General features: G+C 70.4%; 95 protein-coding genes, 1 tRNA gene and 6 pseudogenes. 46 read left to right on the forward strand and 56 right to left on the reverse strand.

Going from position 1 to position 109,708, the window contains the following annotated elements; genetic code table 11:
- From ACFYWI_RS31375 to ACFYWI_RS31430, 12 genes and pseudogenes are all read right to left on the reverse strand, one after another.
- Nucleotides 1-1,466, reverse strand: a pseudogene (locus ACFYWI_RS31375) (hypothetical protein); the annotation flags it as partial.
- 370 nt (nucleotides 1,467-1,836) lie between these two features.
- Complete coding sequence (locus tag ACFYWI_RS31380; RefSeq protein ID WP_033329633.1) at nucleotides 1,837-2,154, reverse strand: hypothetical protein; 318 nt, start codon at nucleotides 2,152-2,154, stop codon at nucleotides 1,837-1,839.
- 93 nt (nucleotides 2,155-2,247) lie between these two features.
- Entirely contained in the window at nucleotides 2,248-2,583 is a 336-nt protein-coding gene (locus ACFYWI_RS31385) for a hypothetical protein (RefSeq protein WP_389239041.1), read from the reverse strand.
- Between the two features lie 396 nt (nucleotides 2,584-2,979).
- Nucleotides 2,980-4,503, reverse strand: coding sequence for an aldehyde dehydrogenase family protein (locus ACFYWI_RS31390; RefSeq protein ID WP_389239043.1), 1,524 nt, complete (start codon nucleotides 4,501-4,503; stop codon nucleotides 2,980-2,982).
- A gap of 88 nt (nucleotides 4,504-4,591) precedes the next feature.
- Nucleotides 4,592-6,154 (reverse strand): GMC family oxidoreductase, encoded by a 1,563-nt coding sequence (locus tag ACFYWI_RS31395; RefSeq protein ID WP_389239045.1) that lies wholly within the window; start codon nucleotides 6,152-6,154, stop codon nucleotides 4,592-4,594.
- Nucleotides 6,155-6,218: 64 nt separating this feature from the next.
- Nucleotides 6,219-7,769, reverse strand: coding sequence for an APC family permease (locus tag ACFYWI_RS31400; protein ID WP_389239047.1), 1,551 nt, complete (start codon nucleotides 7,767-7,769; stop codon nucleotides 6,219-6,221).
- The gene (locus ACFYWI_RS31405; protein WP_389239049.1) at nucleotides 7,766-9,235 is read right to left on the reverse strand and encodes an aldehyde dehydrogenase family protein; all 1,470 of its coding nucleotides are present in this window, start codon (nucleotides 9,233-9,235) and stop codon (nucleotides 7,766-7,768) included. The genes ACFYWI_RS31400 and ACFYWI_RS31405 overlap by 4 nt, the downstream gene beginning before the upstream one ends.
- A gap of 153 nt (nucleotides 9,236-9,388) precedes the next feature.
- Nucleotides 9,389-10,642, reverse strand: coding sequence for a GAF domain-containing protein (locus ACFYWI_RS31410; protein ID WP_389239051.1), 1,254 nt, complete (start codon nucleotides 10,640-10,642; stop codon nucleotides 9,389-9,391).
- A complete protein-coding gene (locus ACFYWI_RS31415; RefSeq protein ID WP_389239053.1) occupies nucleotides 10,639-10,851 on the reverse strand; it encodes a hypothetical protein in 213 nt (70 codons plus the stop codon). Before ACFYWI_RS31415 ends, ACFYWI_RS31410 begins: the two co-directional genes overlap by 4 nt.
- A 163-nt stretch (nucleotides 10,852-11,014) precedes the next feature.
- Nucleotides 11,015-12,382, reverse strand: a complete 1,368-nt coding sequence (locus ACFYWI_RS31420; RefSeq protein ID WP_389239055.1) for an esterase-like activity of phytase family protein — start codon at nucleotides 12,380-12,382, stop codon at nucleotides 11,015-11,017.
- Nucleotides 12,383-12,839: 457 nt separating this feature from the next.
- Nucleotides 12,840-14,135: an SWF or SNF family helicase gene (locus tag ACFYWI_RS31425; RefSeq protein ID WP_389239057.1), complete on the reverse strand. Its 1,296-nt coding sequence runs from the start codon at nucleotides 14,133-14,135 to the stop codon at nucleotides 12,840-12,842.
- Complete coding sequence (locus ACFYWI_RS31430; RefSeq protein WP_389239059.1) at nucleotides 14,132-17,023, reverse strand: DEAD/DEAH box helicase; 2,892 nt, start codon at nucleotides 17,021-17,023, stop codon at nucleotides 14,132-14,134. Before ACFYWI_RS31430 ends, ACFYWI_RS31425 begins: the two co-directional genes overlap by 4 nt.
- Nucleotides 17,024-17,344: 321 nt before the next feature.
- Here ACFYWI_RS31430 and ACFYWI_RS31435 point away from each other — a divergent pair, with 321 nt between their 5' ends.
- Nucleotides 17,345-17,527, forward strand: a complete 183-nt coding sequence (locus tag ACFYWI_RS31435; RefSeq protein WP_389239061.1) for a hypothetical protein — start codon at nucleotides 17,345-17,347, stop codon at nucleotides 17,525-17,527.
- Nucleotides 17,528-17,889: 362 nt separating this feature from the next.
- Here the strand turns inward: ACFYWI_RS31435 and ACFYWI_RS31440 are convergent, their stop codons facing one another.
- The 3 genes from ACFYWI_RS31440 to ACFYWI_RS31450 all read right to left on the reverse strand — a co-directional run bounded on the left by ACFYWI_RS31440 (nucleotide 17,890) and on the right by ACFYWI_RS31450 (nucleotide 19,846).
- On the reverse strand, nucleotides 17,890-18,696 hold the full coding sequence (locus ACFYWI_RS31440; RefSeq protein ID WP_389239063.1) for a hypothetical protein: 807 nt from the start codon (nucleotides 18,694-18,696) through the stop codon (nucleotides 17,890-17,892).
- Nucleotides 18,697-18,770: 74 nt separating this feature from the next.
- Complete coding sequence (locus ACFYWI_RS31445) at nucleotides 18,771-19,106, reverse strand: hypothetical protein (RefSeq protein WP_389239065.1); 336 nt, start codon at nucleotides 19,104-19,106, stop codon at nucleotides 18,771-18,773.
- 101 nt (nucleotides 19,107-19,207) lie between these two features.
- Nucleotides 19,208-19,846, reverse strand: coding sequence for a class I SAM-dependent methyltransferase (locus tag ACFYWI_RS31450; protein ID WP_389239068.1), 639 nt, complete (start codon nucleotides 19,844-19,846; stop codon nucleotides 19,208-19,210).
- Between the two features lie 161 nt (nucleotides 19,847-20,007).
- On the opposite strand from ACFYWI_RS31450, the gene ACFYWI_RS31455 reads away from it, so the two are divergent.
- Genes ACFYWI_RS31455 through ACFYWI_RS31470 form a run of 4 tightly spaced genes read left to right on the forward strand, consistent with a single transcriptional unit; the run spans nucleotide 20,008 to nucleotide 24,168 of the window.
- Nucleotides 20,008-20,817: an MHYT domain-containing protein gene (locus ACFYWI_RS31455; RefSeq protein WP_389239070.1), complete on the forward strand. Its 810-nt coding sequence runs from the start codon at nucleotides 20,008-20,010 to the stop codon at nucleotides 20,815-20,817.
- A gap of 41 nt (nucleotides 20,818-20,858) precedes the next feature.
- The gene (locus ACFYWI_RS31460; RefSeq protein WP_389239072.1) at nucleotides 20,859-23,351 is read left to right on the forward strand and encodes a nitrate- and nitrite sensing domain-containing protein; all 2,493 of its coding nucleotides are present in this window, start codon (nucleotides 20,859-20,861) and stop codon (nucleotides 23,349-23,351) included.
- A complete protein-coding gene (locus ACFYWI_RS31465) occupies nucleotides 23,348-23,770 on the forward strand; it encodes a roadblock/LC7 domain-containing protein (protein WP_389239075.1) in 423 nt (140 codons plus the stop codon). The genes ACFYWI_RS31460 and ACFYWI_RS31465 overlap by 4 nt, the downstream gene beginning before the upstream one ends.
- A complete protein-coding gene (locus ACFYWI_RS31470; RefSeq protein ID WP_389239077.1) occupies nucleotides 23,767-24,168 on the forward strand; it encodes a DUF742 domain-containing protein in 402 nt (133 codons plus the stop codon). The genes ACFYWI_RS31465 and ACFYWI_RS31470 overlap by 4 nt, the downstream gene beginning before the upstream one ends.
- On the opposite strand, the gene ACFYWI_RS31475 is transcribed toward ACFYWI_RS31470, so the two are convergent.
- Nucleotides 24,155-24,757, reverse strand: coding sequence for a GNAT family N-acetyltransferase (locus tag ACFYWI_RS31475; protein WP_389239079.1), 603 nt, complete (start codon nucleotides 24,755-24,757; stop codon nucleotides 24,155-24,157). The two genes, ACFYWI_RS31470 and ACFYWI_RS31475, sit on opposite strands and share 14 nt — an antisense overlap.
- A gap of 228 nt (nucleotides 24,758-24,985) precedes the next feature.
- Here ACFYWI_RS31475 and ACFYWI_RS31480 point away from each other — a divergent pair, with 228 nt between their 5' ends.
- From ACFYWI_RS31480 to ACFYWI_RS31505, 6 genes and pseudogenes are all read left to right on the forward strand, one after another.
- A complete protein-coding gene (locus tag ACFYWI_RS31480) occupies nucleotides 24,986-25,591 on the forward strand; it encodes an ATP/GTP-binding protein (RefSeq protein WP_389239081.1) in 606 nt (201 codons plus the stop codon).
- Nucleotides 25,592-25,693: 102 nt separating this feature from the next.
- Nucleotides 25,694-26,098, forward strand: coding sequence for a roadblock/LC7 domain-containing protein (locus tag ACFYWI_RS31485; protein ID WP_389239083.1), 405 nt, complete (start codon nucleotides 25,694-25,696; stop codon nucleotides 26,096-26,098).
- Between the two features lie 227 nt (nucleotides 26,099-26,325).
- A pseudogene (locus ACFYWI_RS31490) lies at nucleotides 26,326-27,239 on the forward strand (DUF6397 family protein).
- Nucleotides 27,240-27,388: 149 nt separating this feature from the next.
- Nucleotides 27,389-28,417, forward strand: a complete 1,029-nt coding sequence (gene tdh / locus ACFYWI_RS31495) for an L-threonine 3-dehydrogenase (protein ID WP_389239085.1) — start codon at nucleotides 27,389-27,391, stop codon at nucleotides 28,415-28,417.
- Nucleotides 28,418-28,607: 190 nt separating this feature from the next.
- Nucleotides 28,608-29,801, forward strand: a complete 1,194-nt coding sequence (locus ACFYWI_RS31500; RefSeq protein WP_389239087.1) for a glycine C-acetyltransferase — start codon at nucleotides 28,608-28,610, stop codon at nucleotides 29,799-29,801.
- Nucleotides 29,798-30,712, forward strand: coding sequence for a LysR substrate-binding domain-containing protein (locus tag ACFYWI_RS31505; protein ID WP_389239089.1), 915 nt, complete (start codon nucleotides 29,798-29,800; stop codon nucleotides 30,710-30,712). The genes ACFYWI_RS31500 and ACFYWI_RS31505 overlap by 4 nt, the downstream gene beginning before the upstream one ends.
- An 11-nt stretch (nucleotides 30,713-30,723) precedes the next feature.
- On the opposite strand, the gene ACFYWI_RS31510 is transcribed toward ACFYWI_RS31505, so the two are convergent.
- The 3 genes from ACFYWI_RS31510 to ACFYWI_RS31520 all read right to left on the reverse strand — a co-directional run bounded on the left by ACFYWI_RS31510 (nucleotide 30,724) and on the right by ACFYWI_RS31520 (nucleotide 34,446).
- Nucleotides 30,724-31,233: an SRPBCC family protein gene (locus tag ACFYWI_RS31510; protein ID WP_389239091.1), complete on the reverse strand. Its 510-nt coding sequence runs from the start codon at nucleotides 31,231-31,233 to the stop codon at nucleotides 30,724-30,726.
- Between the two features lie 324 nt (nucleotides 31,234-31,557).
- Nucleotides 31,558-33,861, reverse strand: coding sequence for a protein translocase subunit SecD (gene secD / locus ACFYWI_RS31515; RefSeq protein ID WP_389239093.1), 2,304 nt, complete (start codon nucleotides 33,859-33,861; stop codon nucleotides 31,558-31,560).
- A gap of 126 nt (nucleotides 33,862-33,987) precedes the next feature.
- Nucleotides 33,988-34,446: a hypothetical protein gene (locus ACFYWI_RS31520; protein ID WP_389239095.1), complete on the reverse strand. Its 459-nt coding sequence runs from the start codon at nucleotides 34,444-34,446 to the stop codon at nucleotides 33,988-33,990.
- 211 nt (nucleotides 34,447-34,657) lie between these two features.
- Here ACFYWI_RS31520 and ACFYWI_RS31525 point away from each other — a divergent pair, with 211 nt between their 5' ends.
- Genes ACFYWI_RS31525 through ACFYWI_RS31535 form a run of 3 tightly spaced genes read left to right on the forward strand, consistent with a single transcriptional unit; the run spans nucleotide 34,658 to nucleotide 37,168 of the window.
- Nucleotides 34,658-35,518 (forward strand): ABC transporter substrate-binding protein, encoded by an 861-nt coding sequence (locus ACFYWI_RS31525; protein ID WP_389239097.1) that lies wholly within the window; start codon nucleotides 34,658-34,660, stop codon nucleotides 35,516-35,518.
- A complete protein-coding gene (locus tag ACFYWI_RS31530) occupies nucleotides 35,485-36,315 on the forward strand; it encodes an amino acid ABC transporter permease (protein ID WP_389239099.1) in 831 nt (276 codons plus the stop codon). The genes ACFYWI_RS31525 and ACFYWI_RS31530 overlap by 34 nt, the downstream gene beginning before the upstream one ends.
- 7 nt (nucleotides 36,316-36,322) lie before the next feature.
- A complete protein-coding gene (locus ACFYWI_RS31535; RefSeq protein WP_389239101.1) occupies nucleotides 36,323-37,168 on the forward strand; it encodes an amino acid ABC transporter ATP-binding protein in 846 nt (281 codons plus the stop codon).
- A 61-nt stretch (nucleotides 37,169-37,229) separates the two neighbouring features.
- Here ACFYWI_RS31535 and ACFYWI_RS31540 read toward each other — a convergent pair whose 3' ends face one another.
- Nucleotides 37,230-37,880 carry a DUF4360 domain-containing protein gene (locus ACFYWI_RS31540; protein WP_389239103.1) on the reverse strand — a complete coding sequence of 217 codons (651 nt, stop codon included), beginning with the start codon at nucleotides 37,878-37,880 and terminating at the stop codon, nucleotides 37,230-37,232.
- Between the two features lie 416 nt (nucleotides 37,881-38,296).
- On the opposite strand from ACFYWI_RS31540, the gene ACFYWI_RS31545 reads away from it, so the two are divergent.
- Nucleotides 38,297-39,040: a class I SAM-dependent methyltransferase gene (locus ACFYWI_RS31545; protein ID WP_389239105.1), complete on the forward strand. Its 744-nt coding sequence runs from the start codon at nucleotides 38,297-38,299 to the stop codon at nucleotides 39,038-39,040.
- 42 nt (nucleotides 39,041-39,082) lie between these two features.
- Here ACFYWI_RS31545 and ACFYWI_RS31550 read toward each other — a convergent pair whose 3' ends face one another.
- The gene (locus ACFYWI_RS31550; RefSeq protein WP_389239108.1) at nucleotides 39,083-39,538 is read right to left on the reverse strand and encodes a VOC family protein; all 456 of its coding nucleotides are present in this window, start codon (nucleotides 39,536-39,538) and stop codon (nucleotides 39,083-39,085) included.
- A gap of 48 nt (nucleotides 39,539-39,586) precedes the next feature.
- Nucleotides 39,587-40,327: a carbonic anhydrase gene (locus ACFYWI_RS31555; RefSeq protein ID WP_389239110.1), complete on the reverse strand. Its 741-nt coding sequence runs from the start codon at nucleotides 40,325-40,327 to the stop codon at nucleotides 39,587-39,589.
- Between the two features lie 154 nt (nucleotides 40,328-40,481).
- On the opposite strand from ACFYWI_RS31555, the gene ACFYWI_RS31560 reads away from it, so the two are divergent.
- Nucleotides 40,482-41,360 carry an ATP-grasp domain-containing protein gene (locus tag ACFYWI_RS31560; protein WP_389239112.1) on the forward strand — a complete coding sequence of 293 codons (879 nt, stop codon included), beginning with the start codon at nucleotides 40,482-40,484 and terminating at the stop codon, nucleotides 41,358-41,360.
- A 235-nt stretch (nucleotides 41,361-41,595) separates the two neighbouring features.
- Entirely contained in the window at nucleotides 41,596-42,009 is a 414-nt protein-coding gene (locus tag ACFYWI_RS31565) for a hypothetical protein (RefSeq protein WP_389239114.1), read from the forward strand.
- Nucleotides 42,010-42,117: 108 nt separating this feature from the next.
- On the opposite strand, the gene ACFYWI_RS31570 is transcribed toward ACFYWI_RS31565, so the two are convergent.
- The 6 genes and pseudogenes from ACFYWI_RS31570 to ACFYWI_RS31595 form a co-directional block, all read right to left on the reverse strand.
- A tRNA-Trp gene (locus ACFYWI_RS31570) sits at nucleotides 42,118-42,190 on the reverse strand.
- A 78-nt stretch (nucleotides 42,191-42,268) separates the two neighbouring features.
- Nucleotides 42,269-44,215: a transglycosylase domain-containing protein gene (locus tag ACFYWI_RS31575; RefSeq protein WP_389239116.1), complete on the reverse strand. Its 1,947-nt coding sequence runs from the start codon at nucleotides 44,213-44,215 to the stop codon at nucleotides 42,269-42,271.
- A gap of 84 nt (nucleotides 44,216-44,299) precedes the next feature.
- Nucleotides 44,300-45,562: an ATP-binding protein gene (locus ACFYWI_RS31580; RefSeq protein WP_389239118.1), complete on the reverse strand. Its 1,263-nt coding sequence runs from the start codon at nucleotides 45,560-45,562 to the stop codon at nucleotides 44,300-44,302.
- Between the two features lie 2 nt (nucleotides 45,563-45,564).
- Entirely contained in the window at nucleotides 45,565-46,284 is a 720-nt protein-coding gene (gene cseB / locus ACFYWI_RS31585; RefSeq protein ID WP_389239120.1) for a two-component system response regulator CseB, read from the reverse strand.
- Entirely contained in the window at nucleotides 46,281-47,015 is a 735-nt protein-coding gene (locus ACFYWI_RS31590) for a hypothetical protein (RefSeq protein WP_389239122.1), read from the reverse strand. Before ACFYWI_RS31590 ends, cseB begins: the two co-directional genes overlap by 4 nt.
- 176 nt (nucleotides 47,016-47,191) lie before the next feature.
- A pseudogene (locus ACFYWI_RS31595) lies at nucleotides 47,192-47,542 on the reverse strand (DNA polymerase III subunit beta); the annotation flags it as partial.
- Nucleotides 47,543-47,653: 111 nt separating this feature from the next.
- Between ACFYWI_RS31595 and ACFYWI_RS31600 the strand changes: the two are divergent.
- From ACFYWI_RS31600 to ACFYWI_RS31615, 4 genes are all read left to right on the forward strand, one after another.
- Complete coding sequence (locus ACFYWI_RS31600; RefSeq protein ID WP_389239124.1) at nucleotides 47,654-48,160, forward strand: hypothetical protein; 507 nt, start codon at nucleotides 47,654-47,656, stop codon at nucleotides 48,158-48,160.
- A gap of 106 nt (nucleotides 48,161-48,266) precedes the next feature.
- Entirely contained in the window at nucleotides 48,267-49,205 is a 939-nt protein-coding gene (locus ACFYWI_RS31605; RefSeq protein ID WP_389239126.1) for an endonuclease/exonuclease/phosphatase family protein, read from the forward strand.
- A 155-nt stretch (nucleotides 49,206-49,360) separates the two neighbouring features.
- Nucleotides 49,361-50,308, forward strand: a complete 948-nt coding sequence (locus ACFYWI_RS31610) for a lytic polysaccharide monooxygenase (protein ID WP_389239129.1) — start codon at nucleotides 49,361-49,363, stop codon at nucleotides 50,306-50,308.
- Between the two features lie 162 nt (nucleotides 50,309-50,470).
- The gene (locus ACFYWI_RS31615) at nucleotides 50,471-51,469 is read left to right on the forward strand and encodes a glycosyltransferase family 2 protein (RefSeq protein ID WP_389239131.1); all 999 of its coding nucleotides are present in this window, start codon (nucleotides 50,471-50,473) and stop codon (nucleotides 51,467-51,469) included.
- Here the strand turns inward: ACFYWI_RS31615 and ACFYWI_RS31620 are convergent.
- From ACFYWI_RS31620 to ACFYWI_RS31650, 7 genes and pseudogenes are all read right to left on the reverse strand, one after another.
- On the reverse strand, nucleotides 51,444-52,958 hold the full coding sequence (locus ACFYWI_RS31620) for a DUF6056 family protein (protein WP_389239133.1): 1,515 nt from the start codon (nucleotides 52,956-52,958) through the stop codon (nucleotides 51,444-51,446). The genes ACFYWI_RS31615 and ACFYWI_RS31620 overlap by 26 nt on opposite strands.
- A 239-nt stretch (nucleotides 52,959-53,197) precedes the next feature.
- On the reverse strand, nucleotides 53,198-53,932 hold the full coding sequence (locus ACFYWI_RS31625) for a hypothetical protein (protein ID WP_389239135.1): 735 nt from the start codon (nucleotides 53,930-53,932) through the stop codon (nucleotides 53,198-53,200).
- Entirely contained in the window at nucleotides 53,929-55,566 is a 1,638-nt protein-coding gene (locus tag ACFYWI_RS31630; protein WP_389239137.1) for a protein kinase, read from the reverse strand. The genes ACFYWI_RS31625 and ACFYWI_RS31630 overlap by 4 nt, the downstream gene beginning before the upstream one ends.
- 206 nt (nucleotides 55,567-55,772) lie before the next feature.
- Nucleotides 55,773-56,087 (reverse strand): annotated as a pseudogene (locus ACFYWI_RS31635) (aminoglycoside phosphotransferase family protein); the annotation flags it as partial.
- 63 nt (nucleotides 56,088-56,150) lie between these two features.
- On the reverse strand, nucleotides 56,151-58,481 hold the full coding sequence (locus ACFYWI_RS31640) for an FtsX-like permease family protein (RefSeq protein ID WP_389239139.1): 2,331 nt from the start codon (nucleotides 58,479-58,481) through the stop codon (nucleotides 56,151-56,153).
- A gap of 2 nt (nucleotides 58,482-58,483) precedes the next feature.
- On the reverse strand, nucleotides 58,484-59,272 hold the full coding sequence (locus ACFYWI_RS31645) for an ABC transporter ATP-binding protein (protein ID WP_389239141.1): 789 nt from the start codon (nucleotides 59,270-59,272) through the stop codon (nucleotides 58,484-58,486).
- Nucleotides 59,269-59,775: a PadR family transcriptional regulator gene (locus ACFYWI_RS31650; RefSeq protein ID WP_389239143.1), complete on the reverse strand. Its 507-nt coding sequence runs from the start codon at nucleotides 59,773-59,775 to the stop codon at nucleotides 59,269-59,271. The genes ACFYWI_RS31645 and ACFYWI_RS31650 overlap by 4 nt, the downstream gene beginning before the upstream one ends.
- Before the next feature lie 165 nt (nucleotides 59,776-59,940).
- On the opposite strand from ACFYWI_RS31650, the gene ACFYWI_RS31655 reads away from it, so the two are divergent.
- From ACFYWI_RS31655 to ACFYWI_RS31675, 5 genes are all read left to right on the forward strand, one after another.
- Entirely contained in the window at nucleotides 59,941-61,212 is a 1,272-nt protein-coding gene (locus tag ACFYWI_RS31655) for an ABC transporter substrate-binding protein (protein WP_389239145.1), read from the forward strand.
- 227 nt (nucleotides 61,213-61,439) lie between these two features.
- Nucleotides 61,440-63,113: a glycoside hydrolase family 13 protein gene (locus ACFYWI_RS31660; RefSeq protein ID WP_389239147.1), complete on the forward strand. Its 1,674-nt coding sequence runs from the start codon at nucleotides 61,440-61,442 to the stop codon at nucleotides 63,111-63,113.
- A 59-nt stretch (nucleotides 63,114-63,172) separates the two neighbouring features.
- Entirely contained in the window at nucleotides 63,173-64,504 is a 1,332-nt protein-coding gene (locus ACFYWI_RS31665; protein WP_389239149.1) for an ABC transporter substrate-binding protein, read from the forward strand.
- A 10-nt stretch (nucleotides 64,505-64,514) separates the two neighbouring features.
- Nucleotides 64,515-65,852, forward strand: a complete 1,338-nt coding sequence (locus ACFYWI_RS31670) for an ABC transporter permease subunit (RefSeq protein WP_389239151.1) — start codon at nucleotides 64,515-64,517, stop codon at nucleotides 65,850-65,852.
- The gene (locus ACFYWI_RS31675) at nucleotides 65,849-66,787 is read left to right on the forward strand and encodes a carbohydrate ABC transporter permease (protein ID WP_389239153.1); all 939 of its coding nucleotides are present in this window, start codon (nucleotides 65,849-65,851) and stop codon (nucleotides 66,785-66,787) included. The genes ACFYWI_RS31670 and ACFYWI_RS31675 overlap by 4 nt, the downstream gene beginning before the upstream one ends.
- Before the next feature lie 307 nt (nucleotides 66,788-67,094).
- Here the strand turns inward: ACFYWI_RS31675 and ACFYWI_RS31680 are convergent, their stop codons facing one another.
- The gene (locus ACFYWI_RS31680; RefSeq protein ID WP_389239156.1) at nucleotides 67,095-67,322 is read right to left on the reverse strand and encodes a hypothetical protein; all 228 of its coding nucleotides are present in this window, start codon (nucleotides 67,320-67,322) and stop codon (nucleotides 67,095-67,097) included.
- 137 nt (nucleotides 67,323-67,459) lie between these two features.
- On the opposite strand from ACFYWI_RS31680, the gene ACFYWI_RS31685 reads away from it, so the two are divergent.
- Entirely contained in the window at nucleotides 67,460-68,215 is a 756-nt protein-coding gene (locus tag ACFYWI_RS31685) for a type 1 glutamine amidotransferase domain-containing protein (protein WP_389239158.1), read from the forward strand.
- Between the two features lie 32 nt (nucleotides 68,216-68,247).
- Here ACFYWI_RS31685 and ACFYWI_RS31690 read toward each other — a convergent pair whose 3' ends face one another.
- A complete protein-coding gene (locus tag ACFYWI_RS31690; RefSeq protein WP_389239160.1) occupies nucleotides 68,248-68,901 on the reverse strand; it encodes a phosphoribosyltransferase in 654 nt (217 codons plus the stop codon).
- A gap of 359 nt (nucleotides 68,902-69,260) precedes the next feature.
- Between ACFYWI_RS31690 and ACFYWI_RS31695 the strand changes: the two genes are divergently transcribed.
- A complete protein-coding gene (locus ACFYWI_RS31695) occupies nucleotides 69,261-69,773 on the forward strand; it encodes a GNAT family N-acetyltransferase (RefSeq protein WP_389239162.1) in 513 nt (170 codons plus the stop codon).
- A gap of 48 nt (nucleotides 69,774-69,821) precedes the next feature.
- On the opposite strand, the gene ACFYWI_RS31700 is transcribed toward ACFYWI_RS31695, so the two are convergent.
- Both ACFYWI_RS31700 and ACFYWI_RS31705 read right to left on the reverse strand, forming a co-directional pair.
- Nucleotides 69,822-70,535 carry a class E sortase gene (locus ACFYWI_RS31700; protein ID WP_389239164.1) on the reverse strand — a complete coding sequence of 238 codons (714 nt, stop codon included), beginning with the start codon at nucleotides 70,533-70,535 and terminating at the stop codon, nucleotides 69,822-69,824.
- A gap of 156 nt (nucleotides 70,536-70,691) precedes the next feature.
- A complete protein-coding gene (locus tag ACFYWI_RS31705) occupies nucleotides 70,692-71,228 on the reverse strand; it encodes a CAP domain-containing protein (RefSeq protein WP_389239166.1) in 537 nt (178 codons plus the stop codon).
- A gap of 590 nt (nucleotides 71,229-71,818) precedes the next feature.
- Here ACFYWI_RS31705 and tgmA point away from each other — a divergent pair.
- From tgmA to ACFYWI_RS31730, 5 genes are all read left to right on the forward strand, one after another.
- Nucleotides 71,819-72,010, forward strand: coding sequence for a putative ATP-grasp-modified RiPP (gene tgmA, locus ACFYWI_RS31710; protein ID WP_389239168.1), 192 nt, complete (start codon nucleotides 71,819-71,821; stop codon nucleotides 72,008-72,010).
- Nucleotides 72,011-72,023: 13 nt separating this feature from the next.
- Nucleotides 72,024-72,971 carry an ATP-grasp ribosomal peptide maturase gene (tgmB, locus tag ACFYWI_RS31715; protein WP_389239170.1) on the forward strand — a complete coding sequence of 316 codons (948 nt, stop codon included), beginning with the start codon at nucleotides 72,024-72,026 and terminating at the stop codon, nucleotides 72,969-72,971.
- 632 nt (nucleotides 72,972-73,603) lie between these two features.
- A complete protein-coding gene (locus tag ACFYWI_RS31720) occupies nucleotides 73,604-75,898 on the forward strand; it encodes an MMPL family transporter (RefSeq protein WP_389239172.1) in 2,295 nt (764 codons plus the stop codon).
- A gap of 140 nt (nucleotides 75,899-76,038) precedes the next feature.
- Entirely contained in the window at nucleotides 76,039-76,569 is a 531-nt protein-coding gene (locus ACFYWI_RS31725) for a hypothetical protein (RefSeq protein ID WP_389239174.1), read from the forward strand.
- 334 nt (nucleotides 76,570-76,903) lie between these two features.
- Entirely contained in the window at nucleotides 76,904-78,145 is a 1,242-nt protein-coding gene (locus ACFYWI_RS31730) for a cation:proton antiporter (RefSeq protein WP_389239176.1), read from the forward strand.
- Between the two features lie 599 nt (nucleotides 78,146-78,744).
- Here ACFYWI_RS31730 and secD (ACFYWI_RS31735) read toward each other — a convergent pair.
- Nucleotides 78,745-79,653: a preprotein translocase subunit SecD gene (secD, locus tag ACFYWI_RS31735; protein WP_389239178.1), complete on the reverse strand. Its 909-nt coding sequence runs from the start codon at nucleotides 79,651-79,653 to the stop codon at nucleotides 78,745-78,747.
- A 278-nt stretch (nucleotides 79,654-79,931) separates the two neighbouring features.
- Complete coding sequence (locus ACFYWI_RS31740; protein WP_389239180.1) at nucleotides 79,932-81,821, reverse strand: ABC transporter ATP-binding protein; 1,890 nt, start codon at nucleotides 81,819-81,821, stop codon at nucleotides 79,932-79,934.
- A 316-nt stretch (nucleotides 81,822-82,137) separates the two neighbouring features.
- Between ACFYWI_RS31740 and ACFYWI_RS31745 the strand changes: the two genes are divergently transcribed.
- The 3 genes from ACFYWI_RS31745 to ACFYWI_RS31755 all read left to right on the forward strand — a co-directional run bounded on the left by ACFYWI_RS31745 (nucleotide 82,138) and on the right by ACFYWI_RS31755 (nucleotide 85,532).
- A complete protein-coding gene (locus ACFYWI_RS31745) occupies nucleotides 82,138-82,527 on the forward strand; it encodes a VOC family protein (RefSeq protein ID WP_389239182.1) in 390 nt (129 codons plus the stop codon).
- Complete coding sequence (locus ACFYWI_RS31750; RefSeq protein ID WP_389239184.1) at nucleotides 82,524-83,213, forward strand: TetR/AcrR family transcriptional regulator C-terminal ligand-binding domain-containing protein; 690 nt, start codon at nucleotides 82,524-82,526, stop codon at nucleotides 83,211-83,213. Before ACFYWI_RS31745 ends, ACFYWI_RS31750 begins: the two co-directional genes overlap by 4 nt.
- Nucleotides 83,214-83,423: 210 nt before the next feature.
- Entirely contained in the window at nucleotides 83,424-85,532 is a 2,109-nt protein-coding gene (locus ACFYWI_RS31755) for a SpoIIE family protein phosphatase (RefSeq protein WP_389239186.1), read from the forward strand.
- A 146-nt stretch (nucleotides 85,533-85,678) separates the two neighbouring features.
- Here the strand turns inward: ACFYWI_RS31755 and ACFYWI_RS31760 are convergent, their stop codons facing one another.
- The 12 genes from ACFYWI_RS31760 to ACFYWI_RS31815 all read right to left on the reverse strand — a co-directional run bounded on the left by ACFYWI_RS31760 (nucleotide 85,679) and on the right by ACFYWI_RS31815 (nucleotide 98,221).
- Nucleotides 85,679-86,566: an alpha/beta fold hydrolase gene (locus ACFYWI_RS31760; RefSeq protein WP_389239188.1), complete on the reverse strand. Its 888-nt coding sequence runs from the start codon at nucleotides 86,564-86,566 to the stop codon at nucleotides 85,679-85,681.
- Between the two features lie 275 nt (nucleotides 86,567-86,841).
- Entirely contained in the window at nucleotides 86,842-88,074 is a 1,233-nt protein-coding gene (locus tag ACFYWI_RS31765) for a PP2C family protein-serine/threonine phosphatase (RefSeq protein ID WP_389239190.1), read from the reverse strand.
- A gap of 126 nt (nucleotides 88,075-88,200) precedes the next feature.
- Nucleotides 88,201-89,040, reverse strand: a complete 840-nt coding sequence (locus ACFYWI_RS31770; protein ID WP_389239192.1) for a class I SAM-dependent methyltransferase — start codon at nucleotides 89,038-89,040, stop codon at nucleotides 88,201-88,203.
- A 47-nt stretch (nucleotides 89,041-89,087) separates the two neighbouring features.
- Entirely contained in the window at nucleotides 89,088-89,660 is a 573-nt protein-coding gene (locus tag ACFYWI_RS31775) for a YceI family protein (RefSeq protein WP_389239194.1), read from the reverse strand.
- A 334-nt stretch (nucleotides 89,661-89,994) separates the two neighbouring features.
- On the reverse strand, nucleotides 89,995-90,606 hold the full coding sequence (locus ACFYWI_RS31780) for a TetR/AcrR family transcriptional regulator (RefSeq protein WP_389239196.1): 612 nt from the start codon (nucleotides 90,604-90,606) through the stop codon (nucleotides 89,995-89,997).
- Between the two features lie 174 nt (nucleotides 90,607-90,780).
- Nucleotides 90,781-91,641, reverse strand: coding sequence for a 3-hydroxybutyryl-CoA dehydrogenase (locus ACFYWI_RS31785; protein WP_389239198.1), 861 nt, complete (start codon nucleotides 91,639-91,641; stop codon nucleotides 90,781-90,783).
- A gap of 117 nt (nucleotides 91,642-91,758) precedes the next feature.
- Entirely contained in the window at nucleotides 91,759-92,931 is a 1,173-nt protein-coding gene (locus tag ACFYWI_RS31790) for an acyl-CoA dehydrogenase family protein (protein WP_389239200.1), read from the reverse strand.
- Nucleotides 92,932-92,967: 36 nt separating this feature from the next.
- Nucleotides 92,968-94,140: an acyl-CoA dehydrogenase family protein gene (locus ACFYWI_RS31795; RefSeq protein WP_389239202.1), complete on the reverse strand. Its 1,173-nt coding sequence runs from the start codon at nucleotides 94,138-94,140 to the stop codon at nucleotides 92,968-92,970.
- 38 nt (nucleotides 94,141-94,178) lie between these two features.
- Nucleotides 94,179-96,239 carry an acetate--CoA ligase family protein gene (locus tag ACFYWI_RS31800; protein ID WP_389239204.1) on the reverse strand — a complete coding sequence of 687 codons (2,061 nt, stop codon included), beginning with the start codon at nucleotides 96,237-96,239 and terminating at the stop codon, nucleotides 94,179-94,181.
- A 1-nt stretch (nucleotide 96,240) separates the two neighbouring features.
- Nucleotides 96,241-96,432, reverse strand: coding sequence for a ferredoxin (locus tag ACFYWI_RS31805; RefSeq protein ID WP_389239206.1), 192 nt, complete (start codon nucleotides 96,430-96,432; stop codon nucleotides 96,241-96,243).
- Complete coding sequence (locus tag ACFYWI_RS31810; protein ID WP_389239208.1) at nucleotides 96,429-97,814, reverse strand: NADH-ubiquinone oxidoreductase-F iron-sulfur binding region domain-containing protein; 1,386 nt, start codon at nucleotides 97,812-97,814, stop codon at nucleotides 96,429-96,431. The genes ACFYWI_RS31805 and ACFYWI_RS31810 overlap by 4 nt, the downstream gene beginning before the upstream one ends.
- A complete protein-coding gene (locus ACFYWI_RS31815) occupies nucleotides 97,790-98,221 on the reverse strand; it encodes a hypothetical protein (protein WP_389239210.1) in 432 nt (143 codons plus the stop codon). Before ACFYWI_RS31815 ends, ACFYWI_RS31810 begins: the two co-directional genes overlap by 25 nt.
- A 388-nt stretch (nucleotides 98,222-98,609) precedes the next feature.
- On the opposite strand from ACFYWI_RS31815, the gene ACFYWI_RS31820 reads away from it, so the two are divergent.
- From ACFYWI_RS31820 to ACFYWI_RS31850, 7 genes are all read left to right on the forward strand, one after another.
- On the forward strand, nucleotides 98,610-99,845 hold the full coding sequence (locus ACFYWI_RS31820) for an aromatic ring-hydroxylating dioxygenase subunit alpha (protein WP_389239212.1): 1,236 nt from the start codon (nucleotides 98,610-98,612) through the stop codon (nucleotides 99,843-99,845).
- Between the two features lie 220 nt (nucleotides 99,846-100,065).
- Nucleotides 100,066-101,175, forward strand: a complete 1,110-nt coding sequence (locus ACFYWI_RS31825; protein ID WP_389239215.1) for a spermidine/putrescine ABC transporter substrate-binding protein — start codon at nucleotides 100,066-100,068, stop codon at nucleotides 101,173-101,175.
- Between the two features lie 106 nt (nucleotides 101,176-101,281).
- On the forward strand, nucleotides 101,282-102,103 hold the full coding sequence (locus ACFYWI_RS31830; RefSeq protein ID WP_389239217.1) for an ABC transporter permease: 822 nt from the start codon (nucleotides 101,282-101,284) through the stop codon (nucleotides 102,101-102,103).
- Nucleotides 102,100-103,011: an ABC transporter permease gene (locus tag ACFYWI_RS31835; protein ID WP_389239219.1), complete on the forward strand. Its 912-nt coding sequence runs from the start codon at nucleotides 102,100-102,102 to the stop codon at nucleotides 103,009-103,011. The genes ACFYWI_RS31830 and ACFYWI_RS31835 overlap by 4 nt, the downstream gene beginning before the upstream one ends.
- A complete protein-coding gene (locus ACFYWI_RS31840) occupies nucleotides 103,008-104,096 on the forward strand; it encodes an ABC transporter ATP-binding protein (protein ID WP_389239221.1) in 1,089 nt (362 codons plus the stop codon). The genes ACFYWI_RS31835 and ACFYWI_RS31840 overlap by 4 nt, the downstream gene beginning before the upstream one ends.
- Before the next feature lie 29 nt (nucleotides 104,097-104,125).
- A complete protein-coding gene (locus ACFYWI_RS31845; RefSeq protein ID WP_389239223.1) occupies nucleotides 104,126-105,448 on the forward strand; it encodes a flavin monoamine oxidase family protein in 1,323 nt (440 codons plus the stop codon).
- Entirely contained in the window at nucleotides 105,441-106,850 is a 1,410-nt protein-coding gene (locus ACFYWI_RS31850) for an aminobutyraldehyde dehydrogenase (protein ID WP_389239225.1), read from the forward strand. Before ACFYWI_RS31845 ends, ACFYWI_RS31850 begins: the two co-directional genes overlap by 8 nt.
- A 34-nt stretch (nucleotides 106,851-106,884) precedes the next feature.
- On the opposite strand, the gene ACFYWI_RS31855 is transcribed toward ACFYWI_RS31850, so the two are convergent.
- Nucleotides 106,885-107,115, reverse strand: coding sequence for a hypothetical protein (locus ACFYWI_RS31855; RefSeq protein WP_389239226.1), 231 nt, complete (start codon nucleotides 107,113-107,115; stop codon nucleotides 106,885-106,887).
- Nucleotides 107,099-107,350: a DUF6400 family protein gene (locus ACFYWI_RS31860; RefSeq protein ID WP_389239229.1), complete on the reverse strand. Its 252-nt coding sequence runs from the start codon at nucleotides 107,348-107,350 to the stop codon at nucleotides 107,099-107,101. The genes ACFYWI_RS31855 and ACFYWI_RS31860 overlap by 17 nt, the downstream gene beginning before the upstream one ends.
- Before the next feature lie 408 nt (nucleotides 107,351-107,758).
- On the opposite strand from ACFYWI_RS31860, the gene ACFYWI_RS31865 reads away from it, so the two are divergent.
- Both ACFYWI_RS31865 and ACFYWI_RS31870 read left to right on the forward strand, forming a co-directional pair.
- Entirely contained in the window at nucleotides 107,759-108,598 is an 840-nt protein-coding gene (locus ACFYWI_RS31865; RefSeq protein ID WP_389239230.1) for a class I SAM-dependent methyltransferase, read from the forward strand.
- Nucleotides 108,595-108,777, forward strand: a complete 183-nt coding sequence (locus ACFYWI_RS31870; protein WP_389239231.1) for a hypothetical protein — start codon at nucleotides 108,595-108,597, stop codon at nucleotides 108,775-108,777. The genes ACFYWI_RS31865 and ACFYWI_RS31870 overlap by 4 nt, the downstream gene beginning before the upstream one ends.
- A gap of 97 nt (nucleotides 108,778-108,874) precedes the next feature.
- On the opposite strand, the pseudogene tnpA reads toward ACFYWI_RS31870, so the two are convergent.
- Nucleotides 108,875-109,283: pseudogene (gene tnpA / locus ACFYWI_RS31875) on the reverse strand (IS200/IS605 family transposase).
- A 23-nt stretch (nucleotides 109,284-109,306) separates the two neighbouring features.
- Between tnpA and ACFYWI_RS31880 the strand changes: the two are divergent.
- Nucleotides 109,307-109,708: pseudogene (locus tag ACFYWI_RS31880) on the forward strand (hypothetical protein); the annotation flags it as partial.

Genomic DNA, 109,708 nt, shown 5'->3' on the forward strand with positions numbered 1-109,708 from the left:
CCCGCTACGACAAAACCGCCGAGTCCTACCAGGCAGCCGTAACCCTCGCCTCGCTGCTGATGTGGGCGTGACACTTTGACGACAACTCCTAGGCCGAGCCTTGCTTGCCTGCCTCGTACGATGTTCTCAAGATCCCTGACCGCCTGGCGCGGCCAGCCGCTATCGCCGATCACTATCGCCAGCACAAAGTCCGCCCCTGCTGCTCCCCCTGCCCGGGCGCATTCGAGAGCCGCAGTCGCCCGTGACAGATGACTCGCCTGATGGGCGAGCAGCCCCATGTCATAGGCATCAGCGGGCTCGACCCGGGACAGCAGAGCCTGCCACAAGTGGTCCGGCACTGGAGGCAGTCCCGGTACGTTCAACAGGTAGTCGAAGGCGGTGTAGCCCTGACTGTAATTGCCGATCAGGAGCCCGCTGGTGGCGTAGGCAGCCTTGCACGCCCACGCCATCGCCTCGGCAAAAGGTTCCGGCTGCAGGTCTGGCCCGCCGCGCTCAGCGAGGTAGGGCGGGTGGAGGTCTTGGAGCCACTGTCTGCTCACTGGGCGTCGCAGCCCCGACCGGCGGCAGTCGACGGCCGCCGTCACAAGGGCCGCGCCCCGCGGATTGGCCCCCGGCGCCCAGGCGTTCTCCCACGCAGCCAATAACTCCGGGCCGGCTGCGACCACTTCTGCGAGACCGAACCGGTCGCAGCTGACCAGGGCCAGCCTGATCCGCGGGTCTTCCCGGTGCGCCGCAGCACGCTGCCGCTCTGCCGTGGACCAGTGGCGTGCCAGGCGGATTTTCACCGCCAGGTGCAGCACTTCCCGCTGGACCCGCCAGGCGTCCCGGTCGGATCCTGTCAGCCTGCTCTCCTCACGGGCGTCATAGCGCCGGTACTCCTCCGACCGCATGGTAGCCAGCACCACGACACGGCCGGGCCGGCCTTGAAGGAGACCGGCCAGCATGGACGCGGTCACCCCGTCGGCACCCAGATAGTTTTCAAGGTCGTCCAACCACAGGACAGCACGTCGGCGACGCTGGGCCACCTCAATGGCTGGGGTGAGCGCTGCCCTGGTCATAGGGCGCACGAAGGCATGCCGGGGGAAACGCGACCGAGCAACCTCATATGCCAGACGGGACTTCCCGGCAGTCGATTCGCCCACAATGAGCACGAAGCCACCCCGTTCCAGCGCTTGCCGCAACAAGGGATCGGCATCGCGTTCCACGTAGGGCGTTGCCGAGCCATGAGCATGCTGACCGTCTGCGGGATGAACACCAGCCAGTTCGGGACGGTCCAACTGGCTGACTCTGGGAATGCCTCCCGACGCCGTCCTCAACAGCGCGGCGACACTCCGTTCGGCGTGCTGCGGCCGCAAATGGTCTGCAACAAGGCTGTATACGGCCGTGACGGCCGCGCCGATACCGGTGGCCAGCGGACCGGACGTCCAGGTAGCAGCGAGCGCCAACGCGCAGGCGCCGATTCCCACGGCCGTCGAATACCTCAACCAGCCCCGAGTCCGGCTGCCCTCTTGCCGAAGATACGGTGACACGCTGCCCCCATTGCGTGACGTGGTTCTCCATTCTCGCCAACGTGTCGGCCCTGTCGAGGGGATTGCCGGTACGTGACCGAGCTGGGTCTTCGGGACAGCACCGAGGCCCCGGCGCTCTGCCGGGGCCTCGGTGCTGTCGGAGATTCCCGAGCGTCTAGCGCCCGTTGGGCCGGATATGGCGACAGGGATCGCACAGGGTGCGGATCCAGCGCCCGCCTGAAGGCCCTGATCGACCTCGGCCTCGGCTACCTCACCCTCGGCGAGGACACCCCCGCCCTCTCCGGCGGCGAGGCGCCAGCGCCTCAAGCTAGCGGAGACCGGCTTCGATCTCGTACTGCCGGATTAGCTCCTGATAGTCGGCAGGGTCCACGTCATGGTGCAAGGTGACGTTCGCCCCCTTGGCGACGGTGGCGATCTCGACCAGCAGCCGGTTGGCCTCTTCTTCGGTGGCGTAGAGCCCGACATTGATCTGCGTCCCGACTGCGGCGGTGGCCCAGGGGACGGGGCAGGGCGGCGCGTGGTCAGGGACCGGGCACAGGATCAACGAGATGACTTCCTGCAACTCCTGCGCGTCCTTGCCTACGGGAACGTGGATCTCGTAGACGCGCCTGCTCTGGCCGGTCATAGGAGCCTCCTTCCCCCCAGGATACGGGTGGGACAAGGGATGCGCCGCCGGAGATCCCGCCTTTGCGATCTCCGGGCGCGGCGCCCGTGCGGGTCAGCGGCGGTAGCTTTCCAGGGTGCGGCAGTGTCGCTTGTAGCTGCCCTTCTCGACGGGGATGTTGCGCTTGGCGGTGTTGACGGCCGCTTGCTCGGTAGGGCCGTTGCCCCATGCGGTGCGCTTGGTGTAGGTGTGGCCGTTGCGGACGATGTCGCACTTGACCTTGGCGTGCCATTGCTTGCTGATGGCCGGGTCGTCCTGGGCGATGGAGTGGTGCTGAGCGGAGCTGTCCACGGTGGCAGCCGAGGTACCGGAGGTGAAGAGCCCGAAGGTCGCCGCAAGTACAGCCGCTCCTACGGCTGCGCCCCGGGCCAGGGTGATGAACTTGTTCATGAAGACATTCCCGCTCAATTTCTTTGGACGGTCCTGACGAAACAGTCTCGGGCTGGTGTCGCCACTGGCGTCACCGAGAGTCACACCCCCCTCCCACCGGAACCGGCCCGAGCTGCCGAATCGGCCGATTCCACGCCGCTACTACGCGAAGTTGTTGGCCGGAACACGTGACCGCGCCAACCAGTTGATCGAGCATTCGATGAACCACTGGGAGGCGACGCGGATGCCGGGTCAGGCGCAGGCTGGTCCGGAAATATTCCGGACCAGCTGGTCAGGGCGGGGATGACAGTGGGACGAACTGAGAGTAAGGAAGCATTTCGCCTTGCTCCTTGATTGCGGTCAATGAAGGGCGCCTGGCTGGGAGTTTTCCCAGTCCAGGCGCCCTTTTCCATGCCTCTAGAAGAAGCCCAGCTTCTTCGGCGAGTACGACACCAGGAGGTTCTTCGTCTGCTGGTAGTGGTCCAGCATCATCCGGTGGGTCTCGCGACCGATGCCGGACTGCTTGTAGCCGCCGAACGCCGCGTGCGCCGGGTACGCGTGGTAGCAGTTCGTCCAGACCCGGCCCGCCTGGATGGCCCGGCCCGCCCGGTAGGCGGTGTTGATGTCGCGGGTCCACACGCCTGCCCCGAGTCCGTACAGCGTGTCGTTCGCCGCGGACATCGCGTCCTCGAAGTCCGTGAAGGACGTCACCGCGACGACAGGTCCGAAGATCTCCTCCTGGAAGACCCGCATGCGGTTGTCGCCCTCGAAGATGGTGGGCTGTACGTAGTAGCCGCCCGCCAGCTCACCGTCGTGCTCGATGCGCTGACCGCCGCTCAGCACCTTCGCGCCCTCCTGCCGGCCGATGTCCAGATACGAAAGGATCTTCTGGAGCTGTTCGTTGGAGGCCTGCGCACCGATCATCGTGTCGGTGTCCAGGGGATTGCCGGGCACGATCAGTTCGGTCCGGGCGATGCCCGCCTCCAGGAATTCGCCGTAGTGCCCGCTCCCTATCAGCGCCCGCGAGGGACAGGTGCACACCTCGCCCTGGTTGAGGGCGAACATGGTGAAGCCCTCAAGAGCCTTGTCGCGCAGCTCGTCGTCGACTGTCCAGATGTCGTCGAAGAAGATGTTCGGCGACTTGCCGCCGAGTTCGAGGGTGACCGGCTTGAGGTTCTCGGAGGCGTACTGCATGATCAGCCGCCCCGTCGCGGTCTCCCCGGTGAACGCGATCTTCGCCACGCGTTTGCTGGACGCCAGCGGTTTACCGGCCTCCTCGCCGAAGCCGTTGACGATGTTCACCACGCCTGGCGGCAGCAGATCGGCGACCAGGCTCATCCAGAAGTGGATGGACGCAGGGGTCTGTTCGGCCGGCTTCAGCACCACCGCGTTGCCCGCCGCCAGTGCCGGAGCCAGCTTCCAGGTCGCCATCAGGATCGGGAAGTTCCACGGAATGATCTGCGCGACCACACCGAGCGGCTCATGGAAGTGGTAGGCGACGGTGTCGTCGTCGAGTTCGCTGAGCGTGCCCTCCTGGGTGCGCACCGCACTGGCGAAGTAGCGGAAGTGGTCGATGGCGAGCGGAATGTCCGCGGCCAGTGTCTCGCGCACCGGCTTGCCGTTCTCCCAGCTCTCGGCGACCGCGAGCTGCTCCAGGTTCGCCTCCATCCGGTCGGCGATCCGCAGCAGGACGGTGGCGCGCTCGACCGGGGAGGTGCGTCCCCAGGAGGGGGCCGCCGCATGGGCCGCGTCCAGGGCGCGCTCGACGTCTTCGGCGGTGCCGCGGGCGATCTCGGTGAAGGGACGGCCGTTGACCGGGCTCGGGTTCTCGAAGTACTGCCCGCGGGCCGGGGGGACGTACGCGCCGCCGATCCAGTGGTCGTAGCGGGACTCGTAGGAGACGATCGCGCCGTCGCTGCCGGGGCTTGCGTATCGGGTCATGTCCAGGACCTCCCGGTGAGGGTGGAGCCCGCCGTTGGACGCCACTCGCCGCGAGGCTATGAGCCGGTACGTTGCAACCAGGTTGCGTTCAGCCCGCCTTGATCAGATCGGCGGCCCGTTCGCCGATCATCATGGTGGTGATGCACGGATTGACCGTGGGCAGGAACGGCATCACGGACGCGTCCGCCACGCGTAGCCCGCTCACGCCCTTCACCCGCAGCTGCGGATCCAGCGGTGAGGCGGAGTCGCCCGGCGCGCCCATCCGCACCGTTCCGGCCGGGTGGTACACGGTGTTGTGGGTGTCGCGGATGTACGAGAACAGCTCCTCGTCGGTCGTCAGCCCCGGCCCGGGCGCGAGTTCCGTTCCTGCCCATGGCACCAGCGCGGTCTGGGCGGCGATCTCGCGCGCGAGGCGCAGTCCGTAGATCATCACCCGGATGTCGTGCTCGTGCGTGAAATAGCGAGGGTCGACCTTCGGCTTGTCCCTGAAGTCACGGCTGCGCAGCCGGATAGTGCCCTCGGAGCGTGCCCGGGTCACATTCGGGGTGAGACAGAAGGCGTTGTCGGACGTCGGATAGCCACGCCGGTAGGTGTTCATGTCGAAGGGCACCGAGCCGTAGTGGAACATCAGATCCGGCCGGTCGAGGCCCGGTTCGGTGTCGGCGAAGATGCCGATCTCCCACCATTGGGTGGAGGTGGTGACCATGGGCTGCCTCGCCTCCCACATGATCACCCCCTCCGGATGGTCCTGGAGATGGGAACCGACGCCGGGGGAGTCGACCCGCACTTCCACCCCGTTGTCCCGCAGATGGCGTTCGGGACCGATGCCCGACAGCATCAGCAGCTTCGGCGCGTCGATCGCCCCGCAGCACACGATCACCTCGCGCCGCGCGCGTACCGCCCCGCTGTGGATCGTGTCCGGCTGCAGATACTCCACCCCCGAGCAGCGGGCCCCCTCGTCGAACAGCAGCCGCTTGGCCTGCACCTGCGTGCGCACGTCGAGGTTCGGCCGCTTGCCGAGCACCGGATGCAGATACGAGACGGATGCGGAGGAACGGGTGCCGTCCTCACGGGCGTTGATCTGGAACCAGTGCGCGCCGCGCACCACCGTACGTCCCGTGTTGAACGGTCTGGTGGGGATGCCGGCGGACGAGCAGGCGGCCAGCAGCGCCTTCCCGCACGGGTCGTTGGGCGGCACGGTGCGGATCCTGACGGGCCCCGAGCGGCCGTGGTGGTCGCCGGGCGCGTCATTGTTCTCCAGGCGCTGGTACAGCGGGAAGCAGTCCGCCGCGCTCCAGCCGGTGCACCCCATCGCCGCCCATTCGTCCAGGTCCTCGGCCGGTGCCCAGAAGGCGATGCAGGAGTTGTGCGAGGAACAGCCGCCCAGCACCTTGGCGCGGGCATGCCGCATGAAGCTGTTGCCGTTCTCCTGCGGCTCGATCGGATAGTCCCAGTCGGGGCAGGACTCGAGCAGCGCCATCCACCGGTCGAGGCGCAGGATGCTCTTGTCACCGACGTCCGACGGGCCCGCCTCCAGCACACAGACGCTGACGTCGGGGTCCTCGGTGAGCCGTGCGGCGATGACAGCACCGGCTGTGCCGCCCCCGACCACGACATAGTCGAACTCGGGCAGCGGGCTCTGAGCGGGCATCTGCGCCTCCGGGATCAGAGGATCGAGGGATCAAGGGGCGGAGGGATCGGGTACGACACGGGGATCACGGGGTTTCGGCGGCGGGCACGGCCCGGTGTTCGGCGAGCACGCCCGTTTTGCGCCGCTGTACGAACCAGTAGTAGGTGAAGCCGCCGAGCGCGACGACACCGATGAACAGGAACGCGCCCCAGCGCAGGTACCAGTGCTGCGGGCCGGTCGCGTTGTAGACCTCGGCGCGGGGCCAGGCCAGGTTGATCGACATCGCCACGCCCCACAGCACGGCCAGGATGTTGATCGGCAGCCCGAGGCGGCCCAGCGAGAAGCTGCCCTCCCGCGGCTGCCAGCGCCCGCGCAGCCGCTGGACCAGCATCGGCGCGGTGACCAGCAGATACGCCAGATAGATCATGATGATCGCGATGCTGGTGATGACGGAGAAGATCTGCGGCTGGTTGATGTTGATGACCAGGATGACCAGGCCCACCACACCGATGACGACCGCGGGCACCACCGGTGTCCGGAAGCGCGGACTGACCCGGGCGAGCCGCGAACCCGCCGGCAGATTGTTGTCCCTGGCCATGGCGAACATCAGCCGGATTCCTGCGGCATGCACGGCCAGGACGCAGACGGTGATGGCGACGACCACGCACCACAGGAAGATCTCGCCGATCGTCGTTCCGAGTGTCACGAGCACCACGTACTGCAGGCCTTCCGTGGACAGTTGCTTCGCGTCCAGGTCGGGCACGGCCATCAGCGCGAAGAGCAGGATGAGGCCACCGATGATGAACGAGGCGATCAGCGCCCGCAGAATCGCGCGGGGTGCGTTGCGGGCCGGATCGTGGGACTCCTCGCCGAGCGACGACGCGGTGTCGAAGCCGTACATCACGTAGGCGGAGGCGAGAGAGGCGGTGAGGAACGCGCCGAAGTAGCCGAGAGGCTCGCCGGCGCCCAACCCGTAGGTGTCGGTCAGCACGGTGCTCGGCCCACGGGTGATGTGGGCGGCCAGGCAGATGATCAGGGCGACGGCGGCGACCAGCTCGATGAACACACCGGCGGAGTTGATCCGGGCCATGAGCTGGACACCGAAGGCGTTGACGACTGTCGAAAAGAGAATGAGTACGCTGCCCAGCAGCACGGCATTGGCCGCCGCGTCGGTCTTGCCGGTGCCGTCGCCCACGAACTGGAACCAGGGGTCGATCCGCGGCAGCGTGATCTGGTAGGCGAGCGCCACGGCCGAAAGGGTGACCATGGTGGCCGTCATCATCATCCAGCCGCCGAGCCAGCCCACGTGCGGGCCGCCCATCTTCTTCGCCCAGTTGTAGACCGAACCGGCGACGGGATAGCGGGCGGCGAGCTCGCAGAAGCAGAGCGCCACCATCAGCTGGCCCACGAACACCATCGGCCAGGACCACCAGTAGGCCGGGCCGCCGAAGGCGACGCCGAAGTAGAACAGCTGGAAGGTGCCGGTCAGGATCGAGATGTAGCTGATCCCGGCGGCGAAGGTGTGGAAGTTGCCGAGGGTGCGCTTCAGTTCGGGACGGTATCCGAGCTCGGCAAGCGAATCGTCGTCGCCGCCGCTTCCGCCGCCGTGTGCCGGATCGGCATGTTCCGTACTCATTCGAACCACCGCTGCGGTTTGGGCTCCAGATTCCGCCAGATGTGTTTGGTCTCCCGGTACTCGGCCAGGCCGGCCGGGCCCAGCTCGCGACCGAAGCCGGACTGTTTCACTCCGCCCCACTCCGCCTGCGGCACATACGGATGGAAGTCGTTGATCCATACGGTTCCGGCGCGCAGCCGGGCCGCCACGCGGTGTGTGCGCCCGGCGTCCTGTGACCAGACCGCGCCCGCCAGCCCGTACATCGTGTCGTTGGCCAGGGCCACGGCCTCCTCCTCGTCACGGAACCGCTCGACGGTGAGCACCGGGCCGAACGACTCGTCGCGCACCACCGACATGCCCGGTGTGCACTCGTCCAGCACGGTCGGCAGGTAGTAGTAGCCGCCTGCCAGCGCCGGATCGGCCGGCCGGGTGCCGCCGCAGCGCAGCACCGCGCCTTCCGCCAGCCCTGCTGCCACATAGGCCTCGACCTTCTGGCGGTGCTCGGCCGAGATCAGAGGGCCCGCCCGGGCGTCGGGGTCGAACGGGCCGCCCAGCCGGATCGCGCGGGCACGTGTGACCAGCTCGTCGACGAAACGGTCGTGCAGTGTGTTCTGCACCAGCAGCCGCGCCCCGGCCGAGCAGACCTGGCCGGAGTGGAGGAAGACCGCCATCAGGGCGTGGTCGACAGCGGCGTCGAAGTCGACGTCGGCAAAGACGATGTTCGGGTTCTTGCCGCCCAGCTCGAGGGCGACCTTCTTCACCGTGGGCGCCGCGGCGGCCATGATGCGCCGCCCGGTCACCAGACCGCCGGTGAAGGACACCATGTCGACATGCGGGTCCTCGGTGAGCGGCGCGCCGACCACGGGCCCCGTGCCCAGGACGAGATTGGCCGCCCCGGCGGGCAGCCCCGCCTCGGTCAGCAGCCGCATCAGCATGATGGCCGTGTGCGGGGTCAGCTCGCTCGGCTTGAGGACGAAGGTGTTGCCCGCGCCGAGCGCGGGTGCGACCTTCCACGCGGTCTGCAGCAGGGGATAGTTCCACGGGGTGATCAAGGAGCACACCCCGACCGGCTCGTGCACCACCCGGCTGTCCACCTGCGGGTTGCCGGCGTCCACGACCCGGTCGGTGCCGCCGGACGCCGTCAGATTCCCGAAGTAGCGGAAGCAGGCCGCGATGTCGTCCATGTCGTACTCGCTCTCCACCTGCCTCTTCCCTGTGTCCAGGGACTCGGCGCGGGCGAGTACGTCCTTGTCGCGCTCCAGCAGATCGGCGACGCGCAGCAGCAGCCGGCCGCGTTCTGCCGCAGGGGTGTGCGGCCACGGGCCGCTGTCGAAGGCGTCCCGCGCTGCGGCGATCGCCGCTGCCGCGTCCTTGGGGCCCGCCTCGTCGATCACGGCGACCAGCGTGCCGTCGGCCGGGCAGCGGATCTCGCGCACGTTCCCGTCGACGGCGGCGGTCCACTCGCCACCGATGAACAGATCCGGCATCGCGCACCTCCCAGGTCGGACGGCCGGGCAACCTCTGCATGCCCCACTTCCTGACCCTAAGGAGAGCGGGCCCGGTCCGCAGGGCGGGAGAGGTCATCCGGCGATACGGTCCACCGGACATCCGTTCGGTCCGGCCGCTGCGGTACGCGGTGATCAGGAAGCCTGCCTGCGGTCCAGTTCGTGCACGCGGGCCAGCGCGGCGGGGCGCTGCGCCGCGGGGAGCGCGGACGCCAGCGCCCGCCACACCGCGAGATCGTCCTCAGCCCACGGGCTGTACGCCCAGTCCGCCAGCAGCCCCGGGTCCCCGCGTGCGATCAGCGCCCCGCGCAGCTGGTTCGCCAGCCGCTCGCGCAGTCGCGCCACCGCCGGTGCCTGGGAGGCGGGCAGCAGCGGCCCCGGGTACGCGCCGAGCGCCCCGGTCACCGCCCCGGACGCCAGTCGGCGTGCCACCGTGTCGAAGTCCGCGTCGACGGGCACGGCCAGCCGGTACGGACGTGAACGCAGCAGCTCCGGGCCGAGCAGATGACGTAGCCGGGACAGCTCCGCGCGCAGGGTGACCGAGGTGACCGACTCGTCCTCGTACAGCGCCACCAGCAGCTCGTCACCGCCGATGCCCTCGGGGCGTGCGGCCAGCAGGGCCAGGATCTCGCTGTGCCGGCGGCTGAGGCGCAGCGTACGGCCGTCCAGCGTCAGCAGCGCCTCGTCCCGGCCCAGCGCGCTCAGTCGCGGACAGCCGGACGCGGGTGGCGGGGCGATCAGCGCGAGCTGGGACTCGGCGGCCCGTGCCACCGCGCCGACGAACGCGAGGCTGTGCGGATGGGCCAGCCGGTCCCCGCCCGTGATGTCGACCGCACCGAGCACCCGGCCCGTACGGGGATCGTGGACCGGAGCCGCGGCGCACGTCCAGGCGTGTACGGGGCGTCGGAAGTGCTCCGCGGCGAATATCTGCACCGGCCGGTCGACGGTGATGGCCGTGCCGGGTGCGTTCGTGCCCACCACCGTCTCGGCCCAGCGGGCGCCGGGTACGAAGTTCATCCGGTCCGCCTTACGGCGGGTCGCGGACGGCCCTTCGACCCACAGCAGCCTCCCGTGCGCATCGCACACCGCGACCAGATGCTCCCCGTCCATGGCGTACGCGCCCATCAGCTCCCGGACCAGCGGCATCACGCGCGCCAGTGGATGGCTCTCCCGGTAGGCGCCGAGATCCTCGCCTGCCAGCTCGACACCCGCCACTCCCTCCGGGCTGACGCGCGCCCGCGCCGAGCGCCGCCAGGAGTCGGCGACCACGGGGCGCACCGGCAGCTCGACGCGCCCCGCCGTCAGATACGCGTCGTGCGCCCGGCGCAGGGCGGCGCTGCGCTCCGCCGGATCCGCGCCGGGCTCCAGGGCCACCCATGTGTCGCTCAACTCGGCCTCCCGCGGCCCATCGTGAACCAGGCCATGGTGAACCAGGCCGGGGACTCCGACAAGCCGCCCGTGCGTCGGGCGACGTTGACGAGGCGGATGCGGCGCGACCAGTGGGCCGGGTCGCTGCGGGCGGCGCCGGGTACCTCGATGTGGCCGAAGATGTGTCCCCGGTCCTTCGGCAAACGGTGTGCGGACACCGCTGTGGCCAAGTTCCGGAAGATCGCCACGGTACCGGCGTGACCCGGGCGATGTACGTGTCCCGATGGTACGGACCGCCGCGCCGACGTGCGGAAGACGGCCCGTACCCGGTCAACTACCCCTGCTGCGCGTCACGTTGGCTCGTCACTGCATGCTGATCCTGACCCGGAAGGGTCACCCCCGCGGCGGCCGGGCCAGACGCACATAGGTCACCGAGGTCTCCACACCACTGTCGACCAGACGCCCCTGCGCGTCGAATGCCTCGGGCCCGTCCGTCATGCCGAAGTCGTTGTCGTTGATGACCGCGAGCGTGCTGCGTCCCACCAGGGCGACGCCCTCGATCTTGCCCGGGATGCCCGCCACCGTGCCGAGGTCGGCCACGAGCCGCTTGCGGAGCACGGGCACCTGCGCCGCGGCGGGGTCCTCCAACTGCTCGTAGGAGGGTGAGGTCGCCGGATCGTCCCACACGCCGCCCAGGATGCCCGCGCCACCCGGCAGCGTCACCCGGTGCAGCCGGGCGGCGCGGTCGGTCCGCTCCTGCACCAGAAGGCTGTTGCCGCCTATCGCCACGAGCGAGGAGATCTTGAGCTCGGAGGTGTCGTGCTGGCCCGGGTCGACGACGCCCACCGGGTCGAAACGGTACGCGTACTCGGCCGTCACCGTCCGCTTCTTCGGCGAGAAGCGCAGCAGCCGGGCATTGCGGGAGTCCTCACCGGCGTCCTGGTCCGGCACCGACAGCGGGCTCTGCGCGGCCAGCACCAGATCGCCGTTCGGCAGCTGGGCCAGGCCCTCGAAGCCCCGGTTGACCTTGCGCTGCAGCAGGATGCCCGGCAGCGCCTCCACGACGGGGTAGTCGGCGCCCTTCAACGCGAGGCCCTTCGGGACGTAGCGGGCCAGGACACGGCCGCGCGCGGAGACATGGACCAGGGACGGCCCGTACTCGTCGGCGAGCCAGAAACTGCCGTCCCCGGCCCGCACGATGCCCTCGGTGTCCAGGCCGTTCGGGTTGTACGACAGCGGCGTCCGCGCGTCGTACGTGTACGGGGCCTCGTCGCGCGACGTCTGGTTCGGCAGCCCGGTGACGGCGGCGCCCTTCGCGCTGGTGATCGGGATCGCCTTCAGCACACGCACCCGGTCGCCCGTGACGCGGACCTTCACGATCGCCGGGTCGAACCCGGGGACCGGGAACGTACGGCGTTTCTTGCCGTCGACCTTGATCTGCCCGTTCGGCCCGCGGTCGGTCACCGTCCAGAACTCGCCCTTGCGACCCGCAGGGTAGATGTCACTGCCGATGCCACCGAGGTCCACACCGCGGTCGTCGTCCACGGTGCCGGGCAGCAGGCCGTTGCTGAACTGCGCCAGGGGGAGCTCGTCGAGTACGGCACTGCCCGTGATCCGCGGGCTGGTGTCGTGGCCGCCGCCGTGCCGCGTCGTGCCCGTGGCGGTCCCTGCGACGGCGATGGCCGCGACGAGCGCGAGTGGCAGGCCCACCGTGAGAGAACGTCGGGCGACGGTGCGCCGGGTGCGCGCGTGCGGGGACATGGGGCCTCCTGGCAGGCAGTTCGGATGACAGGGGCCAGGGTGATCGTTCTGCTCGAACGCCGTACGACGTCCGAGTGAACGCAGTCAGAAGCGCGGAGGTCACGGCGTCGCGGCCCTGCAAGGGGGGCCGTGACGGCCCGCGTTGGACGCCGTGTCCACGCCGCGGCGACAAGGGCACGGTGACGAGTGCGCCGTATCGGCGGGCGCGGAGCGGCGAAAGGGTGGCGTCGCCGGGCCGGCGAGTGATGCGGGCGTGACCGCCACGCCCCGGCACGCGGGCGCGTCGTCGCCTCATGCCGGTCGCCCTCCGCCTGTCGCCCCACGCGGGGCGGATGGAAGTGCGACAACGTGGCGTCGCTCCGCCTCCCCGCCCGGCGACATCCGCTTCGAGCAGGCAGGCTCGGTACGGGCGGCGAGGCAGGCGACACCGAGCTGCCCGCGTCCTGCGCGGGGCGCGTCAGCCCGCCTCGCCCAGCGCGCCCGCCAACGCCGAACCCGGGTCGCCCGACGGCGGGCCCGCCGGGGCCCATGTGCCCTGCTCCTTGCGGTACGGCCACCAGTGGCCGTCGGGACCCAGTCGCAGTTGCGCCTGGGCGCCGACCACGGTCCATCGTGCGGGTCCGGCCGCGCGCAGCTGTGGCCGGTCGGCGTCGTCCCATGCGGTGGCGAGCGCTGCCGCGGCCCGGGCCAGCAGCTCGGGACCGGGTGTCCACTCCTCGTCGAGGACGGCGAGCCCGGCGGCCCCGCCGTACCGCCATGCGCGTACCGCCAGGGCGAGTTCGGCGCGCCGCCGTGCCGTCCCCGTGGCCAACCGTCCCTCGATCACCGGGCCCGGCACCCGCACCGCCATCCGGACAGCGTCCTGAGCCGGTGTCAGCTCCGGCTCCGACGGCAGCTCCGCATGGCCCGGTGCCAGCGCCCGGGCAAGTGTCCGGTGCGCCCGCGACGCCGCATCCGACGCCAGGAACTCCAGCGCGGTGGGGTCGAGCCCCGGCGCCGCAGGGGTCTCGGTGTCCAGGGCGGGACCCGGCCCCGGCTCGTCCGGCAGCGGTGGGGGAGCGGGCAGCGGCGGCAGGATGCCGCCCGCGGCGAACGCCTCGTCCGCCCGCACCGCTCGTACCCCGGCCGGCGCCCGCTCCTCGTCCTCGGCCTGCCCGGCGACGTTCGCCCGGGCACCGCTGCGCAGTTGCAGCTCGTCCAGCAGCCGGCGCTCCCCGCGCCCCCGCATCAACAGCAGCACGAACGGGTCCTCGTCCAGCAGGCGTGCCATCTGGTAGCACAGCGCGGCCGTGTGCGGGCAGTGGTCCCATGCCTCGCAGCTGCACTCGGGCTCCAGATCGCCGATGCCCGGGAGCAGTTCGACCCCCGCAGCCGCCGCGTCCTCCATCAGGAGCGGCGGCATGTCCCGGTCGAGGAGCGCCGCGATGTGGCCCGCGCGGTCCACCGCCATGTCCAGGAACCGGTCCCACTTCTCCTCGGCCAGCTCCTGCAGCAGTACATCGCTGCGGTGCGCGGTTCCGTCCCGGTCCCGGACGACCGCGGTGATCCGCCCAGGCCCTACGGACACTGCCCCGACGGCGCCTTCGCGGGCACGCCTGCGGCCCTTCCGCAGCTGCTCGCTGTCGAGCGCCGTGTCCTCCAGCGCCTTCAGCCAGCTCCGCCCCCACCAGGTCCGCGCGAACCCCCTGCCGTGCGCGGGAGGCAGCGCCGCGAACGTCCGCTCCGGCTCGCCCGAGCCGCTCGCCCCGCTCATCGTGCACTCCCTCGCAGTCCGACAAGATCCGCCAGCTCGGCATCCGTCAGTTCCGTCGGCGCGGCCTCGCCCGAGCCGAGCACCGTGTCGGCCAACTCCTGCTTGCGTGCCAGCATCTGCGCGATCCGGTCCTCGATCGTCCCCTCCGTGATCAGTCGGTGCACCTGCACCGGCCGGTCCTGGCCGATCCGGTAGGCGCGGTCGGTGGCCTGCGCCTCGACGGCAGGATTCCACCAGCGGTCGTAGTGCACGACGTGCTCGGCCCTGGTGAGATTCAGGCCGGTGCCCGCCGCCTTCAACGACAGCAGGAACACCGGCACTTCACCGCTCTGGAAGCGCGCCACCATCGCCTCCCGCTCGGTGACCGGCGTGCCGCCGTGCAGGAACTGCGTGCGCACCCCGCGCGCCGCCAGATGCAGCTCGAGCAGCCTGGCCATCTGGACGTACTGCGTGAAGACCAGCACGCTCGCGTCCTCGGCCAACATCGTGTCCAGCAGCTCGTCGAGCAGTTCCAGCTTCCCCGAACGGCCCGCGATCCGCGGCCGCTCCTCCTTGAGGCCGTACTCCTTCAGATACTGCGCCGGGTGGTTGCAGATCTGCTTCAGCGCGGTGAGCAGCCTGACCACCAGGCCGCGCCGCTCCATGCCGCCCGCCCCGGAAATGGCGGCGAGGGTCTCGCGCACCACCGCCTCGTACAGCGCGCTCTGTTCCCGCGTCAGCGACACCGCACGGTCGGTCTCCGTCTTGGGCGGCAGCTCAGGGGCGATACCGGGGTCGGACTTGCGGCGGCGCAGCAGGAACGGCCGGACCAGCGCGGCCAGTCGCTGCGCAGCCGCCGGATCGTTGCCGCCCTCCACCGCCTGCGCATAGCGGGTACGGAACGTGCCGAGCCGCCCGAGCAGTCCCGGCGTGGTCCAGTCGAGGATCGCCCACAGCTCGGAGAGGTTGTTCTCCACGGGCGTGCCGCTCAGAGCGACCCGGGCCCTGGCCTCCAGGGTGCGCAGCTGTTTGGCGGTTGCCGAGTACGGGTTCTTGACGTGCTGTGCCTCGTCGGCGACGACCAGGCCCCAGGCGACCTCACGGAGCCGGGCCGCGTCCAGCCGCATCGTGCCGTAGGTTGTCAGCACGAACTCCCCCTCACCGAGCGCCTGAAGGCTGCGCGCGGCGCCGTGGAAGCGGCGTACGGGGACCCCGGGCGCGAATCTTTCGATCTCGCGCTGCCAGTTGCCCATCAGCGACGTCGGGCACACGACCAGGGTCGGGCCCGCGGTCGACCTGTCGGTCCGGCGGTGCAGATGCAGGGCGATGAGCGTGATGGTCTTGCCGAGCCCCATGTCGTCGGCGAGACAGCCGCCGAGGCCGAGCGAGGTCATGCGGTGGAGCCAGTTGAGGCCGCGAAGCTGGTAGTCGCGCAGGGTCGCGGCGAGTGCCGGCGGCTGTCCGATCTCCTGGACCCCGCCCTCGGGATCCGCGAGCCGTTCCCGCAGCCGTTCCAGTGGGCCCGACGCCGCCACGTCGACCCGGCGTCCGTCCACTTCGGCGGACCCGGTCAGCACCGCACGGAGCGCCGCCGCCGGAGTCAGCTTGCGGTCGTGACTCCCGCCGGCGCGCCGTGCCTCCTCCGGGTCGATGAGCACCCAGCGGTCGCGCAGGCGCACCAGGGGGCGGCTGGCTTCGGCGAGCCGGTCCAGTTCGGTGCGGGTCAGTTCCGTGTCGCCCAGTGAGAACCGCCAGTTGAAGGAGAGCAGGGCATCGGGTGACAGGAACGAGGGCAGGGCCGACCCGTCCTGGTCCGTCGGCTGACGCCCCTCGTCCGCCGGGCCGATGACGGCACGCGCGGTCAGTCCGCGGGCCAGCTGCTTGGGCCAGTGCACCTGGACACCGGCCCCCGCGAGCGCGCGGGACGCGTCGCCCAGCAGCTCGCCGGCCTCCTCGTCGGCGAGTTCGACCGCGTCCGGCACCGCGGCCTCCAGCAGCGGCGCGAGCGGCGGCCAGGCGCGGACCGCGCGGCGCAGCGCGAGCAGCGCGTCCAGCCGGGCGCGCGGGCCGAACGCCGTCGCTGTGGAGCCGTTCGCCGCCCAGACCTCGGCGGCGTCGGCGACGAGGGCCGCATCGCCGACGCTGTGCATCTGGAGCACGGCACGGAAGGCGAGCCCGGCGCCGGTCGCATCGGCATGCTCCAGCCCCGGCAACTCGATCCGCAGGGAGAGCCGTACGCCCGCGTCATGTCCGGCGGCGACGTCCGCCGCCCAGGCGCGCTGCTCGGGCAGCCGCTGGACCTCGTGCGCCGCGAAGGAGGGACCGCCCGCGGCGCAGGAGGCCGCGGGGGTGCGGGGCAGGCCGTCCGCGACCGCGTCGAGGAACTGGCGCAGCAGCCACTCGGGTTGGGGCAGCATCAGCGGGTCGGCCGTGGCGTCCAGCGGAGTGCAGTGGGCGAGGGGCGGCATCGACGCCGCGAGCGTACGGACCCGTTCCTGGTCCTCGGGAGTGAGCGGGCCGGCCCGCCACGCGTCGGCGTCCGTGGGGCTCACTCCCGGCAACAGCAGTCCGCGCGCGGCGAGTTGGAGAGCGAGCAGCGTCGCCGCGCCCCAGAAGGCCGCGGAGCCGGAGGCGTCGGCCGATGCGCGCGCCCCGGTCAGGACCGGCAGAGCGTCCCGTACGGGCAGCACGCGTGCCTGCACGGCGACGGTGCGCAGGTCGCCGGTGACCACGGTGAGCGGTTCGAGGACGCCTGGCCCGGCCGGGAGTTCACCGCTTTCGGGGGGCAGGAAGGCGATCCGGCCGGTGCGGGGCGGGTCGCCCGCCACGAAGACGGCTGAGCAGCGGATCAGACTGGTGAGGGTGGACTCGGTGAGCGGGGAGGGTGTTGCCGCGGGAGGCCGGTGCACAGCGATGATGCATTCCTCAAATTTGACTACTGTGGTCCGAATCGCCGAGAGTACCTCACCGCACACCCCCGCGGGCGGGGCGGGCCGGTGACATGTCTCACATCCTCCGGGCGCGCTGGTGGGTGCCCGTCCCCACCTCCCGCGGCCATGAGCTCGGCATAGCCTCCACCGGGACCGGACTCGTCGCGTCGTACCGGCCGGCGCCAGAACCCCTCTGCACCAGGTCGGCGAATCACCGCGCACGGCCGCATAGTGGAACCGCGGGGCGAGCGCGCGCGTTCTCACAGCAGGAGCGGCCACGGCCGCGAAGGAGGCGTCGAGATGTCGACACGTACGAAGCTTGTGATCGGGGGAGTGGCCGTCGGCCTGCTCCTGTGGCCGTTGATCGGATTCTGGCTGTCCCTGCTGGTCGTGGTCGCCGTGCCGACGGTGGCGTACTTCATGCTCGACCCGAGCCAGCGCCGAAGGCTGCGCCGGGTGTCCCGCAAGGAGATCGGCCGCTGACCCGCAGCTTGGGGCCGTACCGGTAGATCACCGGCGGATCGAGCGCGCCTGGAGCAGATGTGCAGCGGCAATCCAGCGCCGCACGAGACAGTGACAGGGTCCCGCCCGCGGACCTGTCGACCGCGTACGGTCCGCGGGCGGCGCGCCATGCCCGCACCGACGGTCCCGCAACAGGGCCACACGATGCCCTCGACCCGGAAGACGCCCTACGGCCGACCGTCGGGTCCCTGGTCCGGCCGGGACATCGGAGATCGAGGCGCTGCACACCCGTCCGGAACCCGACACCGCGCGCGGCGCCGCCCAGGCGGCGGGCGCGGGCCGACGCGTGACTCAGGACGGTGTACGACGCACGGGCGTATCGCTCAGGACGACGGGCGTACGGCCATTTTGTCCAGCGCTTCCAGCAGCCCCGGCAGCTCCGGCCCGCGGCCCACCGGCAGCACCTCGCCCGGCTCGTCGTCCAGCAGCAGGAAGGCGATGTCGTCGGTCCTGGCCACCATGGACCAGCCGGGACCGTCGGCGCGCAGGGTGCGTGCCCCGCCGGGGGCGAAGGTGGAGCGGACCCGCCCCGGCGGCGGGGGCGACTCCACGTACGCGCGTGCCTGCTTCAGCGCGCTGCGCACACCCTCGGAAGGCTGCTTGCGCTCCGCCTCGGGCGTGTCGGGGGAGGGCAGCACCTCGGCGTCGTCGATCTGCCCCCGCCACTGCGCCCACTGAAGTGCGACCTCGTCCGCCCCGAGCCTGCGCTGCGCGGGCCCCCAGGCGGCCGTGTCCGGCGGGGCGAGCGGCGCGCGGTCGCCCTCCTCCTGCACGGGGTCGTGCGGTGCGGGCACCCCGGGTGCGGCCACCGCCACGGCGAGCGGCCAGCCCGGCAGCGCGCAGACGACGCTGCGCTCGTCGGGTGACAGGTCGTAGTCCATGCCGCAGTCCCACGACGCGATGGCGACCGCCACGAGCGACACATCGTCGACCACGACCGTCCAGCGGGCGCCCGCGGAGTCCTGGCCGAGCACCAGCCCGTACCCCTCGGCATACGGCTCGAGGGCCAGCGCCTCACAGGCTGCCGGGTAGTCGTCGCCGAGCACGCTCGGGAACTGCGCAGGTGTCAGCAGTACCGCGGTCAGCACATACAGCGCGTCGTCGTCGAAGGCTTCCTCCGCCCCGGCCACGGCACCCTCCCCATCCGATCGTTCGTCGGCGCACCATAACCACTGGTTAACCCGCACGTCGAGGGTCCGCGGGGCTAATTCGGTTCGGCCGGTTCCGCCCCGGGGAGGCCGAGGAGACCGCGCGCCACCGATTGGGGGGACTCGTCCCGCTCACGGGCGAGGGCGATCAGCGCCCGGCAGGCGAGCTCGTTGACCCCGAACATGAGCGCCTCGGGGGACACCCAGCCCGCCGCCTCGTCGATCCGCTCCTGGTCGTCCTCGGCGCATGCGGTCACATAGACCGCGGCTGCCTCGAAGATGTTGTGCTGCGGCGCGCGGGGACGCGGGACCGCGGGCGGTGCGAGCCGGGCGCTGCGGACAGCGGCGCGGGCAGCGAAGAACGTGCGGAGTCGGCTGAGCACGCGGACCACCTTCCGTAGGGCGGCGGATGCCGCCCTGCCATTGAAATCTTTCCTTCTCACACAGAGCTGGAACGGCCCGGAGCGGGTCGGCGGACCGGCACCGCCCTCTGTCATTGCTCCCGGTTGCCCCCCAACGCGTCGTCTACGTCTTTGTTCTGACGGACCGCCAGGGCGAGGAAGCGGTGGTCCTCGTCCGTGTACGCGGTCATCCGCCAGCCCGAACCGTCAAGCAGTGCACGCAGGTTGGGCTCGGCGCGCAGATCGTCCTCGGTGATTCGGCGGCCGTGGCGAGCGGCGAGCGCAGCGCGTCCGATGGGATGGAAGAGAGCCAGTCGGCCGCCCGGCCGCACCACGCGCGCCACCTCCCGCAGATTCTCCCCCGGCTGCGGCAGATGCGCGATGAGCCCTGCCGCGAACACCGCGTCCAGCGAGCCGGAACGCAGCGGCAGCGCGGCCACATCGGCGAGCAGCAGGCTGCCGCTGCCGTCCCGTCCGGCGCGCCGGGCCGCAGCGAGCATCGCGGGCGTCACATCGGCACCGATGACGGTGCCCGCCGGCCCCACGGCCGACCGCAGGGGAGGCAGGGCGCGCCCCGTACCGCAGCCCGCGTCGAGCACCACGTCGCCGTGGCGCAGTCCCAGCTCGGCCACGCCCGCGGCGTAGGCGGGATCGTCGTCCGGGAAGCGGCTGTCCCAGTCCGCGGCCCGCGCACTGAAGAACTCCTGCACATCTGTGTGGTCATCGGCCATGTGCTCATGATCGGACATGACCCGCCAGTTCGTCACGCGACCGCACGGCGCACACGTTCGAGCGCGGCACGGTCGTTCATAAACATCTCTCTGTCATATTCCATCAGCTTTCGAACTGCGCCCCCGACGTGCGCCCCACGCGGGGCTAGCGTCCCTGAGCCATGGGACACCTGGACCACGCCGCCTTCGGCCTGCTGACGCCCGTGCTGTCATACGTGATGGCCGTCATCGGCGCTGCCCTCGGGCTGCGCTGCACCGTGCGTGCCCTCGGCACGACCGGCCGCTCCCGGCGCAACTGGCTGATCACCGCCGCCTCCGCCATCGGAACCGGGATCTGGACGATGCACTTCGTCGCCATGCTCGGCTTCGCCGTACGCGGCACCGACATCCGGTACAACGTGCCTCTGACCATCCTCAGCCTGCTCGTCGCCATGCTCGTCGTCGGCGCAGGCGTCTTCTGGGTGGGTTTCGGACGCGACCGGGGCAAGGCTCTGCTGGTAGGCGGACTCGCCACCGGACTCGGCGTCGCCAGCATGCACTACATGGGCATGGCAGCCCTCAGGCTGCACGGAAGCGTGCGCTACGACCCACTGCTGGTGGCCCTGTCCGTCGTCATCGCCGTGGTCGCCGCGACCGCCGCCCTGTGGGCGGCGCTGAACATCAAGTCGCCCCTCGCCGTAGCGGTCGCCTCGCTCGTCATGGGCGCCGCGGTCAGCAGCATGCACTACACGGGAATGCGCGCGGTCGCCGTCCAGGTCACCCCGGCCGGCGCGGAACTGCCCGGCGCCACGGCGATGCAGTTCATCTTCCCCCTCGCCGTGGGCCTCGGGTCGTACCTCTTCGTCACCTCGGCGTTCGTCGCACTCTCGCCGACCGCCGGCGAACGAGCCGCCTACACCTCGGCGGGCCGCCCGGCCGATCCCGAGACCGCCGACCCCGCCACGGCGCCCTCCACCACCGCGCCCGCCTAGCCGGCGCCGCCGCACCAGCCCCGTACCGGAACGAGGAGGCCATGCGCACACCCCGCAGGAACCCGGGTGCGAACACCCCGCCCCCACCCCCGCCGCCCCCGGGTGCGGCCCGCGGACGACGCGCACACGCAGGCCCTCCCGCTCTCGAGCACACCGGCCAGGAGCCACGCATCGACATCGACCTACCGCCGGCGGCTTCCCGCGGCAGCCTTCTGCCGCGCCCCAGAACCGTACGGGCGAAGATCATCTCGCTGCTGATGGTGCCCGTCCTGTCTCTGCTGGCCCTGTGGGGCTTCGCCACGGTCACCACCGCGCAGGACGTGGCCCGCCTGCGGCAGCTCGAGCGCATCGAGGAGCAGGTGCGCGAACCGGTCGCGGCCGCCGTGGAAGACGTTCAGGAGGAACGGCGTGCGGCACTGCGGCAGATCGCCGTCCCTTCCGAGGAACGCGCCGCAGCCCTCCGGTCACAGGCCCGCCGCACCGACGACGCCGTGCGCAGGCTGCGGCTGGACGACAGCCACACCGTCGCAGCGGGCGGCGAGGTGCCGGGCGACGTGGCGAAGCGGCTCGACGCTTTCGTGGCCCAGGCGGAGAAACTGGGCACGCTCCGCACTGCCGCACTCGAGCGCAGGGTTACGTGGAAGACGGCGTACGAGGGCTACAACGCCGTCGTCACCGCCGCGTTCGACGTCACCGGATCGCTCAGCGGCATGCAGGACGGCGGACCCGGCTCCGACGCCCGCGTCCTCCTCGAGTTCGCCAGGGCCGGCGAGATGCTTGCCCGAGAGGACGCCCTGCTCGGCTCGGCGCAGCTCGCCACCTCCCTCGACGCGGAGCGGCAGCGGCTGTTCACCGGCGCCGCTGCCACCCGCGCCGCGCTCGCCGAGGCCGCCGCGGCAGATCTGCGCGGCCCCGAACGCGCAGCCTGGCGCAGGCTCACCGAGCACACCACGTACCGGCAGCTGGGCACAGCGGAAGAGGTGGCCGCCACCGCGCCCGCGGGCCGCCGAGCGGCATCTGTCGTACCTCCCGGCGCCTGGGAGACGGCACACAGCGCTGTACGCGACGGGATGCGCACCGTCGAATCCGACGCCCGCGCCCGCGCCGCGGCGCGGGTCGACCCGGTGACCGGCGGCATGCTGACCGGGGCCGGGGCCGCAGTGGTCCTCGGTCTGGTCGCCGTCACCGCCTCGCTCGTCATCTCCGTGCGCATCGGCCGCGTCCTCGTCGTCGAACTGATCAGCCTGCGCAACAGCGCACTGGAGATCGCCCGGCGCAAACTGCCCCATGCCATGCGCCGGCTGCGCACCGGTCAGCAGATCGACATCCAGGCCGAGGCCCCCGAGGGCCCGTCGGCCGAGGACGAGATCGGCCAGGTCGGCGAGGCCCTGGGCACCGTGCACCGCGCCGCGCTGAGCGCAGCCGTCGAACGCGCCGAACTGGCCGACGGCATCTCGGGAGTCTTCGTCAACCTCGCCCGCCGGAGCCAGATCCTGGTCCATCGACAGCTCACCCTGCTCGATGCGATGGAACGCCGCGCGGACGACCCCAACGAACTCGGCGACCTGTTCCGGCTCGACCACCTCACCACCCGCATGCGCAGGCACGCCGAGAGCCTGATCATCCTGTCCGGCGCAGCCCCTGGTCGCGGCTGGCGCATGCCCGTCCCGCTGACCAGCGTGGTACGGGCCGCCGTGTCCGAGATCGAGGACTACGCACGGGTGGAGGTGCGCCAGTTGCCCGAGGCGGCCGTCGTGGGCGCCGGCGTCGCCGATGTCACCCATCTGCTGGCCGAACTGGTCGAGAACGCGGCCCAGTTCTCCCCGCCGCACACCAAGGTGTGCGTCAGCGGCGAAGCCGTCGGCAACGGCTATGTGCTGGAGATCGAGGACCGCGGACTCGGCATGGGCAAAGAAGCGCTGGCCGAGGCCAACCGGCGGCTGGTGGAGTCGGAGGCCCTCGACCTCTTCGACAGCGACCGGCTCGGCCTCTTCGTCGTCAGCAGGCTCGCCCTGCGCCACGGCATCCAGGTCCAGCTGCGCCCCTCGCCCTACGGAGGCAGCACCGCCGTGGTCCTGCTGCCCACCCCGCTGCTGCAGAGCGCACCGCCCCTGGCGGGCAGCTCTCACGACCGCATCGACCCGCCCGAGAAGGAAACATCCCTGCCCCCCGAACCCGAGCGCCAAGGGGCCGTACCCGTCGCCCCGGCCACGCCCCGCTCCGCCATCGAGGCGCAGCCCGAAGGCCGCACACCCGCCGGGGTCACCACTCTGCGCCGGCGCGGCCAGGCGCCCCAGGCCGCCGACGGCGAGCTGCCACGCCGGGTCCGCCAGGCCCATCTCGTACCGCAACTGCGTGAAGCGCCCAAGCCGGAGCAGCCCGAGGGCCACACGGCTCCCGGCGCCGACGAGCCCGAGCACCGCACCCCCGAACAGGTACGCGACCGGATGACGGCGTACCGCGACGGCTGGACCCGGGGCGCCGGCGCCGCGCCCGGGTCGTCCGCCCCAGGCAGTGAAGGAGACCTGTCATGACCGAGCAGATGCGGGCCGCGGCCCACCACCCTTTCGGAGACCTCGACTGGCTGCTCGACGACTTCGTCATGCGGGTCGCACAGATCCGGCACGCCGTCGTGCTGTCCAACGACGGTCTGCCGGTGGGCGCGTCGAACGCACTGACCCGCGAGGACGCCGAGCACCTGGCCGCCGTCGCGTCCGGCTTCCACAGCCTGGCCAAGGGCGTCGGACGCCACTTCCACGCGGGCGGCGTCCGTCAGACGATGGTCGAGATGGACGACGGATTCCTGTTCGTCGCGGCAGCGGGCGACGGCTCGTGTCTGGCCGTGCTCACGGCCGTCGGCGCCGACATCGGGCTGGTCGCCTATGAGATGGCCCGCCTCGTCAAACGTGTCGGCGAGCACTTGCGCACCCCGCCGCGCGTCAGCGCGCCATGACCGGCCCGGCCGAGCCCGCAGGCAGTCAGTGGTACGACGCGGAGGCCGGTCCGCTGGTCCGCCCGTACGCGATGACCGGCGGGCGGACCAAGCCCGGCCCGAGCAACGTGCGGTTCGACCTCATCGCTCTTGTGGTCGTCGACGCGGAGGCGCCCGGTTCGGCCGAGGAAGCACTCTTCGGCCCCGAACACCGCGCCCTGTTGGCGTTGTGCCGGTGCGAAACGCAGTCCGTGGCCGAGCTCGCAGCCGACGCCGATCTGCCCGTCGGCGTCGTACGGGTGCTGCTCGGCGATCTGCTCGAAGCGGGCCTTGTCAAGGTCAGCCGGCCGGTGCCGCCCGCCCAGTTGCCCAGCGAAAGGATTCTGCGGGAGGTGATCGAGGGCCTCAGAGCCCTGTGAACGGGCGGCGCGTGCCCGGAGCCGTCGGGGTGTTCTGCCGCTGCCATGCATCCCTGGTCAGCCAGTATTCGACATCGCCGTGCTCGGAGCCGTCGATCTTGTGCGGCCACTCCTCGAAGAAGGTGCGGACGTGGCGCAGGCCTGCCTTTTCCATGACGCGCCGCGAACGGACGTTGACCGTCATCGTGTAGGCGGTCACCCGCAGTACGCCGAGTTCGGTGAAGCCCTTGCGGATCAGCGCCCGCGCACCTTCTGTCGCGAGTCCCCGTCCCCACGCCGCCCGGTTCAGCCGGTAGCCCAGCTCGACCGTCTCGCAGCTGTCGTCGGCCGTCGGCCGGAACTCGAACCAGCCCAGGAAGCTCCCCGTGTCCCGCTCCTGGGCGATCCAGAACGCGCGGCCCCCGACGCAGGGACGGTCGTGGACAAAGCGCGCAAGCACCTCGCGCAGAAACGTCTCACGCGAGGTCGGCGAACCGCCGTTGATGTAGTGCATGACCTCGGGATCGTTGTGTAGCTCCAGCACGTGATCCACATCGGCGTCGGTGAACGCGCGCAACGTCAGACGGCTGGTCTCCAGGAAGACGGACATTATCCGATCCTGGTCACGTGGCCCGGCGGCCGCCACCGAAATATCAGCGGCGAACACCGACGATCCGCGGCGACCCGATGCACACCGAAACGGGCAGCGAGCGAACCGGAACAGTCACAACGCTCTAATAGTGATCGCTTCCCGCGCGACCCGGTCGTGGTTGCCATGCTGTCTGAAACTCCGTACGAACCTCCGTCGAACATGTGTCGACCCTGAGAGAAGTGGCCGATGTCCTCCGAGAGTTTTGACAGCACCGGTGGGGATTCCACCGCCCTCGCGCTGAAGATACTGGTCGCCGGCGGCTTCGGCGTCGGCAAGACCACGCTGGTCGGCGCGGTCAGCGAGATACGGCCACTGCGCACCGAGGAACAGCTCAGCGAGGCGGGCAGCACCGTCGACGACACCGAAGGAGTCGACGGCAAGACGACCACGACCGTCGCGATGGACTTCGGGCGGATCACCATTCGCTCCGGCCTGGCCCTTTATCTCTTCGGCACCCCGGGACAGGACCGCTTCTGGTTCCTGTGGGACGAACTCTCCCAGGGAGCCCTCGGCGCCGTCGTCCTCGCCGACACCCGGCGGCTCGGCGACTGCTTCCCCGCCGTCGACTACTTCGAGCACCGCCGTATCCCCTTCGTCGTCGCCGTGAACTGCTTCCCCGGTGCCCGCACTTTCGGCGCCCACGAGGTCTCCTGCGCCCTTGACCTGGACCGGGGGACCCCCGTCGTCCTGTGCGACGCACGCGACCGGGACTCCGGGAAAGAGGTGCTCGTGCGTCTGGTCGAGTACGCGGGGCGGATGTACACGGCGCGCATGCTCGATTCGGTGAGCTAGCCGCACCTTGCCCTGCGCCCCCTCGTACGAAAGGCTTACGGCGGACGAACGGCCCAAGGCGGGCACGGGGACACGGGGAACGTACAAGCGGGGAGGACGACCATGGCGTTGGACAAGGCACTCGACTGGCTGCTGGACGACCTGACCAAGCGGATCGAATACATCAAGCACGCTTTGGTGCTGTCGAACGACGGGCTGGTGACCGGGGCGAGTACGGGGCTCGCCCGCGAGGACGCGGAGCACCTTGCCGCTGTCTCCTCCGGTCTGCACTCGCTTGCCCGGGGCTCCGGGCGCCACTTCCGCGCGGGACGGGCGCGCCAGACGATGGTCGAGTTCGACGAGGCGCTGCTCTTCGTGACCGCCGCGGGCGAGGGAAGCTGCCTGTGTGTACTCAGCTCAGCCGAGGCGGACGTCGGCCAGGTCGCCTACGAGATGACGCTGATGGTCAACCGGGTCGGCGAACATCTCGGCGTATCGGCCCGGCAGTCGGGTGACAGCGAACTCTGATCATTGTACCGATCCTGACCTGCGGATATTCGATAGGGATGGTCTGATTCGGGGAGTTGTCCACAGGCCGCACGGAACGTTCGGCCGCAGGGCTACGGTCGTCACCGGGAGCATTCACATCTCACGGGGGAGACCGTCATGACGGTGCAGGAAGCAGTGGTGCGCGGCCTTGCGCTCGCCGGGCCGCAAGGGAACCGGACCTCAAGCGCGGCGAGTTCGATCTCGCCGTGCAGCTGGGGCACATCCGCACGACACGGGACGCGAGCGGCGGCCCGCCGCGGGTCGCCCGGGCGGATATCGACCGGCTGCGAGGTGCGCACGGGTTCCCCGACGCCGTGCGGGATCGTGTGCGGGCCGTGGGCACAGTGGAGGGTGCGGCGCTCGTGGACATCAGCCCGGCGCGCTTCACCGCACTCGCCAGGACCGGGCACGTGACGCCCATCCGGTTCCGTCTCAACCGCTACCGCGCGGTGGTGTGGCTGTATCTCGCCGACGAGCTGCGTGACTTCGCGCGCGACCACGCCGAGCTGCTGACCGGCCGAACCCCGCCCGCGGTGCGGGCCGCGCTGGAGGCCGGTGAGGACCGGCGCGCACGCAACTGGCGGGGGCGGAGACTGGGACTGCTGCTGCGGGCGACCGCGGACCCATGGGAACGCGCGGCGGCGATTGCGGCCGTTCTGGACCCCGTGGCCGTGGCCGAGGTGGTGCCCGATCCGTACGAGCGCTCGCACCTGGGGTCCTGCGCCCCGCGCTCGCCGGGTCGGTCGGGCAGTCACCGGCCGCGCGGGAGCGGGTGGCGCGGCTTCTGCTCGCCGACCACCCGGACGAGATCCTGTGGCACAGGGTCAGCCTGGCGGATGCACTGCGCGAGGCACGCGAGCAGGCACCAATGCTCCGGCCGACCGTCGAGACCCCGTTCCTGCGCCTGCCGATCCCGGCGCATCCACCGTCGGTACGGCCGCGGCGGCTGTCTGCGCCGCCGACGCCTGCGCGCCATCGGCCGGCATCTCCGCAGCCGTCACACCGGCAGTCGGTAGATCGGCAGCCGGTCCCGTGCCGGCCGACGCGGGGCACGCCGCTGTCGCTGCTGGCGAGGCTGCGCCGGCGAAGGAGACCAGCGGCATGCGCCGGGGACGTTTGAACCGGTGGCATGAAGCTCCGCTGTGGGCCCGCTTAAGAAAACCTCGATGGACGCGACGCTCCGAGCTGGGCAGATTGGTGCCCGTCCACTGACCGGAGCCGTATTTTCGGTATTCGGTCAGTCCCGTCACCCCGCCTGGAGCCACGCCGATGAAGGCCCTTGTCAAGCAGCATGCCGAGCCCGGCCTGTGGCTCATGGATGTGCCGGAGCCCGAGACCGGCCCCGGCGACGTGCTCATCAAGGTGCTGCGCACCGGAATCTGCGGCACCGACCTGCACATCAGGTCCTGGGACGGCTGGGCCCAGCAGGCCGTCAGCACCCCCCGGGTGCTCGGCCACGAGTTCGTCGGTGAGGTCGCCGCCGTCGGCGCGGACGTCCGCGACATCGCGGTCGGTGACGTGGTCAGCGGCGAGGGCCACCTGGTGTGCGGCAAGTGCCGCAACTGTCTCGCCGGCCGCCGTCATCTGTGCCGCAGCACGATCGGACTCGGCGTCGGCCGCGACGGAGCGTTCGCCGAATACGTCGCCTTGCCCGCCTCCAACGTGTGGGTGCATCGCACCGAGGTGAACCTGGACGTGGCCGCGATCTTCGACCCGTTCGGCAACGCCGTCCATACCGCCCTGTCCTTCCCGCTCGTCGGCGAGGACGTGCTGATCACCGGCGCGGGCCCGATCGGGATAATGGCCGCCGCTGTCGCCAAGCACGCCGGCGCCCGCAATGTCGTGATCACCGACGTCAGCGAGTCGCGTCTGGAGCTCGCCCGCAAGGTCGGCGCGACGCTCGCCGTGAACGTGGCCGAGAGCGACATCGCCGCAGCCCAGCGCACGCTCGGCCTCAAGGAGGGCTTCGACATCGGCCTGGAGATGTCCGGCCGGCCCGAGGCCATGCGCGACATGGTCGACAACATGACACACGGCGGCCGCATCGCCATGCTCGGCCTGCCCGCGCAGGAGTTCGCGGTCGACTGGTCGAAAATCGTGACCTCCATGATCACCATCAAGGGCATCTACGGCCGCGAGATGTTCGAGACGTGGTACGCGATGACGGTCCTGCTCGAAAGCGGCCTCGACCTCAGCCCGGTGATCACCGGCAGTTACGGCTACCAGGACTTCAACGCCGCCTTCGACGAGGCCGCAACCGCCCGCAGCGGCAAGATCATCCTGGACTGGACCGCCTAGTCCGGGCCCCGTTGCCCGCGGCTCGCTCACGCGTTGTCCGACACCCGATTGTGCCCGGTCCCTTCCCTCGGGACCTCCGCGCGCTCCTCGTGCGGCCACGCCCGACCGCCGGCCGCGGGCCGGACGCCCCTCGGCTCAACTTGCCACGCCCCTCCACTCGCCCGCAGACACCCCGTTAGGGAGCAGCCTCATGTACGTGTCCGTTCGTGACGACCTTCGTGCCACCCTCGACGAGATCCGTGACGCCGGCCTCTACAAGCCCGAGCGGGTCATCGGCACCCCGCAGAGCGCCTCCGTCGCCGTCACCGCCGGCGGCGCCCCCGGCGATGTGCTCAACTTCTGCGCCAACAACTACCTCGGTCTCGCCGACCACCCCGAGGTCGTCGCCGCCGCCAAGGACGCACTGGACCGCTGGGGCTACGGCATGGCCTCCGTCCGGTTCATCTGCGGCACCCAGGACGTCCACAAGGAGCTCGAGCGGCGCCTGTCCGCGTTCCTCGGCCAGGAGGACACGATCCTCTACTCCTCCTGCTTCGACGCGAACGGCGGAGTGTTCGAGACGCTGCTCGGCCCCGAGGACGCCGTCATCTCCGACGCCCTCAACCATGCCAGCATCATCGACGGCATCCGGCTGTCCAAGGCCCGCCGCCACCGTTACGCCAACCGAGACCTCGCCGACCTCGAGCAGCAGCTCAAGCAGACGCAGGACGCCCGCCGCCGCTTTGTCGTCACCGACGGTGTCTTCTCCATGGACGGTTACGTCGCCCCGCTCAGTGAGATCTGCGACCTGGCCGACCGCTACGACGCCATGGTCATGGTCGACGACTCGCACGCCGTCGGCTTCGTCGGCCCCGGCGGCCGCGGCACCCCCGAGCTGCACGGCGTGATGGACCGGGTCGACATCATCACCGGCACCCTCGGCAAGGCACTCGGGGGCGCGTCCGGCGGGTACGTCGCCGCCCGCGCCGAGATCGTGGAACTGCTGCGCCAGCGCTCCCGGCCGTACCTCTTCTCCAACTCCCTCGCCCCGGTGATCGCCGCCGCCTCCCTCAAGGTCCTCGATCTGCTGGAGTCGGCCGGTGACCTGCGGGACAAGCTCGCTGCCAACACGACGCTCTTCCGCACGAAGATGACCGAGGCCGGCTTCGATGTCCTGCCGGGCGACCACGCCATCGCGCCAGTCATGATCGGCGACGCCGCCGAGGCCGGCCGGATGGCGGAGCTGCTCCTGGAGCGCGGCGTGTACGTGATCGGCTTCTCGTACCCGGTGGTCCCGATGGGGCAGGCCCGGATCCGCGTCCAGCTGTCCGCCGCGCACTCCACCGAGGACGTGGACCGGGCGGTGGCGGCCTTCGTCGACGCACGCGCGACAATGGCCGGGTGATCGACCCCCGCCGACTGCGCATCCTGCGGGCCGTGGCGGACCACCGTACGGTGACCGCCGCGGCCTCCGCGCTCTACCTCACCCCCTCGGCCGTCTCCCAGCAGCTCAACGCACTCGAGCAGGAGACGGGCCACGCGCTGCTGATCCGCAGCGGCAAGGGAGTGCGGCTGACGGCGGCGGGCGAGATCCTGCTGGCCCACACCCACGTGGTCCTGGCCCAGCTGGAGCGGGCCGAGGCCGAGCTCGCGGCGTACGCGGGCGGCACGGCGGGCGAGGTGACGGTCGCCGCGTTCGCCACCGGTATCGCCGAGGTCGTCGCCCCGGCGATAGACAGCCTGGCCGCGGACCGGCCGGGCATCCGCGTACGGGTGCGCGACGCGGAGGGTGACGAGAGTCTGCCGCTCGTGCTCGACGGCGAGGCGGACCTCGCCGTCGCCGTGGAGTACCGGGGCGCACCGGGCGCGGACGACCGGCGACTGGCAAGGGTGGCGCTGTACGCGGAGCCGTTCGACGCCGTGCTGCGCGCCGACCATCCGCTCGCAGGCAGCGAGCGCGTGGAGCTGGCCGAGCTCTGCGACAGCGACTGGATCGGCCCCTATCCCGGCAACCCCTGCCACGACATGGTGCTGCTCGCCTGCGAGCTGGCCGGCTTCCAGCCGAGGCTTGTGCACTCCTCCGACGACTTCCGGGCCGTCGTCGCGCTCGCCGGGGCGGGGGCGGGGGTCGCCCTCGTCCCACGCTCGGCGCTGCGCGGGATGGAGCTGAGCCGCACCGTCGTCCGCCCGGTGTCGGGCCCGGCGGCGACCCGCAGGGTGTTCGCCGCCGTGCGCCGCGGCGCGGAATCGCACCCGCTGATCCGGCCCGTGCTCGACGCCCTTGCGCACTCCGCGGCCGACCTGTCCACGGACTGACCTGCCCGGCCCTACGAGGGCTCGGACTCCATCGCCTTCTTGAGGTTGTCGAGTGTCGTGCGGATGTTGCGGCGCTGGAAGTCGGCGAACGTGTGCCCCCGCGTCGCCATCCTGTCGAACGCATGGGCCAGGAAGTCCGGCCACGCCCGTCGGTCGTCCGTCCATGTCTCCGTCACCCGCGTCCCGCCCTCGCCCGCGGGCTCGAAGCGGTACTCCCAGCTGGCGATGCGGCCCCGCAGAACAGGACGCCGTCTGCCGATGGCCCGCACCCGGAAGGCGAACCGCTCGCCCGGATCGGCGGCCGTAACCGTGCAACGGGTGGTCCAGCTCAGCGGCCCGCGCGTGTTGCGCCCGTCGAAGACCATGCCCACGTAGGCCTGCTCGCTGCCGTCACGCACGGTTGCGCCACGGTTCTCGGGACTCCACCGCCCCATCAGTGCGGGATTGCTCACCTGCGCATAGATCGTCGAGGGCGACGCGTCGATCACGACGCTGTCCGAGACGCTGAATATCCGTGACATGGATACGACTCCGATCGTGAGGGCCGCCCGACGCTATCGCGCCGCGTCCGGCCGCCGCGCCGGGGGTGCCGTGCCGCCGGGGCATACCGACACCCAGCAGCACGACCACCATGCCTGTCACCGAGCTGCACGCCCTGCTCGACGCCCCGGGCGACTCTGCGCAGAGACGCCCGGGCCGGTTCCCGTACGGCTCGTCAGGGGCGGACCGCCAACTTGAAGCTCTGCGCGGGGCAGTTCTCGCAGAGAAGCGCGGGCCCGATGGACCGCCCGACGGCCGGGCCGCGGTGATCGCTGCCAGGCCGACGGACCCATGATGACTGCGGGTCAGATCACCGCCCCTGAACGGTTCCTGGCCCGAGCCCGTGTCTCTCGGGTCCCTGCGGCGCCGGTCGCCTCCGGATACCGCGACGGGAGAATGACGGCCAGCGGCATCGCAGTGAAGACCGTGGACGCCATTCCCACCACGACACCCGCCAGCAGCGCGACGCAGAAGTCGGTGAGCGAGTCGCCGCCGAGCACCGCAAGAGCCGCCAGTACGAACAGCGCCCCCATACCGGTGTTGACCGTGCGCGGCAGGGTCTGCGCGACGGCACGGTCCGCCAGGTCCGCCAGGGCGACGGGACCCCCTGCCCGCCGCAGTTCGCGCAGCCTGTCGAGTACCACCACCGTGTCGTTGACGGAGTAACCCACGACGGTCAGCAGAGCGGCGAGGAACACACTGTCGACCGGCTTGCCGAGCCAGGCGAACAGACCCACCACCAGCACGACGTCCTGCACCATCGCGACGACCGCGGCTGCTGCGAAGGTCCAGCGGAAACGGACCGTGAGATACAGCAGTTGGGCCGCGACGGCCACGCCCAGCGCGATCAGCGCATGCGTCCGCAGTTCGCTGCCCAGGCTGGGGCCGATGAGCTCGTCCCGCTCCACGGTGACCTTCCCCACCGATGCGGTGAGTGCGCCGCGGATGCGCTCCTGCTGGTCGTTGCTCAGTTGCCCGGTGCGTACGGTGACGGCACCTTCGCCCGTGGTCTGTACGAGGGCGTTCGGGAAGCCCGCATCGGCGACGACCTCACGGGCCCTGTCTGCGTCCACCGGCCGCTCGGCCGCGTACTGCACGACCCGACCGCCGGTGAACTCGACGCCGAACTCCAGGCCGCGGACGCCGATCCCGCCGACGGCCAGGAGCACCAGGCCGGCGCAGATCCCCAGCCACCGTCGCCGGTCCCGCATCAGCCGCGGCGGCCGCCGCGTGAGCCTGGCCCGCAGCCGGCCGGTCCTGGCCAGCCCGCTCAGCGCCGGGCGGCGCCTCACGAAAGGCATGCGCACGGCCCACTCGGCGAGCAGCCTTGTGATCACCATCGCCGAGACCATCGACGCGAGCACGCCGATGGCCAGGGTCACTCCGAAACCCTTCACCGGCCCCGTGGCAAAGAGGAACAGCAGCCCGGCCGCGAGCAGCGTGGTCACATTCGAGTCGGCCACCGCACTCCAGGCCTTGTCGAACCCGGTACGCAGCGGCGTGCGCAGGTCCGCCGGGCGGCGGGCGGAGCGCGCGTACTCCTCCCGCGCACGCTCGAACACGAGCACATTCGCGTCGACGGCGATGCCGATGGCGAGAACGAACCCGGCCAGACCGGGCAGGGTGAGCGTGGCGCCCAGAGCAACGACGGCGGCGTACGAGATCAGTCCGTACAGCGCCAGGGCCACCGTGGCGAGCAGGCCGAGCAGCCGGTAGACGGCGATGATGAAGACGCCCGTGCAGACAAGCCCGATCAGCGCGGCCAGCGCACTCGCCCGGATCGCCTCCTCACCGAGCGTCGGGCCGACCGTGCTCTGTTCGACCGCGGTCACGGGCACCGGCAGCGCACCGCCCTTGACGAGTGCCGCGAGCTCCCGTGCCGCGGTCGCGTCGAAACCACCGGTGATCTGCGCCGAACCTCCAGTGATGCCGGCGCCGCACGTCACGCCGTTCTGCATTCCCGGGGCGGACACCGCCCTGTCGTCCAGCACGATCGCCACCCGGCGGGCGGGATCACCGGGCGCGGCGCAGGCGGCCTCGCCGGTAACGCGGGCCCACTCGCGGCCCGCGTCACCGCGGAACGAGAGGTCGACACCCCAGCCCTGGCCGGTCCGGGTGCCGAGCACGGCCGTCGCATCCTCGACACCGTCGCCCGTCAGCGCGGGCGGGCCGAGCCGCAGGTGGCTCCCTGGGGCGTCGGGATCGGTCAGCACCCGTGAGCCGTCCGCCGCCGGACGGCTCGGTGGGCCGTCCGATCCGCCCAGCACCGGGTGGAAGGTCAGCTGTGCGGTACGGCCGATCACGGCGGCGGCCTTGCGCGGGTCCTGCACGCCGGGCAGTTCGACGACGATGCGCCGCTCCCCGGAGCGGGCGAGCGACGGCTCGCTGACGCCGAGGCCATCGATGCGCCCGCGCAGTACTTCCAGCGCGCGGTCGGTGGCGGCCGCGTCGGCACGGACGGTGGGGGAGTCCCGGGTCTCCAGGACGATCCGGGTCCCGCCGCGCAGATCGAGTCCGAGGCGGGCAGGGGTGGTCAGGGCCACGTACAGGGACACGGCAACGACGGCGAGCGCGATCAGCGCACGCCAGGCCGTGGGGGAAAAGGACATGAAGGCTCCACGGGCAGCACACAGACGCCCGGCGTCTGCGGTTGACGACGTAAGGGAAGGAGACGCCTACGCCTGGTCCCGGTGTGCGGGCATGCCGCAGTGCGGGACGGCGGGCGTCGGAGAACGTCAGCTGTGCCGGGTGAAGGGTGGAGCGCGGGTGTCCCGCGGGTCGTACGGATCACGGGGCGGCGCCCGCTCCTGGCGCGGCTGCACCGTGCCGTCGGCATGGACCCTGCGTACGGGGGCGGGGGACACCGGACCGGGCAGTACCGGGGGAGGGCCGGGCGGCCGGACCGTGGCGTCGGCGACCACGATCTGCTGCGGAACCGCGGCATGCGGTGCCTGCGCCTGCGTGACCTGCCGCCGGTCGTCGAGTCGTACGGTGCCGGCCCCGAAATCCGTGACGGCGGCGGCGTGCGCACTCATCGACGCGACCGGGGTGGTCGGCGCATCCATGGACACGAGCGGTGCGAGCGGGGCTGCGGCGCCGGCGGCCGTACCGGTCAGCGTCAGGAAGACGGACCAGACACCGAACAGCACGGACGGCAGGGCGGAAGCGACGAAGAGCCGTGCACGTTGCCTCATCCCGCCCCCCTTCTCCGCCCCTTGGGCTGCGCCCGGGCAAGTGCCCACGCCCAGCGTAGGCGAGGTGGCCGACATGCGGTGCTCAGGGCACGGCACCCGCCCTGTCCAAGGACTGGAACACCTCGTGGACGGGTACGTCACCTGCGGCTTCGGTGGCTTACGATCTCGGCGGACGGTCGCGATCCGGCTGCCGCCAGCTCCCCCCACGACCATGGAGGTCACCGTGTTCCGGACGGCCAGCGGCCACCGTACCCACCGCACCAGCGTCCGATTTCGCGTCTCTGCGGGTGCCGTGGCGGCAGGGATGTTCCTCGCCGTCGGCTGTTCCTCGAGCGACGAGGGACCGGGCAAAGCGGCGGGCGGCGTCCCCGTGGTCGAAAAGGGCAAACTGACCACCTGTACCCATCTGCCCTATCCGCCCTTCCAGTTCGAGCAGAACGGCAAGGTCGTCGGTTTCGACGTGGCCCTGGTCGATCTCATGGCGAAGAATCTCAAGGTCGAGCAGAAGATCCTCGACACCCCGTTCGAGAACTTCAAGACGGGTGCGTTCCTCAACTCGGGCGAGTGCGACCTGGCCGCGGCCGGTATGACGATCACCGAGGAGCGCAAGAAGAACGTCGACTTCTCGGTCCCCTACTTCGACGCCACCCAGGCGGTGCTGGCGACGAAGAAGAGCGGCGTGAAGACGCTGGGCGACGTGAAGGCCAAGAACAAGAAGCTCGGCGCCCAGGCCGAGACCACCGGCGAGAGCTACGCAAAGTCGCAGGGTTTCGACCCGGTCGCCTTCGAGAGCTCCGACGCCGTGCTGAACGGTCTGCGCACCGGCCAGGTCGACGCCGTCGTGATCGACTACCCGGTCGTCCAGGGCTGGCTGAAGGACAAGGCGAACGCCGCCGAGTTCGTCCTCGGCGACAACATCGACACCGGTGAGCAGTACGGCTTCTCGGTGAAGAAGGGCAACGACAAGCTGCTCGCCGTGATCAACAAGACGATCAAGGACGCCCGCGCCGACGGCACCTACGACAAGATCTACGAGCAGTGGATCGGCCCGCTGCCCCAGGGCCGGTCGTGACCTCACGTCTCACCCGGCGCCAGCGGCGCCGGGTCTCGCAGGGTGTTCAGTACGTGATCTTCGTGGCGGTCCTGGTTGTGATCGGCTTCCAGGCCGACTGGGACCGGCTGCAGAATCAGTTCGCGCAGAAGGACCTCGCCAAGGAGCTCTTCCCGGACATCATCACCATCGCGCTGCGCAACACGGTGGTGTACACGCTCTCCGGGTTCCTCTTCGGCCTGGTGCTCGGGCTGGTCATCGCCCTGATGCGGCTGTCGTCCGTGGCCCCATACCGGTGGGTCGCGAGCGTCTACATCGAGATCTTCCGCGGCCTGCCGGCGCTGCTGATCTTCATCTTCGTCGGTGTCGCGGTGCCCCTGGCGTTCCCGGGTACGGAGATTCCCGGCGGCGTCTACGGCAAGGTCGCGCTCGGCCTCGGCCTGGTCGCCGCCGCCTATATGGCCGAGACCATCCGGGCCGGCATCCAGGCCGTGCCCAAGGGGCAGATGGAGGCAGCCCGTTCACTGGGCTTCTCGCACGCCAGAGCCATGGTCTCGGTGATCATTCCGCAGGCGTTCCGTATCGTCATTCCGCCGCTGACCAATGAACTGGTGCTGCTGTTCAAGGACTCCTCGCTGGTGCTGTTCCTCGGGGTCACGCTGAACGAACGGGAGTTGACCAAGTTCGGCAGGGACCTGGCGAGCCAGACCGCCAACTCGACGCCCATCCTGGTCGCCGGCCTGTGCTACCTGCTGGTGACCGTGCCGCTCAGCTTCGTGGTGCGCCGCCTCGAGGCCCGCACCGAAAAAGCCAGGTGAGGACGGGATGCCACAGAAGCCGCCGACGGCCGGAAGCGGGAACATGAACGGCACAGGCCGCCCCGAGATCGAGATCCGGGGCCTGTACAAGTCCTTCGGGGACAACGAGGTCCTGAGGGGCATCGACCTGGACATCAACCGGGGCGAGGTGGTGTGCGTCATCGGCCCGTCCGGTTCGGGCAAGTCGACGCTGCTGCGCTGTGTGAATCTGCTGGAGGAGCCGACATCGGGCCAGGTGTTCGTCGGCGGCACGGAGGTCACCGACCTCGATGTCGACATCGATGCCGTACGCCGCCGGATCGGCATGGTCTTCCAGCAGTTCAACCTGTTCCCGCACGTGAACGTGACCGAGAATCTGACCCTGCCCCAGCGCCGGGTGCTGCGCCGCGACAAGGCCAAGGCGGCCGGGATCGCCCGGCAGAACCTGGAGCGGGTCGGTCTCGCCGACAAGGCGGACGCCTACCCCTCGCAGCTGTCCGGCGGGCAGCAGCAGCGGGTGGCCATCGCCCGCGCGCTGGTCATGGAGCCGGAGGTGATGCTCTTCGACGAGCCGACCTCCGCCCTCGACCCCGAACTGGTCGGCGATGTACTCGCCGTCATGCGGCTGCTGGCCGCGGAGGGCATGACCATGATGGTCGTCACCCATGAGATGAGCTTCGCCCGGGAGGTTGCCGACCGGGTGGTGTTCATGGACGGCGGTGTGATCGTCGAGCAGGGGCCGGCAGAGCAGGTGGTGGGCAATCCCCAGCACGAGCGGACCCGCAACTTCCTGATGCGCCTGCTGGACCCGGCCGCGGCCGAGCCACCGGGCTCGGACGGCGAACCGCCGCACGGCGTCGGCAAGGACGGCTGACGACTCGTCCACAGCTGATGCCCCGGCCGGGCGGGGGCAGGCCCGGCCGGGGCGGCGCAGGTCAGCTCTTCGGGCACTCCTTCCAGGCCAGGTGGTAGATGGTGCTGATGTCACCGTCGGTGGAGTCCATGGTCATGTAGCTGGTCGTCGTGGGGTCCGAGGTGCCTGCGTTGACGCGAAGTTCGGTGTTGATGTTGAAGTTGCGCTGCACGCCGCAGGGAGCCCAGACCAGCTGCGCCCAGTCGGTCCGGTCGGTGGCCTGCCAGTTGTCGTCGTACGGGCCCTGGAAGTTGTGCGTCCGGGACGCGGTGCTCGGTGAACCCTGGAAGTAGTACGACGCCTTCTCCGTGCTGCTCGCGCCCGGCTGCAGCGAGGCGAAGCCGCGGTAGTCGGCGCTGGCGACCGCGTAGGTGAAGCCCTGCGGCACATGCACGATCAGGTTCAGCTGACAGTTCTTGCGGCCCGCGGTTGGCGAGGAATTGCCGCCCACCTGCGCGAGATACTCGCTGTACGTCACGGTGAAGGCGGTGTTGTCCTGGGAGACGGCGACGGCGGCCGTCCCCTGTGGACACCCGGAGCCGTTGACGGTCGCGATGTCGATCACGATCTTGTCCGGCGGAGGGTCGGTGATCGCGGAGGGGCTGTGCTGTGCGGGGAGCGCGGAGGCGAACAACGCGGCTAACGCGCCGGTCACCAGCAGTCCACCGGTCATGGTTCTCCAATCCATTGCTTCGGTGCCGGGCGGCAGGGCGCACGGCTGTGCGTGCCGCGGGGTGGGGGGTGCGGTCGGCCGCGGGCGCGGTCGGCCGTCACAGACCTGGGGCGTTGGAGGGAACGTTGAATCGTCATGCACCTGACATGAACGACTCGCTCCCGGCCTGCGAAAGACCGGGAGTGGTCGGAATGGTAGGAACCATTGGTGGACCCGACTAGAGCGATGTCCGGCCATTCGGATCGATTCGCCACGGTGGCCGCCGCCCACCAGGACCCCCGCGGCCCTGGGCTGCGCCTCGGGCCGTCGTGCTGCCAGGGCCCATCCGGCAAGCACGCGGTCCGATGGCCGGAACGGGCGACCGGTTGCCTTGGGCGAGGCCACGCCGCCGGCTTCTGCCGCTACGCTGATCCGCGATGTTCACACCTCAGGGACCGACCCTTCGCGAACTGGCCGTCCAGGCGCTCTCCTCGACCGAACATGGCTACGACATGCTCGCCTCCAAGTTCGACCTGACTCCGTTCCGTACTTCCGATCGCGTACTCGACGCCGTCGCGCACGCCGTACGGCCGCTCGGCCCCTTCGAGGCCGGACTCGACATCTGCTGCGGGACCGGCGCAGGCGTGGGCATGCTGCGGCAGGTGTGCCGGGAGCACGTCACCGGCGTCGACTTCAGCGCGGGAATGCTCGCCGCCGCTGTCGCCTCCACCCCGGTCCCGGACGACAAGGGGCCGTCCGTCTCCTGGGTGCGCGCGGACGCCCGGGCGCTGCCCTTCGCGCCCGTCTTCGATCTGGCCGTGAGCTTCGGCGCCTTCGGTCACTTCCTTCCGGCACAGCGCCCGCTGCTCTTCGCCCAGGCCCACGCGGCGCTCCGCCCGGGAGGCCGTTTCGTGTTCCCCGTCATGGCTCCGCCGCGGCCACGTTCCCGGCTCTACTGGACCCTGCTCGGCTTCGACCTGACCATGCGCGTACGCAACGCTTTGTGGCGGCCCCGGTTCATCATGTACTACCGCACCTTCCCGCTCTCGAAGGTGATCGCCGACCTCCAACGGGCGGGTTTCGCAGTGGAGTTGCTGCCGCTCACGGAGCTGGGGCGGCTGGAGGACGGCAGCCCGCGTGCCCGGCTGGTGGTGGCACGCAAGGCAGGCGGCGGAACCTAGGGCGGCCCTCGGGGCCGCCTGCCGACCGTGGAGCCCGGCGCGCTAGGCGATGCAGAACTCGTTGCCCTCCGGGTCCTGCAGAACCACGGCGAAGTAGTCCATGTCAGGCTCGTCCATCGTGCGCAGGACACGTGCTCCGGACGCGGTCAGACGCTCGACCTCGCCCGTCACCCGTTCCGTGCGGAGCGCCAGCGGCACGCTCCGTCCTCCGCTCACCTTCAGATCGAGGTGCACTCGGTTCTTGACGGTCTTCGGCTCGGGTACGCGCTGGAACCAGACCCGAGGTCCGACGCCCTTGGGATCGACGATCGACTCGGGCAACTCGCCGACGCCCTCGGTCAGTTCCTCCTCGGGCACCCCCATGTCCGCCCACCACTCCCGCCACGTGGCGTGGCCGCCCGGCGGGGGCTCCGGCACATAGTGCAGTGCCTTCGTCCAGAACTCCACGAGCCTTCGAGGGTCGGCGCAGTCGATCGTGATCTGCAGTGTTGTTTCCATGACCGCAGGGTGCCAGAGGGGACCGACAACGAGCCCGGACCGGCTCAGTCACGCCACGGCGTGGACGCGCTGGGACGTGAGCTCGTAGCGCGCGCCGACGACCGCCAGGTCTCCCGTTGCGATCCTGGCGGCGAGATCGGGCTCCTCGGCCAGTCGCCGGCTGATCATGGCGACATTGCGGGTGACCGTGGAGTCGATCCTGGCGGCACCCTGCTGCGTGTGGTCGATGGCGGGACGTATCTGGTCGGCGACGTACTGGATGTGCGCGGGCAGTTCCCCGCCGGTCTCCTCGGCGTGCACCGCTGCGGTCACCGCTCCGCACGACTGGTGGCCCAGCACCATGATGAGCGGGATGTCCAGCTCCAGGACGCCGTACGCGATGCTGCCCAGTACGGCTTCGTCCAGCACCTCTCCCGCGGACCGCACAGTCATCAGATCGCCGAGTCCTTGGTCGAAGACCATTTCCGGGGGCACGCGCGAGTCGATGCAGCCCAGAACGACGGCGAACGGCTGCTGCCCGGATATCAGGGCTTTGCGCACGGCGCTCGTCTCGTGCGGATGCTTCTGCCTCAACGTCCGCCAGCGGCGGTTGCCCGCGGCCAGTTCGCGCAGTGCGTGCACGGGGTCGGCAGGGCGGGTCCGGGGCATCGTCGTGCGGGTCGTCGCCGACGCCGGCGCGGCGCCGACGGCCAAGCCGCCGGTGGCCAGCGCACCACCGGCGATGGCCGCCCGCAACAGGGTCCGGCGGCTTCCATGATCATGCTGAGGAGTTTCCTGCGTCGGATTCACGAGGTGAACGTAGATCTTTGGGTCGCATTCATGTTCGTATGGGTGGTTTCTTGGCGCACACTTGAACAAGGCCTGACCGAAGGCGCCTTGGATCCATGGGTATGAGCAAATGGCCGGGCTGGGTCAACACGCTGGGACGGGTTAGCGTGATCGCATGCCCGCACCCGTCCTGTACTGCTGTGATCCGCTCAATCCCCGGCGCGCCGACGAGCACTTCGCCGACGAGGCCCGCGAAGTCCGGGCCGCCGGTGGCGACATCGCCCTCATCGACCATGACGCGCTCCTCCAGGGCAACGCCGAACTGGCGGTCGCCCGGGTGCCAGAGGGACTCGGCGCGGCGTGGTACCGGGGCTGGATGATTCCGGCCGTTCAGTACGCGGACCTGAACGCGGCTCTCCTGCGCCGCGGCAGCAGCCTGATCGTCGGGCCCGACCGCTATCGGGCCGCGCACGAACTTCCCGGCTGGTACGAGGCGTTCACCGACGTCACCCCTGCGAGCGCGTGGCAGCCCACCGGACCGGGGCAGGCCCCGCCCCTGGCGCAGCTGTCGGCGCTCGCCGCGCAGCTGCCGTCCGGTGCCGCCATAGTGAAGGACTACGTCAAGTCCCGAAAAGATGCATGGGACCAGGCCTGCTACATCCCCGACCTCGGCGACCGCCGGCAACTGCAGCGGATCGTGGGGCGCTTCGTCGAGCTCCAGGCGGAGTTCCTGGCGGGCGGCATCGTGCTGCGCGCGTACGAGAGTTTCGTGAAGGACGTCACGGCCGCCCCGGAACTGCGCGTGTGGTGGCTGGACTCGGAGCCACGCCTGATCACACCGCATCCCGACAGCCGCAGCACCCGGGCACCCGCACCCGAGCTGGATCACATCACACCCGCCGTGCGCGGCCTCGGCTGCCGGTTCGTCACCACCGACGTCGCCCTGCGCGAGGACGGGATGTGGCGCGTCGTCGAGGTCGGCGACGGCCAGGTCAGCGACCTTCACACCGCCTGCGACCCGGCCGCGCTCGCCGCGCTGCTGGTCGGCCGATGACACATGTCCGCCGCCCGCTGCGACAGCGGGCGGCGGACACGCACAGGCAGGGGAGACAGGAGTCCAACCTGCGACATCCGGTTGGGACACCGGTGCTGAACCGCGGTGCGCCCCTTGGCAACGACCCGCAGCCCCTGGCCCTGCCGCTCTCCGAAAGGCGGGCCGTGGCGTAGGGCAACCATCCGCCCCCGTCGATGGTCATCACCACCACCCGCGCCGGCCAGGAGAACCACCCGTGACACGAGCTCGACGCCGCACCCGCCTCGCCCTCACACTCGCCGGACTCGCCTTCGCCATCTGGGGCATCGTCATCTACGGCCAAGGGACCGTCGCTGAAGGCGTTGCTGAGCAGGCCGCGATCAACGCCAGCGGCGACGACTGGATGGAAGTCCTCGGCCGCCCGAGCAGCGGCTGGACCGACGCCGACGAGGCCCGATGGGATATGGAGGTCGCCGAGTCGGATCAGACCCTTGGCATCCTCATGGCCCTCGCCGGACTTGGCATCGCCGCCGGCCGGTTCGCCGTCCGCCCCACCGCCCGCCTCGTCGGCGGGGAGCCTGGCCAGGTCGTGGACGAGGCGCTCGGCCTCGACGCCGATGTCGTCGCCGCCCTCGGCGAGGACCAGCAGCAGGCCCCCGGCCTTCCGTAGCCCGTGGCTCCCCGCCGACTGGGGGCGGTGCTGTACGGGGCATGCGAAAGCCCAGGCCGCTCATGCGCTGACCTGGGCTTTCACCGGCGACCTCGCTGGTCACGAAGGCAGGGGAGACAGGAGTCGAACCTGCGACATCCGGTTTTGGAGACCGGCGCTCTGGCCTCTGAGCTACACCCCTTCGGTGTCTGAAGACTGCCATGCCGTCTCGTCGGGCTGCCACCGATTTTCCGGCAATGCCCCGAGCGTGGCGCGTCCGCTACTCCTCCGATCCGACCGGGTCCGGCGCCACCTCGGAGCCTGACATCGCCGTGTACATCGACCAGATCCTTTCGGCGTTGCCCTCCCCGGCGCCCTTGAGGGCCACCTGCTTCTGGGTCCTTGCGTCCTCGCCGAACAAGGCCAGCGAGGTGACCAGTTCCGGCGAGAAGCTGATGTACCACTCCGCCTTCCGGTCGTCCGACGGGCCCGTGACCGTGGGTACGAAGGCGACGGGCTGCGCGCTCGCCGCGGCGCCCTCGACCGGGAGCCTGTCCGCGCGGGCGAAGCTGCTTCCGAGTGACCCGGTGACGATGCCGGCCGCCTCGGCGCTGACGGCCTGGCCGCCGATCGAGGGCGGCAGATTCGTGCTCTCGTCGCCGCGCTGCGCCGACTTCACGATCGAAGGAGTCACCTTTCTCCCCTCGTTGGCGAGGGTGGCGTAGACACCCGCCATCTCCATCGGGCTGACGCCCATCAGCCCGAGCGACGTCGATCGCGGCGAGGTGAACCCGCTCGCCTGCGGGTTCATGCCCAACTCCACGGCCGTCTGCCGGACGTGCGCGAAGACGTCCGTTGTCCGGCCTGTGCCGCGCTGATCGGGCGCCGCGTCGACCTTCGCGGCCAGGGCCACCGGTCCGAACGTGGGACCTGCCTGGTAGTCGGAGCGGGTCGCGTTGCTGATGAAGTGCTTGAGGTAGTCCCGGCCGCCGTACAGCGCCAGGATGCGGCCGGACCTCGGATCCACGGATACGGCACCGGCCTGTTGGTCGGCGTCCTCCGTCCCGGCGGGAGTGTCCGCGTCGGACGGGCCAGAGGGGTCGGAGGGCCCGGTTACGCCGGATGCGTCGCCACCGGTGGCGACAGCCTGCTCCAGCGCCCGCTGCCGAGCAGGGTCGATGTTGAGGGTGATACGCCAGCCGCCGCCTGCGAGTTCCTGCTCGCTGATGCCCGAAGCCATCAGTTCCCGCCGTGCGGCTTCCACCAGATAGCCGGCCCGCCCGCCGAGCCCTGAGACCGGTTTGGGCGCGAGCGGTGGCGCAAACCGCATGCGCTGTCGCGTGGCACCGTCCAGCCAGCCCTCTTCGACCATGTTGTCGAGCACATAGCCCCAGCGTTCCATGACCAGCCGCCTGCCCTCGGGGCCGGCCGCGGCCCAGTCGTACTGGCTGGGGGCCTGGAGCAGCGCCGCGAGATACGCGCCCTCCTCGACGGTGAGCTGCCCGGCCTCCTTGCCGTAGTACGCGCGGGCCGCCGCCTGGACGCCGTAGGCCTGCCGTCCGTAGAAGCTGGTGTTGAGATAGCCGGCGAGGATGTCGTCCTTGGAGGTCTGACGGTCGACCTTGAGAGCGATCACGAGCTCCTGCACCTTGCGGGTGACGGTCTGTTCCTGGCTGAGGTAGTAGTTCTTGACGTACTGCTGGGTGATCGTCGAGCCGCCCTGTTTTCCCTTGCCCGTCACGGTGTTGAAGATCCCGCGGGCGGTGCCGCTCAGCGAGACGCCGGAGTCGCTGTAGAAGTCCTTGTTCTCCGCGGCGACGAACGCCCGCCGCACATTCAGGGGAACGCGGTCGAGGGGGACGCTCTCCCGGTTGATGTCTCCGGTGCGGGTCAGGCGTGTTCCGTCGCTGTAGAAGTAGACATTGCTCTGAGCCCTGGCCAGGTCGTTGGCCTGGGGGATGTCGATCGCGACGTACAGCACGGTGAAGCCGCCGACCATCAGGGTGCCGAGGGAGGCGACGCTGAGCAGGGCGGCCCGCCAGTTCAGGAAACGGCGTATCCCGGTCCGCCTGCGGGACCGGCCGCCCATGCCGGGCAGGGGCAGGGTCCCTCGCTGCCTGCCGCGCGTACCCGGACGGCCGCCGCGCCCTCTCGGCGTCTCCGCCCAGCCGACCTCGCTCGCTGCGAGCCGCTCCGCCGCCCGGTCGGGGTTCCGCCTGATACGCATGGCACCATCCTCGGCGCCGAAGATCTTCGTCAAGCGGAAGACCGGCATCAACTGTGCCTCGGTGGTGTATCGGCTGTGTATCGGTCAGTCGCCGGATCCGCTCGGACCACCCTGCCGCGCGGGCAGCAGCAGGGTGGCGACCGCGCCGCTGTCCGGGTCGTTGGCGAAGGTCAGCGTGGCTCCGATGACATCCGCGTGGCCCCGGGCGATGGTCAGGCCCAGACCGTGGCCCGTGCCGCGTTCCCGGGTGCCCGTGCCGAATCGCTGCGGCCCTTCCTGCAACAGGGAGTCCGGGTAGCCGGTGCCCCGATCGCGTACGGTCACGCTCACGCATTCGCCGGCCGTCACCGACACCGTGACCGGTGTGCGGCCGTGCCGGTGCGCGTTGACGACCAGATTGGCGACGATGCGTTCCAGCCGCCGGGGGTCGGTCCACACGCGCACGCCGGGGTCCTGCGCGGCATGGTCGTCGACCTGCAACGTGGCTGCCAGACCCGTGCGTTGGACGATCGCGGTCACCAACGGTCCTATCGGGCACGGCGAAAGATCCGGCTGTTCCCCGCCCACGTCCAGTCGGGAGATCTCCAGCAGCTCCTCCACCAGAGTGCTGAGAACCCGCACCCGGTCGCGCACATATCCGGCAGCCTCGTCCTCCTCCGGCAGCAGTTCGGCCGCGGTGACGAGTCCCATGAGAGGTGTGCGCAGTTCATGCGCCACATCGGCGGTGAAGCGCTGCTCGACGCGCAGTCGCCGCTGCAGGGCGGCGGCCATGGTGTCGACGGCCGTGGAGATCTCGGCGATCTCGTCCTGCGGCCGGGGCGCGGCCGAGATACGGGCGTCCAGATCCCCAGCGGCGATGCGGCGGGCGGTCCCGGCAGCCGTACGCAGCCTGCGGCTCATCCGGCCCGCGCTCAGCACACCGAGGGGCAGCACCACCGCCGTGGTGAGTCCACCGGCCACAACAATGCTCGTGTCGAGCGCACCCAGGTCGCGCATCGTGGTTCTCAAGTCGATGCGTACGGAAAGCACCCGGTCACCAGCGGGCCGCGCGGCCCACATGGCGGGCCCGGACGGTCCGTCGGTGAACTCGGTGCCCTGGCGCCCCTTGGCGACCAGCGTGCCGAGGCCGCGGGGCAGACCGCTCGCGTCGAGTTCGGCGCCCGAGCCCTGGACCGTCCCGGTGCGGGTGTAGATGACGGCGGCCCGCTCGAGCGTGGTGCGTGCCGTCTCGCGTGCCTGCGAGAGCTCCCGGTCGAGTGAGGCATGGTGCACCAGCACGCCGACCGCAGTGGCGACGGCGCAGATGGCCGCGGCCACCAGGGCGGCGATCCGCCGACGCAGAGCCATGGTCAGCGCCGCAGCTTGTAGCCGAAGCCGCGGACCGTCTCGATCCGATCGGCGCCTATCTTGGCGCGCAGCCGCTGCACATGAAGGTCGACGACGCGGGTGTCGCCGTGCCAGGCGTGGTCCCACACCCGGCTCAGCAGCGTACGGCGCTCCAGTACGACGCCGGGCGATGCGGCGAACTCGAGGAGCATCCGCAGCTCGGTCGGGGTCAGCGCGAGCGTGCGTCCCGCGCGCGACACCTCCATGCCGCGGGTGTCGATGGTCAGATCGCCGAACGTGGCCGTGGAGTCCTCCTCGTTCGCTGCCCGGCTGCCCGCGGTGGCGGCCGGTGCGAAGGAGGCGCGACGCAGCAGCGAGCGGATCCGTGCGACAAGAATCGCGCTCTCACAGGGCTTGACGACATAGTCGTCGGCGCCTGCCTCGAGACCGGAGACGACGTCGAGGGTGTCGCCGCGTGCCGACATCATCAGGATCGGCGCAAGGCTCAGCTCGCGGATCCTGCGGCACAGCCCGATGCCGTCCAGGTCGGGGAGCATCACATCGAGCAGCAGCAGATCCGGGTTCGTCTCCCGGAAGAGCTCCAGGCCGGTCAGCCCGTCGCCCGCGGTCGACACGGTGAAGCCGTAGCGCTCGAGCACCATCCGGACGGTGTTGCGGATCACCTCGTCGTCCTCGACGAGCAGCACATGGGCTTCGGAGGGAGCCTGCGGAGGGTTCGTCATCGGGGCGTCCTCGTCTGTGGAGCGGTGGCCGTGCCGGACTGCCCTGCGGTCGCGCCGGTCGGCGCCGCGGGCGAACGCGGCTCGTTCTGCGATGCGCCCGGAGCCATCACGGTGCCGTTCCAGCGGTAGCGGGTGGTGAAGCTGCCGTCGTGGCCGGTCGAGGTGATCACCAGATCGCGGCCGAACGTCTCGCCGGTCAGCCCGAGCTGGCCCCAGGTGATCAGCACCGGGCGTACCGTGCGGCCCGATGCCCGGTAGACCTGAACCAGGGTCAGCGAGGCGGACGGTTCGTCGAAGGCGACCACCAGTTCATCGTCGCCGTCCCCCGTGAGGTCTCGGTGGACAGGGGCGCGCAGTCCGCACCGCGCGCCCGGACAGTCCGCGAGCGCGGCCCGGACCAGTTGTGGCACATTCGGGTCCCTCTCCAGCAGCTTCCTCACCGACACTCCCGCCAGGCCGCTCCCGGGCAGCTCGATGGGCACGGCCGGGTACTGCTTGAAGGCGGGGCCGGGCTGACCGGTGCCGGGTGGCCGGGGCGGTTGATACTGCGGCCACAGCGGCGAGGGGCGCACCGGAGGCGACAGACTGGGGGCAACGCCCCCGTCCCGAGCCCCGGTCTCCGACGCGCAGCCGGCCAGCGCCACGGCAGTCACCGCAGCGGCCGCCGCGCCCCTGAAGGCGGCGGTCGCGCGGGCGCGTTGCGCGGCGGCGGTGCGGTGGAAGCGGAACATATGCGCCTCAGCCTAACCGCCGGCCATCCGCGGTCACCGGTCAGACCAGCGGTTTCACCGGCATCAGCAGATGCCGATGCGCGGGATGCGCCGTGCCGTCCGCCGCGTCCGTACCGCTGAGCAGGGCCCGTTGGCCAGGGCCCAGCAGATGGAACCGTACGAAGGGCGAGTGCCAGCAGCGCAGGGCAGTCCTCCAGAGGCAGCACCGAAAGGCCGAACCGTGCACCGCCACCGACCACCGAGGAGCGCGAGCCCTCCACCGCGCAGTCCACGAGCCCGTCCGGCAGAACACGGCAGACATCAAGCAGCCTGCGCCCCATGACCGGCACCTGACCGGGACGCACCGTCTGCGTCTCCACCTCGATCCGTGCGGACGCCTCGTAGTCGAGTCCCGAGACACGCGGCCGGCCGTCGCTCGCGTCCAGCAGCAGCCCGCCCAGCACCGGCACGGGTGAACGTGCGGGCAGCACGCGAGCGCCCCAGGCAACGGCGTCGGCCAACTCACGGCGTTCGATACGGAATTCCATACGGACTCCTCCCCGACACATCCTGTCCGCGACGCTGTCCGTCACCACTGACAACGCCCCCGGCCCGGCGGACTGGCAAGATCTGACCCACGGGCGGGAATCGGGGGCGTCATGGACAACGCACGGCAGGACGGGGCGGCGGGCGAGGCAGCGCGGCCGAGCCGGCAGGGGAGGCGGTGGCGCAGGGTCTTGTGGGCCGTGCTCGCGGTGCCGTTGGCTGCCGCCGTCGCCCTGGTGATGTGGTTCGCCTGGATGGTGATCTCGTTCATGGTCAGCGACGACCCCTTCAACACCCACTCGCAGGCCGGCTGTTCCCGTGCCATGGAGTTCGCCCACGGCTCGCTTCCCGAGGGTACGACCGACGAGGACTGCTCGGTCGACGAGTGGATGGACACCGTGGTCAGGGGGACGTTCCGGATGCCGCGCGCCGATGTCGCGGACTGGCTCAAGGCCACCACCTACCCCGACGAGAAGCCGAAGGAGCACTGCACACAGGACGTGTGCCTGGACATCTCCTACCCGTCCGCGCAGAACGTCGTCGCGGACGAGGTGCGACTGACGGTGGAGTACGAGAACGCGGACAGCGCCCTTGTCACCCTGGAGGCGTTCGATGCCTGAGGCGCGGCCCCGGCGCGCCGCGTGGCCTCCGTCCGCATGGTGGCCCGACGGGCCCCCGAGCAAGTGGCGTCGGGGTGAGCCGCATGTGCAAGGCGGGAGTTGGGGTGTGGATGCCAGGGGGCGCTCCGCCTGGCAGCGCGGCCGCGGCACCGCCTTTGCCGCCGCCCTCGTCGCGCTCGTCCTCGCTGTCCCTGCCGCCGTACCCAACGCCGTCGGCCGCCTCGGCAGCCTCGTGGAGACGTTCCTGCCCTGGCTCGGTCTGGCCGTTCCGGTGCTGGCGGCGCTGTCCCTGCTGCGCAGGGCCCGCACCGCACTGCTCGCCCTGTTGCTGCCGATGGGCGTGTGGCTGGGGCAGTTCGGCGTTCTGCTGCTGCCCGGGCAGGGCACGGCGCACGATATCGTCGCGGTGCAGCACAACGTCAGTGATGTGAACACCGACCCGCAGGCCACCGCACGCGCACTGACGCGGGCTCGACCCGACCTCATCGCCCTGGAGGAGGTGACGGAGTCCACGCGTCCCGTGTACGAGGCGACGCTCGCCGGAGACTATCCGCATCACGCGGTGGCGGGCACGGTCGCCCTGTGGTCGACGTTCCCACTGACGGAGGCACGGCCGGTGGACATCAAACCGGCCGGGATCGGCTCCGGCTGGAACCGCGGGCTTCGCGCCACCATGCGGACGCCGCACGGTGAGATCGCGGTGTATGTGGCTCACCTGCCCTCGGTACGCCTCGGTGTGACGGGGCTGGGCTCGGCATGGCGGGACGAGAGCGCCCGGCTGCTCGGCGCGGCGATCGCCGCGGAGCAGGTGGACCGGGTGATCCTGCTGGGCGATCTCAACAGCACGGTGGACGACCGGGGACTGAGGCCGGTCAGCTCGCAGATGAACCCGACGGGGCCGGGGTTCGCGTTCAGTTGGCCCGCGGGGTTCCCCATCGCCCGGATCGACCAGATCATGACCAGATCAGCGACCGTCTCGCGGGTGGCTTCGCTGCCCGCGACCGGCAGTGACCACCTGCCGATCGTCGCCCGCATCAGACTGTGAGCGTTGCCGTGAGGCGGACGTCCGGAAGCCCGCCCACAGCGCGCGCGGCCGCGTCGTGCAAGAACCCGTCGGACGCGAGAGCGGGATGAACGCGGCGCGGTTTCGCGCCGTACTTGACGGCAACCGTCGAGCCCCGTCAAGGAGGTCTGCCGCCGATGACCGACCATCGCCCGCCAGCTGCCGCTGCCGTTGCTGCCGTCCTCGTCGGGGCGGTGCCCGTCCTGCTCACCCTCGCGGCCGCGGGGGTCGCCCAGGCCCATGGCGCGCCGACCGACCCGGTCAGCAGGGTCGCCGCCTGCGGACTCGACGGGGCGCAGCGCACATCGGCGGCCTGCAGAGCGGCCCGTGCCGTCAACGGGGGAGCGGACTTCAGCGCGTGGGACAACCTTCGGGTGGCCGATGTGCGGGGCAGGGACCGCGAGGTGATTCCGGACGGTCAGCTGTGCAGCGCCGGCCTGGATGCGTACAAGGGGCTGGACATCGCCCGCACCGACTGGCCGGCGACACCGCTGAAGGCCGGTGCGCCGTTCACCCTCACCTACCGGTCGACGATCCCGCACAGGGGGACGTTCAACCTCTATCTCACCAAGCAAGGCCACGATCCGGCGACACCGCTGCGCTGGGACGACCTGGCCGCGCGGCCGTTCGCCACGGCCACCGACCCGGCGCTCGTCAACGGCGCCTACCGGATCAGCGGGCGGCTCCCGTCCGGGCTGACAGGACGGCATGTGCTCTATACGGTGTGGCGGAACACGGACACGCCCGACACCTACTACTCGTGCTCCGACGTGGTGCTGACGGGCGGCAGCCACGGCGAGGGCGACGCACCGCCGCGGGACACCCTTCCACAGACCGCCCAGCCGTCCGAGGCGCCGCCCAGCCCTCCGGCCGACCGGCCCACCGAGCAGCCGAGTGAACCCCAGGGCACCGCCGAGGCAGCCGCACCGGCCGCCCCACCCGTCGATCCCTCCGCCGGCCGTCCCGCCACGGCGTCGGCCGACGGTGACGACAACACGCTCACCCTGATCGCCGGTTCGGGGGCCGCCGTGCTCGCGCTGCTCGCCGTGACCGGATCCGCGATGCTCCGGCGCCGCCGCACCTGATTGCTCGTCACCGTGCGCGACGCGCCCGGAAACAATCGCTTCCTGGTAACGAACCAGCGTTCACCTCACCATGAAGGCAACCTCTTCGGCCCTTAGACCATCTTGCCTACGCAACGGGCTGCAGAGAGGGCAGCCTGCCCGCATCACAGCGCATGGAGTGAGATGACAACGGTCCATACTTCGGTCGTCGTGCCGTGCTTCAACGAGAGCGAGGTGATCGACGCCTTCCACACGGCTCTGATCGCCGCTCTCGAGCCGGTCGGGACGACCTTCGAGATCTGCTATGTCGACGACGGCAGCAGCGACCGGACCCGACTGCAGCTTCGCGACCTGGCAGCAGCGGACCCACGGGTGCGTTACACCTCCTTCAGCCGTAACTTCGGCAAGGAGTCGGCGATGCTCGCGGGACTGAGGATGTCACGGGGCGAAGCGGTGGTCCTCATGGACGCCGATCTGCAGCACCCGCCCGAGCTGTTGCCGCGGATGCTGGAGCTGCATCGGCACGGCTACGACCAGGTCGTGGCCCAGCGGGACCGGACGGGAGAGGGCGCCGTACGCAAGGCGCTCAGCCAGACCTACTACCGCATGGTGCGCCGCTTCATGGAGGTTGAAGTCGTCGACGGCGCGGGCGACTTCAGGCTGCTGTCACGCCGGGCGGTCAACGCGGTGCTCTCGCTCCCGGAGAGCAACCGCTTCTCCAAGGGGCTGTTCTCCTGGATCGGATTCGACACCGTCAGCTTCACGTACGAGAACGTGCAGCGGGCCGCCGGGCAGTCCAAGTGGGGCGGGCGCCGTCTGCTCAACTACGGTATCGACGGGCTGCTCTCGTTCAACATGCGCCCGCTGCGCCTGGCGATCCACGCCGGACTCTGGCTCGTCCTGTCCGCCGTCGTCTACACGTTGTGGATCATCGCGAACGTCCTGCTCGACGGCGTGAAGACGCCCGGTTACGCGACCCTGATCACCGCCATAGTGGCACTGGGCGGTATCCAGCTCGCCACCCTCGGCGTGATCGGCGAGTACGTGGGACGGATCTATCACGAGGCGAAGCGGCGGCCGCACTATGTGATCCGGGAGACCGACACCTCCCGCGCGGCCGCCGCCGGCAGCGCAACGGCCCACGCCGCTGCCGAGGTCAGGGAAGTTGTGTCGAGTACGTGACCTTGTCCAGGTTGTAGTAGTCGGCGACACACTGCGCCGGCCAGACCTTGCGGCCCTTGTCACTGAACGGTTCCAGCATCCTGGCGACCGAAACGGGCCTGTACGGCGCGACCTTCGCGCCGCCTGCCGCCTGCTCGCGCAGGAACCGGTCCTGACGGTCCCACTTCTCGGCCCGCACCTGCATCTCGTTGCCGAGGTCCTGGAGCGGGCCGGCCATACCCAGCACGGCCGCCGCGCACACCGCGGCGGCCGCTGCGGTCGCCACACCGCCCCCCGCCCAGGGCGCACGCAGCCGCAGTGCCTGCCCCATGAAGGCGCCGGCGCCGACCAGCAGCAGGACGTAGAGCAGCAGGTAGTCGTTCCAGGTGCGCTCCGTGGTCACCACCCGATCCCCGAAGACGGGGTAGGTGATGACCGTGCAGAGATAGCCGGACACCAGGAAGGCGACCGCGCCGAGGGAGATCAGCGGCAGGGGACGGGACGGCAGCAGGACGGCGGGCCGCCGGCTCCGCCCGCGGGCCAGCAGGCCCAGCAGTACGCCGGCCGCGACCGCTCCCACGTACTGCCATGTGGTCAGGACGGTCTCCAGGATCTGGACGTATCCCCGGAGCGAGTTCAGCAGCGATTCCGGTGCGAGCATGGACGCGCGGTCGGCGCCGTAGCGCTCGCGCCGGTTGCGTGAGCCCGGTGAGGTCATCAGGACAAGGGTGCCGACGGCGATGCCCGCCATGCCGAGGAGCGCCCAGCGGCGGGCGAAGCCCTTCACCCGCGAGGTGAAGACGCGGTGCGCGAACATCACCACACCCGACAGCACCACGAGAGCGACGACCGACGCCTCCTCGGAGAGCGTCCCCATGAAAACCCCCGCCGCGATCACGGTGGCGAGGGCGGCGATTCGACCCCTGCGACCACGCGCACGCAGCAGCGGAATCACGACCGCACAGGCGAGCACCGGCGCGACGGTGTGCGAGACGGAGGCCGCGGGCCAGTAGAACGTCTTGTAGGTGTTGGGGGTGGCGAACAGGAATACGGCGGTGATCATCGACGCCACGAGCAACGGGAGGCCGCGCGGCGCTTCCACGTCGGCCCGGCGCAGCAGTTGTACGGTCAGCGCCCACAGCAGCGCCAGCATCAGTACGCCGCTGATCAGCCCGAACCACTGGTGTCCGGCCACCGGGAACTTCGCGTAGAGGCCGACGAACAGGCCGTTGCCGATCCGCCCGTTGTCGGTGAAGTAGAACTTTCCGACCAGGCCCGAAATACCGTGGTCGCGCACGCTGGGCAGGAAGCACCACTCGTCGGCGCTGGGGCGGACGTACCGGCCGAGCCAGGAAGCCATGGCGAGCAGGCCGAGCGGCAGCAGGGACAGGACCGACGGCCACGAGGTCCACCATGACGAAGAGGGGCCTTGCCGGCCGTTCCATCGCTCAGGGCCGGACTCCGGGTCCGCCTCTCGTGCGACGGTGACGCTCGATGCGTCGACGGCCATATCACCACTGCCTTTCTGGAAACTACTGGTTCGACACGGTAGAGGTGAATCCTTGGTGTGCCGTTCCATCTCCGCCGCGGCAAGATCGGCGAGTCGCACAGGGGAGACCGCGCTCGTCGTCGGCCTGGGCACCGCGGTCCGTCGGGCCGAGCGGCGTCACGTACAGGCCGACGCAGGGCCTGTACCTGCCGTTGCAGAAGGTTCATGAACGACTGTGTCCGCCGCAGCGACGCACCGGTTCAGTCGCACACGTACAGGAAACGCGCCGACGCCGAGTGGGAGGAGGGCGAGGTGACACGCAGTTCGGCGGCGGCCCGGTATGCACCTGTGCCGTGGAACGTCCACAGCAGATGCAGACGGGCCTGCTTCTGGCCGCGCTTCAGCTTCTCCTCCAGCTCGCCCGAGGCCGTACCGTCACTGCGCACCCAGCTGTACCTCAGAGTGCCGGGGCGTCCGTTCGTCCTCACCACGCCGACCACATCGGCCGTGCCGTCGCACCCCGGACCCTTGGCCGAGGTCTCCACCGCCACGCCCCGCACGGCAAGTCCGGGGCCGTAACGCTGCCAGGCGAGGAAGACCAGCACCGCCAGCAGCACCGAGGCCGCCAGGGCATAACGCCGCAGTACCCGGCGGCGGCGGGGCTGTTCCGGCTCGGAGGCGGGTTGTCCCGCGAGGGTGCCGTGCCAGAGATCGGCGGCGGTGGTGCCGCTGCCACGGCTGCGGACGACGGCGGTCACGCCGGGCCCGAAGCGCAGGACGTCGCCCTCGACCCGGTCGGGCGCCACGTCCGCCGGCCTTGCGTGGTCCTCTACGAGGGTGGGCGTATCCACCTCGGGCTCGGGCTCGGGGCGTTCGAACCAATGGCTGCCGAGGGCGGTCGCGCTGTACTCGTCGTCGGCGTCTGGGGGCTGCGGCCGACTCGCGTCCGACGGGCCGTCGTACGGGACTCGTGGATCGTTCGTCGGACCGCTCATCGGATCGAGCACTGCTGGGTGAGGATCTGCTGCATGGAACTGCCGTTCGCGGCGGTCGGGTTCGTCGTCGCCTGCACACCCCAGTAGCAGCCCCGGCCCTGGAAGGTGTGGGTGAGCGGCAGGGTGTACTGCGTCGCGCCGCTGCGCTCGAAGGTCTGTGTGCCGTCGGGACTGCCCAGTTCGCCCTTGGTGCTGCCGGTGAACCATGAAACGACGATGGTGACGGGTCCGGTGCCGTCCGTCGTGACGTCGATGGACGCGGCAGCAGTGGTGAAGTCCGTCTGCCGCAGGCTGGTCACGGACACGGCCCGCACGCGCACCGGCGGCGCCGTGGGTGTGGCGGTCGTGGGATCGACCGTGGGACCAGCCGTGGACGGCGTGGTCACCGGGTCTGCCGGGGTCCCGGGCGTCGGCGTGGCGGGCTCATCGGTCGCCGTGTCCGAAGTGGTGGGGGAGGGGCTCGTGGAGTCCGTGGCCGACGGCGACGTCGATGTCGACGGGTCGGCCGACGCGGACGGACCGGCCGGCGCAGAGGTGAGCGGATCCTGCGGCGTACCGGGCTCCGCGCTCGTGGTGGCGAGGGCCTGGGCGGTTCTCTCCTGCGGGCCGCCTCCGGGAGCCCCGGCTGCGATCGCCACCGCGATGGCCACGGCCAGCGCGGCGGCCGCCGTCAGTGCCTTGCGCAGCAGAGGGGACCAGCCGCCGGGACTGCCGCCACCGCCCAGTGCCGTCGTGGCAAGGTCGGTGGTGCCGGCCGCGCGGCCGGCGGCGGAGGGGAAGAGCAGCGGCAACAGTGCGGCGAGCGCGGCCAGTTTGCGCTGCCCGCGTTCCTCCCAGTCGGGGCCGTACGCCGCCCCGGCGATCTCCTCGAGCTCGGCCACGAACGCGGTCGCGTTCTCGGGACGGTCCTCAGGGGCCTTCGCCAGGCCGCGCCTGATCAGCGGGCGCACCGGCTCCGGCGCGTCGTCCGCGGGGATCGGCGCGCCGATGTGCTGCAGCGCCAGTTCGGCGAAGTTCTCGCCGGTGAAGGGCTTGCGGCCGGTCAGGCACTCGTAGAACGTGGCGGTCGCCGCATAGACGTCCGCCGCCGGGGAGGCGGGCTCGCCGTTCCACTGCTCGGGGGCCATGTACGCGGGTGTGCCGGCCACTCCGGGTGTGCTGCCACGGCCCGCGGCGATACCGAAGTCGACGAGCTTGGACGAACCGTCGGCCGCGACCAGGACGTTCTCCGGCTTGTAGTCCCGGTGCACCACTCCTGCCCGGTGCGCGGCGGCCAGCCCCAGCAGCGAGCCCTTGAGCACCACCAGAGCCGCCTCCGGTCCGGTGGCACCCTCCCGCAGGAGCAGCGCGCGCAAAGCGATCCCGTCGACGAGTTCCATGACGATGGCCGCGCCGTGCGGGGCTTCGACGTACTCGTAGAGTCCGACGACATGTGGCGAGTCGAGGTCACCGAGCAGCCGTGCCTCGGCCCGGAACTCCTGGACGAAGGCTGCATCGGTGCGCAGCCGCCCGTTCAGATACTTGATGGCCACCGGCACGCCGGTGGCGTCATGGACAGCCAGGACGACACGCCCGCAACCGCCCGATCCCAATTCCCGGGACTCCGTGTACCCGGGCACCGACCACACGTTCATCACGTTCCCCCAGTGGGAACCGCCGGCGGTCCCCGTTCCACGCCGTGTCTCACGGTGGCTTTTGTACGACCGCCGCACGATAGCCCACGTGCTGTCCCCATGACAGACACAATTCCGTCACGCCCGGTTCCCGCCGGATCCGGGTGGAGGTGACCCGTCGGACCGCCCCCGTGGACGGCGAGGCGTTGCCACGCGGTCAGCCGTACCCGGGCGACGAGGCGCCGCAGATACTCCTCCAGCCTCGTGGCGAGCAGCGCCGGGGTCAGTTCCTCACGTCCGAGTTCGCGCCACGGCACCGCCACGTTCTCCGCCTCCGGGGCGAAGGCCGGCGCGTCGAGGATGCGCCAGTACAGGTGGGCCGCGGATCCGCCGTCAGCGTGCCGCCCGCCGCGACGTAGCGGTCGGCGAACTCCATGCCGGCGCGGGCGCCGTCCAGCAAACGCCGGAGCGGTGGCGCAGTGGGCCACGTCCAGGTCCGCAGGGCCCCAGGAGGTCTCCACCCGGTCGACGACGCCGGTGATCTCCAAGCCCGCGGCGGCCACCGCCGCCGCGGGCTTTCCGGCGGCCGTGTGCCGCCACCGCCGTCAGAGCGTTTCGCTGAGCGAGTCCGCGAGACGGCGTCGCGCCGTCCGGGCCGCCGGCAGCGTCGCCGCGGCGACGGCCCCCAGCACCGCCCCGGCCCCGACCAGCACCAGCAACGACGCGGGCGGCGGATGGGCGATCCCCGCACCGATGCCGCTCGAGCGGCCCTGGGCATCGACCAGCCACCGGCCCGAGACCATCCCGACTGCCGTGCCCACGGCCGCTGCCGCGAGCGCCGTGAGACCGGCGGCCGTCACGATCACCGAGCTGATCTGGCGGGGTGTCAGTCCGATCGCCTTGAGCGCCAGCAGATCCCGGCCGCGGTCACGCACCCCCGTACTGATCAGTGTCAGCAGCTCGATCAGCCCGATCAGTGCCAGGACCGCGATCAGCGCGGCGATCACCACACGCGCCGGAGCGAGCCGGTCCGCCGGGTTGGCGATCTCGCGGATCTCCAGGGTGCCGCCGGACGATGCGGCGAGCGCGCTGCTGACATCCCGCGGGTCCGCGCCCGGTCGCAGTTCGAGGAGATGGAAGTCGGGCCGCAGCGCGGGGTCGCTCTCCCGCAGCGTGTCCAGGGTCGTGGAGATCACCCGGCCGCCGCCTTCGGGTTCGATGCTGCGCCCGACGACGTGCAGGATCTGCGGGCGCCCCTGGACCGTCAGCCGCACCCAGTCCCCGACCCCGACATCCAGCAGGTCGAGCAGGCCCTGTCCGGCCACGGCCTCGTCCGGTTCCTCGGCCGCGCGCCCTTCGACGACGGTGTACGGATACGGGGCCGATGCCGTGCCCAGCCCGCGCAGCGTGATCGTGCCGGTCTGCCCGGGTGCCAGCGCCGCGACCTCGGCCCCCGGGTGGGCGGCCACGACATCCGGCTGGGCGGTCAGCGCGCGGTCCAGCTCCCGGTCCGGGATGCTGCCCGGCTGCTCGGCCCGCACGGTCAGCGCGGCGGGCAGACCCATCTCGGCGGGCCGGCTGCCGAACCGGTCCACGGTCGACCAGGCCACGAGCGCCACCGTGATCAAAAGCAGGGGAAGAGCCAGCCGCGCCACGGGAACCAGCGCCCGGCCCCGGCGTGGGAACGCGGCCCGCCAGCCGAGCACCAGGGCGGGCGGTACCCGCAGCCCGAGCGCCCGTCGGCCGAGCCCGGTCATCGGAGCGGCCGACGGCAGCGCCATCCTCGCCACGGGAACAGGCGGCACCCGGCCCGCCCGCCAGGCCGCGAGCCCGGTCGCGGCCGCGATCAGCAGGACCGCGGCCCCCGGTACACCGAGCAGCACCGCGGTGTGCCCGGGAAGCTCCTGCCACACTCCGGCCGCGTCCCCGATCCGGCCGGGTATCCGGTTCCCGAGCAGCGCGATCGCCGTCGTACCGAGCGTGACCCCGAGCAGCGCGAACGCCAGATGCTGGACCAGGAACCCCCGTACCACCTGCCCCGGTGTGAAACCGATCGCCTTGAGTATCGAGATGTCGCGCAACTGGCCGCGCACCCGGGCACTGATCGCACCCGACGCGGCGAGCGCCGCACACAGCAGCGCGCCGAGCCCGAACACGGCGAAGAGCTGCCCGAGCAGCCGGTCGTCGCCGCCCGCTTCGGCCCGTGCCTGCTGCCACTTGGCGACCTGCGTGACATGGTCCGCGCCGAGCACGGTCACGGCGCGCTGGACGGTGAAGTCGGTGTCGGCGGGGTCCTCGAGCCGCAGTCCGGCCGTCACCCCCGGGCTGCCGGGGTCGGCCCGGTCGAGGGTGCCGGGCAGGACCCACCCCGTTCCAGGCTGGCCGCCCGGCCGGTAGCGCAGGTCCGCGGTCTCGGCGACACCGGCGACCCGTAGCGTCCGGGCGGCGCCGGCCGCATCGGCGACGGTGACCGTATCGCCCGGCTCCGCCCACAGCACACGGGCCACCGAGGCTTCGAGCACCACCCCGCCGAGCCCGTTCCCGGCGCCGTCGGAGGCCGGGTCGAGCCATCGGCCCGCCGTGAGCAGCGGGCGGGCGACGGACTCGGGGCGGGTGGCCGTGGCGCGCAGCTCCACGCGTGCTCGGGCGCCACGGGACTCCAGTGTCGCCTGCCCCGTGCGGTAGGGCCCGGCCACACCCTCAACCCCCGTGAGCCGTGCCAGCGCGGCGGTGTCGGCATCGGACCGGGTGTGGATCCACACATGCGCGCCCCGGGACTGGGTGAAGATCCGCTGCCAGGGGTTGGCCGCATAGCTCAGCAGCGCTCCGGCGAGGAGCAGCGAGGCGATGATGCCGGCGCTCGCGAGCACGACGAACAGCGCCTCGCCGCGGTGTGCCCGCAGATCGGCGTGCGCCCAGCGCAGAGTGGCCCGCACGGTCAGTCCTTGAGTTCGAGTACGCCGCGGACCCCGCCGCCGGGCGCTGCGCGTCCACCGCCGAGCACCGCGTCATCGGCTATCCGCCCGTCGAAGAAGCTGATGACCCGGTCGGCAGCGCTCGCCATCCGTGCGTCATGTGTGACGAGAACGATCGTCTGGCCGCGCTGGTGGAAGCGGGAGAGTAGCCGCAGCACCTCACGGGTCCCCTTGCTGTCCAGGCTGCCGGCCGGTTCGTCGGCGAGCAGCAGCGAGGGGTGGTTCACCAGCGCCCGGGCCAGCGCCACCCGCTGCTGTTCACCGCCGGACAGCTCGCCGGGCATGGCGCGCTCGCGGCCCTCGAGCCCCAGCTCGGCTAGCAGTTCGGCGCGGCTGTCCCGGGCCGCCCGGGGCGAGGCGCCGGCCAGCAGTGCGGGCAGCTCGACATTGTCGGCGACCGTGAGATTGGAGACCAGGTTGAAGAACTGGAAGACGATGCCGATGCTGCGTCGGCGCAGCCCCGCCCAGCGCGCCTCGCGATAGCCGTCCACGCGCTGTCCGTCGAGCCACAGCTCTCCGCTGTCGGGCCGCTGCAGCCCGCCGAGCAGATGCAGCAGAGTGGACTTCCCGGCCCCCGAGGGTCCGGTGATGGCGACGAACTCGCCCGGCTGTACGGTCAGGTCCACCGAGCGCACCGCGTGCACAGGCCCGCCCTCGCCGTGGTGGGTCTTGCTCAGGCCCTCGGCACGGACGATCGGCGTCGGTGCGCCGGCGTCGGCGGGCAGCCCGGAAGGAGCCCCTTCGTTGCTCATTCCAGCTCCTCCTGGCAGCGTTCCAGCCAGTCGAGATCGGCCTGCAGATGCAGCATCGCGCCTTCGATCAGCAGGTGGGACAGGCGGTTGTCCCGCTCCTCGGTGGCGGCCAGCCTGGACAGTTCACGCATGGTGTTCAGGTACTGCCGCCGCTGTCTGTTGATGAGGGCGACCGCGTCCGCGAGTCCGGACTCCGACGCGAGCGCGAGTTTCATGAAGAACTCGTCCCGCACTCTGGGCTCGTCGGCGGTCTCCTCGAACCAGGCGAGTACGGCCTCCCGGCCGGCGGCGGTGAGCAGATAGGTCCGCTTGTTGGGCCTGCCCGACTGCTCGACGTCCTCGCCCTCGATGAGACCGGCCTTTTCCAGCCGCCCGAGGGTGACATAGATCTGGCCGACGTTCGGCTGAGGGTACGCGGCGCCCAGCAGCTTCTCAAGGTCCTGCTTGAGCTCGTAGCCGTGCGCCGGGCCGCGGGTGAGGAGCGCCAGAAGCGGCAGCCGCACGCGCCCCCTCCTCCCGCTCGGTAGTTGCTCGTAGGCTCGTGGTGCAGGGTGTGACGCAGTCCCTTGCCCGGTCCGCCTGCACGTCTAGTATCGCTTATGCCTAACGGGTATATATAGGCCACAGCTTCCGGCAGCGCGGCCGGGACGGTGTACTGGGAGGAACCTATGCGGTGGACTCGTGCCGCGGGTAGAGCTCTCCTGGTGATCGCCGTGATACTGCTCGGCTACACGGGGTTCTCCGCGCAGCAGGGCACCGCGAACCGCGAAGGCCGCGGTCCGATGACGCTGGTGACGGCCGGCGATCTGACCGACTATCTCGGCCCGCTGCTCGACGACTGGAACACCGGTCATCCGGCAGAAAAGGTCACCCTCGTCGAACTGCCCGACTCCGCGGACGAGACCAGGGCGCAGATGATCAGCGAGCTGCGTTCGGGCGGTGGCCGTTTCGATGTGCTCAATATCGATGTCGCCTGGACCTCGGAGTTCGCGGCGGCCGGCTGGATCGCACCCTTGGAGAGGGAGCGCTTCCCGCTGGACGACTTCCTGCCGCCCGTCGTGGACACCGCCACCTTCGGTGGCCGGTTGTATGCCGTCCCTTATGTTACAAATGCCGGACTGCTCTACTACCGTGCGGACATCCTGCGGCGCGAGGGCATCGGTCCCCCGCGTACCTGGGAGGAGTTGGCCCGCCAGGCCCGTGACATCGCCCCCAAGTACGGACTCGACGGCTACGCCGGTCAGTTCCTGCCGTACGAAGGACTCTCGGTCAATGCCACCGAGGCGGTGCACTCGGCGGGCGGGTCCTTCCTGCGCGACGACGGCGCCCGCGTCACCGTGGATTCCGCCCCCGCCCGCGCCGGCCTCGGGTTCCTGGCCGACGGTATGCGCGAGGGCTGGATCTCGAAGGACGCCCTCGGCTACAAGGAAGAGGAGTCGCGGCAGGCATTCCAGGACGGCAAGGTGCTGTTCCTGCGGAACTGGCCGTATGTCTACGCGCTCGCGAACGCCAAGGACTCCAAGGTGTCGGGCAAGGTGGGGGCCGTGCCGCTGCCAGGGCCCGACGGCCTTGGCACCAGCGTGCTGGGTGGCTCCAACCTCGCGGTCAGCGCACAGTCGCGGCATCCGCAGTCGGCGGCCGACCTGATCGCGTATCTCACCAGTGAGCGCGTGCAGCGCCAGGTCCTCACCAAGGGTGCGCTGCCGCCGGTGCGAGCCGAGCTGTACAAGGATCCGGCACTGATCCGGGACCATCCGTATCTTCCGACCCTGCGCCAGAGCGTGCTGGCGGCAGAGCCCCGCCCCAAGAGCCCCCGGTACGACCAGGTGACCCTGGCGGTGCAGGCGGTGGTGCAGGACGTGATGGCCTTGCGTGCCTCCCCCGAGCAGGCCGTCGTTCGACTTTCCCGTGAACTGGAGTCGATCGCCCGCAAGGGCTGAGCCCATACCGCCTCCTCCGTAGTGCCCGTCGGCCGCTTACTTACATGTTAAGTACGCGGCCGCTTCTCTGCACCCTCTGATATCGGGGCATTATCGGGCAGCTTTATGTCAGTTCGTTGACACCTGGCTGACATGACTACTTAACATGCATGCATAACGGCGAGCCCGGCAGCGCCGCTTCAGCTCCGGGTCGCTCTCGCATCCAGCAGGAACAGGTCTCACGCGAGATGCTCTCAGCACCCCTGGCCGGAACCGGCCCCTCTGTCCGCACGCCCACCGCCTGGTGGCGCGACGCGGTCATCTACCAGGTCTATGTCCGCAGCTTCCTGGACAGCACCGGCGACGGCATCGGCGATCTCGCCGGCGTACGCGCCGGACTGCCGTACCTCAAGAAGCTCGGTGTCGACGGCATCTGGCTCAGCCCGTTCTACCCGTCACCGCAGCACGATCACGGCTACGACGTCGCCGACTACTGCGACGTCGACCCCGTCTACGGAGACCTCGGCGAATTCGACCGACTGATGGCCGACGCCCGGCGTCTGGGTCTCAAGCTGCTGCTCGACATCGTTCCCAACCACTGCTCCAGCGAGCACCCGTGGTTCCGAGAGGCCCTCGTCGCCGAGCCCGGCAGCCCCGCCCGCGCCCGGTTCCACTTCGCCGACGGCCGTGGACCCACAGGAGACGAGCCCCCCAACAACTGGCGGGCCATGTTCGGCGGCCCGGCCTGGAGCCGGATCACCGAATCCGACGGCACCCCGGGCCAGTGGTATCTGCACCTGTTCACCCCGGAACAGCCCGACCTGAACTGGCGCAACCCCGAGACCGGTGAATTCTTCGAGCACGTGCTGCGCTTCTGGCTGGACCGCGGCGTCGACGGCTTCCGCATCGATGTCGCGGCCGGTCTCTACAAGCACCCCGAAATGCCCGACTCCGACGACCCGTACGCGGACGAACGCACCCGCGACTCGGTGAACCCGCTCGCCTGGAACCAGCCCGAGGTGCACGACGTCTGGCGCCGCTGGCGCTCGGTGAGCGACGAGTACACCGCCCGGGACGGCCGCGAGCGCCTGCTGGTCGGCGAGGTCTCCGTACCGACCGCACGCGAACACGCCGAGTACGTGCGACCCGACGAACTGCACCAGGCCTTCTTCTTCGACCTGCTCAGCGCCCCCTGGGACGCCGCCGCGTTCCGCTCCACCATCACCGAGGCGATACGCGACATCGCCGGTACCGGTTCCACCGTCACCTGGGTGCTCAACAACCACGACCAGGTGCGCACCGTCACCCGCTACGCCGGCGAAGTGGGCGTCGAAGGCAGCGGACTCGGTGCGGCCCGCGCCCGCGCCGCGGCCCTCCTCATGCTGGCGCTGCCCGGAGCCGCCTACGTCTACCAGGGCGAGGAGCTCGGCCTCCCCGAGGTCCTCGACCTCCCGGACGAGGTGCTCACCGATCCCATCTTCCGGCGCACCGGCAGCCGCGCCCGGATCCGCGACGGCTGCCGGGTCCCGCTGCCCTGGTCCGGACATGCCTCACCGTTCGGCTTCAGCCAGGGAGCCGAAGGAGCCAGGCCGTGGCTGCCGCAACCCGAGTGGTTCGCCGAGCACGCCACCGACCGGGCCCTTGCCGACACCCGCTCCTTCTGGCACCTGTACCGCGAAGGCCTCCAGCTCAGGCGCAGCCTGCCGCAGCTCGGCGAAGGCACCCTGCGCTGGCTGGACGCACCGCCCCAGGTTCTGGCCGTCGCCCGCGGCGACGGACTGATCTGCGCCGTCAACTTCGGCACCGAGCCCGTACCGGCCCCGGTGACCGGCTCCCCGCTGCTCGCCAGCGGGCCCTGCCCGGACGGAATGCTCCCCGGAGCCACCGCCGCCTGGTGGACCGGAGAGGCGACCCCCGCCTGAGCGGAACCTCCCCGCGTCAACCGCAGCACCTCTTCACCCACCCTCGGAAGGAACGCATCATGAGTCGAACCACGACGGCACGGCGCACGGCGGCAGCAGGATCGGCGGTGCTCGCCCTCGCACTCGGCGCGAGCGCCTGCGGAGGCGACCCGACCGGCCCGGCGAGCGCCAAGGAGCTCAGCGGCCAGACGGTGACCGTCGCCGGAGTCTGGACCGGCAGCGAACAGAAGAACTTCCAGAAGGTGCTGGACGCCTTCACCGACAAGACCGGCGCCAAGACCACCTTCGTCCCCAGCGGCGACAACGTCTCCACCTTCGTCGGAAGCAAGATCGAGGGCGGCAACGCCCCCGAGGTCGTCATGGTGCCCCAGGTCGGCGTCATCAAGCAGTTCGCCAAGGAGGGCTGGCTCGCGCCGCTGTCCAAGAAGGCCGAGTCGACCGCCGGCGCGGGCCTCGCCCCGGTCTGGAAGAACTACGGCACCGTCGACGGCACGTACTACGGCCTCTACTTCAAGGCGGCCCACAAGTCGACCGTCTGGTACAGCCCGGCCGCCTTCGAGCAGGCCGGAGTGGCGGAGCCCAAGAGCTACGAGGAGATGCTGAAGGCCGGCCGTACCCTCTCCGACTCCGGTCTGCCCGCCTTCTCGGTCGCCGGCGAGGACGGCTGGACCCTCACCGACTGGTTCGAGAACATCTATCTCTCCCAGGCAGGTCCCGAGAACTACGACAAGCTCGCATCCCACACCCTGCCGTGGACCGACGCCACCGTCGTCAAGGCGCTCACCACCCTCGGTGACCTGTTCAAGGACAAGCAGCTGGTCGCGGGCGGCGCGAACGGCGCGCTGCGCACCGCCTTCCCCGCGTCCGTCGAGCAGGTCTTCGGCCCCGAGCCCAAGGCCGGCATGGTCTACGAAGGCGACTTCGTCGGCGGCATCGCCAAGGACGAGTTCGGCAAAAAGCTCGGCGAGGACGCGAAGTTCTACCCGTTCCCGCCGGTCGGTTCCGGCCCCGCCCCGGTCGTCAGCGGCGGCGACGCGGCCGTCGTCCTCAAGGACGGCAAGAACAAGAAGGCCGCCATGGCGCTGCTGGAGTTCCTCGCCACGCCCGAGGCCGCCGAAGTCTGGGCAGGCGCCGGCGGATTCCTGTCGCCGAACAAGAACGTGAAGCTCTCCGCGTACGGCGACGACACCACCCGCGCCACCGCCGAATCGCTGGTCAAGGCCGGAGACTCGGTGCGCTTCGACATGTCCGACCAGGCCCCTGCCGCGTTCGGCGGCACCAAGGGAGCGGGGGAGTGGAAGCTCCTGCAGGACTTCCTGCGCAACCCGTCCGACCCGAAGGCCACCGCGGCCAAGCTCGAAGCCGCGGCAGCCAAGGCGTACGGGAACTGAGGCACCCGTCATGGCTGTCAACGCCCAGGCCCGCGCCGCGAATCCGCGGCGCCGGGCCGAGCGCAGAAGGCGGACCGTCGCGATCGCCTTCGTGCTGCCCGCCCTGCTGCTGCTCGGCGCGCTCGTCGTCTACCCCGTTCTGTTCTCCATCGGCCGCAGTCTTTTCGACGCCACCGGCGACCGCTTCGTCGGCGGCGCCAACTACGCCGAGATATTCAGCGACCCCGCCACGCTCAAGGCGATCCGCAACAGCACCATCTGGGTCGTGGTCGCGCCCGTCCTGCTGACCGGCCTCGGCCTGGTCCTCGCCGTACTCACCGAAAAGGTGCGCTGGGCAACCGCGTTCAAACTGCTGCTGTTCCTGCCCATGGCGGTCTCGTTCCTCGCCGCCGGCATCATCTTCCGCCTGGCGTACGAACAGGATCCGGACCGTGGCGTGCTGAACGCCATGGTCGTCTCGGTCCACGACAGCTTCACCGGCAATTCCGCCTACCCCACGGCCAGAGCCCGCGAGAACCAGGGCCTGACCAAGGAGGCCGGCGGCTCGTACGGCACCACCGAGGCGATCGCGCCCGGAGCGAGCGTCCAGCTCGGCTTCGTCGGCGTGGCCCCGGACAAGATGCCCGTCGAAGCCAGGCCCGCCCACGGCGCCGCCGACACGCAGGCAGCTGCCGACGAGGTCAGGGGAGTGGTCTATCTCGACTTCACCCCCGGCGGTGGCGGCAAGCCCGGCACCGTCGATCCGAAGGAGAACGGACTGCCGGGCATGACCGTGGAGGCGGTACGGGACGGAGAAGTGGCCGCCACCGCCACCACCGGACCCGACGGCTCCTTCAGCCTGGCCGGCCTGGCGGACGGTTCGTACACCGTCCGTCTCCCGGCCGACAACTTCGCCGCGCCCTACGAAGGCGTCTCCTGGCTCGGGCCCGCCCTGGTCACTCCGGCCATCATCGGCGCCTATCTGTGGATCTGGACCGGCTTCGCGATGGTGCTGATCGGCGCCGGGCTCGCCTCGCTGCCCCGCGAGGCCCTGGAGGCGGCCCGGATGGACGGCGCCAACGAGTGGCAGATCTTCCGCAGGATCACCGTGCCGCTGCTCGCACCCGTGCTGACCGTGGTCTTCGTGACCCTCGTCATCAACGTGATGAAGGTCTTCGACCTCGTCTACATCATCGCGCCGGGCCCTGTGCAGGAGGAGGCGAACGTCCTGGCCACCCGGATGTGGCTGGTCTCCTTCGGCGGTGGGAACAACCAGGGGCTCGGCAGCGCACTGAGCGTGCTGCTGCTTCTGCTGGTCGTCCCCGCCATGATCTTCAACGTCCGGCGCTTCCGCGGGAGCAGGAAATGAGCCATCACAGCACCATCGAGCGCACTGGCACCCCAGAGCCCGCCAAGACCGGCGCACCGGGCCCCTCCCTGTCGCCGCGGCGGCGCCCCACGGCGTCCGGCCGACTGGCCCGTTGGATCGGGAGCGGTGTGGTCCAGGCGGTCCTGATCGTTGTCGCACTGGTGTGGATCACCCCGCTGGCCGGGCTGCTCTTCTCCTCGATGCGCTCCGAGAGCGACAACGCCACGGACGGCTGGTGGACCGCGCTGACCGATCCCGGTCAGCTCTCGCTGGACAACTACACGGCCCTGCTGAAGGACTCCGACATCACCGGGGCGTTCTGGAACACCGTGCTGATCTCGGTGCCCACCACGCTGCTCGTCGTCGTGCTCGCGGCCCTCGCCGGATACGCCTTCGCCTGGCTGGACTTCCCCGGCCGCGACGCCATCTTCCTCGTCGTGGTCGGTCTGCTGGTGGTGCCCATTCAGATCGGTCTGCTGCCCGTCGCCAAACTCTTCGGATCCGTCGGCCTGTTCGGCACCATCCCGGGCGTCGTGCTCTTCCATGTCGCCTACGGACTGCCGTTCGCGGTCTTCCTGCTGCGCAACTTCTTCGCGGAGATCCCGCGGGAGATGCTGGAGGCGGCCCGGATGGACGGCGGCAGTGAGTGGCGGATCTTCTCCCGGCTGATCCTGCCCCTCGGCCGCCCCGCGCTCGCGAGCCTGGCCATCTTCCAGTTCCTGTGGGTGTGGAACGACATGCTGGTCGCCCTGCTCTTCGCGGACAGCGAGTCCCAGCCGCTGACCGTCGCGCTCCAGTCGGAGATGCGACAGTTCGGCAGCAACATCGGGGTGCTGGCACCCGGTGCGTTCCTCTCCCTGGTGGTGCCGGTGGTCGTCTTCTTCGCCTTCCAGCGGCACTTCGTGCAGGGAGTGATGGCCGGCTCGGTCAAATGACGGCCGGCGAGCATGCGCAGCGGGCCCCGCACCCACCCTGTGCGGCTGCCCGCTGCGCGTACTCGTGGCGCCGATGACATCGAAAGGGCCCGCTTCTGTTCGACGCATGGGCCACCGTGTCGACGCATGAGCCCACCGTGCGCGGCGTGATCCCTCGCGGTCACTTCTCCTCGAGCACGGACAGCACGTTGCCTGCCGGGTCCTTGAACCATGCGATGGACGGTGTCGCCTTCCTGGCGCACGAATGCCCTTCTCGACCGCCGCGAACTCCACGTAGTGCTCGAACCGCACACCGCGTGCGGTGAGGTCACTGACGGCCTTGGCCAGGTCGTCCACACGAAATTGAGAAGGGTGAAGCTCGCGGGCCGGTGATCCGCATTCGGTACACGAGAACGGTGGTGTCGCCTGCGATCTGCAGGAACAGCATGCCCTTCTCCTCCGAAACGGGAATGCCGAGTGTTCCGCCGTAGAACTCCTTGGCCTTCGCGATGTCGTCGACCGAGAAGCCGCTGAATGCCTTGGTGTACGCGAACATGGCCACCCCTTCCTGCCGGCCGGCCCCCGGTGTCCATGGTCCCCCCGGCCCCGGTGCCCGGCGACCGGCACCGTCCCGGGACGCCGACGTCCGTGCCGGTCCTCGTCGAGCGGCCATGGGCATGCCATCATGGCCGGGTGCGTGTGCTGATTCCGGTCCCCGACCACGATTTCGACGTCACCGAGGTGGCGGTGCCGTGGCGCCTGCTCACCGATGCGGGACACGAGGTCGTCTTCGCCACCGAACGCGCCGGCACGCTGCCTTCCGCCGATCCGCGGCTGCTGACCGGCGTGCTCTTCGGGCAACTCGGAGCCGAGCCCGACGCCAAGCGCTGCTACGCAGAGCTGACGCAGAGCAGGGAGTTCGCCCGGACGATGGCCTGGGCCGACCTCGAGATGGCGGAGTTCGACGGACTGATTCTGCCCGGCGGGCATGCACCCGGGATGAGGCAGTATCTCGGCTCGGAGGTTCTGCGGCAGCAGGTCGCCGCCTTCTGGGCGCTGGACCGGCCGGTCGGCGCGATCTGTCACGGCGTTCTGGTGCTGGCCCGGACGACCGGCACCGCGAGCGGCCGCAGCGTCCTTGCCGACCGGCGTACGACATGCCTGCCCAAGTACATGGAACGCTCCGCGTATCTGATCACGGCCTGGCGCCTGGGGCGTTATTACCGCACGTACCCGGCCTATGTCGAGGACGAGGTCAGGGCGGCGCTGACTGCGCCGACCGCGTCGTTCGAGCGCGGCCCGCGAGTGCTGGCCGGCCGCGGGACCGCTTCCGACGACACCCACGCGTTCGTCGTCCAGGACGGTAACTATCTGTCGGCTCGCTGGCCCGGAGACGCCTACCTGTTCGGGCGGCGGTTCATCCAACTCCTCGACGCCGCGGCCGCATAGGCCCCGCAGCGAGTGGGTTGCCGACGGGGTGGTCAGTGGGCGGCGAAGGCGGCCTGCAAGGTCCGGATCACCTCGTTGTCATCGATCTGCTCGAAGTCGTCGTACCACTCACCCACCGACCGGAAGCCCAAAGGCCGGTGCAGACAGAGCAGTTCATCGACCTCCGCGCCGACGGTCAGAGACGACTCGGTGGAACACACAGGCACGGCCAGCACCACGCGCGCCGGCTGATCCGCGCGCACGGCACTCAGTGCGGCCCGCGCGGTGACACCCGTCGCCAGCCCGTCGTCGACCACGATCACCGTCCGTCCACGCAGGTCCGGAGCCGGACGCCGGCCCCGGTACAGGTCAGTCCGGCGGTTCAGTTCCGCACGTTCCGCGGCCACCTGCGCACCCAGGCGATCAGGCGTCAGATCGAGCATGGCCAGAGCCTGCTCGTCGTACAGGGGCGGGGCGTCACCGACCAGTGCTCCGATGCCCAGCTCGCGATTGAACGGGGCACCGATCTTGCGCACGACGAGGACATCCAGAGGTGCATCCAGTGCTGTGGCGATCTCGTCCCCCACGGGCACACCGCCGCGGGGCAGTGCCAGCACGAACGGGTCCGTCAATTGTCCACTGCGCTGCTTTTCGACGAGGCGGGCGGCGAGTTCGCGCCCGGCTGCTCTGCGATCAGGGAACCGCATGACTGCCTGCTTCCTGTGAAACGCCCTGCCTCCCGCCCCGGCACTCGCGGTGCCGGAAGGGAGCCCGCTCACCGCCCTGGCGCGTTCGCCTGCTTCCAGGTGGCGTCCATCGCTCGGGCGATCGTGCTCGCTCCTTCGCTGCAGCGCCCCAATCGTCGGGTAACCGCTGAAAATCTCCCTAAACCGGTTGTAGGTGCATACGGGGATACGCCGTCACGTCACCGGTGCACAGCCGGCTGCAGCGCCGCCTTCGACCCGTACCGGAGCACCTGGACGTACCCCCTGCGCTTCGCCCCGGTGAAGTGATCCACATCCGAGCGATGTTGGGGTCGTCCCCTTTCGATGTCATGATCGCGTGCATGACCGAAGCGCCCCTTGGCGGCCACTGGCCCACCACCCTGGTGACATCCCGCCTCACGCTGCGTCCCATGGAGCACCCGGACCTGCCGGCGATCGTCCGCCTGTGGACGGACGCCGAGGTGCGTCGCCATCTCGGCGGACCGGTCGACAAGGAGACAGTGCGCGCCCGAAAGGACAAGTGCATCGGCGCCCCGGGCGCGTTCAGCGTCGTACGGCACAAGGACGGCGCCGTCGTAGGTCTGGTGTCCGTGGAGCAGGCGGCCCGCGACGGCCGCACGGAGATCTCGTACCAGATGCTGCCCGAGCACTGGGGGCACGGTTATGCCCGCGAGTCGGTGGCCTCGGCCGTCGCCTGGGCGTCCGCCCGGGTGCCGTCGCAGGCACCCGGCATCGTGGCGGAGACCCAGGCCGCCAACAGCCCGTCCCGCCGCCTGCTCGAAGACCTCGGAGCCACCTTGGCCGACAGCTTCGTCGAGTGGGGTGCCGCGCAGGTGCTCTACGTGTTGAGGTAGTGCTCCAGGCGGTCGACGCAGTCGCCCGTGGGGTGTGGCCGTAGCGCATCACGGGGTCGGCGACGGGCTCACCGACTTGCGCAGCACACCGATCTTGTCGATGCGGTGCTCGGGATTGCCACGGTCGTCGCGCCAGAAATTCCCGGCCGCGTTGTCCTCCGGCGTCGCGCACGTGGAGATGGTGATCATGGCTTTCGTGGGGTGTTTGCCGGGGAAGCCGGGAACCGCGGCCCGCTGCTCGGCCAGCGACCGCTCGGAGCGGAAAGAGGTCCGGCGGCTCTCGATGATCACGTACTCGTGGACCACGCCGCTCGACCTGACCAGGACCGAGTCGCCCTTGGCGACCGACGGGAGGTCGCGCAGGGGACCGCCGGCAGACAGGCGATGGGCTGTGATCAGGTAGTTGCCTATTTCTCCGGGCCCGACGCCGCCCTGGTCGCCGTACGGGCTGGCGGCCGCGCCGCGGTTCTGTATCCGGGTCCCCGGCCAGTCGTCCGTCGTCCCCTTGTACGGGACGACGCTCAGGTCCTTGAGACCGATCGACGGTATCGACAGGGACGCCGTCCGGGTGCGCGGGGTGGTCTTGTCGGGAGTCGGCTCGGGCGAGCTCGGTGCTGCCTCGTCATGCGCGGGTGTCGTGGGTGCGGGGACGGGACGGGGGGTGCTCGCGGGGGCGGGCTCGCTGCCACCGGTGGCACAGCCGCCCAGCGCGAGGATCAGCCCGCAGACCAGCGCGACGGGAACAGCTCGGAAATGGGCCATGGCACTTCGCGGGGGTAGCTGGGACGTGTCGGCCCACCGCGCCTCGACGCGGCTGCCTGGCAGAAGAACGACCGGGACCGGCCAGGTGTTCCCTGGGCGGCCCGGGTCATCGACAGTGACTGATCCGGTACGCACAGTGGCTCGGTCGCTGGAACGTCAGCGTCGCCTGCCGAAGTTCTGCACCCACCACGGGCCGTTGCCGGCGAGGTTCACCCCCACGCCGATCTCCTTGAGCGAGCAGTCCAGGATGACCTCTCGATGGTCTTCGCTGTCCATCCACTCGCTCATCGCCTCGGCAGGGGTCTTCGGCCCACGGTCGATGTTCTCCCCCCACTTGGTCCAGCTGTAGCCCGCGGCGGCGATCCGGTCGCCGCCGTCGCGGCCTTCGGGACTTTGGTGCTCGTAGTAATTGCGGAAGGCCATGTCGTCGGCGTGCGCCCGGGCGGACGCCGACAGGCGGCCGTTGGCGTGCACCGGCGTGCACCCCGCCTGCACCCGCCGTGCGTTGACCAGGGCGACGACCTGTTCGGCGTACGTCGATCCGCCGCCCAGGAGCCTGGCGGTGTGCGCGGCGGGCTGGGTTGTCCTTGCGGGCGCGGGCACAGGGGTTGCGCCGGCGTCACGCTCGCCGTCCGAACCGCTCCACACGAGCGTCCCTGCGACAACGGCGGCGATCGTCACGAGTCTGGTCATCATCCGGGTCCGGGCGCCCGCCGGCACTTTCGCTGTGGGCGGCCCACTCGAAGGCTCATCGTCTCGGTGCTGCATGCTCCCAGATCCTGGCATCGGGACCGTGCGACAGCCAGTAACGGGCCCCGGCCTGTCGCCCGTCCGGAGCTCACCTGTACGCGTCGTCCCGCAGACGGGCCCGCGCACGTTGAGTCAGAACCTGGCACTGACGGTGGTGTTGCCCGCCCATCGGTGCGAGAGTCTCAGGTGATCGTCCGGCCGGAGGGGCGGCCGTCCTGTCTTTCGTCGAACAGGCGCTCCAGGGAAGCGATTTGGGGAAGTTTGCGGCCGCTTCGGTGTCGCGTGCGTCACGCCGGGGCCAGAAAACGAAACCCATGGGGCGGGTGTGACGTCTGCCTGAGTGGCTCCAAGAAGTCGGATTTCGGCACCAGTTCGGGCCGGTCGACAACCGTCGCACGGGCTGCTGCCCGGATCCGCCTTCCGGTCGGCCAGCAGCGCTCAAATGGTGACTCATCGTATTGAAACCATTACGTCCTTCTATACGTACTGTTACCGAGCGCCCGAGCAGCCCCGCCCGGGCAAGGAGGAAGAGCATGAGACCGTTCGCGTGGAACTTCGCACGCCCTGCCGAGCTGTCACCGATCACGGCGACCTACTCGTACGACCAGACCCTGCAGTTGAACGTCCTGCCGGACGGGCGCCCCGCCATCATGGACAGAGCGTTGCTCGCAGCTGCCGGGACCACGACCTCCAAGGCCGGTTCCGCAACCCACTTCGACGACTGACCGGCTGTGCGCGATGACGGTGCTGATCCTGACGTGCGAGCAGGACGTGACTGCGGACATGGTGGTCGCGGAGCTGCATGCGCAAGGCGTCCCGCTCGTGCGGTTCGATCCGGGTGACCTCCCCGGTGAGGCGGCACTGTCGGCCGAATACGTGCGGGGCGAGTTCCGCGGCTATCTGTCGACCGGTGGGCGCGTGGTGAGCATGGACAGCGTCCGCTCGGTCTGGATGCGCAGGCCCAGTGAACCGGCCGCGCACGCCGCCGAGCCCTCCGCCTGGCTCTCCCTGGAGACAGGGCAGGCGCTCTACGGGATGCTGGACTGCACGGCGGCACGCTGGATGAACCACCCCAGCGCCGCCGCGAAGGCCCGGCACAAGCCGTGGCAGATCCGCGTCGCGCACCGCAGCGGCTTCCCGGTGCCTGCCACGCTCATCACCACGCATCCGAAGATGGCGCGTCAGTTCGCGGACCAGTACCGGCATGTCGTCGTGAAGTCCGTTTCGGGGAAGCCGCCCGGAGATCCGCCGATGGCACTGCCCACGACCCTCGTCCCTCCGGACACGGACTTCGCGGGCGTCGCGGCCGGTCCCACCCTGCTGCAGCGTTACATCGCCAAGTGTGCCGACATCCGGCTGACCAGCGTGGGCGACGAGCACTTCGCGGCACGCAAGGTCGCTGAGCCCGGCCAGGTGGACGGACGCTACGGAGAGACCGGACACAGTTGGGAGGCCGTCGAGGTACCCGCGAGAGTCGCGCGGGCCGTCGAGACGTACAAAAAGCTCGCCGAACTCACTTACGGTGCCTTCGACTTCGCTGAGGACTCCGAAGGAACCTGGTGGTTCCTGGAGTGCAACCAGGGTGGCCAGTTCGGCTTCGTGGAACTGGAGACCGGACTCCCGATTGCGGCAGCCGTCGCGTCGTGGCTGGGTGTCGCGCCCGCGCCACCCCACGCGGGGGTGTAGGGGGCGCCATGGTGCGCCGCCCCACCGCATCGCCGTCTGCGCATCCCCTCGGCGGCCCCGGGCCACGATGCCGGCCGGCAGGACAACGGGGTGGCGCGGACTGCCGGGGAGAGCCGGCCGGCGGCAGCCGTCGGTGCGGGGGCGGTGCAACGCTGCCGCCGGAGCGATCCCTCGGCGCGCTTGCGCGCAGGGCGCGAGGTCCGGGCGCCGGGACGCGCCGGCGCGCGGCCGCCGTAGGAGAGGCCGCCGCGGGCCACTGCAGGGCACCGGCCGACCTGACCCCGTGCCCCCTGGCCGTAGTCGCCTGCGCTCCTCGGCGCATTGCATCTCCACGGCTGGGCATGACCGGACATCTCCCCGTGCCTGCCGCACGGTGATCAACGTTGTGCGCCCGGGGTTGCAAGAGCGTTCGGCGCCACGAGCCGCGGCACCCGTGTACGCGTACTGGTCCGGGACGACGCGCGTGCCGAAGGGTCACCCGTTCCCCCGCGTCGGCGTGCCGTGCCCGCTCATCCGCATTTCAATGCGGAGTGTCCGATGTGTTCTCTCGGGAGGTGATCCGCGAGAGCCCCCCGGACCTCGGCGACCGCACGGGCGCCGGGCGCCCAGTGCCGAGTACGCCGGGAGTACGCATGCCGATACCGCAGCCCGCGCCGGATCGTGCCGCTGCGCCCCGACCGAAGGGCGTGCTGCGGCGCACCGGGGAGTGGTGCGCCCGTCACGGCGTGCTCGTCATCGTGCTGTGGCTGGTCGCCGTCGCCGGGGTCCAGGTGCTGGAGCGCGCGTTCGGCGGCGACTACTCGGACAACTTCGCCCTGCCGGGAACCCAGTCGCAGGACGGCCTCGACGTACTGAAGGCGCACGAGCCCGCCGCCGGCGGATACAGCGCCCAGGTCGTCCTCAACGACACCTCGAAGCCTCTCACCGATGTGAGCAGCCAGGTCTCGACCGTGGTGGCCAGTCTCCAGAAGCTGCCGCATGTGCTCAGCGCGCAGAACCCGCTGCCCCCGCCCGGTTCCACGCCACCGAAACAGCCCGCGGGCACTCCTGACGTGGGCCCGCTGTCCACCGACGGGAAGACCGCGTACATCACCGTCCGGTTCGACACCCAGCCCTCGATCCTGGGCGCGTCGTACCTCGACGGCGTGGACAAGGCCGTCGAGCCGCTGCGTGCGTCCGGCGTGGATGTGGAGTACGGCGGCACGCTCGGTGAACTGGCCCGGCCCGAGCCCAACGACCGGCTCAGTGAGGCGATCGGCTTCGGCGTGGCGATCCTGGTGCTGCTGATCGGCTTCGGCAGTGTCCTGGCGGCGATCCTGCCCCTCGTGACCGCCCTGATCGCCGTGATCTGCGGCCTGGGCCTGCTGGGGCTGCTGGCCGCCGCGACCACGTTCGCCACGGTCTCGCCGACGCTGGCCACGATGATCGGTCTCGGCGTCGGCATCGACTACTCGCTGTTCCTGATCACCCGTCACCGCCAGAACCTGATGAACGGACGGGATCCGGTGACCGCGGCAGGCATGGCCGCCGCCACCAGCGGCCACGCCGTCCTGGTCTCCGGCTGCACGGTCATCATCGCCCTGTCCGGCCTGTGGGTTTCCGGCATCAGCTTCATCGGCAAACTCGGCGTGGCCGCAGCCGTCACGGTGATCACCGCGGTGCTCGGCGCGATCACCCTCGTTCCGGCGATGCTCGGGGTGATCGGCCGGCGGATCGACAAGTACCACGTACGCAAGCCCGTCGCCGAGACCGATGCCGAGCCGGGCGAGGAAGTGCACGGCACCTGGCACCGTTACGCGCAGCGGGTGGAGCGCCGACCCTGGTGGTTCCTGATCTCCGGTGTGGTGGTCCTCGCCGTTCTCGCGATCCCGCTGTTCTTCATCCAGCTCGGGCACATCGGGGACGGTGCCGACCCGAAGTCCTTCACCGACCGGCGTGCCTTCGATCTGATGTCCTCGGCGTTCGGGCCGGGTTCGAACGGCCCGCTGACCCTCGTCGTCGACCAGAGCGACGTACCGCAGGCGGACCGCCAGGCCCTCGCCGCACAGGCTCAGAACGCCCTCGCCAACGTGCCGAACGCGTACACGATCACCCCGCTGAAGCCCACATCCGACGGCGATGTGCTCATCGGCACCGCCTACTCCGTCGCCGCCCCGCAGGACGAGAAGACGACCGAACTCGTCAACCACCTGGAGGGCGATGCCCTGCCCCAGGCGGTTTCCGGCACCGACGCCCGCACCTATGTGACGGGGACGACCGCCGCCCAGGTGGACTTCCTGGACATCGTCTCCAGCCGCCTGCCGCTGATCATCGCTGTGGTCGTCGGCCTGGCCTTCCTCGTCATCCTGGCCGTCTTCCGCGGACTGCTCGTCGCTCTCAAGGCGGCTGTGCTCAATGTACTGTCGATCGCTGCCTCGTACGGCGTCATCGTCGCCGTCTTCCAGTGGGGCTGGGGCGGACCGGCGCTCGGCGTCTCGGGCGATGTGCCCATCGAGAGTTATGTGCCGATGATGATGTTCGCCATCGTCTTCGGGCTCAGCATGGACTACGAGATCTTCCTGCTCTCCCGCGTCCACGAGGCATGGCTGCGTACGGCGGACCCGAAGGCCAGCGTCGCCCACGCGCTGGAGATCACCGCACGCGTCATCACCTGTGCGGCCCTCATCATGGTCAGCGTGTTCGCGGCGTTCATCGTCAGCGACAACATCGTGGTGAAGATGCTGGGACTGGGCCTGGCGGCGAGTGTTCTCATCGACGCCACCATTGTCCGGTTGCTCCTGGTGCCCGCGGCGATGACGCTCCTCGGCAAGTCGGCCTGGTGGATTCCCCGCTGGCTGGACCGGACGCTGCCCCATGTGAACGCCGAGGGCGAAGAGCAGGCGGTCCCGGCCCCGGCTCCGGCCGGGAGCCGGGAGCCGATCGCCTGACCGCCGGTCGGCATCGAGCAACGAGTTCCGCCCAAGAGCAACCAGAAAAAAGACCGATTGCTCTGCAACCATACGATTTCCACCGGTGTCTACGTTGGTGACACCACTGGTCCCCGTATCTGGAGAAATTGGGGGACACCATGATCCAACGTCCGCGCCTCGCGGCTGCAGCCGCCGGCATACTGCTCACCGCCGGGGTCGGTGCCACGATCCCCGCTTCCGCTTCCGCGTCTTCGCCGCAGACCTCTGCGGCAGCCGCCGCTCCGGCGACCGCTCTGGTCACCAATGCCCGTTGGGGCGGCCACGGATCCTTCGACCGGATCGTCATCGATGTCCGCGGCACCCTGCCGCCGGTCACCGTGAAGCCGGTGAAGGAACTGCGCTACGACGGGTCGGGCCACAAGGTCCCGCTCGCCGGAAAACACTTCCTGGAGATCAAGCTCTCTCCCGCGGCCGCCCACAACGAGGCGGGCGCATCCGTCTACAAGGGGCCGCGACTGGTCAAGGTCTGGCTTCCCACACTCAAGGGGCTCGCTCTGACGGGTGACTTCGAGGGTGTGGTCACCTTCGGGGCGGCCTTCGACGCCAAACCGTCCTACAAGACGTCGAGGCTGCACTCGCCGGAGCGGCTCGTGCTCGATGTCTGGATCCCGTCCGGCTGCCGCGCCTGAGACGAGGGGAACGGCGCACACCTCACGGCTCGTCCGCCCAGCGGTGTGCGCCGCATCCTGTCGGCCTCCGCCTGATTGCCTTCGGGGACCCGTCCCCGTGGGTGCGGGCCGGCGCAAGCCAGGACGGCAACGGCCGGGTGGACCGCCCGAGGAGTGCGCAGTGAAGCGGCATTGCCAGTTCCTCAGCTCTCCGTGAGATGGACTTGGACTGCCGGCGTGCTCGGTGACGGGAGCAAGGGGTGACTTCCTCGGCAGCGTCGGCAACGGCCGCGTGCACGTCCCGCCTAAGCTCATGTGCGACCGGGGGGACGCGCAGAGCAGGAAAGCGGGTGGCATGCTTGCCGTCGCGGTCATCGCGGGAATTCTGTTCGTCTGGTCGCTTCTTGCGCACCGGCTTTCGCGATGGAGCATCACCGCGCCCATCGCGATGATGGTGGCGGGTATCGCGCTGACCGGAGGATCGGACCCCCCGCTTCGGTTCGATCTCGACACGGCCGTGTTCGAGCATGCCGTGGAAGTCGTCCTGGCCCTCCTGCTCTTCGTTGACGCCATCGAGGTTCCCGGCGGAATCCTCGGGCGGGAGAAGGCTCTGGTCCTGCGCCTGCTCGCTGGTGCCCTGCCGCTCACCCTGTGTGCCACGTTCCTGGCCGGGTACCTGATCTTTCCCGATCAGTCGGGCTGGCTGCTGGCGGTCCTGGCGACCGTCGTCGTTCCGCTGGATCTGGCCCCCACAGCCGCCGTCGTCCGTGACCACAGAATCCCCGCCCGGCTGCGCGAGGTGCTCAACGTCGAAGGGGGCCTCAACGACGGCATCGTCTCGCCGGTCTTTCTCCTCTGCATCGCCGTCGCGGCCGAATCACACGGCGCGCATGCCGACTACGCGGGCGCGCTGCTGGATGCGGTCGAGGCAGCCGCGTGGGCTCTCGCCGCCGGCCTGGCCGTCGGCGGTGCGGCCGGCCGGCTGCTGCGTACATCGTGGTCGCACGGGTGGACCCAGTTGTCGGCGATGAGGCTGGGCGTGCTCGCCGTCCCGGTGGCGGCGTACGCCCTCTCCGGTGCTCTGGGAGGGAACGGGTTCGTCGCCTCCTTCGTGGCCGGTGTCTGCTTCGCCCCGGCCGTGCAGCGGCTTCCGAAGAGTGCGGTGGAGATGACCGACGACCTGGTCACCCTCATGACCCTCGCGCTCTGGTTCCTGTTCGGGCAGATTGTCAACAACGCGTTCTGGGACGGCTTCGAGGCCTCGGTCATCCTCTACGCGCTGCTCGCCGTCACGCTGGTCCGCATGCTTCCCGTCCTGCTGGTGCTCATGGGGACGGGATTGAGGCCGGCGGACAAGCTGTTCCTGGGCTGGATGGGCCCGAGAGGTGTGACATCCATCGTGTTCGGGGCGCTCGCGGTCATCGATCTGCCGGACGACAGTGCGGACTTCATCGCCCGCGTCATGGTGATGACCGTCATGCTCAGCATCGTGCTCCACGGACTGAGCAGCGAGCCGATCGGCCGCCTCTACGCCCGGCGCGCCGGCGACCGCCGGGCCGAGGCGCTTGCGGATGCACGCCGGGACGACGAACCGTGACGGGCTCGGGACCGGCTGGTCCACCCGGCAGGCGGACGCGCCTGCCGGCTCACCAGTGCAGCCACGGACCAGCGCGGCCCGGGGTACGCCGGGCATGAGGAGGCGGAATGAGGGCATCCGGCTCAACGCCCAGGAGTTCCTGCTGTTCAGGGACGGACTGCCGCAGCTTTCGGCGCCAGGATGGAAGCTACTCGGCGATGCCCTTGCGAAAGCGGAGCGGGGCGAGCTCGCCGGCCGTAGCCCGGGACGTCGTCGAACGGTACCTGTCCGCCGGGGAACCCCTGCAGGGAGGCACGTTCGCCCGAAAACGGAGTGGCCGAATCCGTACCCCGAGGCGCGGACCGTCCCTGAGAGCGGCCCGGGTCCGTCCGAACGGCGCCCGGACGAGTATGTCCGAAGTGCCCATGCAGACGGCGAGGCGGATGACGTTCTTGCCTGCTCCCCGAGCTCGTGGCCGATGACATTCGGTCGCGCACCGTGGCGTGAACGGCGAAGCGCTCCTTTTGCGGCTCGCGTGGTCGATCCCTCCGCAGATGGTGCGCGACGGATTTCGGGGATTGTTGGTGCGACGACCCCCGAGATCCCGATGAGGGTCCGGGTCAGCCTGCCGTGGACGGGAAGCGGGTGACGCTGGAGACCTTCAGGCGGACCGGGAGCGCGCCGTACTCGACGAGAGAGGCGAGTTCCCGCGCCGATTCCTTGGTGAACGCCCCCGAGATCTGCGCCTGCCCGCCGGTGATCGACTGAGAAACGGCCGGGGCCGAAAGGACCTTCTCGTCGAGAACGATGGCGAACTGGTTCATGGGCGACTGCTGGGTCGCCAGCTCGCCCGTGACGTCGGCGAACTTCACCGCCCCCTTCGAGGTGAAGGTCAGCGACACGATCCAGGATCCGCTGTTCGAGTCGAGCTGTGCCTTGGCTCCCGCCACGTCGGAACCCACCAGGGAAGCCGGCTCCAGGACGTAGTCCAAGGCCTCCGCACCCTCGGTGCCGCCGCACACGGTCACGGATTCGGAGTCACGGAGGGCGGCCTCGCGCCGCAGGTCCTCGCACTTCCCGGCCGTGGCGGCGGACACTGTGACAACGGGCCTGAACGCGAGTGCGCCGGTCTGCCCCAGGGCCGTCAGCCTCTTCTCGCTGTCGCCTGCTGCCCGGGTGGTGATGTCACCGCCGGTGACGTCGACCCGCACGTCCTTGAGGCCCAGGGAGACTGCCCGCTGCTTCATCCGGTCCGCGGCCTGGCGCAACTTCCCGGCGGTCCGCGGTGTTTCGGGGCTGAACGTGACGGAGGTCCAGCCCGGCACCTGAGACCCGTCGGCGACAGGCGTCGTGGTCCGCGGTGACGCACCGTCCGGACCGTCGGCCCCTTTCGAAGGACCGGCTGCCTGCCCGGCCCCGCCCCCGGACTCGGAAAGCTCGGAACGCTCGGAACGCTCGGAACAGGCTCCCAGCGTCCCGGTGAGTACGACGAGGGCGAGGAGCGCAGTGAGGCCTCGTGGACGCCTCACCGGCGGAGACGACGGGCGGGCGGACGTGGACCGGTCCATGCAGTCACCTGTATTCGCGTACGGGGTCGTCGGCTTGATGGAACTTTGTCCCATGATGGCGGGGACGGCCCGCCGTGCGCAGCGGTTCCTGGGCATTACCGCGGCGGCCCGTGGGGGCCGTATCCAGCGCACGAGCACCGCCCTCGCGGTGCCCATATGTCCGCGACCGCGGCCGGGCAGCGGCAGAGGTCCCGCGAAGTGGAGCGTCTCCCGGAACGTGATCGCTGCCGGCGCGGTGGTCAGCGGACGGGCTGCGTCTCCTCCACCCCCGGTCGCTCGAACTGTGTGCGGTAGAGCTCCTCGTACCGGCCTCCGGCGGTCAGCAGTTCGGTGTGGGTTCCGCGTTCGACGATCCGGCCCTCCTCGACGACCAGGATCAGGTCGGCGGCCCGTACGGTCGAGAGCCTGTGGGCGATCACCACGGCGGTACGGCCTTGCAGTGCCTCGCCCAGGGCCTCCTGGACGGCTGCCTCGGAGGTCGAGTCGAGATGGGCGGTCGCCTCGTCGAGGATGACGACCCGCTGGCGGGCCAGCAGCAGCCGGGCGATGGTCAGCCGCTGCCGCTCGCCGCCGGAGAGCCGGTAACCGCGCTCGCCCACCACGGTGTCGAGGCCGTCGGGCAGCGAGGCCACCAGCCCGTCGAGGCGGGACCGGCGCAGGGCGTCCCAGATGGCGTCCTCGGTGGCGTCGGGGCGGGCGAGGAGCAGGTTGGCACGGACGGATTCATGGAAGAGGTGCCCGTCTTGGGTGACCATGCCGAGGGTCTCGCGGATCGAGTCGGCGGTCAGATCGCGTACGTCGATGCCGTTGAGCCGTACGGAACCAGCGTCGGCGTCGTACAGCCTCGGCAGGAGCTGCGCGATCGTGGACTTGCCCGCGCCGGAGGAGCCGACCAGGGCGACCATCCGTCCGGGTTCGGCGCGGAAGGAGACATCGTGCAGGACCTCGGTGCCGCCACGGGGGTCGAGGGTCGCGACTTCTTCGAGGGAGGCCAAGGAGACCTTGTCGGCGGAGGGGTAGCCGAAGGAGACCCCGTCGAACTCCACGGAGACCGGCCCGTCCGGCACCCGTCGGGCATTCGGCTTCTCGGCGATCAGCGGTTCCAGGTCGAGGATCTCGAAGACCCGCTCGAAGCTCACAACGGCGCTCATCACCTCTACCCGGGCGCCGGCCAGTGCGGTCAACGGGGCGTAGAGACGGGTGAGGAGCAGGGCGAGGGCGACGACGGCTCCCGGGTCGAGGCTGCCGCGCAGTGCGTAGTAGCTGCCGAGTCCGTAGACCAGGGCGAGCGCCAGGGCGGACACCAGGGTGAGAGCGGTGATGAAGGCGGACTGGGCCATGGCGGTGCGGATGCCGATATCGCGCACCCGGCGGGCGCGGTCGGCGAATTCGGCAGACTCGTCGGCGGGACGTCCGAAGAGTTTGACAAGGGTCGCACCAGGGGCGGAGAAGCGTTCGGTCATCTGGGTGCCCATGGCGGCGTTGTGGTCGGCGGCCTCGCGCTGCAGCTTCGCCATCCGGGAGCCCATCCGGCGGGCCGGGACGACGAACACCGGCAGCAGGACGAGGGCGAGCAGGGTGATCTGCCAGGAGATGCTGAGCATCACGGCGAGAGTCAGCAACAGGGTGACGAGGTTGGAGACCACGCCGGAGAGGGTGTTGCTGAAGGCCCGCTGGGCACCGATGACGTCGTTGTTGAGCCGGCTGACGAGTGCACCGGTCCGGGTGCGGGTGAAGAAGGCGACCGGCATCCGCTGGACGTGATCGAACACCGCCGTGCGGAGATCGAGGATCAGCCCCTCGCCGAGGGTGGCCGAAAGCCTGCGGGTGAGCAGACCGAGCCCTGCCTCGACTACGGCGATGACGGCGATGAGCAGCGCGAGACGGGTGGCCGTGCCGGTCTCCCGGCCCTGGACGATTGCATCCACGACGCGGCCGGCGAGCACCGGAGTGGCTACCGCGAGCAGGGCGGTGACCACACTGAGCAGGAGAAAGCGGTACAGCTGCCGGCGATGCGGCCGGGCGAAGGAGGCGATGCGGGACAAGGTGGCCCGCGAGAAGGGCCTCCGGTCCTGTTGGGCGTTCATCGCGCTGTGCAGCGATGTCCACGCGGTGACTTCCATGTCCATTGGTGCCTCCGGAATCTGGTGGGCCCGACGCGGTTCCCGTCGGCCTGCGTGGCCCGGGGCGCACACAGAACGCTAAAACCCCAACCAGGCTTGAGGTCAATCGATTCAAACGGCCACCCAATGGGCGACCTCATCGGCAAGCGCTTCGATGTCGGCCTCCGATGTGCCGGCCGGGACCCTCCTTGCTGCGCCGGGCCCGACCGGGTCCAAGCCCTGCCGGACGCGTTGCGGCCGGCCGGTTCCGCTCAACCGCCCGCCGGTATGGAGGTGTTACGATCCGGACCGGTTCGAATCCATATTCCTCGGAGGTTGTTCCATGCGGGTGAAGGGCTTCGATCATCTGGTGCTCAATGTGCAGGACGTCGAGCGGGCACTGGAGTTCTACTGCGGGCCGCTCGGTCTGGAGCCGGTACGGGTGGACGAGTGGCGGGCCGGTGACGTCTCCTTCCCCTCGGTCCGTGTCAGCCCGGACACGATCATCGATCTCCTCAGCCGTCCGCGCGGTGAGTCCAACGTGGACCACATCTGCCTGGTGGTCGAGCCGCTGGACTGGCAACAGGTAGTCGATTCGGGGGAGTTCACCGTGCTCGACGGACCGGCGGCCCGCTTCGGCGCGAGGGGCGAGGCGCAGTCGATCTATGTGCAGGATCCGGACGGCAACGTGGTCGAGCTGCGCTGGTATCCGCAGGACGTGGCGGACAGGTGAGCCCGGCCGCGGCCGGCCGACCGCGTGACCCGGCGATCGACGCAGCGGTGCTGTCCTCGGCGCTCGAGGTGTTGCGTGAGCACGGGTACGCCGGGCTCGCGCTGGAAACGGTGGCGGCGAGGGCAGGCACGACGAAGGCGTCGATCAGGCGGCGTTGGCCGGACCGCCGGAATCTGGTCATCGATGCGCTCGCCTCGGTCCTGACCACTCCCGCCGTACCGGACAACGGCTGCACGCGCTGCGATCTGATCCAGAGCGTGAGACTGCTGGCCGAGGCGTTGCACAACCGGCTGCCCGGCCGGGTCCTTGCACCTCTGGTCGCGGACAGTGCGCACGATGCCGCACTGCACCGGCGGCTGATCGACGTGCTGGTGCAGCCCAGCAGGCATGCGGCGACGGTCGCGGTGCACCGCGCGGTCCTGCGCGGCGATCTGCTTCCCGAGACAGATCCGGAACTGCTGGTCGACCTGCTCGCCTCTACGGTCTACCAGCGGGCGCTGTTGGCGGGGGTGCCGGTCGACCAGGAGTCCGCAAGCGGGTTGGTCGATCTGCTGCTGCGCGGGGTGGCGGTCGACTTCGACCGCCTGGTGCGCATCAGCCGGCGGCCCGCTGATGCCCGGCCGCACCAGCGGCGGGATGTCGGATGTGATGGCGCCGCTGCGGGGGCAGGACCCGCAGGAGTGTGAGCGGGGTGGAAGCGGTGCGGCGCGTGCCCGAGTGACTTCCGGCCGTCGGGCCATCACCCGAAGAGTCTCCATCGTCGGATCGGCGGCGTACGGGATCAGCAGCGCTGCTCGGGCGCCACTGCCGCCGGCGCCACCGTGAGCGTCAGCGGAAGCTGACAAGGTAGGGGCCCATACTGAAGAGGGGTTCTGCGAGGCCGTGCGGATTCGGTGATGAACGAGCAGATACCGATCGAGGACCTGATCAGCGGTGCCGCCCGGGAGGCCGGAGGATGGCTGGGATCGCTGCTGGTGGCACTTGTGGCCACCAGTGCCGACGGGACGATCGTGCGCTGGAACCATGCCGCGCAGGAGCTGCTCGGTTACGCTCCGCCGCAGGTTCTGGGACGGCACATCGCCGACCTCCTCCACCCGGGGGCCGACCGCAGTCTCGGACGGTCGTTGTGGGAGACCGCGGCCACCGGCCGGGGTGCGATGGGGACGGTGACCGCATGGCACCGTGACGGGCATCCGCTGGAGCTGGAGATCTGGGCATGCCCGGTGACCGGACGGCAGCCGGGCCCGTCCATGATGTTGGTCTTCGCGGCCGATGCGCACCTTGCGCGCCGCATCCGCGGGTCGTCGGCGGTGTGGGACGGCCTGTTCGCCCGGTCGCCGGTCGGTATCGCCGTTGTCGACACGCAGCTGCGCTTCCTTCAGGTCAATGCGGCACTCGAAGTCATGAACGGTCTCCCGGAGTCCGCTCACGTGGGGCGGCGGCTGACTCAGGTGCTCCCCGCGGTGAACGCGAGCGAGATGGAGGAGGCGATGCGCCAGGTCCTGGAGACGGGGGAGCCGCTCCTGGACCGCCGCTGTACGGGCCGTACTCCGGCCGACCCGCACCACGACCGGGTGTGGTCGTCCTCGTACGTCCGCGTCGAGGACCCTGCCGGCCGGCCGATCGGTGTGATCGCATCGATCCTCGACATCACCGAACAGCAACGGGCCCACGTGGAAGCCGAAGCGGGCCGCCGCAGGCTCGCGCTGCTCAACGAGGCCAGCATCCGCATCGGCGACAGCCTGGATCTGGAGCGCACCGCTCAGGAACTCGCCGAGCTCTCTGCCCCCCACCTCGCCGATGTCGTCTCCGTCGATCTCCTGGATGCTCTCGCCATCGGTGACGAGCCGGGCATGGGGCTGACAGGCGGCGCCGCCCTGCGGCGCCTGGGCAAGGCGCCGCTGACCGGCTCTCCGGTCGCCGACCTCCTCGCTCCGCTCGGCAGGACTCTCACCTTCCCCGCTACCGCCCCCTATACCCAGGTGCTCGCCGATCGGCAGACGTTCCTGATCGCCCGCCTCGACGAGCGGGCCATCGCTCCCGCGGCCCGCCATACCGCCACGCCCGCAGAGCTGCTGAAGGTCGGCGTCCACTCCTTCATGATGGCTCCGCTGGTCGCACGGGGCGTGGTGCTGGGCGTGGCCACCTTCTACCGCACCCGTCCCATTGGCCCCTTCCTGCCCGATGACGCCGCACTGGCGAGCGAGCTGTGCGCACTGGCGGCGGTCAACGTCGACAACGCACGTCTCTACCACCGTGAGCACGAGACGGCGGTGATCCTCCAGCGCAGCATGCTGCCGCAGCACATCACCCCGCCGCCCGGCATCGAGGTGGCCCACCGCTACCTGCCGGCGAGCGACGTCAACGAGGTCGGCGGCGACTGGTACGACGTCCTCCCCCTGCCCGACCGCAAGGCCGCGCTGATGATCGGGGACGTGATGGGCCACGGCATCGGCGCAGCTGCGGTGATGGGACGCCTGTCCGCCACCGTACGAGCCCTGGCCCGCCTCGACCTTTCCCCCATCGACGTGATGCACCAGCTGGAAGCCGTCCTCGCCGACCTCGCCGACCCGATGCTCGCCACCTGCCTGTACACCGTCTGCGATCCGGCCACAGGCCGCTGCAGCATCACCCGGGCCGGGCACCCGCCGCCGGTACTCGTGGAACCCGACGGCACCGTGCGCCTCCTTGACGTACCGCCCGGCGTCCCGCTGGGTGTCGGCGGCACGGGCTTCACGACCACCGAGATCACCGTGCAGCCCGGCAGCCTCCTTGCTCTCTACACCGACGGCCTGATCGAAGCCCGTAGATCCGACATCGACGAGCGGCTGGACGAACTGACCCGTCTCCTCAAACAGCCCGCACGGGACCTGAGCCACCTGTGCGACTCGCTGATCACCCATCTCGCGCCGGCATCCGCCGACGACGACATCGCCCTGCTCATCGCCCGCATCGGCGGGAACATGCAGGGCGGCGCGATCAGCTCACAGCCCGCCGGTGGCTGACGCACTCCGGTCCCGGGTGACGATCGCGGTGGGCCGCCGCACGTCGCACGGCCCGACCCGCAGGCCTTCCAGCGACCGAGATGGCCCCTGTCCCGATCCCGCCGGCGCCGGGACCACCTTCGCCGTTGCTCAGCACTCCGTGCGGATCAGACCCTCGCGGTGTGGGCGAGGACGGCTTCGGCAAGGGGTTCGAGGACCTGGCGGGGCAGCGCGTGTCCCATCCCCGGGATGTCCACGAGTGCCGCGCCCCCTCCCGTCACCTGCGCCAGATGGTGTGGGTGGGGCGGCGGGAAGACGGGCTCGGCGTCGGCCACGACGACGAGCGCCGGGACCCCGGTGGCCGCGAGGGCCTGCGTCCGGTCCATGCCGGTGTGGTCCGCCCGTCCGTGGGCGCCGGAGGAGTCGCACCGTCCCGTGTGCTCGATGACGCGTCGTTCCAGCGCTCGGAAGTACTCGGGGTCGAACGGGATGGAGTCGCCGTGCAGCAGTCGCCAGTGCCGGACCCTGCGGTCGAGCTCGGCCTCGATGCCGTGGTCCTCGACCGGCCGGGCCCACTCCTCGAGGATCCGCTCGTCGATGCCCGGCAGATCCTCCACGGCGGTCCGGGTGCCGTCAGCGTGGACGAGTGGTGTCGTGCTGAGCGCGTTGGTGCCGATCAGGGTGGCGCTGAGCACCCGGTTGGGGTGGTCGCAGAGGACCAGTTGGGTGAGCATGCCGCCCAGGGACATGCCGACCAGGTGCGCGCGCTCGATACCGAGGCCGTCCAGCACCGCGATCACGTCGTCGGCGAGATCCGTGATGCGGTAGGGCTCCTTGTCGTAGGCCCAGGTGGAGCGGCCTGTGTCGCGGTGGTCGTAACGGATGACCTGGTGGCGGCCGGCGAGCGCGTCGCAGAGCTCCTCGGGCCAGCCGAGGCCGGACGCCTGGGCGCCCATGATCAGAAGCAGCACGGGGGCGTCCGGGTCACCCCGGCGTTCTGTCCACAGGCGCACGCCGGGGGCGGCTTCCACGTACTGGACGTGTGGCTGAGGCATGGGGTTCCTTCCGCCGGGATCATAGACGATACGTATCGTCTCGCTTCTGGAAGGCCCCGTCAACTTGTTTCCCGGGGGCCCGGCGCCCGGGAGGCACCAGCCGCCCGCAGGCAACGGGCCCGACCGAGCCCGTTGCCGATGCTGCGGATGGCAGCGCGTTGGCGCGACCGGTGGCGGAGGTGCCAAGAACGCGGCATGTACTGCTGGGTGTTCCGTCCATCAGGCGGCTGCCGAGGGCATGGCGAGGACGCTCGGGCCAAGGAGACGGCAGGGGCTCAGAGGCGGATGACGACCAAGGCAGTGTCGTCGGGGTTGCCGCCGGAAGGGATCAACTCCGCCAGCAGGGTGTCCGCGAGGGCATCGGCATCGGCTGTCGGGTGCCGGGCAAGGCAGCCCGTGAGGCGTGCGAGCCCTGCGTCGATGTCTTCATCGCGGCGTTCGATCAGCCCGTCGGTGTAGAGGACGAGGGTGGAACCGTCGCTGAAGTCGGTGGCGGACTGAGGGCGGGGCACGTGCTCGGGCCGGGCCCCGAGCGGGGGATCGGTGGCCTGGTCGAGAAACTCGACCGTGCCGTCGGGATGGAGCAGCGCGGGCGGCGGGTGGCCGGCGCTGCTGTAGGCAATGGTGTGGCCGTCCCAGTCGACGACGGCCTGGACCGCCGTGGTGGACTCGGCGCCCTCGACGGAGCGGGCGTACTGGCCGAGTACGTCGAGCGCCGCAGCCGGCCCGTCCGCGACGCGTACGGAGGCGCTCAGCGCGCTGCGCAGCTGTCCCATGACGCCGGCTGCGTGCAGGCCGTGGCCGACGACGTCGCCGACAGCGACGGCGATGCGGTCGCCGGGCAGCTCGGCCAGGTCGTACCAGTCGCCGCACACGTTCAGAGCGCCGACCGCGGGCCGGTAGCGCACCGCCACCCCGTGGTGGCCGACCTGCCGCGGTGCGGGCAGCATCGCTTCCTGCAGGGCGAGGGCGACCTGGCGTTCGCGGGCGTGTGCCTGGCGCAGCCGTTCATTGATCTCCTGCAGTTCCCGGGCGCGGGTGTACAGCTCTGCCTCCATGAGCTGCTGGCGGTCCCCACCCGCTCGGGGGGTCCGGGCCCGGATGAGCTCGGTGACCTCCTCCACCCGGTGCACGATCAGCAAGACCTGCCCGTCCGGACCGAGGACCGGGGCGTTGACGGGGCTCCAGTAGCGCTGCTCGAAGACTCCGGGCTTGTCGGGTGTCTCGACGTCGTAGCGTTGCAGCGCCATGCTGTCGCGCATGCCGGTCTTCACCACGCGCCCCAGCGACGCTTTCAGGTTGCGCATGCCGGAGGCATTGCCGTCGCCGGGATTGTCCGGGAAGACGTCGAACACATAGCGCCCGATCAGCTGTTCCCGGGAACGGCCCGAAACACGCAGGTATGCCTCGTTGACGTCCGCGTACACCAGTTCCGGAGTGATCAGTGCCACCGCGCCGGGCAAGGCGTGGAAAACGTCCTTGTAGTCGGTGCCGGATTCCCACTCCATTGCTGCCGCCCAGTGTTGCGTCGCTGCGATCACATGATGCTTCCACGATAGGCAGCGGCGGGAGCCTTGGCCGGGCCGGACGGCCCCCGGCATTCGTGGCCCGACTCCGGTGATCCGCGAGGTTCCTCAGCTGCGCCTACGGGCGGTGACCAGGAGATACTCCCAGTCCATGACGGTGCTTCCCGCTGCCTTGGCGTTGCGCTGGGCGAGGTCGGCAAGGTCGCGGTCCAGTGCCGCGACCCGGTCGGGGTCGTCGGCTATGTTCCGGTAGACGGCGATGGTCGGGCCGTAGCAGGCCTTGAAGTACTCCCGGAAGTCCTCGGGCTTTTCGAAGCGGTCCACCCGCACGGTCCGCCGACGGGCCTCGATGCCGGTGACCCGGTCGCCCAGGAGCGCGCGGACATGCTCCTCCTGCCCCCACAGCGGCGGGGGCTGCGCGCCGGGTGGGGGCGCGGGGGCGTACTGCTTCATCGTGGCGAACATCTGGCCGATGAAGCCCTCAGGGGTCCAATGGAGCAGGCCGATGGTTCCACCCGGGCGGCACACACGGACCAGCTCATCGGCGCCGGCCTGGTGATGCGGGGCGAACATGACCCCGAGACAGGACATCACGGTGTCGAACTCCGCCTCGGCGAACGGCAGCGCCTCGGCGTCGGCCTCACGCCACTCCAGCCGCACACCTTGCTCGTCGGCCAGTTGTCGCCCGGCGGCCAGCAGCTCGGGCGTGAGGTCGCAGGCCACGACGTCGGCACCGGCCATCGCCGCCGGAATTGCGGCGTTGCCCGACCCGGCCGCGACGTCCAGCACTCGCTTGCCGCTCGTGACCCCGCATGCCTGGACCAGGAGCGGACCGAGTTCCGGAACGAGTTGTGCGGCCACGGCAGGGTAGTCGCCCATCGCCCACATCTGGCGGTGCTTGCTCTTGAGGGCACGGTCGGCCTCGACCGCCCGGACGTCGTCGGTCATGACAGGTCTCCTCCACGGTCTTTCCCGGCGGCCGCTCAAGGCCGTGCTCAGTCGGCCGGTTCACCGGCCTCGAGGACAGCCTCGACGTCGACCATGACATCGACCATGGCGCTCACGACCACTCCGCCCCGGTCGACCACGTCGTTCCAACTCACCGCGAAGTCATGGCGATTGATGCGCGTCGTGGCGGCGAAACCGGCGCGTCGCCTGGTCCCGAGGTTCCGACCGTCCTCCCACCAGGGGGTGTCCCACTGTCCCAGATAGGTGACGTCGAAGGTGACGGGACGTGTCGTTCCACGCACAGTGAGATTCCCGGTGACCTCGAACTCGGTTGCACTCACCTGATGAACGCGCGATCCGGTGAACTCCCAGGTCGGGTGGTGCTCGACGTCGAAGAAATCCGCACTGCGCAGATGGGCGTCGCGCTCCGGCTGACCGGTGTACACCTGTGTCGCGTCGATCGTTGCCTCGATGCGGGCTTTCTGCGGCTCGTCGGGATCGACCTCCAGCAAGCCCTGTATGTTCTTGAACTGCCCGCGCACGTAGGCGACCATCATGTGCCTGGCGCGGAACTCTGCGCCGGTGTGGCTGGGCTCGAAGAACCATTTGGTCGTGGCCATGGAAACTCCCCTGGCGCCATCGTCCCTTCAGCCAGGATAGGGCCGGAGAGGGTCACGGGCCTGCGGTGGGCGACGACGCGCTGCGTGGCCCGCGGGCCGACAGTGCCGGCACGTTCACCCACGGTGTTCGCCGGGCGTACGCGGACCGCCTCCCCGGACCCCGCAGGGGACCACGACCGGGCTGTGCACGCGCTTCGGTGCGGACCTCCCTGCTTCGCCGTCGTGAAGGGCGCCGACAACGGCCGCCCCCGCGTCGTGTGATCGGTCATCGAGGTCGCTGGGAGCGCACGAGGGAGGCCATCTCCTGTCCTGAGCCGGTCCCGGGCACCTCGGATCAGAGCGCGGGGAACTGTGCAGGCACCCCGAGTGTCGCCGCGACTGCACCCCAGATGGCGGCCTGAGCAGTATCAAGGTTCACCTTGGGGTCGCTGAGCATCAGGCGGATTCCGAATCCGTCGCACAGGGAGAGCAGCAGCGTGCTCGTCGTGTCGACGTCGCACCGCGCGAACTCTCCGGAGTCGATGCCGCGCCGCAGCGCGTGGCCGACCCAGTCGTGCAGCTGCTCGTACAGGTCGATCGCGAGATCTCGCGCCGTGTCGTCGCGCAGAGCACGCACCCACAGCTCCTGCCAGAGCCGCCAGTCCTGCTGGAGTTCCGGGTCGGTGGGGAGCATGCTGTGCAGGATCCGCGCCAGAATGACCGACGCGGGCACCGAGTCCGCGTCCCGTTCCAGCTCGGTGGCGGTCTGCGCGAAGGAGTGCGTCATCGCCTCGGTGAAGAGCTTCTCGCGGTTCTCGAAGTGGTAGTGCAGCAGCGCAGTCGACACGCCGGCGTGCTCCGCCACCATCCGCATACGGATTTTCTCGAAGCCGACCTCGGCGATCACCTCGCATGCCGCGGCGAGGATCCGCTCACGTGTTTCGCGAGTGCGTTCGGCCTTGGCCACGTCAGTGCTCCCGGATATCGGTGTCGGTGTATGTAGGTGCCGGTGTACGCAGGTGTCGTCAGGTGGCGGCCGACCGGCCGCCTGCCCGTCGCGCCGCAGCCCATCTTCCCGTATACCGCCCGGTCCGGGCCCCGGTCCGCCGACCGGTCGCAATCCGGGCCGCAGTTCGGCAACTCATCGGTAGGTGTGAAATCCCCGGCCGGACTTGCGCCCGAGCAGACCCGCGTCGACCATCCGGGCCAGTAGCGGCGGAGGAGCGTACAGGGGCTCGCGGAACTCCTCGTACATCGACTCCGCGATGGCCTGCGTGGTGTCGAGGCCGATGAGATCGGTGAGAGCCAGAGGACCGAGCGGATGGGCGCAGCCCAGCACCATGCCCCGGTCGACGTCCTCGACCGACGCCGTGCCCGACTCGACCATCCGAACCGCGGCCAGCAGATACGGCACGAGCAGCGCGTTGACGATGAACCCGGACCGGTCCCGGGCGCGGACGACCTCCTTGCCCAGTACCGCGGAGGCGAACGCCTCCGCGCGCCGTGCGGTGTTCTCGCCGGTCAGCAGGGACGGCACCAGCTCGACCAGAGGCAGTACCGGGACCGGGTTGAAGAAGTGCAGCCCCACCACCTGTTCCGGACGGCCGGTGGCCGCGGCGAGTCGGATGACCGGAATGGACGAGGTGTTGGTGGCGAGGATCGCGTCCGCCCGCAGCACGGTGCTGTCGAGTCGCGCGAACACTTCCAGCTTCGCCTGCTCGTGCTCGGCGACGGCCTCCACCACCAGGTCCCGGTCGGCCATCCGGTCCATGTCCGAGGTCGTCACGATCCGCGCCAGCGCGGCATCCCGTTCCTGGGCCGTCAGCTTCCCGGCCGCCGTCGCACGGTCGAACGACGCGGTGATCCGTCTGCGGCCCGCCTCCGCTGCGCCGGCATCGGCCTCGACCACCACGACGTCCCGTCCCGCCCGCGCGCACACCTCGGCGATCCCGGACCCCATCAGGCCGCAGCCCACCACCCCGATCCGCTCGACATCGGTCATCGGTACTCCCGTTCTCGGTAGGCCTGTTCACGGATGGCTGTTCACGGCAGGCCGCCAGGGCCGCCCCTGGTCGGGCCCCACGCCCCGGCACTGCGCCGGGACGCGGGATTCCCGGACTCAGCCGGCCGAGGGGATCTGCAGAACTCCGGTGCCCCGCTTGATGAGCTCGTTGGCGATGATCAGGCGCTGGATCTCGGAGGTGCCTTCCCAGATGCGGTCGACGCGCAGTTCGCGGTAGAGGCGTTCCACGGGGTAGGAGCGGTCGTAGCCGCGTCCGCCGAAGATCTGTACGCACCGGTCGATGACGCGCCCCGCCGCCTCGCTCGCCGACAGCTTGGCGATGGCCGCCTTCGCGTGCAGGGTCTTGCGGTCGCAGAGCCCGGCGTCCACCTCCCAGGCGATCTGGTGGGTGTAGGCGCGGTTGACGGCGATGTCGACGGCGCAGTCGGCGAGCATGCCCTGGATGAGCTGGAAGTCGGCGATGGGGGAGCCGAACTGGCGGCGCTCGAGCGCCCAGTCGCGGGCCAGTTCCAGGGCTCGCTCGGCGGCGCCCGTGGTCCGTGCCGCGATCATCAGCCGCTCTTCGGTGAACCAGGACCGCGTGATGTCGTATCCGTTCCCCACACCGCCGAGCACCGCGTCGTCGGCGACACGGACATCCGTGAAAGTGAACTCGGGGTGCTCGTAGACGAAGGTGTGCATGAACCGCGGCACCCGTGTCATCTCGATCCCCGCAGTCTCCTTGTCGACGAGGAACAGGGTCGGCGCCCGTTCGGCGCCCGCCGCGGCCAGCACGATCATGAAGTCGGCATGGTCGCCGACCGTCACGAACCACTTCTCGCCGTTCAGCACCCAGCCGCCGCTGGTGCGCGTCGCCGTCGTCCTGATGTTCTGCGGGTCCGATCCGGCCTCGGGCTCGGTCACCGCGTAGCAGTCGCGCCGCTGCCCCCGGATGACGGGGACGAGGTAGCGCTCGCGCTGCTCGGGGGTGCAGAAGCGCAGGGCGTTCGCCGGGCGCCACACCATGTCCCACAGGGCGCCCGTGAGCCTGCCGAGCTCCTCCTGGACGACCGCCTGTTCCAGGATCGTGAGACCGGCACCGCCCCACTCGGCCGGCATGTTGACCGCCTGCAGCCCGCTGTCGAGCACGGCGTCGCGGATCTCGGCGTGGGCCTGCGGCGGCAGACCGTTGTTCTCCTCGCAGTCGAGTTCGTACTTCATGATGAAGTCGGTGAGCCCGCGCGCGGAGCTCTTGAGCTCTTCCTGACGGGCGGTGAGACGGAAGTCCATGTCAGTCCTCGGGGTTGTGGTCGTACCGACCGGGTGTCAGGAGGTGGGGAGCGCGAGTACCCGGGTGCCGCGCTTGATGAGCTCGTTGGCGATGATCAGGCGCTGGATCTCGGAGGTGCCTTCCCAGATGCGGTCGACGCGCAGTTCGCGGTAGAGGCGTTCCACGGGGTAGGAGCGGTCGTAGCCGCGTCCGCCGAAGATCTGTACGCACCGGTCGATGACGCGCCCCGCCGCCTCGCTCGCCGCGAGCTTCGCCGTCGAGGCCTTGGCGTGCAGGGCCTTGCGGTCGGTGCCCGGCTGGTCGGCCTCCCAGGCGATCTGGTGGGTGTAGGCGCGGTTGACGGCGATGTCGACGGCGCAGTCGGCGAGCATGCCCTGGATGAGCTGGAAGTCGGCGATGGGGGAGCCGAACTGGCGGCGCTCGAGCGCCCAGTCGCGGGCCAGTTCCAGGGCTCGCTCGGCGGCGCCCGTGGTCCGTGCCGCGATCATCAGCCGCTCGTCGGTGAACCACTCCTTCGTCAGCTCGTAGCCGTTGCCGACGCCGCCGAGCACGTCCTCGCCGGACACGAAGACATCCGTGAACGTGAACTCGGGATGTCCGTTGACCGCGGAGTGCATGAACCGCGGCACGCGCGTCATCTCCACACCCGGCGCCTGCTTGTCGACGAAGAAGAGGGTTGCCTCCCGCCGCGGCCCGGCATCCGCCTGCACCAGCAGGAAGTCGGCGATGTCGCCGCAGGTCACGAACCACTTCTCGCCGTTGAGCAGCCAGCCGCCGTCCGTACGGGTGGCCGTGCTGGTTCCCGAGGACGGGTCGGAGCCCGCGCCGGGTTCGGTCACCGCGAACGCGTCGAACCGCTCGCCGCGGATGACGGGCAGCAGGTACTTCTCCCGCTGCGCCTCGGTGCCGTACGCCAGGACGTTGGCGGGCCGCCAGGGGATGTCCCAGAGGCAGTTGGTGACCTTTCCGAACTCCTCCTCGACGATGACCTGGTCCAGCAGGGACAGTCCGGCTCCGCCCCACTCGGCGGGCATGTTGATGGCGTAGACGCCGGCGTCGATCGCGGCGCGGGTCAGTTCGCGGACCGTTTCGGCGGGCAGCGGGCCGCCCGCTTCCTCGGACCGGTCCTCGTACCGCATCAGCAGCTGCGAGTACGTGGCGGCACGGCGCTTGAGGTCTGCCTGCTCAGGGGTGTATCGGAAGTCCATGGTGTTCTCCGGGGCCTTTCGGAACGGGGAAGGGGAAGTCAGGCAAGTACGGCCCGCGAGTCCAGGGCCAGGACGCCGTCCGGCCTCACCAGCAGCGGGTTGATCTCGATCTCGGCGATCTCGGGATGGGCGACTGCGACCTCGGTGATGCGCTCGATGACGTCCGCCGCGGCGGCGACATCGACGGCCGGGCGGCCGCGGACGCCCGCGAGCAGCCCGGCCGTTCGCAGGCCCCGCAACAGCTGCCCGGCCCGCGCGGCGGGAACCGGCGCGAGAGAGAAGGCCACATCGTGCAGCGTCTCGGTGAAGACGCCGCCCAGACCCACCATGGCGACCGGGCCGAACCGGGGGTCACGGTTGACTCCCACGATCAGCTCGACCCCGTCCGTGAGGTCCGCCATCGCTTCCACCGAGTAGGCGGGAGCGCCGAGCCGGGCGTGCATGTCCCGGTATGCGGCGAGGAGCGCGTCCCGGCCGGCGAGCCGCAGAGCCACTCCGCCCGCATCCGACTTGTGCAGGACGTGCAGGGCTTTGAGGACGTACGGCCCGTCGAACTCCTCTGTCGCGGCGAGCAGTTCCGCCTCATCCGTGATCTCGCGGGCCTGGGGGAACGGCACTCCGGCGGCACTCAGCAGGCCCCGTACCCCGTGGTACCCGGCATCGCGCAGAGGTGCGGCGGCCGCCGGCAGCGGGGCCACCCCGGGCGGACCGTCCTGCCGCGGCGCGCTCATCGCCGCCAGCGCACGGGCGGCGTCCTCGGTGGCCCGGAAGACGGGTATGCCCGCGCCGACCAGGGTGCGGCAGCTCGGGGACTGCGGATACATCGACTGCACGACCAGTGGCTTGGGCGTCGCCCGCCAGTGGCCGACGATCTCCCGTGCGGCCAGCGATTCCCCTTCGGCGAGGGTGGCTCCACCACCGCCGAGTCCTCCACCGGAGGCCGCGTAGCCGCCGAAGTACCCCGTCATCAATACGGCATCGACCTCGTCGGCGGCGAGCAGCGCGGCGACCGTCGCGGCGTACGAGTGCGGGTCCTGCTCGCCCATCCCGGCGAGGTCGACCGGGTTGCCGACCGCGGACTGTTCCCACAGCAGGGCCCGCAGGTCTTCCTGTGCCGCGGTGCCCAGCTCGGGGACGTCCAGCCCTGCGGCCTCGGCCGCGTCGGCGGCGATCACTCCGTGCCCGCCGCCGTCCGTGAAGACGGCGGTACGTCGCCCGGCGGCGCGTGACTTCGCCTTCAGTGCCGCCAGCACGACGGTCATCTCGCGCGGGGTGGCGACGAGTTCCACGCCGGCGTCCCGGCAGGCGGCGGCCACGACATCGCCGGAGGTGGTGAGGGCCCCGGTGTGCGACTGGGCGCTGCGGGCCGATGCGGTGCCGCGGCCCGCGGTGAGGAGGACCACCGGCTTGCCCGCCGCAGCAGCGGCCCGGGCGAACGCGCGGCCGTCGCCGAAGTCCTCCGCATACACGGCGATGGCCGAGGTGGCCTCGTGCCGTGCACAGTCCTCGACCAGATCGACGAGGGTGACATCGGCCTGGTTGCCGAGGGAGACGAACCGGGAGAAGCCGAGGCCGTGCGGCGCCATCCGCAGCTGGAGTTCGAGCGCCAGATTGCCGCTCTGGCTCAGCAGCGCGACGCCGCCGGGCGCGAAGGTGTCCGAGGCGAGATAGAGCTCGGTCGTGTTGTCCGCGATGCCGAGGCAGTTGGGGCCGACCAGGACCGCTCCGGCCTCCCGCACCCGTGCGGCGATCGCTCGCTGCCTGGCCAGGCCGGACGGGCCGGTCTCGGCGAAGCCGGCGGTGATGCCGACGATCGCGCGGGCGCCACAGGCCAGGGCGTCGTCGACGGCGGCCTCGAACCCGGCGCCGGGTACGGAGATCACCACCAGTTCGACGGGCTCACCCAACTCGGTGAGGCTCGTGGCCGCCGGGCGGCCGAGGACCGTGCCGCCACGACGGTTCACCAGGTGCACGGGCCGCCGTCCGGGGGCGCGCAGCGCCTGGGCGGCGACGGCGTGACCGTACTTGGCGGGGTCGTCGCTGGCTCCGACGACTGCTACGGACTTGGGGTCGAACAGCGGTGTGAGGTCGCGGCCCATGTCATTTCTCCAGCCGGAGTGCGGAGTTGGGGCAGCTCTCTGCGCAGCTGCGGGCCGCTGCTTCCTCACCGGACGGGACGTCTGCGGCGAGCACTGCCGCATAGCCCCATTCGTCGAGTCCGATCAGATCGGGGGCGTGCTCCTGGCAGAGCCCGTAGCCCTGGCAGAGTGTGGAGTCCAGGAAGAGTTTCACGATGTTCCTTTCAGCGAGGACGCGCGCAAGGAGCAGGCAGGGGAGGGGGCGGGCCGCGGCGCGTCCGCGACCTGCGGTACGGGCACCACGAGTCGGTGGCCGCCGGTCAGCGGGCGGGAGGCACAGGCCGGGCAGGCCGCATCGAGGTGGTTGCGGACGAGGCCGGCGAAGGCCGTCAGGAGACTGCCCGCCGTACCCGCGGCCGCGTCGAGCAGTCCGCATGCGCCGCGCCCGGGCAGCCGGGATGACCAGCGCCGCAGCCGTTCAGGGGTGTCGGCGGCCGCGGTGCCTGCGGCCAGCTGCTGGAGCGTGTCGCGAAGAGCGGCGGTGCCCGATACGCAGACGCCGCACTGGCGGGCGCTCTCGGCCGCGAGATGGTCCACGGCGTCGGCGGCGGCCGCAACCGGGCATGCGCCCGGTGTGAGGAACCGGATGGCTCCACAGCCCAATGCCGTGCCCGCGTCGGCGAGAGCGGCGGGGTCGAGCGGAAGATCCAGTGAGCCGGGTCCGATCAGTCCACCGAACAGTCCCCCCATGAGGGCCCCGGACGCATCGGCGGTGCCCTGGGCGGCGACAAGTGTGCGCAGCGAGGTGCCGTACGGGACCTCTGCGAGCAGCGCTCCGCCGCTGTCGCAGGACAGGGTGACCAGCGTGCTGCGGGCGATGTCGTGACGCAGGTCCGGATGGGCGGCGACAAGAGCGATCCGGGCGAGCGTCTCGACGTTGGAGACAAGGGTCGGCTGGTCGGAGACTCCGCGCTCGAAGGGACGGGGCGGCTTGGCGGCCGGCAGGGCGGGCCCGCCGTTGATCCGCCGGACGACAGCGCTCTCCTCGCCGGCCACGTAGGTGTGACCGGTTTCGATCACAGCGACCGGCACGGGCGGCGGACGCTCGGCCAGGGCGCTGCGGACGCGGGCGGCCGCATAGGGATCGGAGACGTACACATAGGCCTGTACGGCTCCGGTGATCGCGGCCGCGCGGGCGAGTCCGTCCAGTACGAGGTGCGGCCGTGCCCGCAGCAGCCAGCGGTCCTTGACCGATCCGGGCTCGCCCTCCTCACCGTTCGCCACGACAACGGGCATGCCTCCGCCGTCCCGTACGGCTCGCAGTTTCACGGCGGCCGGGAATCCCGCGCCGCCGCGGCCACGCAGCCCGGCATCGGCGATGTGGTCCAGCAACCCCGCAGGGTCGTCCGTCCCGCGGTACCCGTTCGCCTCGAGATAGGCCTGGGCGCTCTCCGCCACTTCCGGGGCCGGACCGAGCAGGAGGCCCGGCCGATCCGGCATCAGGGAGTCGATACGGGTCGCGGTCGTTCCGGGTCCGCCGGTGGCGGTCGTTCCCGGCCCGGCGGTCACGGTCATTCCCGGCCTCCTGCCGTCCATGCCCGCTCTCCTTCCGTCGTCGTGGTGCGCAGCGCCCTGATCGCGCCCTCCAGGGCTATGCGGTCGCCTGCGGTGCGGCTGTATCCGGAGCCCGGTAGGCCGATGAGCATCCGGTGGTGGTCGAGCACGACCTCACCCGCGGCAAGCGCGGCCCGTCGGTCTCCCGGCGAGGAGCCGTCGGCGACGGACGTGACCAGGTCGGTGACCTCGGCCAGGTAGCGCAGCCAGCTGCGCTCGCTGCCGTGCAGGATCAGCCGCTCCACGCGCCGCCGCTCGGCGGCAGCCGGCGCCGGCGGCGTCGCGGCCGCATGCGGCGCACGAGTGCGCAGGGCAGCGACGGTGAGGGGAAGTTCCCGCTCCGGTTCGGGAGTGAGCCCGAGCCAGACGAGACTCCGACGACCGCTCATGCGTGCCTCCGGTGAATGCAGTGGGGAGCCGTCCCGGCGTGACCGGACGGTGGGGAGCGAGATGCGGTGGCGCGGTGTCCGCGGCCTGGTGCCGGGGACGAGGGCGCCGTACAGCGGGGGATTCGGCGGTACGGAACCGGGCGGCGGGGGCCGCCCGGGAAGCTGCCGGCGCCCGGTTCGGGCCCTTGGGCCGAAGTCGCCGGGGGCTGATGGGAACTACGCTAACTAATCAATTAGTCAGTCCACAAGTCTTGACACTGCGGAAACCCGACAGCAATCTGACTGACCAATTAGTCAGCGCGGTTTTCGGTGCCTCACCAGTCCCGCCAACCGCCCCTGGGCCGCCTCAACACCGATCGCCGCGTCCGCGGCATGGAGGAGTCAGCCGATGCAGCCCGAAGCCGAAGCCCCGTCAGCGCCCGCAGCGCCGCTGAAGCAGGACCACCCCGACCGGCAGGACCGCGAAGGCGCCGGCCGGCACAGCCCCGGCCGGAACGGCTCGAGCCACGAAAGCCCGGGTCAGGCCCTTTCGGCCCGCTACTACACCGACCCGGACACAGCAGCCGCGGAAACCCGGCACATCTTCGCCAGGTCCTGGCAGCTGGTGTGCCACGAGTCCGATCTCCCGGCACCCGGCGCCCGGCTGGCGGCCACGGTCGCCGACCGTGAAGTGCTGGTCGTACGGACCGAGGACGGCGGCCTCGCCGCCCATCTGAACGTCTGCCGCCACCGTGGAACCCGGCTGGTCACCGCACCCGAACCGGCCGGCAAGGCCATCCGCTGTCCGTACCACGGCTGGACCTACAAACTCGACGGACGACTGGTGGGCGCGCCCGAGGCGCGGCAGATTCCGTGCCTGGACAAGCCCAGGCTGGGGCTGTTCCCGGTCCGCGTGGAGTCGTTCCTCGGGTTCGTGTTCGCCAACCTCGACCAGGACGCCGCACCGCTGGGCGAGCAGTGCGCCTCACTCGCCGAAGCGGTCGGCCACTACGCCGGGGCCGATCTGGTGCCCGTCGGCCGCAGCCGTATCCATGACCTGGACGCCGCCGAGGTCCAGCACGCCAACTGGAAAGTAGCCGTCGACAACTATCTCGAGGGCTACCACGTACCCGTCGCCCACCCGGGCCTGATGCGGCTGCTCGACTACCAGGGCTACACCTGCGAGATCGAGGAGGCGTACGCCCTTTTCGCCTCACCGCTGCGCGACAAGCCCTCCTCGAACTGGGCCGAGCGCCTCTACCAGCGCACTGCCGCCCCCATGCCGGGTCTGCGCGAGGCCGACCGCCGCGTCTGGCGATACGCCGTGATCTACCCCAACACACTCATCGACTTCTACCCCGACCATGTGCTTGCCTGGACCGCAATCCCGACGGCGGTGGACCGCGTGGCCGTACCCGGAGCGTTCTACACCCGCCGTGGCACCGGACTGCGCACCCGGCTCGCCCGGCGGCTGAACATCCATATCGGCTGGATCACCAACGACGAGGACGCCGAACTGGTGGCCCGTGTCCAGAAAGGACTGACCACTCCGGGCTTCGAACCGGGGCCCCTGTCCCGGCGCGAGTCGGCGGTCGGCTGGTTCGCCGGCCGCGTCCGGGCAGACCTCGACGGCGCGGTGCCCTGAGCACTGCCCGCCGAGGCGAGTTGTCCGCGCCGCAGCCGGTGGTGTGCCCCGCACCGCCCGAGCGGCCGCCAAGTCCGTACGGAGCCAGGGCATCCGTGCACCCAGGACCGCGCCCAGTACCGAACTGTCCCCACGGAACCGCAGCTCCCCCATGACCGGCGGATCTTGAAGGGACCCCACGGAGAGGACCACGATGTCCCCCGAGGCACCCCTGCCACGCATGTCCCGACGTTCCCTCCTGCGTACCGGCGCCGCCGCGGCCCTCGGCCTGACAGCCGCGGGCTGTGGATTCACCACCGCCGATCCCGTCGCATCGAAGCCCCCGGACGAACCGATCAAGGTCAGGCCCGACGGTGACCTGGTCTACTTCAACTGGGCCGACTTCGTGGACCCCGCCGTCTTCGCCGGATTCGAGAAGGAGTACGGCGTCAAGGTCATCCAGTCGAACTTCGACTCGATGGAAGGCATGGTCGCCAAGCTCAATGCCGGAAACCGCTACGACATCATCTTCCCCACCGCGAAATGGGCCCAGCGCCTCGCTGCCGGAAACCGGCTGAGGAAGATCGACCACACCCGGCTGCGGCACGCGGAGTCGGTGTTCGGCCGCTACGACTACTTCGCCGACCCCTGGTACGACAAGGACTCCGCGCACACCGTCCCGTTCACCATGTACAAGACAGGAATCGGCTGGCGCAAGGACAAGATCGGCGACGATCTGACGGGCTCCTGGGATGACCTGTGGAACAACCGCGCCAGGGGCAAGGTCTTCGTCCTCGACGACCGCGACGAAGTGCTCGGCATGGCCGCGCTCAAGCGCGGCCTCGACATCGACACGGAGAACGAGAACGACCTCGCCAGGATCACCGACACCCTCCACTCGCTCCGCCCCCGCCTGCGCGGCTTCTCCAGCGACAGCTACAACAACCTGCTCAACGGCAATGCAGCCATGACCCAGGCCTGGAGCGGAGACATGGCCGCCATGCTCGGCCAGGCCAAGGACCCCTCCGTCTTCGGCTTCGAGACTGCCAAGGAGGGCGCCCCGGTCAACTCCGACTGCTACGCCATCCCTGTCAACGCCCCTCACCCGGGCACGGCGATGCTCTTCATCGACTACATGCTCCGCCCTGAGAACGTGAAGAAGAACATCGAGTACATCGGCTACCCCATGCCGGTCGGCGGCAGCGAGGACACCTACGCCGCGATCGTGGAGCCGTTCCCCGAATGCCTCGTCCAGGCCACGGACCTCAAGGACGACCTCTACTTCCGCAACGGCACCTCGAAGGGCGAGCAGGCCCGCGACACCGCCTGGACCCATGTGAAGGCCGGCTGACATGTCACCGAGCACCCCACCCGCGGCCTCCCCGCCCAGCCGACCCGGAGCACCCCGCCGCCGAGGCGGCCCCAGCGCCGCCGGCGCCCGCCTGTGGATCTGGCTGATGGTCCCCGGGACCCTGTGGATGACCGCCTTCCTCATCGCCTCCCTCGTCCTCGTCGCCGCCCTCGCGTTCGGCACCACCGACCCGCTCGGCAATCCGCGCTTCGGGTTCAACCTCGACAACATCGCCGCGATGGCCGACCCCGCCTACCGCGTGGTACTCCTGCGCTCACTGGGCTACGCCGTGCTCACCTGCGCCATCTGCCTGGTCGTGGCCTACCCGGTGGCCTACGCCATCGCCCTGCACGGCGGACGTTTCAAGAACCTCCTCATCGCCGCCATCGTCGTCCCGTTCTTCGCCAATTACCTCGTGCGCATGTACGGCTGGTCCGTCGTCCTCTCCGACGACGGGCCCCTCCTCAAGGCGCTGCGGTCCGCCGGACTCGCCGACGAGACCACGAAGATCCTCCAGACGGGCGGGGGAGTCATCGCCGGCCTGGTCTACGGCTTCATCGTGTTCATGATCATTCCGCTGTACGCGGCCCTGGAACGCATGGACACCTCGCTCATCGAAGCCGGACGCGACCTCTACGGAGGCCCGCTGCGCACCTTCTTCTTCGTCACCCTGCCCGCCACCAGACAGGGCGCCGCGGCCGGCTGCGTACTCGTCCTGCTGCCCGCCATGGGTGACTTCGTCAGCGCCCAGCTCATGGGAGGTCCCGACCAGATCATGATCGGCAACCTGATCCAGGACAAGTTCTTCCAAGGCCAGAACTGGCCGCTCGGCTCCGCCCTCACCATGCTCATGATGGCGGTCCTGTTCGTCGGCATGATCGGCTACCTGCGCCGCACCCGTAAGGACGAGGCGGAGGCGGTCCGATGACCCTGCGCCCCGCCACCCCGGCCACATTCCGCCCCGCACCGCGGACGGCACAACGCCCCACCACCGCCCGGACCAAGGCCGTTCGGCGCCACCGTCGCAGCACCGACCGCAAGCCCCGCTTCGCCATCGCCGTCACGGTGCTCTTCTTCGCCCTGCTCTACGTCCCCATTGGGGCCGTCATCCTCTTCTCCTTCAATGCGCAGAAGTCCCTGACCGTCTTCAAGGGCTTCAGCCTCCGCTGGTACTCGGAGTTCTTCCACGACGACGCCCTGCTCGCCTCGCTCGGCATGAGCCTGCGTGTGTCCCTGGTCGCCATGGCCGGCTCCATGATCCTCGGAGTCGCCCTGGCACTCGGCCTCGTCCGCTCCCGCAGCCGCCTCGGCTCGCTCGCCGGCCTCATCATGCTCGTCCCACTGATCACCCCGGAGATCGTCACCGGCGTCGCCGCGATGCTCCTGTTCAAGGGGATGGGCATCACCCTGTCCACCGGCACCGTCATGCTCGCGGAGATCACCTTCTCCATCTCCTACGTGACGGTCATCCTGCGCTCCCGGATCGCCGCCCTCAACCCGGAGACCGAGGAAGCCGCGATGGACCTCGGCGCCAGCCGCTGGCAGGCACTGCGCCTGGTCACCCTCCCTGCGCTGCTGCCCAGCATCCTCGCCACCTCGGTCCTCGTCTTCGCCCTGGTCTTCGACGACTTCGTCCTCGCCTACTTCACCACCGGCGTCGACCCGCAGCCGCTGTCCGTACGCATCTACTCGGCCATCCGCTTCGGCGTCGAACCCACCATCAACGCCGTCGGCACCCTCATGCTCGCCGGATCCATCGGCCTCATCGCCCTCGCCCTGTTCATCCCGCGTCTGTTCGGCCGCCGCGGTGGCCTCGACCTGCTCTCCGGGAAGTGACACCCGTGACAACCGACGACATCACGCCCGCCGTCCGCCTCGACTCCGTCAGCAAGTCCTACGGAGACTCGTACGCCGTCCAGGAGCTCGACCTGGACATCGCCCCCGGAGAGTTCTTCTCCCTGCTCGGCCCATCGGGCTGCGGCAAGACCACCTCCCTGCGCATGATCGGCGGCTTCACCGACCCCACCGACGGCATCGTCCTGCTCAGCGGTGAGGACGTGACCGCGCTGCCGCCCAACAAGCGCAACGTCAACACCGTCTTCCAGAGCTACGCCCTCTTCGACCATCTCTCGGTCGCCGACAACGTGGCCTTCGGCCTCAAGCGCAAAGGCGTCGCCCGGGCCGAGATCCGCGAACGCGTCGGCACCATGCTCGAACGAGTCCAGCTCGGCCCACTGGCCGACCGCAAGCCCCGCACCCTCTCGGGCGGACAGCGCCAGCGCGTCGCCCTTGCCCGCGCCCTCGTCAACGGACCCCAGGTGCTGCTCCTGGACGAGCCGCTCGCCGCCCTCGACCTCAAGCTCCGGCGCCGCATGCAGGTCGAACTCAAGCAGATCCAGCGGGAGATCGGCATCACCTTCGTCTTCGTCACCCACGACCAGGACGAGGCCCTAACGATGTCGGACCGGATCGCCGTGATGAACGAGGGCCGCGTCGAACAGTGCGGCACCCCCGAGGACGTGTACGAACACCCCGCCAACAGCTTCGTCGCGTCCTTCATGGGCACCTCCAACCTCGTCCCCGGCACCTACCGCGCCGGTCGGGTCGTCGTCGACGAAGGCCCCACCCTGCCCGTCGGCCCGCGCCCCGCCGTCCCCGACGGCAGCCGCGTCAGCCTCTCCATCCGCCCCGAGAAGATCTGGCTCTCCGACTTCGAGGCCGGCATGGCACTGGCCAGCGGTGTCATCCGCGAGACCGTCTACTCCGGCGCCACCACGACCTACCTCATCGAGCTCGCCCCCGGCATCACCCTGTCCGTCCTGGAGCAGAACACCGCCCGCTCCCGCATGGAGGACCGCTGGAGCGGCGGCGAGCGCGTCGAGTTCGGCTGGAAGCCCGAGCACTGCCTGGTCCTGGACTGACCGCCCCGCAGCCACCGAAGGAACGGTTCATGAATCACGATGTCATCGTGCTCGGCGCCGGCCTCGCCGGTCTCGCCGCCGCACGGGACCTGGCGGCCGGAGGAGCCGACGTACTCGTCGTCGAGGCCCGCGACCGGGTCGGCGGACGCGTCGAACAGACCGCCCTGCCCGACGGCCGTCTCGTCCAGCTCGGCGGCGAGGTCGTCGGCCGGGCGCACACCGCCTACCTCGGCCTCGCCGGGGAACTCGGACTCACCCTGGTCCCCAGCTATGTCGCCGAACCCGGCTTCGTGGCCCGCGCCACGCCCGAAGGTGTCTCCGCGGGCGACCCGCCCCACTGGTTCGGCCCCGGCGACGACACCTGCCACCGGCGGCTGACCGCCGCGTTCACGGCCCTCGCCGGGACCGTCGGCCCGGACGACCCCTGGTCCCATCCAGAGGCGACGGCCCTCGACGCCTTGTCGGTCGCCGACTGGCTGCGCTCCGAGGACGCGAGCGGCGCCGTCGTACGCCTGTGGGAGATCGGCCAACTCGCCCTGGCCAGTGGCTCGTACGAACGGACCTCGCTGCTCTCCGCCCTGCGCAAGCACGCCGCCGTCCCGGGCGGCGACGAGAGCGAGCACTACGACTACGAGGACTGGGAAGGCCTGCGGGTCGCCGAGGGCTCCGCCACCGTCGCGCTGCTGATGGCGCAGGGGCTGGGGGAGCGGATACGGCTGGGCGCGGTAGTCGAGGCGATCGCGGTGCAGCCCGGTGGCTGCACCGTATCGCTTACCGGGGGCGAAACGCTCACCGCCGGCGCAGTCGTCAGCGCACTTCCCGTCGGCCCCCTGCGCTCCATCACCGTCACGGGCGTCTCCGACGCGAGACTCGCCTCCCTGCACCGCCAACGGCAGGCGGTCACCGCCAAGTTCGTCGCGGCATACGACAAGCCGTTCTGGCGCGAGTCGGACCTGAACGGTCTGTCCGAGTGCGAGGGCGTCCTCGGCAGCACCTGGCCGCAGAACGAGGGAATCCTCTCCGCACTCGTCCCGCCGGAGCGGTACGGCGTCCTGCTCGGCATGCCCGGCCACCTGCGCGAGGGTGAACTGCTCCGCGACATCGCCCGCCTCTACGGGGACGAGGCGCACACCCCGATCAGCTCGTACATCCGCATGTGGGGCACCGATCCATGGACCCAGGGATACGTCACCCAGTGGGCGCCCGGCGATGTCATGGCCGTCGGCCCCCTGCACGGCACCCATGAACCGCCCTTCTACGTCTGCGGATCCGACCAGTGGGTGGCCGGCTACATGGAAGGCGCGGTACGCACCGGCCGCGCCGCGGCGAAGGAGGCACTGCGCCGTGGCTGAGACACCTGCCCCCGTCCTCAACCACATCGGGGGAGCGGACGTCCCCGCCGCCTCGGGCGCGACGATGGACCTCGTCGACCCCACGACCGGGCGGGCGCACCGCACAGCCCCGCTCTCCGGCCGTGCCGACACCGATGCCGCCTGCGCCGCCGCGGCAGCCGCCTACGAGAACTGGTCGGTGACCACCCCGGCCGAACGGCAGCGCGCGCTGCTGCGCATCGCCGACGCCCTGGAGACCCACGCGGACCAGCTGGTGGCTGCCGAGGTGGAGGACACCGGCAAGCCCGCACACCTCTTCCGCGCGGACGAACTGCCCGCCCTCACCGACACGTTGCGCTATTTCGCGGGTGCCGCACGGAATCTGCCGGGGTCCGCCGCAGGCGAGTACACCGAGGGACGTACGTCTTTGCTGCGCCGTGAACCGGTCGGTGTCTGCGCCCAGATCACCCCGTGGAACTACCCGCTGATGATGGCGGCCTGGAAGATCGGTCCGGCGATAGCGGCCGGAAACACGACCGTACTCAAGCCCGCCGACACCACCCCTTCGTCGTCCGCCCTGCTCGCCCGCATCGCCGCCGAGCACCTGCCTCCCGGCGTACTCAATGTGGTCTGCGGCGACCGCGACACCGGCAGGGCACTCGTCAGCCATCCGGTCACCCGGCTGATCGCGGTCACCGGGAGCGTCCGCGCCGGCCGGGAGATCGCCACCGCGGCGGCGGCCGACCTCAAGCGCGTCCACCTGGAACTCGGAGGCAACGCCCCGGTCATCGTCCACGATGACGTCGACATCGAGTCCACCGCCGCCGATCTCGCAGCCGTCGCGTACTACAACGCGGGCCAGGACTGCACGGCACCGGCCAGATTCCTGGTGCACCGCCGTATCCACGACGCGTTCGTCGCGGCATTTGCCGCCCATGCGGAGAAACTGCGCCCGGCCACCGACTTCGGCCCTCTCAACAGCGCCGCACAACTCGCCTTGGTCGAAGGCCTGGTGGACCGCTTGCCCGAGCACACCGACATCGTCGCGGGAGGCTCCCGGGCGGCGCGGCCCGGCTATTTCCACCAAGCCACCGTCGTCACAGGCGTCCGTCAGGACGACGAAATCGTGCAGGAGGAGATTTTCGGCCCCGTCGTCACCATCCAGCGCTTCACCGACGAGGACGATGCGCTACGGCTTGCCAACGACGTACGGTTCGGGCTGGCGGCCAGCGTCTGGACCACGAACCACGAGCGCGCGATGCGGGCGACCCGGGCACTCCACACCGGCATTGCCTGGGTCAACACACACGGCACCACCGTGTCCGAGATGCCGCATGGCGGCGTCAAGCACTCTGGCTACGGCAGCGACCTGTCCCTGGCCGGGCTTCTGGACTACACGCAGGTCAAGCATGTGATGCTCTAGGCCGGTGGCCGGGCGGTTCTGCTGCCGGCCGGCGTCACGGGGTCGGCAGGCCCCTGCCGCGGCGGGTTTCCAGGGTCCAGGTATGGGTGCAGCTCGGGCACTGGAGGTGGACCCGGGTGCCCTTGTTGGAGATGAGGTAGCGCCAGTGCTCACGGCAGTTGCGCCGGTCGGCACAGGTGGTGCAGTCGCGTGCGTCGTCGCAGCCGGGGCAGGGCACCCAGGCGCGGCGGGCCGCGTCCGCCTGTGGATCAATGGGAAGTCGCACGGCCCGGCTCCCCTCCCGGCAGGACGCCGGCGGCCACGAGCATGTCGTACGTGCGCTGCTGCTCGGCGTCCAGGCCCGAGTAGAGCAGCGCATAGGCCTCGTCCTCGGAGCGGAGGGCTGCAACCGGGTCCCAGTCAGGTCCGAGCGCGGTGACGACCTCGGCCCGCCGCCGGGCTTCCTCGAAGGTGAGGTCGATCGTGAAGGCTATGTGGTCGGGTGCGGGGTCCTGGTCCATGGCGATACTTCCGGCTGGTACGTGCTGGGCTCAGCCACGTGTACCAGAGCCTCGAGGCTGCCGTGAAGAGCCACGGAATCATGTATTCCGTTCGTCGGGCACCCCCGATTCGCTTGGAAAAACGGATAAAGCATCCGAATCGAGGCTGCGGATGGCGGGTTTTGTGGTCCTTTCAGGATGGTTTGCCGCTGTCGCGGGTTGCATGGGCATGTGACGCACTTCATTCCCCTCCCTCGGGTCCTGAGCCGTTGGCCCCCTGTGCGTTCCGATGGCCCGGTCGCGCCGAGGCAGCCGCGGGCTGCCGCCGCCATAATGGAGGGGACGAGCCGCCGGCGGTGATCTGTCACCCCACAGGCGACCTCACGCCGCTCGCGCGGCGCCCCAGAGGCGAGAGGCGGTGAAACACGCATGTGCGCCCAGCCCCACGAACGATCGGCGTCGGATTCCCCGGGCAGGGGCCGCTACGGCGAGGCCGTGTTCAGGCCGGAGCAAGCCGGCGAGGACGACCGCATCGACCTCGGCGGGCTCGCCTATGACGACACCACCATGGCCCGGCTCCGGAATCTGGGGGCCGGCCCGGGCTGGCACTGTCTGGACGCAGGAGCGGGCACCGGCACCATCGCCCGCCGCCTTCTGCACGAGGCTGGTGTCTCGAGCGTGCTCGCCGTCGACCGCGACGTACGCTTCCTCAACTCCCGCCCCACCCCCGGGCTCAGCGTCCTTGCGGCCGACATCGGCGCACCGGGCTTCGAGCCCGGTCAATTCCAGCTGGTCCACGCACGGTTCGTCCTCATGCACCTGCCTTCCCGGCAGCGCCTGGTCACCCGACTCGGCGATCTCGTAGCTCCCGGCGGCGTACTGGTCCTGAGCGATGCGGTCGACCTGACCACCGCCGACGCCCCCACCACCCCGTACACCCGCGTGATGCGGGCGATGTGGCAGGGACTTCGGAACACCATCGGCACCGATGTCTCCTGGGTCACGGCCTACCCGCAGCTGCTGCGCGCAGCGGGACTCAGCCGTGTCGGGGCCGAGATCCATGTGCCGCCCCTGCTCCCCGGCAGTCCCATCAGTCGTTTCTGGGCCGGGACATGGGACAGGTCGAGGGAGGCGATGGTCGCCACCGGCCTGGTGGACGAGGCGGCGATCGACGCGGCGATGCGGTATCTCGACTCGCCCGAGTGCGCCGCGCTGTCACCCGGAATGATCACCGCTTGGGGATGGAAGCCCGAGGAGAGCCCGCCATGACGACCACCGCCGACCGCTCGGAGCTGGAACGCGTCTGGGAGCTGCACACCAGCAGCGAGTTCGCCACGCTCGACGTCGATACGACCATGGCGACGATGACGGACACACCCGTGGTGCTTCATGTGCCGACAGCCATGGGTGCCCGCGGCCGGGCAGCCGTACGCGACTTCTACCTCTGATCTTGCGCAGTGCGCCGCCCTTCACTTCAGGGCGGTGGTGAAGCGCATCTCAAGATTGCTCTGGCCCGCACCGTAGGCACGGGTCGCACTGTTGACCTCATCTCACGGGGCGTTGCTGCTGCTCGATGTACTGCTGTACGACGTTCAGGGGAGCCCTGTGCATGATCCGGCAAGGTAGGACCCGGACCAGAAGTGGCCGCCCCACAGGTATCGGCCGACGTGCGCGTCGTACTCCTTGCGCAGGAGGCGGGCGGATACGCCTTTGAGGCTGTTGACCAGCTTCGAGAGCTGGGCTTTCGGCGGTGCACCAGTAGATGCACATGGTCCTGCTCGCCGTTGAACTGCTTCAGCTCGGCTTCGAAGTCCGTGCACACGTCACGCATGATCTCCTCGCAGCGCGTGAGCATGGCGTCGGTCATGGCCTCACGTCGGTACTTCGTGACAAAAACCAAGTGCACGTGCAGGTTGTAGACGACATGACGGCCAGTGCGCACGTCCGGTTCCATTGTGGTGGCATAGGCTTGCGGTCGTGCGTCAAGGAACCCTGGCCAAGCGGCAGTTCGGGCACCGGGCCCGGCTTTCACTGTCGCCTGCCGAGGTGTCGACGGCCCAAGCCCAGGCGCACGCGGCCCGCACGATGTGGAACCTGCTGCACGCCTGGTGGCAGATGATGCCGAAGGACAAGCGGACCCTTGCAGGTGCGGATGCCGCGGTACGCCAGGCCCGCAAGGACCTCGATTTCCTCGCCGCCCTGCCCGCGCAGGCCGCGCAGGCCGCGCAGGCCGCGCAGGCCGCGCAGGCCGCGCAGGCCGCGCAGGCCGCGCAGGCCGCGCAGGCCGCGCAGGCCGCGCAGGCGGTGTTGAAGACGTACTTCCAGGCATGGAGGAACTGCTGGGAGGGCCGAGCGGACGCCCCGGCTTTCAAGGGCCGG

It is taken from the genome of Streptomyces sp. NPDC002889 (assembly GCF_042888425.1).
Taxonomy (GTDB): Bacteria; Actinomycetota; Actinomycetes; order Streptomycetales; family Streptomycetaceae; genus Streptomyces.

What these genes read in the sequence shown, in the direction of transcription:
- ACFYWI_RS31720 (WP_389239172.1), top strand. Translation starts at nt 73,604, where the DNA reads ATGCCGATACCGCAGCCCGCGCCGGATCGTGCCGCTGCGCCCCGACCG.
- ACFYWI_RS31465 (WP_389239075.1), top strand. Translation starts at nt 23,348, where the DNA reads ATGACCGAGCAGATGCGGGCCGCGGCCCACCACCCTTTCGGAGACCTC.
- ACFYWI_RS31660 (WP_389239147.1), top strand. Translation starts at nt 61,440, where the DNA reads ATGCTCTCAGCACCCCTGGCCGGAACCGGCCCCTCTGTCCGCACGCCC.
- ACFYWI_RS31560 (WP_389239112.1), top strand. Translation starts at nt 40,482, where the DNA reads ATGCCCGCACCCGTCCTGTACTGCTGTGATCCGCTCAATCCCCGGCGC.
- ACFYWI_RS31845 (WP_389239223.1), top strand. Translation starts at nt 104,126, where the DNA reads ATGAATCACGATGTCATCGTGCTCGGCGCCGGCCTCGCCGGTCTCGCC.
- ACFYWI_RS31460 (WP_389239072.1), top strand. Translation starts at nt 20,859, where the DNA reads ATGCGCACACCCCGCAGGAACCCGGGTGCGAACACCCCGCCCCCACCC.
- ACFYWI_RS31645 (WP_389239141.1), bottom strand. Translation starts at nt 59,272, where the DNA reads ATGAGCAACGAAGGGGCTCCTTCCGGGCTGCCCGCCGACGCCGGCGCA.
- ACFYWI_RS31725 (WP_389239174.1), top strand. Translation starts at nt 76,039, where the DNA reads ATGATCCAACGTCCGCGCCTCGCGGCTGCAGCCGCCGGCATACTGCTC.
- ACFYWI_RS31535 (WP_389239101.1), top strand. Translation starts at nt 36,323, where the DNA reads ATGCCACAGAAGCCGCCGACGGCCGGAAGCGGGAACATGAACGGCACA.
- ACFYWI_RS31580 (WP_389239118.1), bottom strand. Translation starts at nt 45,562, where the DNA reads ATGGCTCTGCGTCGGCGGATCGCCGCCCTGGTGGCCGCGGCCATCTGC.
- ACFYWI_RS31675 (WP_389239153.1), top strand. Translation starts at nt 65,849, where the DNA reads ATGAGCCATCACAGCACCATCGAGCGCACTGGCACCCCAGAGCCCGCC.
- ACFYWI_RS31655 (WP_389239145.1), top strand. Translation starts at nt 59,941, where the DNA reads ATGCGGTGGACTCGTGCCGCGGGTAGAGCTCTCCTGGTGATCGCCGTG.
- ACFYWI_RS31680 (WP_389239156.1), bottom strand. Translation starts at nt 67,322, where the DNA reads ATGTTCGCGTACACCAAGGCATTCAGCGGCTTCTCGGTCGACGACATC.
- ACFYWI_RS31420 (WP_389239055.1), bottom strand. Translation starts at nt 12,382, where the DNA reads ATGTCCCCGCACGCGCGCACCCGGCGCACCGTCGCCCGACGTTCTCTC.
- ACFYWI_RS31545 (WP_389239105.1), top strand. Translation starts at nt 38,297, where the DNA reads ATGTTCACACCTCAGGGACCGACCCTTCGCGAACTGGCCGTCCAGGCG.
- ACFYWI_RS31800 (WP_389239204.1), bottom strand. Translation starts at nt 96,239, where the DNA reads ATGGGCCGCGACCTCACACCGCTGTTCGACCCCAAGTCCGTAGCAGTC.
- ACFYWI_RS31825 (WP_389239215.1), top strand. Translation starts at nt 100,066, where the DNA reads ATGTCCCGACGTTCCCTCCTGCGTACCGGCGCCGCCGCGGCCCTCGGC.
- ACFYWI_RS31480 (WP_389239081.1), top strand. Translation starts at nt 24,986, where the DNA reads ATGTCCTCCGAGAGTTTTGACAGCACCGGTGGGGATTCCACCGCCCTC.
- ACFYWI_RS31550 (WP_389239108.1), bottom strand. Translation starts at nt 39,538, where the DNA reads ATGGAAACAACACTGCAGATCACGATCGACTGCGCCGACCCTCGAAGG.
- ACFYWI_RS31590 (WP_389239122.1), bottom strand. Translation starts at nt 47,015, where the DNA reads ATGTTCCGCTTCCACCGCACCGCCGCCGCGCAACGCGCCCGCGCGACC.
- ACFYWI_RS31390 (WP_389239043.1), bottom strand. Translation starts at nt 4,503, where the DNA reads ATGACCCGATACGCAAGCCCCGGCAGCGACGGCGCGATCGTCTCCTAC.
- ACFYWI_RS31425 (WP_389239057.1), bottom strand. Translation starts at nt 14,135, where the DNA reads ATGAGCGGGGCGAGCGGCTCGGGCGAGCCGGAGCGGACGTTCGCGGCG.
- ACFYWI_RS31755 (WP_389239186.1), top strand. Translation starts at nt 83,424, where the DNA reads ATGAACGAGCAGATACCGATCGAGGACCTGATCAGCGGTGCCGCCCGG.
- ACFYWI_RS31435 (WP_389239061.1), top strand. Translation starts at nt 17,345, where the DNA reads ATGTCGACACGTACGAAGCTTGTGATCGGGGGAGTGGCCGTCGGCCTG.
- ACFYWI_RS31540 (WP_389239103.1), bottom strand. Translation starts at nt 37,880, where the DNA reads ATGACCGGTGGACTGCTGGTGACCGGCGCGTTAGCCGCGTTGTTCGCC.
- ACFYWI_RS31665 (WP_389239149.1), top strand. Translation starts at nt 63,173, where the DNA reads ATGAGTCGAACCACGACGGCACGGCGCACGGCGGCAGCAGGATCGGCG.
- ACFYWI_RS31610 (WP_389239129.1), top strand. Translation starts at nt 49,361, where the DNA reads ATGACCGACCATCGCCCGCCAGCTGCCGCTGCCGTTGCTGCCGTCCTC.
- ACFYWI_RS31690 (WP_389239160.1), bottom strand. Translation starts at nt 68,901, where the DNA reads ATGCGGTTCCCTGATCGCAGAGCAGCCGGGCGCGAACTCGCCGCCCGC.
- ACFYWI_RS31695 (WP_389239162.1), top strand. Translation starts at nt 69,261, where the DNA reads ATGACCGAAGCGCCCCTTGGCGGCCACTGGCCCACCACCCTGGTGACA.
- ACFYWI_RS31700 (WP_389239164.1), bottom strand. Translation starts at nt 70,535, where the DNA reads ATGGCCCATTTCCGAGCTGTTCCCGTCGCGCTGGTCTGCGGGCTGATC.
- ACFYWI_RS31500 (WP_389239087.1), top strand. Translation starts at nt 28,608, where the DNA reads ATGTACGTGTCCGTTCGTGACGACCTTCGTGCCACCCTCGACGAGATC.
- secD (WP_389239093.1), bottom strand. Translation starts at nt 33,861, where the DNA reads ATGTCCTTTTCCCCCACGGCCTGGCGTGCGCTGATCGCGCTCGCCGTC.
- ACFYWI_RS31785 (WP_389239198.1), bottom strand. Translation starts at nt 91,641, where the DNA reads ATGACCGATGTCGAGCGGATCGGGGTGGTGGGCTGCGGCCTGATGGGG.
- ACFYWI_RS31450 (WP_389239068.1), bottom strand. Translation starts at nt 19,846, where the DNA reads ATGGCCGATGACCACACAGATGTGCAGGAGTTCTTCAGTGCGCGGGCC.
- ACFYWI_RS31740 (WP_389239180.1), bottom strand. Translation starts at nt 81,821, where the DNA reads ATGGACATGGAAGTCACCGCGTGGACATCGCTGCACAGCGCGATGAAC.
- ACFYWI_RS31615 (WP_389239131.1), top strand. Translation starts at nt 50,471, where the DNA reads ATGACAACGGTCCATACTTCGGTCGTCGTGCCGTGCTTCAACGAGAGC.
- tgmA (WP_389239168.1), top strand. Translation starts at nt 71,819, where the DNA reads ATGAGACCGTTCGCGTGGAACTTCGCACGCCCTGCCGAGCTGTCACCG.
- ACFYWI_RS31520 (WP_389239095.1), bottom strand. Translation starts at nt 34,446, where the DNA reads ATGAGGCAACGTGCACGGCTCTTCGTCGCTTCCGCCCTGCCGTCCGTG.
- ACFYWI_RS31730 (WP_389239176.1), top strand. Translation starts at nt 76,904, where the DNA reads ATGCTTGCCGTCGCGGTCATCGCGGGAATTCTGTTCGTCTGGTCGCTT.
- ACFYWI_RS31870 (WP_389239231.1), top strand. Translation starts at nt 108,595, where the DNA reads ATGACGACCACCGCCGACCGCTCGGAGCTGGAACGCGTCTGGGAGCTG.
- ACFYWI_RS31385 (WP_389239041.1), bottom strand. Translation starts at nt 2,583, where the DNA reads ATGAACAAGTTCATCACCCTGGCCCGGGGCGCAGCCGTAGGAGCGGCT.
- ACFYWI_RS31600 (WP_389239124.1), top strand. Translation starts at nt 47,654, where the DNA reads ATGGACAACGCACGGCAGGACGGGGCGGCGGGCGAGGCAGCGCGGCCG.
- ACFYWI_RS31525 (WP_389239097.1), top strand. Translation starts at nt 34,658, where the DNA reads ATGGAGGTCACCGTGTTCCGGACGGCCAGCGGCCACCGTACCCACCGC.
- ACFYWI_RS31775 (WP_389239194.1), bottom strand. Translation starts at nt 89,660, where the DNA reads ATGGCCACGACCAAATGGTTCTTCGAGCCCAGCCACACCGGCGCAGAG.
- ACFYWI_RS31400 (WP_389239047.1), bottom strand. Translation starts at nt 7,769, where the DNA reads ATGAGTACGGAACATGCCGATCCGGCACACGGCGGCGGAAGCGGCGGC.
- ACFYWI_RS31380 (WP_033329633.1), bottom strand. Translation starts at nt 2,154, where the DNA reads ATGACCGGCCAGAGCAGGCGCGTCTACGAGATCCACGTTCCCGTAGGC.
- ACFYWI_RS31760 (WP_389239188.1), bottom strand. Translation starts at nt 86,566, where the DNA reads ATGCCTCAGCCACACGTCCAGTACGTGGAAGCCGCCCCCGGCGTGCGC.
- ACFYWI_RS31670 (WP_389239151.1), top strand. Translation starts at nt 64,515, where the DNA reads ATGGCTGTCAACGCCCAGGCCCGCGCCGCGAATCCGCGGCGCCGGGCC.
- ACFYWI_RS31475 (WP_389239079.1), bottom strand. Translation starts at nt 24,757, where the DNA reads ATGTCCGTCTTCCTGGAGACCAGCCGTCTGACGTTGCGCGCGTTCACC.
- tgmB (WP_389239170.1), top strand. Translation starts at nt 72,024, where the DNA reads ATGACGGTGCTGATCCTGACGTGCGAGCAGGACGTGACTGCGGACATG.
- ACFYWI_RS31625 (WP_389239135.1), bottom strand. Translation starts at nt 53,932, where the DNA reads ATGAGCGGTCCGACGAACGATCCACGAGTCCCGTACGACGGCCCGTCG.
- ACFYWI_RS31395 (WP_389239045.1), bottom strand. Translation starts at nt 6,154, where the DNA reads ATGCCCGCTCAGAGCCCGCTGCCCGAGTTCGACTATGTCGTGGTCGGG.
- ACFYWI_RS31815 (WP_389239210.1), bottom strand. Translation starts at nt 98,221, where the DNA reads ATGAGCGGTCGTCGGAGTCTCGTCTGGCTCGGGCTCACTCCCGAACCG.
- ACFYWI_RS31575 (WP_389239116.1), bottom strand. Translation starts at nt 44,215, where the DNA reads ATGCGTATCAGGCGGAACCCCGACCGGGCGGCGGAGCGGCTCGCAGCG.
- ACFYWI_RS31405 (WP_389239049.1), bottom strand. Translation starts at nt 9,235, where the DNA reads ATGCCGGATCTGTTCATCGGTGGCGAGTGGACCGCCGCCGTCGACGGG.
- cseB (WP_389239120.1), bottom strand. Translation starts at nt 46,284, where the DNA reads ATGACGAACCCTCCGCAGGCTCCCTCCGAAGCCCATGTGCTGCTCGTC.
- ACFYWI_RS31810 (WP_389239208.1), bottom strand. Translation starts at nt 97,814, where the DNA reads ATGGACGGCAGGAGGCCGGGAATGACCGTGACCGCCGGGCCGGGAACG.
- ACFYWI_RS31455 (WP_389239070.1), top strand. Translation starts at nt 20,008, where the DNA reads ATGGGACACCTGGACCACGCCGCCTTCGGCCTGCTGACGCCCGTGCTG.
- ACFYWI_RS31620 (WP_389239133.1), bottom strand. Translation starts at nt 52,958, where the DNA reads ATGGCCGTCGACGCATCGAGCGTCACCGTCGCACGAGAGGCGGACCCG.
- ACFYWI_RS31790 (WP_389239200.1), bottom strand. Translation starts at nt 92,931, where the DNA reads ATGGACTTCCGTCTCACCGCCCGTCAGGAAGAGCTCAAGAGCTCCGCG.
- ACFYWI_RS31820 (WP_389239212.1), top strand. Translation starts at nt 98,610, where the DNA reads ATGCAGCCCGAAGCCGAAGCCCCGTCAGCGCCCGCAGCGCCGCTGAAG.
- ACFYWI_RS31830 (WP_389239217.1), top strand. Translation starts at nt 101,282, where the DNA reads ATGGTCCCCGGGACCCTGTGGATGACCGCCTTCCTCATCGCCTCCCTC.
- ACFYWI_RS31860 (WP_389239229.1), bottom strand. Translation starts at nt 107,350, where the DNA reads ATGGACCAGGACCCCGCACCCGACCACATAGCCTTCACGATCGACCTC.
- ACFYWI_RS31510 (WP_389239091.1), bottom strand. Translation starts at nt 31,233, where the DNA reads ATGTCACGGATATTCAGCGTCTCGGACAGCGTCGTGATCGACGCGTCG.
- ACFYWI_RS31705 (WP_389239166.1), bottom strand. Translation starts at nt 71,228, where the DNA reads ATGACCAGACTCGTGACGATCGCCGCCGTTGTCGCAGGGACGCTCGTG.
- ACFYWI_RS31770 (WP_389239192.1), bottom strand. Translation starts at nt 89,040, where the DNA reads ATGACCGACGACGTCCGGGCGGTCGAGGCCGACCGTGCCCTCAAGAGC.
- ACFYWI_RS31745 (WP_389239182.1), top strand. Translation starts at nt 82,138, where the DNA reads ATGCGGGTGAAGGGCTTCGATCATCTGGTGCTCAATGTGCAGGACGTC.
- ACFYWI_RS31795 (WP_389239202.1), bottom strand. Translation starts at nt 94,140, where the DNA reads ATGGACTTCCGATACACCCCTGAGCAGGCAGACCTCAAGCGCCGTGCC.
- tdh (WP_389239085.1), top strand. Translation starts at nt 27,389, where the DNA reads ATGAAGGCCCTTGTCAAGCAGCATGCCGAGCCCGGCCTGTGGCTCATG.
- ACFYWI_RS31865 (WP_389239230.1), top strand. Translation starts at nt 107,759, where the DNA reads ATGTGCGCCCAGCCCCACGAACGATCGGCGTCGGATTCCCCGGGCAGG.
- ACFYWI_RS31835 (WP_389239219.1), top strand. Translation starts at nt 102,100, where the DNA reads ATGACCCTGCGCCCCGCCACCCCGGCCACATTCCGCCCCGCACCGCGG.
- ACFYWI_RS31470 (WP_389239077.1), top strand. Translation starts at nt 23,767, where the DNA reads ATGACCGGCCCGGCCGAGCCCGCAGGCAGTCAGTGGTACGACGCGGAG.
- ACFYWI_RS31630 (WP_389239137.1), bottom strand. Translation starts at nt 55,566, where the DNA reads ATGAACGTGTGGTCGGTGCCCGGGTACACGGAGTCCCGGGAATTGGGA.
- ACFYWI_RS31485 (WP_389239083.1), top strand. Translation starts at nt 25,694, where the DNA reads ATGGCGTTGGACAAGGCACTCGACTGGCTGCTGGACGACCTGACCAAG.
- ACFYWI_RS31765 (WP_389239190.1), bottom strand. Translation starts at nt 88,074, where the DNA reads ATGGAGTGGGAATCCGGCACCGACTACAAGGACGTTTTCCACGCCTTG.